This is a genomic window from Microbacterium maritypicum (genome assembly GCF_041529975.1).
Taxonomy (GTDB): Bacteria; Actinomycetota; Actinomycetes; order Actinomycetales; family Microbacteriaceae; genus Microbacterium.
Genome location: NZ_CP168030.1, coordinates 2,020,336 through 2,133,617 on the forward strand (window position 1 = coordinate 2,020,336; position 113,282 = coordinate 2,133,617).

The following is a 113,282-nucleotide window of genomic DNA, read 5'->3' on the forward strand; positions in this document are numbered from 1 at the left end:
CGTCTCGACGTGGCGCGGCTTGTCGAGGTACTTCTCGACGAAGCACTCGCCGCGACCGAAGGCGGCGACGGCCTCGCGGGTGGCCGACTCGAACAGCTCGGCGACCTCGTCGAGCTCGCGGGCGACCTTGAGGCCACGTCCGCCGCCGCCGTATGCCGCCTTGATGGCGATCGGGAGGCCGAACTCCTTCGCGAAGGCGATGACCTCGTCGGCTCCGGCCACGGGACCGGGGGTTCCGGGCGCGAGGGGAGCGCCGACCTTCTCGGCGACGTGACGCGCGGTCACCTTGTCGCCGAGGGCCTCGATCGCCTCGGGCGACGGACCGATCCAGGTCATCCCCGCGTCGATGATGGCGCGGGCGAACTCGGCGTTCTCGGCGAGGAACCCGTAGCCGGGGTGCACGGCGTCGGCACCGGCGCGGCGGGCGATGGAGAGGATCTTCTCGATCTGCAGGTACGTCTCGGCGCTGGTCGAGCCGCCGAGCGCGTACGCCTCGTCTGCGAGACGGGAGTGCAGGGCATCACGATCCTGGTCGGCATAGACGGCGACCGACGCGATCCCGGAGTCTCGAGCGGCGCGGATGATGCGTACGGCGATCTCGCCGCGGTTGGCGACGAGCACCTTGGCGATAGCAGGCATGGTTGCCAGCCTAGCGAGAAGGCCCTCGATCCCTTTGACGACTCCCCACAAGAAAGTGGGGGAAACGTGGAGGGGAGTCTACGACCACAGATCCGTCCATCGGACGCCGAGCTCCGCGGCCAGGCGCCGCACGGTCGACAGGGACATGCCCACGACGGTCGAGGGATCGCCGTCGACCCGGGTGATGAAGGCGCCGCCCAGACTGTCCACGGTGAAGGCTCCCGCCACGTGCAGCGGCTCGCCCGAGGCCACGTAGGCCGTGATCTCCGCGTCGCTCACGTCTTCGGCGAAGGTCACCGCCGCCTCGGCGACGGCGGTCGCCTCGACGGGCTCCGCGCCGGGAACGACCCGGAACACCGAGTGCCCGGAGTGCAGGATGCCGGTCGCGCCGCGCATCTCCTCCCACCGCCGGGTGGCCTCCTCCGCGGTGTACGGCTTGCCGTAGACCCGCCCGCCGAGCGCGAACATCGAGTCACCGCCGATCACGAGACCGTCGAACTCGCCCTCCTCTGCGAGACTGCGGGCGACCGCTGCGGCCTTGGCGCGGGCGAGGAGCAGCACCAGCTCGGCGGGGGCGAGCGCGGCGCCGCGTTCGGCCTCGGCGGCTGCGGCGACGGCATCCTCGTCGACATCGGGAGAGAGGGTGAGCGGCTCGATCCCCGCCTGCCGCAGCAGCATCAGTCGGGCGGGAGAGGTGGAGGCGAGGCAGACGCGCATGTCCACCACCGTATCCTCGAAGAATGACTTCCTCCGCAGCCGACGTGCTCGAACTCGACATCACCGGCATCGCACACGGGGGCACCTTCGTCGCCCGCCATGAGGGCCGCGTGGTCTTCGTCTCCGATGCGATCCCCGGGGAGCGTGTCCGTGCCAGGGTGATCGCCCCGCAGGAGGGCGCGGACGCCTCCACCCGCAGCTTCTGGCGGGCCGAGACGATCGAGGTCCTCGACGCGTCGGAGCATCGCCGTCCGCACATCTGGGCCGAGGCCGATCTCTCCCGGGATCCGGCGGACCGCCCGGGCGGAGCCGATCTCGGCCACATCGACCTCGGGTACCAGCGGGTGCTCAAGCGCCAGGTGCTGACGGAGGCGCTCGACCGGTTCGCGGGATCAGGTCTCGTCGCTCCCGAGATCGAGGCCGTCGACTCCGGTGACGGCACCGGCTGGCGCACCCGCGTCACCCTGCACGTCGACGAGTCGGGTGAGGTCGGTCCGTTCGCTGCGCGCAGCCACCGCGTGATCCCCGTCACCAGCTACCCGCTCTCGCGTCCCGCCATCGCCGAGGCCGCACTTGCCCTGCACGGCGAGGCGCCGGGACGCATCGAACTCGTCGAACCGGCCGACGGCCGAGTCCGCGTCATCCGGCGGGAGGAGACCGAGCGGCCGGCGAAGGTCGCTCGCGGCTTCCGTCGCCGCCCGACACCGGAAGTGATCGAGGAGGTCGTCGGCGACCGCCGCTTCCAGGTCGATGCGACGGGATTCTGGCAGGTGCACCCGCGCGCGGCGTCCGTGCTCGACGCCGCGGTCTACGGCGTGCTCGAGGGGCACGTCGACGAGCAGAAGACGCACTACGACCTCTACGGCGGTGTCGGACTCTTCGCTGCGACCCTCGCCGACCTCGGCGGCTCCGACATCGTCACGGTCGAGTCGAGTGCGCGGGCCACCCAGCACGCAGCCGCCAACCTCGCCCCGCTCGATGTGAAGGCCGTGACCGCGCGCGTGGATCGCTTCCTCTCCACGCAGAAGAGCGGTGGGCGCACCGGAGCCGTCATCCTCGACCCGCCGCGTGCCGGGGCCGGGCGCCAGGTCGTCGAGGCGGTGCACGCCCTCGCGCCGGAGGCCATCGCGTACGTCGCGTGCGACCCGGTGGCCCTCGCCAGAGACCTCGGGACGTTCCGGACCCTCGGGTGGAAGGTCGACCGGCTGCGCGGCTTCGACCTCTTCCCGCACTCGCACCACTTCGAGGTCGTCGCGCTCCTCACCCGGTGACCGATCCCGGCCGCCGCCGGGTACTCACTAGGCTGGGTGGATGAGCAGGGTCGCACTCATCGACGATCACGAGTCCGTTCGCCTCGGCCTCGAGGCCGCGTGCGCGCGTGATTCGCAGACGGTGGTGTTCTCCGGCAGCACGGTCGTCTCCTACCTCGAGTGGCGAGTGGCCTCCGCGTCCGCTCCGGCCGACGTGGTCGTGCTCGACCTCACTCTCGGTGACGGGTCGACCGTGACGGAGAACGTGACCTCGCTCGTGAACGACGGGGCGAGCGTCGTGATCCACAGCGTGGCCGACCGTCCCGCAGCAGTGCGCGAGGCGCTCTCGGCCGGCGCCGCCGGCGTCGTCAGCAAGTCATCCGCTCTCGACGACGTGTTGGATGCGATCCGCACCGTCGCCCAGGGCGAAGCGCTCAACAACGTCGAATGGGCCAGCGCCGTCGACGGCGATCGGGCGTTCGCCGACGCGCAGCTCTCCACTCGCGAGCGCGAGGTGCTCCGGCTCTATGCCACGGGACTGCCGCTGAAGGCGGTCGCCGAACGTCTCGGCGTCGCCTACTCCACGGCCAAGGAGAACATCACCCGCGTCCGCGTGAAGTACGTCGAGGTCGGTCGTCCGGCACCCACCAAGGTGGACCTCCTCCGTCGGGCGATGGAGGACGGGATCGTCGCGGCCGACGGGGCGGCGAGTGCCCGCTGATCCGCTCAGCATCCGCGATGCCTGGAGCAAGATCCCCTCGCCCGGCAGCGCGGACACCGAGTTCGAGCGCTTCACCGGCAAGCGAATGGAGCGGATCCTCGCGATCGTCGTGGCGATCGGCTCTGCTGCGCTCGGCGTGCAGGCTCTGATCGCCGCGCTGAGCTCTCCGTTGCGTACCGATGCGGCGGATGCCGTGATCCTGGCCGCGGTCTTCGTGCCCCTGGCGGCGATGCTCGCCGCGTGTCTGATCGGGCGCGGTGTCCGCCTCTTCTCCGGCGTCTTCGCCGTGATCTACGTCCTGGCCCTGGCCGCATGGCCGACCGTCGTCGATCCGACCGACAAGAGTGCGGGGGATCAGCCGTGGATATTCTTCCTCGTCAACGTCGGCGTGGTCGCGGCGATGCTCGCGTTCCCCCTGCGACTCCAGTTCGCCTGGGCGGCGGGGATGCCGTTCGTCTACGGGTACGTCCGACTCGTCCAGGGCGAGTTCTCGCGGGAGTTCTGGGTGACGACCGCGTTCGATGTGTCGTTCACGCTGATCCTGGGCGTGGTCATGATCTCGCTCGGCTGGATGTTCCGCTCGGTCGCGGCCGGCGTGGACGAGGCCAGAGGTCAGGCGGTCTCGTCGTACTCGACCGCCGCCGCTGCTGCTGCCGCAGAGGAGGAGCGGGTGGCCATGTCGGCACTCATGCACGACAGCGTCCTGGCTGCGCTGATCGCCGCGGAGCGCGCCGAAGGCGATCGGGCGAAGGAGCTCGCTGTCGCGATGGCGCGCGAAGCGCTCACCCGGCTGGCGAACACCGAAGCCGCGGTGGCGCAGGAGGGGAGTGATGAGCCGATCGGGACGGCGCAGATCGTGGTGGAGCTGCGTCGAGCGCTCTCCGAACTCGGCGCCGACGCGATCGTCGAGGAGCGGGGCGGGATCGGGCTGATTCCCGGTCGCGCGGCCCGGGCCCTGGTGCTCGCCGCGCGTCAGGCCATCGGCAACGCCGTCGCACATGCCGGCGGGCGCGGCCTGCACATCGTCGCCGAGGGGCACGGCGACGAGGGGATCGCCGTCACGGTGTCCGACGCCGGGCCGGGTTTCGACGTCGAGAGCATCGGGGCGGATCGTCTCGGCATCCGGGCGTCCATCCTCGCTCGCATGGCCGGCGTCGCGGGCACCGCGGAGATCCGATCCGACGAGCACGGCACGATCGTGGTCCTGGGCTGGGAGCGCTCGTGAACCGCACCGTCCGCAGCGTCGCCACCTCGCTCGCCGTCGGGTTCGCGCTGTACTTCGTCGCGCGCGGTATCTGGTGGATCGAGCAGCCGACCGCACCGCTGGCGATGGTCCTCGCGATCGGTCTCTACCTCGTCGTCGTCAACATCGCGATCCTCGGCAGCGCCACTACGGTGCGGATGCCGTTGTGGTCGGCCGTGCTCGCGCTGCTGGCCAGTGCCGTCATCCCGGCGCTGGTGACGTTCGCGCTCGACCCCGCCGACCGCACTGCACCGTTCGCCACCTGGTACATCGGCGCACTCGGCCTGCTCGGGGTCGTGTGCGTCGTCCGTCGTCGGTTCCTCGTCGGCTGGGCGACGCTGGCGGTCCTGGTGGCGGCGACGTCCGCCTATCTCGGCCTCGGTGTCGCGTTGAGCCTCGGTCTGGTGGGCTCGATCATGTGGGTCGTCGTCGCCCGTCTGCTCGTGATGTTCTGGGATCGCGCGGTCCGCGACACGGAACGCCTCGCCGAGATCCAGCAGGCGGTCTCGGCCTGGCACGCCACGCAACGGGTGCGTCAGCGTGAACGGCGCCTGCGCACGCAGTTCGCTCTGGCTGTCGCGGGGCCCGTCCTGAGCCGTGTGGTGGCGTCTCGCGGGTCGTTGGACGATCAGGAGCGCCTGGATGCCCGTCTGGCCGAGGGGCGACTGCGGGATGAGCTGCGCGGTGCGGATCTGCTCAACGATGCGGTGCGGAATGCGATCGACAGCGCGCGTCGACGGGGCGCGGTCGTGACGGTGTTCGACGAAGGCGGCTTCGACGGCATCGACGAGGCGCGACGGGTCGAGATCCGGGATGAGCTGGCCGCCGTGCTCATCCGTGCCCGGAGCGCTCGCCTCATCATCCGTTCGGCTCGTGATCCTCGCGTCGCCGTGACCGTGGTCGGCCGCGCCGGCACTCGCTCCTCCGGCGACGATGATTCCGTCGACCTGTGGCACGAGATCCTGCGGGACGCCGCCGCGGTCTGACCCCCACCGACGCGGCGCGCCGCCCCTCGGCTCCGGTGGGGGAGGAGACCGGAGTCGAGGCGGTAGAGAGTGGGCGAGGGGCGGCGTATCCGCCTGCCCCTCGCCGTGCGGACAGTTACCCGAAAACCGTCCGCTGGTGGCCGATCAGCGTCTGTCTACCCTGGGACAGAGAGACCAGCCGAACGCGAAGCGTCTCATTCAGTCTGAGGGTTCTTCCAATCGTTGTCTGTAGGTATTTTGGGGGACACGATTTCCCCGCCGATGGGGGATCATTGGACGATGGGAACGCGCCGGGGCACGAATCTTCCGCGGATGGGCGACTTCAATCAGTCCGTCGTGTTGGAGGCCATCCGTCAGTCCGGTGAGGGGTCGAGCCGGATCGAGCTCGCCGCAGCGACGGGTCTGTCGGCGCAGACCGTCACCAACATCACGCGGCGGCTGCTCGATGAAGGCCTCATCCGCGAGGCCGGGCGCACGATCAACGGACCGGGCAAGCCGCGCGTCACGCTGCGGCTCGTCGCGGACAGCCGCTTCTCGGTCGGTGTGCATCTGGATCCCGCCCTCATGACTTTCGTGCTCCTCGACCTGTCCGGTGCGGTCGTGCGGCGTGTCGGCGTGCGCACCCCGGCCATGGAACCTCCTCGGATCGTCCAGGCCATGGCGGCGACGGTCGACGCGCTCATCACGGTCTCGGGCATCGACAGGGCATCGATCGCCGGTGTCGGGGTCGCGGCGCCCGGCCCCCTCGATGCGGAGAAGGGCACCGTGATCGACCCGCCGAAGCTGCTCGGCTGGAACCGCGTGCCGCTTCGCTCCGTGCTGGCCGAGGCGATCGGCCTCCCGGTGGTACTCGAGAAGGACACGACCGCCGCCGCGGTGGGCGAGCTCTGGACGCGGAGGGCGTCGGCCGACGACTCCTTCGTGTTCGTGTATCTGGGCACGGGTATCGGGGCGGCGCTGGCCAGAGACGGGGAAGCCGTCCCCGGAAGCACCCGCAACATCGGAGAGATCGGACACCTCATCGTCGATCCGGACGGACCGCCGTGCACGTGCGGCTCCCGTGGGTGCGTCGAGGTCGTCTGCACGCCGCAGGCGATCGTCGCGCAGGCGGAGCGGGCGGGAGTGTTCCGCGACGATCGTGAGCTCAGCGATGTCGAGGCGGTGGACGCGCGTTTCACGGAGCTGTGTCAGCGGGCGGCTGACGGCGATGAGCTCGCCGACGGTGTGCTGACGCGGGCCGCGGCGCACATGGCGGTGCTGACGGCCGGGCTGACGAACATGCTCGACGTGGACCGTGTGGTCTTCGGTGGCCCATTCTGGTCGCGGCTGGCCGAGGTCTACCTGCGGGAGATCCCCGACCGGCTCGAACGGGCGAGCGCCACACGTGCGGTGCGCTCGCTGCCCGTGGACGGGACGGTCGTCGGTGACGATGTCGCCGCTGTGGGGGCCGGCTGCGTGGTACTCGACTCCGTGCTCAGCCCGCGAGCATCGGCGCTGCTGCTCGACCACTGATCCCGATCAGCCGGAGAATCGTCCCCAGGGGATGTCTCGACGCAGCGGACGACGGAGCGGGCGCTGCGTGCGGGTCCAGGCCGAGACCGACGGCTCCTCGACGACGGCGTCCGCCGCCTCGGCGGCGTACGCCTCGCTGATCACCGCGATGAGTGCGGCGAGTTCCTCTTCGGTGGCGGCTCCACGGGTGATCTCGAGCATCGGCGCGACGTCCCCTGATGCTGCGTCCTGCGTGTCGTGCGCGGTCACAGCGGGATGTTCCCGTGCTTCTTCGGCGGCAGCTCCGCACGCTTGCCGCGCAGAGCACGCAGCGCCTTCGCGATCGAGACGCGGGTGTTCGCGGGCTCGATGATGCCGTCGAGCTCGCCGCGCTCCGCCGCGAGGAACGGCGACGCCACGTCGTAGGTGTACTCGTTCGCGAGGCGGGTGCGCACGGCGGCGACGTCTTCGCCGGCCTCCTCCGCCCTCTTGATCTCACCGCGGTACAGGATGTTGACGGCACCCTGGCCGCCCATGACCGCGATCTCGGCGGTGGGCCAGGCGAGGTTCACGTCGGCGCCGAGCTGCTTGGACCCCATCACGATGTAGGCGCCGCCGTAGGCCTTGCGCAGGATGACGGTGACCAGCGGCACGGTGGCCTCGGCGTACGCGTAGAGGAGCTTCGCACCGCGCCGGATGACGCCTTCCCATTCCTGGTCGGTGCCCGGCAGGTAGCCGGGCACATCGACGAGGGTGACGATCGGGATCGAGAACGCATCACAGAAGCGCACGAACCGGCTGGCCTTCTCTCCGGCCTCGATGTTGAGCGTTCCGGCCATCTGCGACGGCTGGTTGGCGATGATGCCGACCGAACGTCCCTCGATGCGGCCGAAGCCGATCACGATGTTCGGGGCGAACAGCGGCTGCACCTCGAGGAAGTCGCCTTCGTCGACGATGTGCTCGATCACCGTGTGGATGTCGTAGGGCTGGTTCGTCGAGTCCGGCACGATCGTGTTCAGCGTGCGGTCGGCGTCGGTGGTCTCGAATTCGAAGGTGCTCTCGTACGAGGGCAGCTCCGCCATGTTGTTGTCGGGGAGGAAGCTGAGGAGCGTGCGCGCGTAGTCGATCGCATCGTCCTCATCCTCGGCGAGATAGTGCGAGACGCCGGAGCGGGTGTTGTGCGTGTACGCGCCGCCGAGCTCCTCCATACCCACGTCCTCGCCGGTGACGGTCTTGATCACGTCGGGTCCGGTGACGAACATCTGGCTGGTCTTGTCGACCATGATGACGAAGTCGGTGAGTGCCGGCGAGTACACAGCTCCTCCGGCGGCCGGGCCCATGATGATGGAGATCTGCGGGATGACTCCGGAAGCGCGGGTGTTCAGGCGGAAGATCTCGCCGTACTTGCCGAGCGCGACGACACCCTCCTGGATGCGTGCGCCGCCCGAATCGAGGATGCCGATGCACGGCATGCCTCCGGAGAGCGCGAACTCCATGATCTTGATGATCTTCTCGCCGGCGACCTCGCCGAGCGATCCGCCGAATGTCGAGAAGTCCTGGGAGTACACCGCGACGGTGCGTCCGTTGATCGTGCCGACGCCGGTGACGACGGAGTCGCCGTAGGGACGGGAGCGGTCCATGCCGAACGCGGTCGTGCGGTGGCGCACATACTCGTCGAATTCGACGAAGCTCCCGGGGTCGACGAGCAGTTCGATGCGCTCGCGGGCGGTCATCTTGCCCTTGGCGTGCTGCTTCTCCTTCGCCTTCGCTTCCGCGTCGACGACGGCTTCCGTGTAGCGAGCGCGCAGATCCGCGATCTTGCCGGCGGTGGTAAAGAGGTCGGGCTTGTCCGTCACGGATTCCACCCTAGCGTCGGGGCGACGCGCTCCGTTGGATGCTCGGCACAACGGGTCGGTCGATCCTTTGGCGATGAACGCGCGAGCTCAATGCCCGCCGGGGTCCGGTTCCTGCTCGTGGTCGGTCTCCTCCAGTGCCGGATCGTTTTTGGGCGAGCGGCCGAGGGAGAGCGCTTTGCGACCGACCCACTCGACACCGCGGACTGTCGTCCCGGCAGCACCGGCCACCGCCGTGCCGGCGTACCGGGCGCCGCGCAGCACGCGCAGTTCGACCTTCTCGGCGCCGGGAACGGGCTCCAGCTCGAACGGGAGATCGATCGGAGCTGCACCGAACGCCCGATGCGATGTGGTGAGCACGCGACGACCGAGGATGTGGTTTCCGGCCCCGCCGATCGCCGCCCCGATGCCGAACGGCAACGCTTTGCCGATGATCGACGCTCCGCCCTTCGCGGCGAACTGCTTCACGAACATGCTCTTGAGCTGGTCGACCAGGGGGCCGACGGCGGCGCGGGGCAGCGACTTCGTGACCAGCTCGCCCCAGTACGACGATCTGCTCCCGCCGCGCCCGGCCATCTGCCCCGCCAGTTGCCCGACCAGGTCGACGCCCTCCTTGCCCAGCATCAGGGTCATCACGAGAGCGCGTGCGCGATCGGGGTTGGCGACCGCGATGCCGTGCACCTCGGCGACCGACTGCGCGAAGAGCGCCGTCGACTCCACGAAACCCACGGTCTCGACGCCCGAGAGTGCCAGGGTCACGCCGGTGCCGATGCCGGGGACGACCGCGGTCGCTCCCACTGCCGCCCCGCCCGTGGTCACGGCAGCGAGGTAGCGTCGCTCGAGGATGCGGATGATCTCGGCGGGCGTCGCGTGCGGGTTGCGCAGGCGGATGCCGCGGATGTGCGCGAGCACGAGCGGGCGCTGGATCGACAGCACGCGGTCGAGCCCCCGCACCATCATCGGATGCTCCGGGGATCCGGCGGGAGGCACGCCCTTGTCCCACGGAGCATCGTCCGGCAGGGAGTGGATCTTGTGCACCTTGGGGGTCATGCGGCGATCCTAGGGAGTCAGCCCGCGAAAACGCCGAAAGCCCGTCCCCACGACGGGGGCCGGGCTTTCGGGAATCGGGTCAGACGAAGAGGTTCGCCCGCTCGAGGTCTTCTGCGAAGTCGACCTCGACCGCGTACAGGTCAGAGACGTCCATCGGCTCGAGGAGGAGACCGTCCTCGGCGATGGCCAGCTCGAGACCGCGCTCGAAGTAGTCCTGATCCTCGACGCGCTGCAGCTGGCGCATGAACGCCTTCTTGTGCGCGGAGGAGATGTAGTTGATGCCCACGGCCTCACCCAGACCGCCCTTGACGGTCTTGGACAGCTCGTTGATGAAGCCCTCGGCGGTGACCGTGTACTTCACCTCTTCGTCGCTGACCTTGGAGGTGTTGACGGTGACGAACGACTGATCGCGCTCGATGAAGGCGGCGGCACGACCGAGGATCATCGGGTCGAACACCACGTCGCCGTTCATCCACAGCACGCCACCCTTGCCGGTCGCGCCGAGGGCGCGCAGCAGGCTCTTCGACGTATTGGTCTCGTCGTAGCGCTCGTTGTGGACGTAGTTGACGGCGGGGAAGGCGTCGATGATGGTCTCGGCGCGATAGCCGACCACTGTGGTGATGCGCGCGTCCGAACCGAAGGCGGCGCGGATGTTGTCGTGCTGCTGGCCCATGATCGTGCGGCCGTCGCTCAGTTCGGTGAGCGGCTTCGGCAGCGCTCGGCCGAGGCGCGAGCCCATGCCGGCGGCGAGGATGACGGTCTGAAGAGTCACGAGTGCTCCTAAAGGAAGTTGTGTTCACGGTCGATTCACCGACCAGACACTTCGTCGTGCCGAGTTCATGGTAGCGAGGCAGCCTGGGAAGCCCCGGGTCGGGGAGCCTCCCGTTGTCATTTCGTGATCGAGTACACACCGGACGCACAGGCTCGCCCTCCGGGCCCATTGTGTCGGATCTGAGGGTTCGTCGGTGAATGTTGCGCGGCGGCCTTGGCATGCGGCTCCCCATTGATACCGTAGGACGGTGACTTCCTCCCCTGACGACCGCGCCGCCCAGGTGGACGAGACCGAGACCGCGCCGCCGAAGGCATCGACGAAGCCTGTGGCGAAGACGACTGCCGCGAAAACGACGCCCGCGAAGACCGCTGCTGCGAAGTCGACGGCTGCGAAGACCGCTGCTGCGAAGTCGACCGCTGCGAAGACCGCTGCTGCGAAGTCGACCGCTGCGAAGACCGCTGCTGCGAAGTCGACTGCTTCCAAATCGACCGCCGCGAAGACCACTGCCGCGAAGAAGCCCGCCGGGAATCGCGCTCCGGCGAAACCTGCCGCCTCGAAGATGGCTCCTGCCAAGAGGCCCGCCGCCACGACGACGGCGAGATCGGCTGCAGAGCAGGCGGCACCGACCGCTGAGGTCGTCGTGGAGCCTCTGAAGAACGCCATGCTCGATCGATCCGCGTCGAACGCCGCTCCGAAGCGCACGTCTGCGACGGCCCGCACGGCCGCGGCGAAGAACACGGCCGCACGTGCCGCGGCGACGAAGCCCGCCGCGGGGACGACGGCATCGGCGAAGTCCGCGGCAGCGAAGACCGCCGCAGCGAAGACCGCCGCAGCCAAGACCGCCGCAGCGAAGACGGCGGCGGCCAAGACTGCGGCCGCGAAGACCACGGCCCGGTCGACGACCGCGAAGACGGCGGCAGCGAAGACGGCGGCAGCGAAGACGGCGGCGGCGAAGGCTGCCGCGGAGAAGGCTGCCGCTGCCGCCGCGGAGGCCGAGACGGTTGCCGCCACCGCAACGCCCGTCGTCGAGCCGGCGCCGGCTGGCGACCAGACGGCTCCCGTCGAGTCCGCTTCGGCGATCGAACCCGCCCCCGCATCCGAGGAACCGGTGCGCGGTGAGGTAGAGGCACCCGCGGTGACGGCGGCAGACGACGTCGCTGTACCGACCGAGGTCGAGGTCGAGGTCGAGTCGGAGCGCGAAGCGACGTCGGTCGAGGTCGTCGAAGCCGTGGTCGACTCCGACGACGCGGCCTCCGACGCGGTCGGCGCAGCCGACAGCACGTCCGACGGCGAGGCGATCAGCATCCGCGGTCTCGTGAAGCAGTTCGGCGACAATCGTGCCGTCGCCGGAATCGACCTGACAGTCCCGGCCGGGTCGTTCTACGGCGTCGTCGGCCCCAATGGCGCCGGTAAGACCACCACGCTCTCCATCGTCGCCGGTCTGCTGCGCGCCGATGAGGGCAGCGTCGTGATCTGCGGAATCGATCAGGCGGTGCAGCCGCAGGCGGCGAAGCGAATGATGGGCGTGCTGCCCGACCGGCTGCGCACGTTCGACCGGCTCACCGGCCGCCAGCTCCTCTACTACTACGGGCTTCTGCGCGGGCTCACGGCCGATGTCATCGAGAAGCGTGCGGCTGACCTCGCTCGTGCCTTCGATCTCGGCGACGCGCTCAGCCGAGTGGTCTCGGACTATTCGGCTGGCATGACGAAGAAGATCATGCTCGCGGGGGCCATGATCCATTCGCCGCGCGTCCTCGTGCTCGACGAGCCGTTCGAATCGGTCGATCCGGTCTCGTCCGCGGTCATCCTCGACATCCTGCGCGCCTACGTCTCACACGGCGGCACCGTCATCCTCTCCAGCCACGGCATGGACCTGGTCGAGCGCGTCTGCTCGCGTGTGGCCATCATCGTCAACGGTGAGGTGCTCGCAGAAGGAACGATCGACGAGGTGCGCGCAGGTCAGACCCTCGAAGCGCGCTTCGTAGAGCTCGCCGGATCCAGTGGAGAGGTGGAGGGGCTCGAGTGGCTGCACACGTTCTCCGACTGAGAGTCGCGCTCCTCTTCGGGGCGCTGCGCAGCGATCGTCGGGTTCGGATGCTCGTGATGCTCGCAGCGGTCGTCGCCGTCACGGTCATCGTCTGCCTCGCGATCTTCAGCCTTGCCGATGCTCCTGTTCCCGTCGCCCGCGCGGTCACGGTGCTCGGCGGGGCCGCCCTGCTCGTCGGCTTCCTCGTGGGCCCGATCCTCGTCGGCGCGGTCGACCAGCTGGATCCCCGTCGGTTCGCGGTCTTCGGCGTGGACGAACGCCAGATGCCCTGGGTGCTCACGCTGGCGGCCTTCGTCAGTGTGCCCAGCCTGGCGCTGCTCGCCGTCTACATCAGCGTCTGCATCGTCGCGGTCCAGGCGGGAACGCCGTGGCCGCTCGCCATCCTGATGACGCTCCTCGGCGTCGTGACGACCGTGCTCGTCTCCCGGATCGGTATGGCGGTCAACGCCCTGCTGCTCCCCGAGCGTCGCTCGCGCGAGCTCACCGCGCTGTTCGCGCTCGCGCTGCTGGTGATCGCGTTCCCCGTCGCGGTGTTCCTCGGGTCCCTGCGCTGGGACGGTCTCGTCCCCGACTCTCTGGCGACGCTGTCGACGGTGCTCGGGTTCAGTCCGTTCGCCGCGGCGCCTGCCTTCCTCTTCTCGTCCGCTGCAGGAGGGACGGCATCGGCGTGGGTGAGCGGCATCGTGGCGGTCCTCACCGTCGGCCTCCTGTGGGTCGCCTGGTCGTGGCTCGTGCGTCGCCTGCTCACGACGACCGAGCGCCCCGTCACCTCGCGAGAGCGCACCGGGCTCGGTTGGTTCGGTCTCCTGCCGTCCAACGCGTTCGGCGCGATCGCCGCCCGCAGTCTCGTGTACTGGCTCCGGGATCGCCGGTACATCATGAACATCATCGTCGTGCCGGTCGCCGGGGTGCTGACGGTGCTTCCTCTCATCGTCGCGGGCGTGCCCGTCGAGGTCGCCGCCCTGGTGCCCGTCCCGGTGATGGCGCTCTTCTTCGGCTGGCTGCCGCACAACGACGTCGCCTACGACTCGACGGCTCTGTGGACCCACGTGGCGAGCGGGGTGCGCGGGCTTCCCGATCGCCTCGGTCGCCTGGTTCCGGTTCTGCTGGTGGCTGTTCCCGTCCTCGCGATCGCCACGCCGCTGTCGCTCCTCTTCATCGGCGACTGGAGCCTCCTGCTGCCGCTCGGGGGGCTTGCGGCGAGTCTGCTGTTCTCGGCGCTCGGCATCTCGAGCATCGTCTCGGTCGTGGCCCCGTACGCGGTCTCCCGGCCCGGTGACAGCCCTTTCCAGCAGCCGCAGCGGCCCAGCTCGCGAGGCACGTGCGGCCCGGCGGCCGCTTTCCTCGGAGCGATCGTGGTCAGCATCCCGACCGCCTGGCTGTTCGCGGCCACGGTCCTCGAGGGGTCGGCCTATGCGCCGGCGACGTTCTGGGTCGGGCTCCTCGTCGGGCTCACCGTGCTGGCAGCGGGAGCGGTCATCGGCGGCCGCATCTTCGAGCGCAGCGGCGAGAGGCTGATGGAGTTCGTCGAGACCGCGTGACGACCGCCCGCGGCGTCTTCGACGCCGCTAGACTCTCGGGATGAGTACTCCGCTGGACAGCCCCGATCAGGGCGGCGTGGCAACGCTTGATCGCGAACTGGAAGAGCTTCTCCGCGAGGAGAATCTCGAGCCGGGCGACCACGAGCGCTTCTCGCACTACGTGAAGAAGGACAAGATCCTCGAGTCCGCGATCACCGGGAAACCGGTGCGGGCACTGTGCGGCAAGAAGTGGACGCCGGGTCGCGACCCGGAGAAGTTCCCGATCTGCCCCACGTGCAAGGAGATCTACGAGTCGATGATCGGCTGACGTCAGTCGGCTTCGACGTACACGGTGGGAATCGCCGGGTCGGACTTGCTGAGCGCGAGAGCGCGCACCGGCAGTTCCTCGCGCACGCGCAGGTGGTGCGCTCGCGCGGCCGCCGTCCCCTCCGCGCCCTCGTGGGCGGTGTCGATGTCGCCGGCCTCGACGAAGGTCACCTGAAGCGCACGGCCGTCGGGGTGCTCGTCGGGCGTGTCCAGTTCCTCGAAGCCGTCGGAGACGACGACGGTCTCTGCGGTCGCGACGCCGTCGACCACGGTGCGGAACGCCGCCTTGCGGCCGCCGTACGAGGCCTTGTCGGCAGACGCCTTCGCCACCCCGATCCACGACCCGTCGGCATCCTGCCGTGCGACGAGCTTGTAGACCATGCTCGCCGTGGGGTATCCGGAGCCGGTGACCACGGATGTGCCGACACCGTAGGCATCGACCGGTGATGCGGCGAGAGCCGCGATGGCGTACTCGTCGAGGTCGCTGGTCACGGTGATGCGTGTGTGGGCGGCACCGAGCTCGTCGAGCTGTGCGCGCACATCCGCGGCGACGATCGGAAGGTCGCCGGAGTCGATGCGCACACCGCCGAGACGGGGGCCGGCGACGCGGATCGCCGTCTCGACGCCGGTGCGGATGTCGTACGTGTCGACGAGCAGCGTGGTGTCGGCGCCCATGCTCGCCACCTGGGCGCGGAACGCCTCCTCCTCGGTGTCGTGCAGCAGCGTCCACGAGTGGGCGGCCGTGCCCATCGTGGGAATGCCCCAGCTCCGCCCGGCTTCGAGGTTGCTCGTCGCGCCGAACCCCGCGATGTAGGCGGCGCGGGCTGCGGCCACTGCTGAGCGTTCGGCCGCACGTCGCGAACCCATCTCCGCCAGCGGACGCTCGCCCGCCGCGATGCTCATCCGCGCGGCGGCGGTCGCGACTGCTGAGTCGTGGTTGAGCACGCTGAGCGCCAGCGTCTCCAGGACCACCGCGTCGGCGAACGTCCCCTCGACGGTGAGGATGGGGGAGCCGGGGAAGTACAGTTCACCCTCGCGGTAACCGCGGATCGATCCGGTGAACCGGTAGTCCTCGAGGTACTTCAGCGACTCGGCGTCCACGACCTGCGCGTCACGCAGGAAGCGCAGCTCCTCCTCACCGAAGCGGAACTCGCGCAGCAGCCCGAGAAGGCGACCGGTGCCGGCCACCACGCCGAACCGGCGACCGCCGGACAAGCGGCGGGAGAACAGTTCGAAGACGCTGGGACGGAAGGCCGTCCCGTCCCGGAGGGAAGCGGCGAGCATCGTCAGCTCGTAGCGGTCGGTGAGCAGCGCCGTCGACGTGGTCATGCGCTCAGCTTACTGAGCGTGCTGATGCGCGCGTCGGGCCGCGCGCGGGTAGGCTGGGGAGTCATGAACGACGCGCCGATCGGGATCTTCGACTCCGGTGTCGGCGGGCTCACGGTGGCGCGGGCCATCCGCGCCCAGCTGCCCCGAGAGTCCTTCGTCTACATCGGCGACACCGCGCACTCCCCGTACGGCCCCAAGCCGATCGCCGACGTCCGCCGCTACTCGCTCGAGGTACTCGACACACTTGTCGACCAGGGTGTGAAGATGCTCGTGATCGCGTGCAACACGGCGTCGGCGGCGATGCTCCGTGACGCGCGCGAGCGATACGACATCCCCGTCGTCGAGGTCATCGGCCCCGCCGTGCGCCGAGCCGTCTCCACGACGCGCAACGGGCGGGTCGGCGTCATCGGCACGGTGGGCACCATCGGATCCCGGGCCTACCAGGACATGCTCGAGGTGAACGAGAGACTGCGGGTCTTCACGGCGGCCTGTCCGCGGTTCGTCGAGTTCGTCGAAGCGGGGATCACGGGTACGCCCGAGGTCCTCGCGGTCGCCGAGGAGTACCTCGCCCCGTTGCGGAACGCGGACGTGGACACGCTCGTGCTCGGGTGCACGCACTATCCGTTCCTCCGCGGTGCCATCAGCTATGTCATGGGAGAGGGCGTCACCCTCGTCTCCAGCGACGACGAGACCGCAGGCGACGTGTACCGCCAGCTGGTCAGAGGCGACCTCCTGGCGTCGCCCGACGCGACGGCGACCTACGTCTACGAGGCCACCGGAGCCTCGGCCGATGAATTCACGGCATTGGCCAACCGGCTCATGGGTCGTGAGGTCCGCGACGTGCAGCTCGTGCAGACCGGCGTGATCCCCCTTCCCCGCATCGCCTTCGAGTAAGGCCTCCTCGAATCGTCCTGACTCGATTCGTCCACCCCGACCGAGAGAAGCACATGACCGAAATCGTCCGCGTCGACGGCCGTTCCACCGACCAGCTGCGAGAGATCACCATCGAGCGCAACTGGAGCGCGCACGCCGAGGGGTCCGCCCTGATCAGCTTCGGCGGCACGAAGGTGCTGTGCACCGCCTCCTTCACCAACGGCGTCCCGCGCTGGCTGACCGGGAAGGGCAAGGGATGGGTGACGGCCGAGTACTCGATGCTCCCGCGTGCGACGAACAGCCGCAACGACCGCGAGAGCGTCAAGGGGCGTATCGGCGGTCGCACACACGAGATCTCCCGCCTCATCGGCCGCGCGCTGCGCGCCGTCGTCGACACCAAGGCACTCGGTGAGAACACGATCGTGATCGACTGCGATGTGCTGCAGGCAGACGGTGGCACGCGCACCGCAGCCATCACGGGCGCGTACGTAGCGCTGGCCGACGCGATCGAGTGGGGTCGGGAGAAGAAGTTCATCGGCAAGAACTCCACGCCGCTGCTCGACTCCGTGGCCGCCGTGTCGGTGGGGATCATCGATGGCGAGCCCATGCTCGATCTGGCATACACCGAGGATGTCCGCGCCGAGACCGACATGAACGTCGTGGTCACCGGGCGCGGGCTCTTCGTCGAGGTGCAGGGCACCGCCGAGGGAGCGCCGTTCGACAAGCGCGAACTCGATGCGCTGCTCGAGCTCGGCGTGGCCGGCTGTGAGGATCTGAAGGGCAAGCAGCTCGCCGCGCTGGCGGGGGAGTGACGATGCAGGTCGTCCTCGCGACCCACAACGCCCACAAGGTCGCGGAGTTCCAGCAGATCGTGGCGCAGGCGCGTCCTGACCTCGAGGTCGTCGGCTACGACGGACCCGAACCGGTCGAAGACGGAGTCACCTTCGCCGAGAACGCGCTGATCAAGGCGCGGGCGGCGTCCGCGCACACCGGACTCGCGGCCCTGGCTGACGACTCCGGGATCTGCGTCGACGTGCTCGGCGGCTCTCCCGGAGTCTTCTCCGCCTACTGGGCAGGACAGAAGAAGGATGCCGCGGCGAACCTCGAGCTTCTGCTCGATCAGCTGCGCGATATCGCTGACCCGCACCGGGCCGCGCACTTCACCTCGACGATCGCTCTGGTTCTGCCGGATGGACGCGAGCATGTCGTGGAGGGGCGCTGGCCTGGGCGCCTCGCGCACGCGTCGTCGGGCGACGGCGGCTTCGGATACGACCCGATCTTCATCCCGGACGGGCAGCCGGAAGGGCAGGAGCGGACCGTGGGTGGCTTCTCCGCGGACGAGAAGCAGTCGCAGTCGCATCGGGCCCGCGCTTTCGCCGAACTGCTGCCGCTGCTCGGCGCGCTCTGACGTCGCACGGTCCTTCAGTGAACCGCAGATGACGGTGAGAATCGTTACCCTTCCCGACTAGTCGGAACCGGGCTTCCGGCCCGGTTTCCCGGTCTAGCCTGGGGGCATGCACGATCACGCACCCGCTGCCGGCGGCATTCGTTCAGCCAGTAGTCGACGCCTGCTGGCGATCTCGTTGTCGCTCACCGCGACCGTGATGGTCGTGCAGGTCGTCGGTGCGATCCTGACCGGATCGCTCGCGCTCCTCGCGGACGCCGCCCACATGTTCACGGATGCGTCCGCCCTCGTCATCGCGCTGATCGCGGCGACGGTGGCGGCACGCCCGGCCGATGACCGGCGCACCTTCGGCTATCAGCGCGCCGAGGTGTTCGGGGCGCTGATCAACGCCGTGATCCTGATCGCCCTGGCGACCTGGGTCGCCGTCGAGGGAATCGGGCGGCTCGTGAACCCGGGCGAGGTCGAGGTCGCCGGCGGGCTCATGCTGGTCGTCGCCGTGGTCGGCCTGTTCGCGAACGCCATCTCGATGTGGCTGCTGAGCCGCGCGCAGCGGACGAGCATCAACGTGCGCGGCGCATATCTCGAGGTGATGGGCGACCTGATCGGATCGGCGGCTGTCATCGTCGCGGCCATCGTCATCCTCCTCACCGGATGGATGCCGGCGGACGCCATCGCCTCGCTCTTCATCGCCGCGATGATCCTCCCGCGGGCGATCACGCTCCTGCGCGAGGTCTTCTCGGTCCTCGCCGAGTCCGCGCCGAAGGGGACCGCTGTCAGCGACATACGGACGCACCTGCTCGGCTATGCGGGTGTCATCGGCGTGCATGACGTCCACGTCTGGCAGCTGACCCGAGGCGCCCCGGTCTTCACGGCCCACGTGAGCGTCGATCCGCAGTTGCTCGCCGACGGACGGTCGACGCAGCTGCTCTCCGACATGCAGGCGTGTCTTGCCGATCACTTCGATGTCGCGCACTCGACGTTCCAGATCGAGCCGGCCGAGCAGTCCGACTGCGAACCGCATCACGCCTGAGCCGCCGTGACGAGCGAGTTGGTCAGACCTCCACGACGATGTCGTCCGGCTCTTTGTCCGGGCGCAGTCCGCGCCACCGTGCGTGACGGAGCACTCCGTCCGGGGTCCAGTTCGCGAACTCCACCTCGCCGACGAGCTCAGGACGCACCCAGAGCGCATCGGACGCATCGGGGGCCGGCACACCATCGAGGGGAACGGTCTTCACGCGCAGAGGTTCGAGGCGAGTGAGAAGGTCGCGCAGGATGCGGTCGGTGAACCCGGAGCCCACGCGGCCGACGTAGCGGAGCCGAATCGATCCATCGACGCCGCGCGCCGGTTCGGGCACCGCCAGCAGCAGAGAGCCGAGGGTGCTCTCCCTGTCGCCTTTTCCCGGGCGGATGCCGACGATCACGGCCTCCTGCATCCGGGTGTGCTTGAGCTTCAGCCAGGACGGGCTTCGTTGCCCCGGGCGGTAGCGGGACTGCGGATCCTTGACCACGACCCCCTCGAGTCCGAACTCCCGGCTCGCGGCCAGGGCAGCATCGACGTCGTCGAAGACCGGCGGGAGCTGGACGGGAGCGTCGAGGTCGGCGATCACGTCTTCGAGCAGTGTGCGCCTTTCCCGCAGCGGCATTCCGGTGAGGTCATGACCGTCGAGGCGCAGCAGATCGAACAGCATGTAGACGATCGGCGTGCGGATGACCTCACGCTCGATCTCACGCGGCCGCGTGAGGTGCATGCGGTTCTGCAGCAGCGAGAAGCTCGGTCGCCCGTGGCCGTCGAACGCCACGATCTCCCCGTCCACGACGGCGTCCGTGACAGGGAGGAACGGCGCACCATCCGCTGTCAGTTCGGGGTAGCGGGCGGTGATATCGGTGCCGCGACGTGCGTGCAGCAGCATCCGCCCGTCCGCCCACGTGCCCATCGCGCGGATGCCGTCCCACTTCACCTCGACCCAAGAGGCGTCGCTCAGCGCGCGCGCGACTCCGGGCGTGCCGTTCTCCGCGAGCATCGGTGCGAGCGTGGCGGCGGTGCTGTCGGTCGCCGGGATCGGTCCGCTACGCGGATGGCGCGAAGATCGACGCGGCGATGTCGTCGCCGCGGGCGGCGGCGTCGGCGTCGACTCGATGGCGAGGGGTCGAAGGCTCGCGAGAGGATCCATGCCCGAAGCCGACCTGTCCAGAACCTGTTCGAAGTCGAGCTGCGCCAGGGCGGGGTCGTCGAGCTCCTCCCAGGTGCGAGGGGCGGCGACCCAGGGGCGTGCGCGACCACGAAGGGAGTAGGGCGAGATGGTCGTCTTCTTGCCGTTGTTCTGGCTCCAGTCGAGGAAGACCTTCCCCCCGCGCACCGCCTTCGACATGACGCTGGTGGCGAGGTCGGGGTGATCGTTCTCGATCAGGCGCGCGAGCTCCTTCACGACGGCGGAGATCTCGTCGCTGGTCTGCTCGCCCGGCAGAGCCGCGTAGAGGTGGATGCCCTTGCTCCCGCTCGTCACAGGGAACGGATCGAGTCCCATGTCGGTCAGGATGACGCGGGCGAACCGGGCGACCTCGGCGCACTGCGCAAGACCCACCCCGGGCCCGGGATCGAGATCGAGGACGAGACGATCGGGGCGACCGGGCAGCCCGTCCGGGGCGAAGCGCCATTGCGGCACGTGCAGTTCGATCGCCGCGACCTGGGCGAGCCACACCAGGGTGGGCACGTCTTCGACCAGCGGATACTCTTTCGGTCCGTCGGAGTGCTGGATCGCCTGCCGCGGAATCCACTCGGGTGCCCCGGGTTCGAGCTGTTTCGTGAAGAACGCATCGGCCGGAGCATCCTCCGTCCCGACGCCCTCCACCCAGCGCTTGCGCGTGACCGGTCGCCCGTCCAGGAGGGGGAGCAGAAGAGGAGCGATGGTGCTGTAGTAGGCGATGACCTCGCCCTTGGTGGTGCCGGTCTCGGGATAGACGACCTTGTCGAGGTTCGTCACGCGCAGACGACGGCCGCCGACCTGCACGACCTGCCCCTGTCCGACCATGCAGCCAGCGTAGTCAAGGGTCTGGCCGCGACGGTGTCGGCTGGTGTTCACTGGTCACATGAGAACGATCTGGAAGGGCGCGCTGACGTTCGGCCTCGTGAACGTGCCGGTCAAGGTGTACTCCGCGACCGAGGACCACGACGTGCCGCTGCATCAGGTGCACGAGAAGGACGGCGGGCGCATCCGCTACCAGCGCACCTGCGAGGTGTGCGGTGAGACGGTGGCATACGCCGACATCGACCGCGCCTACGTCGAGGAGGGGCAGACCGTCGTGCTCACCAAGGACGACCTCGCAGCCCTCCCTGCGGAGAAGAGCCGGGAGATCGACGTGGTCGAGTTCGTCCCGTCCGACCAGGTCGATCTGCTCACGCTCGACAAGCCGTACTACCTCGAGCCCGACTCGAAGTCTCCCAAGGCGTACGTTCTGCTGCGGAAGACCCTGGAGCAGACCGACCGCACCGCGATCGTGCGGTTCACGCTACGACAGAAGACGAGGCTGGCGGCGCTCCGCGTGCGGGGCAAGGTGCTCGTGCTGCAGACGCTCCTGTGGGCCGACGAGGTGCGCGAAGCCGAGTTCCCCGCGCTGGACGAGGACGTGCGGATCTCGAAGAAGGAGCTCGAGCTCTCGGCATCGCTCGTCGACAGCTACTCGGCCGATTTCGATCCCGAGGAGTTCGTGGACGAGTACCAGAAGGAGCTGCGCACCCTCATCGATGCGAAGATCGAGGCAGGCGACACGTTCGATGTGGCCGAGACCTTCGGCGAAGCCGAGAAGGCAGCCGAGGGCGGCGAGGTCATCGACTTGATGGAGGCGCTCCGCGCCAGCGTCGCGCGCACCAAGGAGGAACGCGCCAAGAACGCGGGCTGAGAGGTCGGCGCCGCGGTGACGGCGCCGGGAACTCAGTGCTTGCCGTCGCCGTCCAGGTCGGGCGCGCGGTCGAACACGTCGGCGTCCAGGACAAGCTCCTGCGCCTCTTCGGCATCCGTCACGACGTCTTCACCGGCCGCTGCAGCCTTCTTCGCCTTGTGGCGCTCGGAGAGATAGTGCCAGAGGGTCACGAGCGCGGTGCCGCCGACCGCGGCGAGGAGGATGAGGTCGATGTAGCTCTCGACGAACTCGGCGACCGGCGGGATGAACCCGATGAGGTAGCCGAACATCGTGAGCCCGAATCCCCACAGGACCGCACCGATCAGGTTGTAGAGCGTGTACTTGCGCCACGGCATGTGGCCGACGCCGGCGGCGACGGGAGCGAAGGTCCGCACGATCGGTACGAAGCGCGCGAGGATCACGGTGATGCCGCCGAAGCGCTCGAAGAAGGCGTTCGTGCGTTCGACGTTCTTCTTACTGAAGAGGCCCGACTCCTTGCGCTCGAACACCGCGGGTCCGCCCTTGTGGCCGATGACGTATCCGACCTCTCCGCCGACGAACGCGGCGAGGCCGATGAGGAGGGCGACCCACCAGACGCTGATGCCGAAGACGCCGTGCTCCGAGCCCGCGATCGGGTGCGAGAGAAGTCCTGCGATCACGAGGAGGGTGTCGCCGGGGAGCAGGAATCCGACGAGCAGACCCGTCTCCGCGAAGACGATGAAGCACACGACGAGCAGTGCCCACGGCCCGGCGGTCCCGATGATCGTGGCGGGGTCGAGCCAGGGGATGAGAGCGGTCGGCGCGTGCAGCATGGTTTCGAGCACTGGGGGAGTCCCGTCGGTCGTGATTGGTCGGCGGTAGAACAGAGCGATGTCGTGGCGGCCTGAGATGGCCGCCGTCGTCTCTCGTGCGGAAGGTGGGACTTGAACCCACACGCCCTGGGGCACAGGAACCTAAATCCTGCGTGTCTGCCAATTCCACCACTCCCGCGCGGTGGAATCAGTCTACTGACCGCTGAAACCGCGTGTCTGGGGATCAGCCCGCAGTTCGCCCCCGCCGACCGACGGGCCGCGCCTCACGCGTGAGGAGCCGAGGGTGGGATGCCGGGCTCCGACGGGTTCGGCGCGAGAGGTTCTTCGGGGTTGGGCGCCAGCGGCTCCTGGGGGTTCGGCGCCAGCGGCTCTTGGGGGTTTGGGGCCAGTGGCTCTTCCGGGTTGGGGGCGAGCGGCTCATCGGGGAAGAGCGGAGAGGGCTCGTCGGGGTTCGACGGGGACGGAGTGGTCTCGGTCATGTCGGTGTCCTTTCGCTGAAATCACGTCACGCATCGCCGAGTCGAGCAGGGTGCGGCCACGGTGTCTGCTCCCTTGCGCGACGGCGACGGATGTGGTGAGGGTCGTGCTGAGGCGGCGCTCCCGGCGGTCCCCAAGATGGCTGTGGATAACTTCGGAGCCGCCCGGCGGATTGTTGCGAGGATGCCGGGGTGAGTCATCCTTCCGCCCTTGTCGCCGAACGTGTGCGGATGCGTCTCCGATCCGAGGGGATCGATCCCACCGTCGATCCGGACTCGGCGTGGCGGATCACTCACGCGGAGGTGCGTCGTCATGACGACCGCGCCCTCGCGCGGGGGGAGGCCCTGATCGAGGACGAGGCGGCGTGCGTCCGCGAGGTGCTGGCATCCCTTAGCGGATTCGGGGCGCTGCAGCCCCTGCTCGACGATCCCGTGGTCGAGGAGATCTGGCTGAACGGCTCCGGCCACGTGCACGTGGCTCGCGAGGGCGTAGCGGAACGGACCCGGCTGCGACTCGACGAGATCGCGGTGCGCGATCTCGTCGAACGGATGCTGCAGTCCACCGGACGACGTGTGGACATCAGTCAGCCGTTCGTTGACGCGTCGCTGCCCGACGGCTCGCGTCTGCACGTGGCCATCGCCGATGTCGTGCGAGGGTCGTGGGCCGTCAACATCCGCAAGTTCCTGCCGAAGTACCGGTCGCTCGAGGCATTGACACGTCAGGGCATGATGCCCGCCACCGTCGCGGAGACCTTGCGGGGCGCGATGCACGACGGTCGCAGTGTGATCGTCTCAGGAGCGACGCATGCCGGCAAGACGACCGTGCTCGGGGCGCTGCTGGACTCGTGTGCCGGGTCGCAGCGCATCGTGACGGTCGAGGAGACCTTCGAGCTGGCCGTCGACGGCCCCGACCTCGTCGCGCTCCAAGGGCGTCAGGCCAGCCTGGAAGGCACAGGCGAGATCACCCTGCGCCGTCTGGTCAAAGAAGCGCTGCGCATGCGGCCGGATCGGCTGGTGGTCGGTGAGGTGCGCGACGCCGAGGCGCTCGATCTGGTGCTCGCGCTCAACACCGGCGTCCCCGGTGCCTGCACCGTACACGCGAGCTCCGCCACGGAGGCGCTCGAGAAGCTGAGCATCCTGCCGTTGCTGGCCGGCCGGAACATCGATCGCGGATTCATCGCTCCTGCGCTCGCGGCGTCGGTCGATCTCGTGGTGCACTGCGTCCGCGACCGTGCCGGGGAACGGCGGGTGCAGGAGATCATCGCTCCCACCGGCGACGTCGATGACGGACGCATCCGAACCACCCGGATCTATCAGGCCGAGGTCGCGTCGTGACGTTCCTCCTCGGGGCGGTCCTCGCGGCCGGAGTGCTCCTGTGCGCGTCTCCGTGGCTGTGGCCACCGAGACCGGACGCCGCCCCGACGGCCCCCAAGGCGCGACTGATCCGTTTGAACGCCGAGGCGGGGTTCGACAGTCTCTCGGCGCGCGCGCTCATCGCCGTGATCATGGCCGCCGGGCTCATCGCCGCCTCCACCGCATGGCTGCTGACCGGACTCCCCATCCTCGTGCTGCTCGCCGCGTCGGCGGGAGCCTTGACGCCGATCATGTTCCTGCGCGGAAGGCGGCTGCGGCTGCGCCGGCTGCGTCGGCAGCTGTGGCCCGACGTCTGCGACCTTCTGATCGCGTCGATCCGCGTCGGACTCTCCCTCCCCGATGCCGTGGCGAGCCTGGCCGAGTCCGCGCCCACGATGCTGCGGCCCGCGTTCGGCGTGTTCGCCAAAGACCTGCAGTCGAGCGGTCGATTCGAGACGAGCCTCGATCGGCTGAAGACGTCGTTGGCGGACCCGATCGGCGATCGCATCGTCGAGACCCTGCGGATGGCGCGTCAGGTCGGCGGCACCGAGCTGGTCGGGGTGCTCCGCGCGCTCTCCACCTCCGTGCGGGCGGATGCCGCGCTACGCGGAGAGGTCGAGGCGCGACAGTCGTGGATTCGTGGCGCAGCCGTCCTCGGCGCGATCGCGCCGTGGGTCATCCTCAGCCTGCTCGTCATGCGGCCGGAAGGGGCATCGGCGTACGGCACACCGGAAGGCGTGATCGTCATCTGCGTCGGTGCGGGGGTCTCGGTCATCGCCTTCCAGATCATGGTCCGCATCGGGCGGCTCCCGGAACCTCGGCGGTGGTTCGGGTGAGCGGGTTCTCGGCCCTCGCCTGTGCCGTTCTCGTCGGTGGCGGCTTCGCCGTCGGGGTGCTGAGCATCCTCGCCGGCCTCCCGCGCTGGCGGGCCGCTTCACTGAGCGTGCGGATCGGCCCCTACGTGCGAGAGGTGGTCCCGGATGAGGACCTCCCACGGGGTGTTCTCCCGCTCGCGGGCACACTGCCCGCGAACGCCCGAACTCTGTGGGGCGGGCTGCGGGACGTGTTCGAGCGCATACTCGGAGGCGGAGAGGTGCTTCGGCGGCGGCTCTCCCAGGCCGGTGTTTCGATGGAGCCGGCGACGTTCCGTGGCAGGCAGTTGGGCTGGGCGCTCGCCGGCATCGGGGCCGGCGCCGTCGTTCTGATCGTGCTCGCCCTGACCGGACGGCTGTCCGTTCCCACAGGCGTCATGCCGTTGCTGTGCGGCGCCGCCGCCGCGACCGCGTACGATCTGCAGCTGTCGGCACGGGCCAAGGCGCGCCGCGTGCGTCTCACCGATGAGCTTCCGACGACCCTGGAGTTCCTGGCCCTGTGCCTGTCGGCAGGCGAGGGGTTCCTCGATGCTCTGCGTCGTGTGGCCGCTGTCGGCTCCGGCGAGCTGACCGGCGAGCTCCGTGGCGTCGTGGTCGCGGTCGGCACCGGGTCGCCGCTCGCCGATGCGCTGACCGAGATGGCGAGACGCCTCGACCTGACCGCGCTGTCACGTGCCGTCGACCAGGTGATCGCCGCCCTCGAGCACGGGGCACCGCTCGCCGCCGTGCTGCATGCGCAGGCGGGAGACGCACGGGAAGACGCGAAGCGAACGCTCATCGAACAGGCAGGGCGCAAGGAGATCCTGATGCTGCTGCCGCTCGTCTTCCTCATCCTCCCGCTGTCGGTGCTGTTCGCCGTCTACCCGGGACTCTTCATCCTCCGACTCGGTATCGGCTGATCGGCCATGATGATCGGCCATGAAAGGACGACCATGTTTGCACCTTCACTGGACACCCGTCACCGACAGGGCACCCGGCGACGCTGGTGGCGCTCTGCAGCGAGCCGCGTCGACGCGTTCGCCCGCGACGAGACCGGAGACGTACCCGGCTGGGTGCTCGTCACGCTGATGACCGCCGGATTGGTCGTCTTGATCTGGGCTGTGGCCGGTCCGGCGCTGACCACCCTGTTCGAGCAGGCGATCCAGCGCGTCTCCGGGCTCTGACATGCGCGTCGCGCGGGCACTGGCCGACGAACGCGGATCCAGCCCTGTCGAGTTCCTCCTGGTCGGCACGCTCCTGACCGCACTGACGCTCGGAGTCCTCCAGCTCGCGCTCGCCGTGTACGTGCGCAACGTGGTCCACGACGCGGCCGTGGAGGGCGCGTATCACGCGGCCCTCGCCGACACGACTCAGGAGGAGGGGATCGAGCGCACCCAGGTGGTCATCACCCGGGCGATCGGTGCGTCGTATGCCGAAGACGTCCGGATCGGCTCCTCGGGCGCTCGAGGGCAGGAGACCGTCGACGTTCGAGTGCGCTCGACCTTCCCTCTGCTCGGACTGATCGGCGTACCTTTCGCGATGGAGGTGGAGGCGCATGCACCGGTGGAGGCGTTCGGTGATCGATGACGCCGGTTCCGCGGCGCTCGAGTTCATCACCGTCGGCGTGATCCTCCTGGTGCCGATGATCTACCTCGTCGTCGCACTCGGAACGATCCAGGAGCAGATTCTCGGAGCGGGGGCGGCCGCTCGCCACATCGCCCGCGCCATCGCGCAGGCTCCCGACGCCGCGTCGGCCGCGGCACGCGGCGACGTCGTGCTCGCACAGGTGATCGACGAGTACGGGCTCGATGCCGGCGCGGTCGATCTCACACTCTCCTGTCGCCCCACGGGCACCGAATGCCCTTCTGCCGGAGCGACGATCATCGTCACCGTCGCCACGCGGGCGCGACTCCCGCTGGTGCCGGAGATCCTCGCCTTGGATCGATCCACCGCGGTGCCCGTGCAGGCGCAATCCGTGCAGAAGATGTCGAGGCTGTGGGGCTCGGAGTGAGCGGCCGCAGTATGCGCGGAGCGCGGGCGGCCGGCATGGGCGATGACGGCAGCACGCTTCCGTTGATCCTCGGCTATGTGCTCCTCACCCTGGTGGTGATCTTCGTGTGTGTCTGCGCCACCGATCTCTATCTCGCGCAGAAGCGACTGGACGCGCTCGCCGACTCCGCCGCGCTCGCCGGGGCGGACGGATTCACCGTGCAGGCGATCGATGGTGCGGTTCGGGCCGAGCTGACGGATGCCGCGGTGACGGAGCAGGCGGCCGAGTTGGTGAGTGCATTGCCGGGGGAGGCGTCACTCGTCTCGGCCAGGACTCCGGACGGGGTGTCTGCGCGAGTGACCGTGGCGGCCTCGTGGCATCCGCCCCTGTTGTCCCCGTTCGTGCCCGACGGCGTCCGCCTGGAGTCCACGGCGACCAGTCGCACCGCGCTGCGTTGACGAGCGAGTCGGTTCAGCGGGGATCGCGTAGCTGCGCGAGCAGACCGTCGAGCCGGGGCTCGAGCTGTGGTGGTATCGCGGTAGGCAGCGCGTCGACCGGCCACCAGCGCAGATCCTCGGATTCGTCGCTGACGGTGAGCACTGCATCTCGATCGACCACGACGGCGATCCCGATGTCGAGGTGCGAGACGCAGGCACCGAAGCGGGAGGACAGCGCATGGTGGTCGAGGTCGTACGCGAGGGGAGCGGCCGGTGGGTCCGTCACGATACCGGTCTCCTCACGCAGCTCCCGCAGTGCTGCGCTCACGACAGAGTCGTCGCCGCGCTCGACGTGACCCCCCGGCTGCACCCAGAACTGTCCCTTGCGGTGGAAGACGAGCAGCGTGTGTTGCAGCGAGGCGTCGAAGACCACGCACGAGGCGGTCAGATGATCCGGACCTGAGCCGCGATGCACCGGCCCCCGGGCCTCCCCGAAGAACGAGGCGAAGTCCGCGTGTGCGCGGCGGTCACGCTCGGAGCGGGGCACGAACGTCGAGACCAGACGATGGGCATCGGCCGTCAGATTCGTGATCATTCCGCACCCTCGTCGGTCGGGTTGTCGTTCGGTCGCTCCCGCGGTACGAACCTCGGTATCCAGCGCACGAACCCTGCCGCGCCGACGAGACCGATCACACCCATGGCGGCTGCGGCGAACGGCAGTGCGGCGACGGCGGTTATCGCCGAGACCAGCAACGGCGCGAGCGCACCGCCGGCATCGGTCAGCGTCCGCCAGGAGCCCAGGAAGGCGGCCGGCTCGCGCTTCGGGGCCACGTCCGCGCCGAGAGTCAGCAGGATGCCGCTGGACAGGCCGTTGCCGACGCCCAGCACCGCCGCGAACATCCCGAACCACAGCACCGCGGCGTCGACATCGTGCGTGAACGACAGGGCGAGGAAGCCAGCACCCATCAGCACCATCGCGGGCATCGCCGCCCACAACCGCCCGAAGCGGTCCATCACCTGGCCACTCGCATAGAACAGCGCGAAGTCGATCGCGCCGGAGACGCCGACCACGAGGGCGATCGTCGAGGCATCCAGTCCCAGCGAGAGTCCCCACAGAGGGAGCACGACCTGTCGGGCGGATCGGACGGCGGAGAGTGAGGCGGCGGCCAGTCCGAGGCGCCCGAGCACCGCGCGCTGTCGCCACATGGTCTGGAAGATCCCCAGCCGTTCGATCGTCGGGATGGATCCGCTCACGGCCTCACCGGAGTCCTCCAGATAGCGCTCGTGAGTGGTCGACGGAAGGGGAGCGATCGCTTTCTCGGGGTCGGGCCCGAAGAGGACCAGCACGACCATCACGACGAGGCAGCCCAGGAAGAACCAGATCGCCGCACTCTCGCTGCCGAAGAGCTGCAGGAGCCCGGCGGCGACGAACGGCCCGATGAAGATTCCAAGGCGGAAGCTGCCGCCGAGCAGCGAGAGGGAGCGCGCACGGAAGGCGACCGGCACGCGGGTGGTCATGAACGCGTGACGGGCGAGGCCGAAGGCCGCCGCGCAGATGCCGAGCAGGAACACCGACGCCGCGAGCACACCGAGCGAGGGCGCGAACACCATCCCGATCCCTGCGATGATCGCGATCACGCCGGCGATTACCATCGTGTACCGCTCGCCGATCCTGCCCACCGCCCATCCGGCAGGGAGGTTGCCGCACAGCTGGCCGATCACCAACGCCGACGCCACGAGCGCGGCGAACGCCACGTCTGCGCCCATGGATGCCGCCAGCACCGGGATGAGCGGGATCACGGCGCCCTCGCCGAGCGCGAACAGGACCGTCGGCAGGTACACCATGGGCCCGAACTGTCGAAGGACCGCCGATGCACTGCTCACGTCTTCACGCTACTCCGGCCGATGTGCCGTCGAAGACGAGGTCCCCGTGCGTGCGGGCGGCACGTTAGGCTGAGGTGTCATGCTCGAACTAGATCTCTCCGCCGAAATCCAGGCGCTCAGGCACACCTTCGGCGACATCAGCGAGGTCGTCGATGTCTCCCGTCTCCGCGACGACATCGCGCGTCTCAGCGAGGAGGCGGGTGCCCCCGACCTCTGGGACGACACCGAGAACGCGCAGAAGGTCACCAGCGCACTCAGCCACCGTCAGTCCGAGCTCGCCCGCATCACCGGCATCGCGCAGCGTCTCGACGACCTCGAGGTGCTCGTGGGTCTCGCGAACGAGATGGGGGATGAGGAGTCCGCGCAGGAGGCTCGCACCGAACTCGCCTCGCTCACCGACCTGATCAACCAGCTCGAGGTGCAGACTCTGCTCGACGGCGAGTACGACGAGCGCAGCGCCATCATCACCATCCGCTCCGGTGCGGGCGGCGACGACGCCACCGACTTCGCCGAGATGCTGATGCGCATGTACCTGCGCTGGGCCGAGCGCCACAAGTACCCGGTCAAGGTCATGGACACCTCCTACGCGGAGGGCGCCGGCATCAAGTCGGCGACGTTCGAGATCGACGCGCCCTACGCGTTCGGCACCATCTCGGTCGAGGCCGGCACCCACCGTCTGGCCCGCATCAGCCCGTTCGGATCAGCCGACAAGCGTCAGACGTCGTTCGCCGCGGTCGAGGTCATCCCGCTGATGGAGGAGGCGACCGAGGTCGACATCCCCGAGAACGACATCCGCGTCGATGTGTTCCGGTCCTCCGGCCCCGGCGGTCAGTCGGTCAACACGACCGACTCCGCTGTGCGCCTGACGCACCTTCCGACCGGCATCGTCGTGTCGATGCAGAACGAGAAGTCGCAGATTCAGAACCGCGCCGCCGCCATGCGCGTGCTGCAGACCCGACTGCTGCTGTTGCAGAAGGAACAGGAAGCAGCGAAGAAGAAGGAGCTCGCGGGCAACATCACCGCGAGCTGGGGTGACCAGATGCGCTCGTACTTCCTCTATGGCCAGCAGCTGGTGAAGGATCTGCGCACCGGCCAGGAGTCGGGCAACCCGGCTGCCGTGTTCGACGGAGACCTGGATGACTTCATCTCCGCGGGCATCCGCTGGCGCAAGCGCAAGATCGAAGACTGAATCCATGAAGAAGGCCCCGGATCACTCCGGGGCCTTCTTCGTGTGACTCGTCAGTATTTCGCACCCTCGAGAGTGCCGGTCACGTCTTCATAGCTGTACAGGATGCACTGGACGGTGCGATCGTCCGCGCGGGCCCAGGAGGTCTCCGTCGGCTGATAGGTGTAGAAATCCAGCACCGAGTCTTCGTAGGCGATGCCGACGTATGCGTCGAAGTGCGAGGCGCAGCCGTCCCATGCCGCTTCGCCGAGAGCATCGTCGCCGGGGAACGCCTCCTCATCGACCTCGAAGATGAAGTACACCTCATCCGTATGCGGCCGCTCGCACGGGACGACGGGCAACTCGTAGATCTGACCCGTGTCCTCGTAGTCGACGAACGGCAGGCAGTCGCCGACCTCGAGCTCGGCGAAGGGCACCATCTCGGCACCCTCGATCGACGCGGGGTCCGTGCGCTCCTCGGCGCTCGCAGCGGCGTCGGCCGGGGCCGAGACGGTCGCGAGCAGCAGCAGCGACACGGCGAACGCCAGGAGCGCTCCGATCGCCGACACCACCAGCCCCGTGATCCCCGGCCACTTGCGGCCGCGGAGGAACAGGGACACGAGCGACAGCACGAATCCGACGCCGAGAAGCGCCCAGCCGACGATCGAGATCACCGGGATGCAGGCGCACACGACGCCGACGACCACCACGGCGAGACCGATGATTCCGAGCACCGACACTCCGGGCGCGGGTGGCTGCGGTGCCGGCGCACCCCACGCTCCGCCGGGTGCTCCGACGAGGTCGGGCGCGATCACCCGCTCGGTCGACACCCCCGACGAGGGCAGCGTGTAGGGCGGGGTGAACGGCGCTGCGGCGGGCGACGGCACGGCGGAGGCAACCGGCTCGGCCGACGGTCGTTCCGGGGCCACCGGCGCATCGTCGGAGGTCCGCACGTGCGCGGTCCACTGCGTGCCGTCCCACCACCGCAGGCTGCCGGAGCCGTCGTCATACCAGCCGGCAGGCGTCGTCATCAGATGGTTCCGCTCGTCCGACGGCTCAGGGGACGAAGCACGCGGTGATGGCTTCGGTGTCGCCCAGTACCTCGGCGAAACCGTACGCGGCGTCGACATCCGTCAGCGTGCCGTCGCTCTCCGCGATCGCGCGCAGCGTCGAGTTGTCGAGCTCGGACTCGACGAGAAGGTCCGAGAGGCACGTGATCTGCGGCTCGGTGTAGCCCTCCGTGCCTTCGGCGGCCAGGATCGCGGTCAGTCCGACCGCCACCTCGGCCGAGGTGGGACGCGTGCCGTCGTCGGCGCCGTCCGTCCCGTCGGTCTCGCCCGGCTCGGTGGCTTCGATCGACGGCGAGGAGCTGGGCAGGTTGTTCATCTCTTCACTCGCGTTCTGGGCGATAGCGAAGAAGAAGACGAAGAACATCACGGCGCTGATGATGCCGCCGACCACGGAGAGGATCAGGCCGGCGATCCCCGGCCACTTCTTCCCCTTCAGGAAGAGCGAGATGAGGGAGACGATGAAGCCCGCGCCGAGGAGGATGAAGCCGATGAAGCCGATCAGCGGGATGAACGCCAGGATCGTGCCGACGGCCGACAGCCCGAGTCCGACGAGTCCGAGCACCGACGGCTTCTTCGGAGCTTCCGGCTCGGTCTGCACGTACGGGGCAGCTGCGGGATAGCCGGAGGCTGCGCCCGCGCCGGGGTATGCCGGAGCCGCGCCCGGGTAGCTCGACACGGGCTGTTCCGGCGTGGCCGTGGGGGAGTAGTCCGGCGCTGCCGGGGCCGCGTAGGCGGCCACGTCGTCGCCGAGCGGTGTGGTCGCGGCGGTCGGCGCCTCGGCGGAGGTGCGGATCACGGTGTCATCGGTGGACGGTGCCTCCGGTGCGTCATAAGAGGGCTCCTCGTCGACGGCGGGAGCGTCGGTCGCCGGTGTCTCGATTCCGGTCGACGCCTCGGCGGCATCCGGTGCCACCGGTGCCGACTCCGCATCGGCTGCGGCGGTCGCGTCCGGAGCGAAGTGCTCCGTCCACTGCTCACCGTCCCACCACCGCTGGCGTCCGCTGCCGTCGTCGTACCAACCTGCAGGTGTCGTGCTCATGGGTCCCCCTCGAAGACGATTCGGCCGCTCCATGGTGCGACCGCACCCTTATGTATAGCAGTGGCCGGTGACTTCGCAGGGAGTTCCTGATGGGGAGCAATCCCCATGCTCTCCGGATGCGGACGCGCCGGTGCGGGGTGTCGCTCGCGGTCAGCAGGAGGGGCGCGCTTAGGCTCGAACCGTCATGATTCGGTTCGAGAACGTCACGAAACGCTACCGCGGGACGTCGAAGCCCGCCCTCTCCGGTGTCGACTTCGAAGTGCAACGCGGGGAGTTCGTCTTCCTCGTCGGCGCCTCGGGCTCCGGCAAGTCCTCCTGTCTTCGTCTGATCCTGCGCGAAGACGTACCGACGGCAGGCCGCGTCGCCGTGCTCGGTCGGGATCTCCGCTCGCTCGCCAACCGCAAGGTGCCCTACTTCCGGCGCCACATCGGTTCGGTGTTCCAGGACTTCCGCCTCCTGCCGTCGAAGACGGTCTACCAGAACGTCGCCTTCACCCTGCAGGTGACCGGCTCTTCGCGCGGATTCATCCAGCAGGCAGTGCCCGAGGCACTCGCGCTCGTGGGACTCGACGGCAAGCAGAAGCGCATGCCGCATGAGCTGTCCGGCGGCGAGCAGCAGCGCGTCGCGATCGCTCGTGCCCTCGTCAATCGTCCGCAGGTGCTGCTCGCCGACGAGCCCACAGGCAACCTCGACCCTGCGACCTCCGTCGACATCATGCAGCTTCTCGCTCGCATCAACGCCGGCGGCACGACCGTGCTGATGGCTACGCACGAGGCCGGCTTCGTCGACCAGATGCAGCGCCGGGTGATCGAGCTGCGCGACGGCGAGATGGTGCGTGACGAGGTTCACGGCGGATACGGCGACACCTCCAACATCCCGCGCCTCGTGCCGGAGAAGGTGCGCGGTGCTGCCGCCGCAGCGGCGTTGACGGCGGTGCAGGAGGTCCAGCGTCAGACGGCGGACCTCTCCTCGGTCCGCGCTGCCTTGGCCGAGGAGCTCAGCTCCCAGCGGAAGGCCGCCGCAGACGAGCGCGCCTCGGATGCTCCGGCAGGTGCTCCGCAGAAGGCCGAACCCCCGCGCACGGTCGAGCCACCGGAGTCGAGCGCCGTCCCGGCGACCGGCGCCATCGCCGCTGTCGTGGAGCCGCCGACCGTCGTGGAACCACCGGCCGTCGTCGAGCCGCCGACCGTGACGGAGCCGCCGGCGGTCGTCCGACCGCGCACGCACCCGATCACCCTGCCCACCGTCGATGTCGCCGAGCTCGGAGTCGCAGATCGCCTCGGGCTCTCCGACGAAGACGACGAGGAAGTGGGCCCGACCTCATGAGAATCGGACTCATCCTGACCGAGGCCCTGGGCGGTCTCCGACGGAACATCTCGATGGTCATCTCGGTGATCCTCGTCACCTTCGTCTCGCTCACCTTCGTCGGCGCGGCGATCCTGATGCAGTCGCAGATCGGCGTCATGCGGGGTTACTGGGCCGAGCGTGCCCAGGTCGCCGTGTACATGTGCTCCGCGGTCTCGGAATCCGACACCTGCATCGACGGAGCCGCGAGCGAGGAGCAGGTGGCCGCGGTCCGGGCGCAGCTCGAAGGCGACGCGCTGGCACCGCTCATCAGCTCGCTGACCTTCGATACCAAAGAGGACACGTACGCCAAGCTCGTCGAGCAGCTCGGCGAGGACCAGGCGAGTGTGCTCACGCCCGACCAGGCATTCGAGGTCTTCTTCGTGACGATGAAAGACCCGGGGCAGTCGCAGGTGCTCGCCGAGGCATTCAGCGGCCAGGCCGGAGTGGAGCAGGTCAAGGATCAGCTCCAATACCTCGAACCGCTGTTCTCCGCTTTGACCGTCGCGACGTATATCGCCGTCGGCATAGCGGTGCTCATGCTGATAGCGGCGACCCTGCTGATCGGGACGACGATCCGGTTGTCGGCGTATGCGCGTCGCAAGGAGATCGGCATCATGCGCCTGGTCGGCGCTTCGAACCGGTTCATCCAGACACCGTTCGTGCTCGAAGGCGTGTTCGCGGCGTTCCTCGGCTCGGCTCTGGCCAGTGCCGCGGTCGTCGCCGGCATGCATTTCGGGGTGAACGGCTACCTGCGAGGCCGCGTCCCGTTCATCACGACCTGGGTGACGATGCAGGACGCGATGCTCGTCGTGCCGGTGCTGATCGGCATCGGCGTCGTCCTGGCCGCGTTGTCCGCCGGCTTCGCGATCAGGCGTTGGCTCCGTACCTGATATCCTGAAAGGCTGCTCGGTCGGAACGATCGATCGAGCTCATCACGGCAACAGGAGAGCATCATGCCCAGGGAACGCGGAGAGAAGGTCGTCGCGACCAATCGTCGCGCACGTCACGACTACACGATCGAGAAGTCGTACGAGGCGGGGATGGTGCTCACCGGCACCGAGGTCAAGTCACTGCGTCAGGGGCGCGCCAACCTCAGCGACGGTTACGCGTTCGTGAAGGGCAACGAGGTCTTCCTCGATTCGGTGCACATCCCGGAGTACTCCCAGGGGCATTGGACCAATCACTCGGCGAAGCGGATCCGCAAGCTGCTGCTGCATCGCGAGGAGATCGCCAAGATCGCGCATGCCGTCTCGGCGGGTGGATACACCCTGATCCCGCTGAAACTGTACTTCTCCGATGGGCGGGCGAAGGTCGAGATCGCCCTCGCCAAGGGAAAGCGCGAGTACGACAAGCGGCAGACCCTGCGCGAACGTCAGGACACCCGCGAGGCGGATCGTGCCATGCGCCTGCGCAATCGCGTGGGCGAGTAGCGACCGGTCGTCACAGCGTCGGCTCGAAGCCGAACACGCGGCCGAGGAAGATCAGTTCACGCTCGAGCGCGTCGATGATCGTGTCGGCACTGCGGAACCCGTGCCCCTCAGCGGGGTAGAGGACATACTCGTGGTTGACGCCTCGGGCGGCCAGCGCGTCTCTGATCGCCTCGGACTGCGAGGGCGGGACCACTCGATCTTCTCCGCCCTGCAGCAGCAGCACGGGGACTCCGATGCGATCCGCGTGGGTGAGTGGTGATCGTTCGACGTAGATGTGCTCGTACTCGGGGAGAGGCCCCACGAGACCGTCGATGTACGACGCCTCGAAGTCGTGCGTCTCGGCGACCAGCATCCGCAGATCGGCCACGCCGTAGCGGCTGATCCCCGCGGCGAAGGCCCCGCCGCGCACGAGCGCGGAGAGCACCGTCCAGCCGCCTGCGGATCCACCGCGGATGGCGATGCGGGACGGGTCGGCGAGGCCGGCATCCGCGAGGCCCTGTGCGGCGGCGATCACGTCGTCGACGTCCACGACGCCCCATCGGCGGTCCAGGCGTTCGCGGTAGGCGCGTCCGTAGCCGGTGGAGCCGCCGTAGTTGACGTCGAGCACGCCGATTCCCCTGCTCGTGTAGAACGCGTTGGCGGCGGAAGCCGCGCCGGTGACGTGCGCGGTCGGTCCGCCGTGCACCAGCACCACGTACGGGGGGAGCTCGTCGGCGGGGGCTGTCGCGTCGGGGTTCGCCGGGGGGTAGGCGAAGGCGTGCACGACTCCGTGCCTTCCGTCGACCTCGATCGGCACAGCGCGCGGCATCCATTCGGCATCGACGGGCTCACCTCCGCGCACGGCGACGGTCGCGCCGGAGTCCACATCGATGCACCACAGGCCGGCGGTCACGCCGGAGCCACTGCCGGAGAGCAGCACGCGCGACCCGTCCACATCGTCGATGCTCACATGGCCGTCGGCCGGGATATCGATCGGGCGTGCGGCACCGTCCGGTGAGATCAGGACGACTTCGTCGCGCCCGTTCGTGCGGACGGCGACGATCCGTCCGTCGGCGAGGGGGCGATACCAGCGGTTGCCGAGCACCCACAGCCCGTAGCCGGTGTCGGCATCGGTCGGGCTGAGCGCGCGCGGTGCGCCGACCGGCGAGACTCCGTCGAGTTCGATGCGATGCAGGCCCCAGCGGTCGTCCGGATCATCGGCGAACATCAGCTCCGTCTCGCTGAGCCACTCGGGCTGCAACGCCGCTCGAGTGGGGATCTCGTGCACGTCGCTGCCGTCGCTCTGCGCGATCCGCAGCTGCGAGGCCTCCCAGGGCATCCGTCCGCGGTTCCAGGTGATCCAGGCGACGCGGCCGCCGTCGGGCGAGAGTGCGGGGTGAGCGAAGAAGCCGTCGCCCTCGACGATGACTCGAATTCCGGACGCGTCCTCCGCGGCGGAGCCGTCGATCGGGATCTCGACGATCGCGCGGGTATGCGGCGCGGCCGACAGATCTTCGCGCACGGCGAGCAGACGGCCGTCTTGCACGCGGAGGCCTCCGTGCGATGGCCCCGCCGGTGTCAGCGGGACGGGCTCGGCACCGGCGACCAGTCGATGGACGCGCTGATCGCCGGCATCGACGAAGTACAGGATGCCCGTGGAATCGGCGGTCCATGCCCCGCCGCCGTACTCGTGTACACGGGAGCGAGCACTCCAGGGCGCCGGGAGCATCTCGGCTCCCGAGGAGCTTCGCACCGTGACCCGCCCCTTCTCGGCGGGCACGGATTCTCCCCACCAGATCTCGGAGCCGACGAAGCGCGCCCCGTCGATGCGCGGGGAGGATGCCGCGACGGAGGCTGCGGAGAACGGAGAGGGCCAGGAACCGTGAGGCGACGACATGCTCCGAGCCTATGGTCTGAACTCAGACGGCGCGCAGCACCGCCACGACCTTACCGAGCACCACGGACTCGTCGCCGAGGATGGGTTCGAAGGAGGAGTTTCGGGGGAGGAGCCAGGTGTGGCCGTCGCGACGGCGCAGCACCTTGACCGTGGCCTCGCCGTCGAGCATCGCGGCCACGATCTCGCCGTTCTCCGCATTGTTCTGCGAGCGCACGACGACCCAGTCGCCGTCGCAGATCGCGGCGTCGATCATCGACTCGCCCGAGACCTTGAGCATGAAGAGGTCTCCTTTGCCCACCAGTTGACGGGGGAGAGGGAAGATCTCCTCCACCTGCTGATCGGCGGTGATCGGCACGCCGGCGGCGATGCGACCGACCAGGGGCACGAGCGCCGCGTCGCCGACCGGAGTCGCCACGTCGGCGGGGTTCTCGCCGCTGGCGCCGGGGAGATCGATCAGGACCTCCATGGCACGTGTCTTGCCGGGGTCGCGTCGCAAGTAGCCGCTCAGTTCGAGTTGACCGAGTTGGTGGGTCACGCTCGACAGGGACTTCAGGCCGACGGCGTCTCCGATCTCCCGCATGCTCGGCGGGTAGCCGTGATGAGCGATGGAGTTCTGGATGACCTCGAGGATCGCCATCTGCTTGGGGCTCAGGCTCTTGCGGCGTCGCGTCCGCGGTGCCTCCGACTCGGGGGCCGAGTTCTCGCTCATGGTGCTCCTTAAGTCCGGTGTTCCGACGTCGCTCTTCGAATGTCGGAGGCCCGTGGTGTGGTGTTCTCATCGAAACCGTATCCGAGAAACGGCCCGATCTGGAAGATCTGTTCGAGCGTGTCGGCAGAATCGTGCATCCGGTTTCGAAGACAACTTGACAGATGTTCGAACTCGAAGATATCTTCGGTACGTAGCTTCGCATTCACGGCTCCCGGCCGAGACGCGAATGCGAACGCTACGCCAACTTCCCCGGCAGCTTCACCGCTCCGGGACAGGCTAAGGAGCACCACATGAGCAGCATCGGCTTCAGCACCGCGGCAGTCATTCCGGCGTCGACCCGTCCTACGACGCGACTCCGGCTGACCACGCGCGGTCGCGCCGTGCTGCTGGGGTTCGCCTCCGTGCCGCTCGCGATCGGCATCGCCTTCGCCGCACTCAGCGGTGGCAGTGCGATCGCCTCGGGCGCAGACACGGCAGCCGTCAGTGTCGAGACCGTGACCGTCATGCCCGGTGACACTCTCTGGTCGATCGCCACCGGTGTCGCCCCCGGCGCCGACCCGCGCGACGTCATCGGTGAGATCAGCCGCATGAACCTGCTGCGTGGCGGTGAGCTCCAGATCGGCCAGACGCTCGCCATCCCGGCCCAGTACGTGGACTGATCCCGTCGCGCCCGAGCTGCGGCAACTTTGCGTCATCGACTCGGGGCGCCGCTTAACATGGGAAGGGTGACCCTCTCCCTCAACGATCTCCCGCTACGCGACGATCTTCGCGGACTGACTCCGTACGGCGCTCCTCAGGCACCGCTCCCGATCGCCCTCAACGTGAACGAGAACACGCATCCCATTCCGGACGCGGTGGCGAGCGACATCCTCGACGACATCGCGCTCGCGATCCGTGATGTGAACCGTTATCCCGACCGGGAGTTCACCACTCTTCGCGAGTCGTTCGCAGAGTATCTGGGTCACGGCCTCACCCCGGAGCAGATCTGGGCGGGCAACGGCTCGAACGAGGTGCTCCAGCACATCCTGCAGGCCTTCGGCGGCCCCGGGCGCACGGCTTTCGGTTTCGCGCCGACCTACTCGATGTACCCGCTCATCGCGCAGGGCACGGGCGCGCGGTGGATCCCCGGGACGAGGCAGCCCGACTACACGATCACACCGGAGGAGGCAGCGGAGCAGGTGCGCACCGCGGACCCCGACGTGATCATCCTGTGCACCCCGAACAATCCCACCGGCACCCCGCTCGGCCTGGACGTCGTCGAAGCCGTCTACGAGGCGGCGCGGGGCATCGTGATCGTCGACGAGGCCTACCAGGAGTTCGCACCGCACGACGCGCCTTCCGCGCTGACACTCCTCGAGGGGCGCCCGCGCCTGGCGGTCTCCCGCACGATGAGCAAGGCCTTCGCCTTCGCCGGTGCGCGGGTCGGGTATCTGGCGGCAGATCCGACGTTCATCGATGCGTTGCGTCTGGTGCGCCTGCCCTATCACCTGAGCACGCTCACGCAGGCTGCGGCCGTCGCCGCTCTGCGCAACTCCGACGTGATGCTCGGCATGGTCGAGGAGATCGTCGAACAGCGCGACCGCATCACCGCGACCCTCGAGGCGCTCGGATATACGCCCCACGAATCCTGGTCGAACTTCGTCCTCTTCGGCGGCATCGCCGATCCGCGTGCGACATGGCAGCAGCTCTTCGACCGCGGCGTGCTGGTGCGTGATGTCGGCATCCCCGGTCACCTCAGGGTCAGCGCGGGCACCGAGGCCGAGACCACCGCGTTCCTCGATGCTCTGGCCTCGATAGGATCGGCATCATGAGCACCCCGTCATCGACCCCGCGCACCGCGAGCCGCGTGCGCAGCACGTCGGAGTCCACCGTCGAACTCGAGCTGAACCTCGACGGCACGGGGGCGAGCCGCATCGACACGTCGGTGCCGTTCTTCGACCACATGCTCACCGCTTTCGCGAAGCACTCGCTGACCGACCTGACCGTGCGCGCTTCGGGCGACACGGACATCGATGCGCACCACACCGTCGAAGACGTGTCGATCGTGCTCGGACAGGCGATCCTCGAGGCGCTGGGCGACAAGTCCGGCATCTCCCGCTACGGCGATGCGCTCGTGCCGCTCGATGAGGCGCTCGCGCAGGCGGTCGTCGACATCTCGGGTCGTCCGTACCTCGTGCACACCGGCGAGCCCGCCGGATTCGAGCACCACCTCATCGGTGGGCACTTCACCGGCTCGTTGGTGCGTCACTCTTTCGAGGCGATCACCTTCAACGCCGCGCTGACCGTCCACGTGCGTGTGCTGGGCGGCCGCGACCCGCACCACATCGCCGAGGCGGAGTACAAGGCTTTCGCCCGCGCGTTCCGCCAGGCAAAAGCACTCGATCCGCTGGTCGACGGGATCCCGTCCACCAAGGGTGCACTGTGAGCGCGAGTCCCCGCGTCGCCGTCTTCGACTACGAGTCGGGCAACGTCCACTCGGCTGTCAAGGCGCTGGCCGCTGCCGGCGCAGATGCCGTGCTGACGCGCGACCGCAAGGCCGCCCTGGAGGCCGACGGTCTCCTGGTTCCGGGCGTCGGCGCGTTCCAGGCGGTCCGTGACGCGCTCCACGCACACGGCGGCGACGAGATCATCGACCGGCGTCTGGCCGGCGGACGACCGGTGCTCGGGATCTGCGTCGGCATGCAGGTGCTCTTCGAGCACGGGGTCGAGCGCGGGCACGACACCGCGGGCCTCGGCGAGTGGCCCGGAGCGGTCACCGAACTCAACGCACCCGTGCTGCCGCACATGGGCTGGAACACCGTCGAGCCCGGCGCAGACAGCGTGCTCTTCCGGGGCCTGGAACATGAGCGTTTCTACTTCGTGCACTCCTACGCCGCCCAGTCCTGGGAGCTCGACGTCATCCCGCCGTTCCCCGAGCCCGTGCTGACCTGGACGACCTACGGCGACCCCTTCCTCGCCGCCGTCGAGAACGGTCCGCTCTCGGCAACCCAGTTCCACCCCGAGAAGTCGGGCGAGGCGGGCATCCAGCTCCTGCGCAACTGGGTCGGGAGTCTCTGACACCCATCGTGGACGTCATCCGTTTTGTCACCCGCTCTCCGGCGGACTACCCTCGGTTCTCGTGCCCGCTCCGGGCTGCAGACCTTCCCTAGCCAAGGACCCCATGAACGACTTCGCGCAGTCTCCCTCGCTCACGCTCCTTCCCGCGGTCGATGTCGCCGGTGGCAAGGCCGTCCGCCTCACCCAGGGCGAGGCCGGAACCGAGACGAGCTACGGCGACCCGCTCGACGCGGCAGGGGAGTGGGCCGCACAGGGCGCGAAGTGGATCCACCTCGTCGACCTCGACGCCGCTTTCGGCCGCGGGAGCAACGCGCCGATCCTGCGCAAGGTCATCAAGCAGTTCAAGGGCGTCAGCATCGAGCTCTCGGGCGGCATCCGCGACGACGCGACCCTCGAGGCGGCGCTCGAGAGCGGCGCCACTCGGATCAACCTCGGCACGGCCGCACTGGAGAACCCCGAGTGGGCCGCCGATGTGATCGGTCGTTACGGCGAAGCGATCGCGGTCGGCCTCGACGTGCGCGGTACCACGCTCGCCGCACGTGGTTGGACCAAGGAGGGCGGCGACCTCTGGGAGGTCCTCGAGCGCCTGGAAGACGCCGGATGCAGCCGCTACGTCGTCACGGACGTGACGAAGGACGGCACGCTTCGCGGCCCGAACCTCGAGCTCCTTCGCGAGGTGACCTCGCGCACACCGAAGCCGGTCGTCGCATCCGGGGGGATCTCCAACCTCGACGACATCGCCGCGCTCCGTGAACTCGTGCCGCTGGGCGTCGAGGGTGCGATCGTCGGCAAGGCCCTGTACGCCGGTGCGTTCACGCTGGCTGAGGCACTGGATGTCGCAGGAGACTGACGGCCACGCCTGCGGGCCCGAGTCGCACAACCACGGAGACTCGGCCGGTGTCCCCTGGGAGGGACGCAGCTTCGAGTCGAATCCGCACGCGGCGGACGACGGCTCGGCCGACCCGGCGCTGCTGGCCGCACTGCTGCGCTTCCGCGCCGGCGAAGGCAGTCAGGTGGAAGTCGTCGACGCTTTCCGCTCGGCTCGCGTGCTGATCCCTCTGATCGCCGAGAAGGGTGAGGAAGGCGTCGCGCCGAGCGGCCTCGCCGTCGACAAGACGCAGGAGCTGTCGATCGTCACGGTCGCGGCTCCCGACGGGCGGCGGGTGCAGCCGGTTTTCTCCTCCGTCGAGGCGATGCAGAAGTGGGATCCCACGGCACGCCCGATTCCCGTGGAGGCGCTCCGGGCGGCGCTGGCGGCGTCAGCCGAAGACACCGACCTGATCGTGCTCGACCCGACGGCCGACACGGAGTTCGTGATCCGGCGGCCGGCCGTCTGGGCGATCGCCCAGGAGCATGCCTGGGAGCCGAGCTTCCTCTCCACCGAGGTCTACACCGCGCTCCAGGAGAGTGTGGCCCACGAACTGGCCGTGATCGACGTGGCGGTGGCGTCCGGCGACCCCGACGCACGTCTGCGCGGCCCGGAGCTGATCGTGGTCCTGGAACTCGTCGACGGTCTGGAGCGCGAGGTGCTCGACGCCGTGCTCTCGCGTCTGGCTCAGCGCTGGGCGTCGGACGACCGCATCGCCGTCCTGGCGGACTCGCTCACGGTGAAGCTCCGCCGCAGCGTCTGAGCGCGCTTCGCTACGATCGGGGCATGTCCCGAGGTCTCCTGCGCGCCATCGCCGTCGTTGCTCTCCTCGGGGGCGCCGTTACCGGCAGCTCGGGCTGCGCGCTGGCTTGCCCCGCGATCGGATGGACGAACGCCGTCGCACTCGAGACCAGCGCCGTAGCGGGGGTGGTGGCGGTCCAGTTCTGCGTCGCGGGGGAGTGCTCACCGGCGCCGGGTACCGAGCCGACCTCATCGACCAACCTGTTCATCGTGACGCCTCAGGATGACGGGACGTGGGTGCTCGGGTTCGATATGTCGACGCCCGACGGCGTCGACATCCGCCTGTTCGACGCCCAGAACACGCTCATCCACGAGTCCGAGGAATCGATCTCGTGGACGCATTCGGATGAACCGTGCGGCGGCCCCTCGACCGCGGAACCGATCGTCCTCGAATCCTGAACTAGTTGACCGGCCCGGTCCACTTCTCGCCCGGACCCTTGCCGATGGGGTCGGGGATCGTCGATGCCTCGCGGAACGCGAGCTGCAGGGAGCGGAGCCCGTCGCGGAGCGAGCGTGCGTGCATGTCGCTGATCTCGGGGGCGCCGGCGGTGATGAGCCCGGCGAGGGCGTTGATGAGCTTGCGAGCCTCGTCGAGGTCGAGCTGTGCCGCCGCGTCGGGGTCGTCGGCGAGGCCGAGCTTGACGGCGCCGGCGCTCATGAGGTGCACGGCCGCCGTGGTGATCACCTCGACCGCGGGTACGTCGGCGATGTCTCGAGTGGCCGACGACGCAGCCTCCTCCTGACGTGCCCAGCGCTCTTCGCGCTCGCGTGCAGCCTCGTCCGGTGCCTGGTTCGTCACTTCGCCTTGCTTTCTGTTAGACTTTGGCGGGCTCCGGAGCGTCATGCTCCGGATCGAAAGAGGATTCACTTCCCACCCGCGCTTGCCGTTCAAGGCTACCGGGTCTTGCACTCCACCGGCTCCGTTCGCAAGACGGACCCGGCAGGCAGGGTGCGGAGCCGGCGTCTGAATGCCGGTGGGTGGGGACGATTCCGATTTCGCCCGTGATGCAGACAGCGTCCCGGTGGCCGAATCACATCGTCTAAGGAGTTCCGCATCAGCGATCCCCGTACCAATGAGCGCATCCGCGTCCCCGAGGTCCGCCTCGTCGGCCCCGCGGGTGAGCAGATCGGCGTCGTCCGCATCGAGGCAGCGCTGCGCCTCGCGCAGGAAGCCGATCTCGACCTCGTCGAGGTCGCCCCCAACTCGAAGCCGCCCGTCGTCAAGATCATGGACTACGGCAAGTTCAAGTACGAGGCCGCCCAGAAGGAAAAGGAAGCGCGCCGCAACCAGGCGAACACGATCCTCAAGGAAGTCCGCTTCCGTCTGAAGATCGAGGCTCATGACTACACGACCAAGCTGAAGCGCGCCGAGGGCTTCCTCAAGGCCGGCGACAAGGTCAAGGCCATGATCCTGTTCCGCGGTCGTGAGCAGTCGCGTCCCGAGCAGGGTGTGCGTCTGCTGCGCAAGTTCGCCGAAGACGTGGCCGAGCTCGGAACAGTCGAGTCGAACCCGACCATCGACGGTCGCAACATGGTCATGATCGTGGCTCCGCTGAAGAGCAAGTCCGAGGCCAAGCAGGAGCAGAACGCGGTTCGCGACGCACAGCGCGCGGCGAACAAGCAGGCATCCCGCGACGCCAGGAGCGATGCCGACGCACCGGCAGAAGCTGCCGCGGAGTAGATCCGCCCCAGAACTCCCGCACCGCGGGTTGACACCGTCGCCTGAGAAGGCGCCATACGAAGGAAGAGAAGATGCCGAAGCAGAAGACCCACTCGGGTGCTAAGAAGCGCTTCAAGATCACCGGCAGCGGCAAGCTGAAGAAGCAGCAGGCCGGGATGCGCCACAACCTCGAGCACAAGTCGAGCCGTCGCACCCGTCGTCTGAACCAGGACCAGGTGCTCTCGAAGGCTGACACCAAGGTCGCGAAGAAGCTTCTCGGCCGCTGACGCGCGCCCGAACGCACGAATAGGAACACAGGAAAATGGCAAGAGTCAAGCGGGCAGTAAACGCCCACAAGAAGCGCCGGGTCATCCTCGAGCGCGCAAAGGGTTACCGCGGTCAGCGTTCGCGCCTCTACCGCAAGGCCAAAGAGCAGGTCATCCACTCGCTGGTCTACTCGTACCGTGACCGTCGCAAGCGCAAGGGTGACTTCCGTCGCCTCTGGATCCAGCGCATCAACGCTGCGGCTCGCCAGAACGGCATCACGTACAACCGCTTCATCCAGGGCCTCGGCCTCGCGGGTGTCACCGTCGACCGTCGCATGCTCGCCGACCTCGCGGTCAACGACGCTGCCACGTTCACGACGCTGGTCGAGACGGCGAAGAAGGCTCTGCCCTCCGACGTCAACGCACCGAAGTCGGCTGCGTAAGCATCTCGCTTCCTACGGGCGTCTTCCTTCGGGGAGGCGCCCGTTTCGCGTATCCGGCACCCGCGGTGACCCTAGACTGTGAACGTGCTGGAGAACCCCCGTTCGCCCCGAGTCCGTGCTGTCGCGAAGCTGACCAAGCGCAGCGCGCGAACCGAGACGGGCCTGTTCCTTCTGGAAGGTCCGCAGTCGGTGCGTGAAGCACTCACGTATCGCCCGGAGGCGATCGTCGAGCTGTTCGCGACGCCGAGCGGGTGGGAGAAGCACCCGGACATCCGTGCCAAGGCCGCCGACGCCGACATCGACGTCGAGTACGTCACCGAGTACGTATTGAACGCGATGGCCGACACGGTCACTCCGCAGGGATTGGTCGCCGTCGTCCAGCAGACACCGACCTCGGTGCGTGACATCTTCGATGCCTCGCCTCGTCTCGTGGCGATCTGCGAAGAGGTGCGCGACCCCGGGAACCTGGGCACGATCATCCGCGCGGCCGATGCGGCGGGCGCGGATGCCGTCGTGCTGACCGGCCGGACCGTCGATCCGTACAACCCGAAGGTCGTGCGCGCCACGACCGGGTCGCTGTTCCACCTCCCGGTCTCGGTCGGGGGAGACCTCGCCGACGTCGTGAAGCGCGCGCACGCCGCGGGTCTGCGCATCCTCGCCGCCGACGTGAAGGGCGCCGATCTGCTGGAAGCCCGCGCGGACGGAGTGCTCGCCGAGCCGACCGGATGGCTGTTCGGAAACGAGGCGCGGGGTCTGGAAGACGATGCCCTCGCCTTGGCCGACCAGGTGCTGCGGCTGCCGATCTTCGGCAAGGCCGAATCCCTCAATCTGGCGACCGCTGCGAGCGTCTGCCTGTACGAGAGCGCCTTCGCACAGCGGGCGACCTCTGTCGGCTGACGTCCGGCCGACGAAGGAAGCGGGTCACAGGGTCGATGAGGATTCTGATCGTCGAAGACGACGACCGTGTCGCTGGGGCGCTCGAAGCATTCCTCGCGCGGTCGGGCTACGCGACCGTGCGCGCCTCCGATGGGGCGTCGGCGCTGGCTCTCCTCGGCGCTGACACCGAGGTCGTGCTCCTCGATCTGGGACTCCCCGACATGGACGGCGTCGACCTGTGCCGCCGCATCCGCGGACGCTCCGAGGTTCCGATCATGATCGTGACCGCGCGCAACCAGGTCGCCGAGCGCATCAAGGGACTGCGTGCCGGCGCCGATGACTTCGTGGTGAAGCCCTATGACGTGCATGAGCTTCTGGCCAGGATCGAGGCCGTGACCCGGCGTTCGCGGCCGATGCGCCCGGATTCCGACGCGCGGGTGCTGCTCCTCGGGGGCTCGCTGGAGATCGACCTCGTCGGGCGGCAGGTCCTGGTCGACGGTGCGCCGATCGAGCTCACCCGCAAGGAGTTCGACATCATCGCGGTGCTCGCACGCTATCCGGGTGTGGCGGTTCCGAAGGAGCGTCTCATCCGTGAGGTGTGGAACACGGACTGGCGGGGCTTCGGGCATTCCCTCGAGGTGCACGTCGGGGCGATCAGGAAGAAGACCCGATCCCGCGGTGTGATCGAGACCGTGCGCGGCGTCGGCTACCGTCTCGTGGGGTCCTGAGCCGTGCGTCGACGTCTGGTCATCGTCTTCCTCGTCCCGCTCGTGGCGATCCTGGTCGCTCTGGGCGGTGCGGCCGGATGGAGTGCGGCCCGGAGCGTGCAGCAGTCGTTCTACACGCAGCAGCTCGGCGACCTCGGCTACTTCATCACCAGCGCGCGTCAAGCGCTTCGATCGGGCAGCGCGGCGGTGATCGATGCCGAGGTCGTCCGTTTCGAGGAGGTGTACGGCATCGAGGTGACGGTCTTCGATCTCGGCGGTGCCCCCTGGGCGGCGGGGGAGCATGGCTCGACCGTGCTCGCGGAGGAGGACGCGGAACGGGTGCGGCTGGCGCTGTCCGGGCGACGCGCCGAGCAGCCGGCGGCCGTTTTCCCCTGGACGGTGGCGGATGCCGCGCTGGCGGAGCCGGTCTTCGACGACGGCGACGTGATCGGGGCCGTGCTGGTCGCCGGAGATGTCGACGCCCCCCGGGCCGCGATCGTGCAGCAGCTTCTGATCATCTCCGCCATCGCGCTGGTGCTGATCGCGCTGGGCGTGCTGCTCGTCTTCCGGCTCGCCCGATGGGTGCTGTCCCCGGTGAGGCGGTTGGACGAGGCGATGGTGGCCATCGAGCGGGGCGAGATGGACGCGCGTGTCCCCGAGGATGCCGGGCCACCGGAGCTCCGCCGCATGGCGCAGGTGTTCAACGGCATGGCCGACGAGATCGAGCGCGTCATGACGCGACAGCAGGAGTTCGCGCTGAACGCCTCCCACGAGTTGCGCAACCCGCTCAATGCGCTGCTCCTGCGCGTGGAGCACCTCGCGACCGGGCTCGGGCGGGAGTGGCGCGACGACGTGGAGGAGACGAGGGAGGAGGGGCGTCGGATGACGCGGATCCTCGAGACACTGCTCGGCCTCGCACGCGGCGGGCGCGTGGACACCACGATCTCCGCCGTCGACCTCGCGACTCTGTCCGCCCGCCGTCTCGAGGCCTGGCGCGACGTCGCCGGGCAGCGGGGGATCGCCCTGCGTTCGGCGGGGGACCCGTCGGTGATGAGCGTGACCGACCGGACGGTCGTGGAGAGCGCGCTGGACGCCGTGATCGACAACGCCGTGAAGTTCTCGCCGGACGGTGCGTGGATCGGCATCGGAGCGCATCGCGAGGGAGACGTCTGTCGGATCACGGTCCGCGATCATGGTCCGGGGCTGTCCGCCGAGCAGGCGGCGGCGGCGACGGACAGGTTCTGGCGGAGCGCCGAGAGCGCGGACACGCCGGGCTCCGGACTCGGACTCGCGATCGCGAGCGACCTGCTGGCGACGGTCGGCGGCGAGGTGGCGGTGGCAGCGGCCGACGGCGGTGGACTCGAGGTCGTGCTGCTGCTCCCCGACAGGACGACCCCATGATGGCCGTTGGGCGGCGGGTGGTCGCCGGAATCCTCTCGGTCCTGCTGCTCGGGGCGCTCACCGCATGCAGCCAGCGCGCGAGCGAGTGGACCGACGCCGAGTACGCGATCGCGGCGGGCGGCCCCACGGGGGTCTACTACGACTACGGGAGCCATCTCGCCGAGGCGCTCTCTGCAGACCTGGACATCAGGATCGTCGGGCAGGAGACGGCCGGGTCCGTGGACAACCTGCTGCGCGTGGAGTCCGGTGAGGCGCTGCTGGGCTTCGCGCAGGGCGATGCGGCAGCCGATGCCGTGGCGGGAACCGGCGCCTTCGACGCGCCCCTCCAGGTGCGGGCTCTGGCGCGTCTCTACGACGAGTACGTGCAGGTCGTCGTGCGCGGAGACTCCGACATATCGAGTCTCCCGGAGCTGGAGGGGCGCACCGTGTCGCTCGGTGCGGAGAACTCCGGGGTGAACGTGATCGCCTCACGCGTCCTCGACACCGCCGGCGTCGGCATCGGGTCCGTCCGCGATCCCCAGCTCGACCTCGGGGAGTCGATCGCCGCGATGGAGCGCGGCGAGATAGACGGGTTCTTCTGGGTGGGTGGGCTGCCGACACCGGGAATCGCGGCGCTCTCGCAGACCATGTCCGTGCGCCTGCTCCCGATCGAGCAGGATTGGGTGAACGAGGTGAACGACCGCTACTCGGATGCCTATCGACCCGCCGATGTCCCCGCCGGCACCTACGGCATCGCTGCCTCGGCGCCGACCATGGCAGTGCCGAACTACCTCGTCACGAGTTCCTCTACCCCGGACGGCGTCGCGCGCGACATCCTGACCGGACTGTTCGATGCCCGCTTGCGGATCGCGGGGGAGGTCCCGACCGCCGCGCTGCTGGATCGTCGATCGGCGATCTTCACCGGCCCGGTTCCGTTGCATCCGGGCGCGGTCGAGTACTACCGGGACCTGCGCGGCTGACTGCTCAAGAAATCCTCAAGAAGTCTGACACCGGGCCCTCGGCTCTGCCAGTGTGAGGTCGATCGCGCGCGATCGGATCCTGCAGCTCCGCTGTCGCTGGGGGGCGAGGCCGCAGGACGATCCCGCGGCCCGTGGGGGCGGGCCGTGGGGTACCCGTGCAAAGCAGCATTGGTACCGCGATCAGGTGATTACGAACGTGTAAATCTCACCGAGGCGCCTGGAGACCCGCGTCCGACGTGGCTAGTTTGGAGAAATGATGACCTCTGATACACCCCTCGTCGTGGTCGAGAACGTCCAGAAGCACTACGGAGATTTCCAAGCTCTCGCCGACATCGACCTCACGGTCAACTCGGGAGAGGTCGTCGTCGTGATCGGCCCGTCCGGGTCCGGCAAGTCGACCCTGTGTCGCACGATCAACCGACTCGAGACGATCACCAGCGGCACGATCCGCATCGACGGCAAGGAGCTCCCCGCCGAGGGCAAGGGCCTCGCACACCTCCGTGCGGACGTCGGCATGGTGTTCCAGTCGTTCAACCTGTTCGCCCACCTCACGATCCTCGAGAACGTGACCCTGGGACCGATGAAGGTCCGGGGCCTCAAGAAGGCGGATGCCGAGAAAGAGGCGATGATCCTGCTCGAGCGCGTCGGCGTCGCACAGCAGGCATCCAAGCTTCCCGCGCAGCTCTCCGGCGGCCAGCAGCAGCGTGTGGCGATCGCCCGGGCGCTCGCGATGCAGCCCAAGGTGATGCTCTTCGACGAGCCGACCAGCGCGCTCGACCCCGAGATGATCAACGAGGTCCTCGACGTCATGGTCGAGCTGGCTCACGAGGGAATGACCATGATCGTCGTCACGCACGAGATGGGCTTCGCTCGGAAGGCGGCCGACCGTGTCGTCTTCATGGCCGACGGGCGGATCGTGGAGGAGGCGACTCCGGAGGAGTTCTTCACGCACCCGAAGAGCGACCGTGCCAAGGACTTCCTCTCGAAGCTCCTCACGCACTGACGCCCGACCACACTGACGCCCGACCACACAGACCCTGCACACACAGCACACGAAGGAGACGCACATGCGACGCACACGGACACTGGCAGGCATCGGAATCGCAGCGGTGGCACTGCTCGCGCTCACGGCCTGCAACAGCGGCACGCCGTCGAGCTCGGGGGCCCCGGAAGACGGCGGCGAGGAGGAGACCTCCGGCACGCCGTGGACGGTCCTCGAGGATGTCAGCATCGACGGGAGCCCGACGTTCGATCGGATCTCGTCCTCCGGCACGATCAAGGTCGGAGTGAAGGAAGACCAGCCCGGCCTCGGCTACCTCGACCCGGTGACCGGAGACCGCACCGGTTTCGACGTCGACATCGCCCGCTGGATGGCGGCATCGCTCGGCGTCGACCCGGAGACGATCGAATTCACGGCGATCGCCTCGGCGAACCGCGAGCAGGCGATCGTGAACGGCGACATCGACTACTACGTCGGCACCTACTCGATCACCGACAAGCGCAAGGAGCAGATCTCCTTCGCCGGTCCGTACTTCCTGACCGGACAGGGCCTCCTCGTCGGAGCCGACAGCGACATCGCGAGCGTCGACGACCTGAGCGACTCGACCACGGTGTGCTCGGCGACCGGCTCGACGCCGATCCAGAACATCAAGGAGAACTACCCCGACGTCCCGACCAAGGAGTACGACACGTACTCGAAGTGCGTCGAGGACCTCAAGAACGGGCAGGTCGACGCCGTCACCACCGACGAGGCGATCCTCATCGGTTACGCGGCGCAGGACCCGGAGAAGCTGAAGGTCGTCGGCGAGCCGTTCAGCGAGGAGCGCTACGGCATCGGACTCGCCAAGGGCGATGACGCGCTGGCCGAGTACTTCAACACCCAGCTGACCGACGGTGGCGACATCTGGCAGCAGATCTTCGACAACAACCTCGGTGCCTCCGGCGTCAAGGCGACGCAGCCTGAGGTCGACCCGATCGGTTGATCGCATGGGGGCGGCCGACACCATCGGCCGCTCCCATCCGTCAGCAGGGCCATCGCGAGAACACGAATCGACAGGAGCAGCCGTGGGAGTCATCAGCGACCACCTCGATCTCTGGGGTGAAGCACTGTGGGGAACGATCGTGCTGTTCCTGGGCGGCGGCCTCATCGCCCTGGTGCTGGGACTGATCGTGGGAGCGGCACGGGTGTCCCCGGTGCCGATCGCCCGCGCAGTCGGGGGCATCTACGTCAACTGGATCCGTAACACCCCGCTCACCCTCGTGATGTTCTTCTTCGCGTTCTGCCTGCCGATCCTTCTCGGCGAGCGGGTCAACTCCCTGCTGCTCGCAGTCATCGCACTCGGGCTCTACACCGCGACCTACGTCGCCGAGGCTCTGCGCGCCGGCATCAACACGGTGCCGGTCGGGCAGGCCGAGGCAGCGCGAGCGATCGGTCTCAACTTCGGTCAGGTCATGCGCTACGTCGTCCTGCCGCAGGCCACGCGCTCGGTGGTCCCGCCGATGATGAGCGTCCTCATCGCCCTCATGAAGAACACCACGGTGGCGGCCGGCTTCTCGGTCGTCAATCTCGGCACCATCCGCGCGGCACTCAGTGAGCGCGGCGAGAACGCGCTCGTCGTCCTGCTGTGGGTCATGGTCATCTTCGTGGTCCTGGTGCTGCTGCTTGCCTGGGTGCAGCGAACGCTCGAGAACAAGTGGAGGATCGCGCGATGAGTTCCGTCCTGTTCGACGTCCCCGGCCCCCGTGCCATCGCCCGCAACCGCCTCATCGGAGTCGCGACGGTGCTCGTCGTCCTCGCCGTGCTCGGCTGGGTCGTGTGGCGGCTGTTCGCCACCGGGCAGTTCACCGCAGAGAAGTGGAACATCTTCACGTTCTCCGCCGTCTGGGTCCGTTTCGGCGAAGGCCTGCTGGCCACGCTGGCCGCCTTCGGGGCCGCCGGCGTCGGTTCGATCATCCTCGGCTTCGTGCTCGGCATCGGTCGTCTCTCGGAGCATGCCTGGGTGCGTGAGCCGGTCCGCTGGATCATCGAGGTGCTGCGGGCCGTGCCCGTCCTCGTGCTCATGATGCTGCTGTACTACGGCCTTCCCGTGCTCGGCGTGAAGATGCCGCCCTACTGGGCGGTCGTGATCGCGCTCATCGTCTACAACGGGTCGGTGCTCGCCGAGGTGCTGCGGGCCGGCATCGAGTCGCTGCCCCGCGGACAGTCCGAGGCGGGATACGCGATCGGACTGCGCAAGACCGGGGTGATGTACTTCATCCTGATCCCGCAGGCCGTGCGGGCCATGATGCCCGTGATCATCGCGCAGCTCGTCGTCGCGCTGAAGGACACTGCGCTCGGGTTCATCATCACGTACCAGGAACTCCTCTACGTGATCAACCAGATCGGCAACCAGGCGCCCTACGGCTCCCCGTTGATCCCCGCCGCGATCATCGGCGGATCGATGTACGTGGCCGTGTGTCTCCTGCTCTCCTACGTCGCCTACCGCCTGCAGCGTCGCGCCAAGCGCTCGCCGAAGGCCGGACCCGCAGTGCCCGATCCCCGTCAGCACGGCGGCGAGACGAACACCTCGCTCATCGTGCTGCAGGGGGACGGGGCCGAGCCGACGCGCTGATCAGCGAAAGGGACCCACGCGCCCCCGGTAGACTCGATTCTCGTGTCAGAGTCTCCTGAAATCACCCCGGAAGCGGTCGAAGCCGCTGTCGCCGACGCCCTCGCGGCGATCGCCGCAGCCGCCGACACCGCCGAGCTGAAGGCGGCTCGCGCCGCACACGTCGCGGAGGGTTCGCCGCTCGCGGTCTTGAACGCCTCGATGCGCCAGGTCGCCCCCGAGAACAAGGCCGCGTTCGGCAAGCTCGTGGGGCAGGGGCGCGGGCAGGTGACGCAGGCGCTCGCATCCAAGGAGGCCGAGCTGGCCGCAGCTGAGGTCGCTGCGCGTCTCGAGTCCGAGCGCGTCGACATCACGGCGGTGCCCTCGCGCACGCGGGTCGGCGCCCGGCACCCGCTCATGCTGCTCCAGGACCAGGTCTGCGACATCTTCGTCGGCATGGGCTGGGAGATCGCGGAGGGACCGGAGCTCGAGCACGAGTGGTTCAACTTCGACGCCCTGAACTTCGACGTCGACCACCCTGCCCGCCAGGAGCAGGACACGTTCTACGTCGACCCGCCCTCGCGCCACCTCGTCATGCGCACGCACACGAGCCCGGTGCAGGTGCGCTCGATGCTCGACCGCGACGTGCCGATCTACGTGCTGTGCCCGGGGCGCGTGTACCGCACCGACGAGTTCGACGCCACGCACCTGCCGGTGTTCACCCAGTTCGAGGGTCTCGTGATCGACAAGGGCATCACGATGGCGCACCTCAAGGGCACGCTCGACCACTTCGCGAAGCAGCTGTTCGGCCCCGAGGCCGAGACGCGCTTCCGCACCAACTACTTCCCCTTCACCGAGCCCTCCGCCGAGCTCGACCTGTGGCACCCGACCTTCAAGGGCGGCGCGCGCTGGATCGAGTGGGGCGGCTGCGGCATGGTCAACCCGAACGTGCTGCGCGCCGCCGGGATCGACCCCGAGGTGTACAGCGGCTTCGCGTTCGGCATGGGCATCGAGCGGGGACTGATGTTCCGCAGCGATGTGCAGGACATGCGCGACATGGCCGAGGGTGATGTCCGTTTCAGCGAGCAGTTCGGGATGGTGGTGTGATGCGCGTCCCGCTTTCGTGGTTGCGTGAGTACGTCGATCTGGCAGTGGATGCCACGCCGGAGGATGTCCTCGCGGCGCTGGTGACCGTCGGCTTCGAAGAGGAGGACGTGCACCGCTTCGAGATTTCGGGCCCGGTCGTCGTCGGCCAGGTCGTCTCGATCGAGGCCGAGCCGCAGTCCAACGGCAAGACCATCAACTGGTGCCAGGTCGACGTGGGCGAGGAGAACGGCGGCATCCGCGGGATCGTCTGCGGTGCGCACAACTTCGTCGCCGGCGACAAGGTCGTAGTCACCCTCCCCGGCGCCGTGCTGCCGGGGCCGTTCCCGATCGCCGCCCGCAAGACCTACGGTCACGTCTCCGACGGCATGATCGCCTCGGCGCGCGAACTGGGCCTGGGCGACGAGCACAACGGCATCGTCGTGCTCTCCGACCTCGGCATCGATGCGCCGGTCGGCGCCGACGCGATCGCGCTGCTGGGCCTCGACGACGTCGCGGTCGAGATCAACGTCACCCCCGACCGCGGCTACGCTTTCTCCCTGCGCGGGGTGGCCCGCGAGTACGCGCACGCCACGGGGGCGGCCTTCCGCGACCCGGCGGAGCGCGACTTCGCGGAGCTGCAGCCCGGCACCGGACACACGACCGTGGTCGATGACGTCGCCCCCGTGCGTGGCCGCGTCGGCGCGAGCGAGTTCGTGACCCGCGTCGTGCGCGACGTCGACCCCTCACGTCCGACTCCGCCGTGGATGATCGCGCGGCTCAGCCTCGCGGGCATGCGCTCGCTGGGCATCCTGATCGACATCACCAACTACGTGATGCTCGAACTGGGGCAGCCGCTGCACGGCTACGACCTCGACAAGCTCGCGGGCGGCATCACGGTCCGCCGCGCCGCCCCCGGCGAGAAGATGACCACCCTCGACGGCGTCGAGCGCGCGCTGCACGTCGAAGACCTGCTCATCACCGACGGGTCCGGCCCGATCGGCCTCGCCGGCGTCATGGGCGGCGGAACGACCGAGATGAGCGAGACCACGCGCAACGTGCTCATCGAGGCGGCGAACTTCGACCCGATCACGATCGCCCGCACCGCGCGTCGACACAAGCTGCCGAGTGAGGCCTCCAAGCGCTTCGAGCGCGGTGTGGACCCGCTCATCCCGTTCGTCGCCGCGCGCCGTGCAGCCGACCTGATGGTCGAGCTCGCCGGGGGCACGCTGACCGAAGAGGGCGGTGCGCTCTTCGCCGAGGTCTTCGTCGAAGCGATCGATCTCCCCGCGGGCTTCGTGCAGGGACTCATCGGCGTCGACTACACCGACGACGAGATCACCGGTGCGCTCACCACGATCGGCGCGGATGTCACCGCCTCGGAGGAGGGCTCCGGCTGGACCGTGATCCCGCCGACCTGGCGCCCCGACCTCACCGACAAGTGGACGCTCGCCGAGGAGGTCGCCCGTATCCACGGCCTCGACCGCATTCCCTCCGTGCTGCCGACGCCGCCATCCGGTCGTGGGCTCACCGCACATCAGCAGGGACGCCGCCGCGTGGCCGACGCGCTGGCCGCCGCCGGCCTGGTGGAGACTCCGTCCTTCCCGTTCACCACGGAGGTGCAGAACGACCTCCACGGCTCCGCCTCGGGAGAGCACCTGCCGAGCATCCGGCTGGCGAACCCGCTCGACGGGCAGGCTCCGTTCCTGCGCCGCTCGCTCATCCCCGGTCTGCTGCAGACCGCGCATCGCAACATCTCGCGCGGCCTCACCGATCTCGCGATCTTCGAGACGGGTGCCGTGTTCCTTCCGGAGCCGGGCGTCGAGTACGGCACCGACGAGGTGCCGCCGCTGGGTGAGCGCCCGTCCGATGCGACACTCGCGGCATTGAACGCCTCGATCCCGCCGCAGCACCGGTTCGTCTCGGCGCTGCTCACGGGCCACGTTGTACCGCGTCAGCCCGGACGCCCCGCAGAAGCCGCAGGTCTGGCCGAGGCGCTGGATGCCGTCCGTGTGATCGCGGCGGCCGCCGGCGTCGAGATCGACGTGGTCCAGGCTGAGCGTGCAGCTCTCCACCCGGGACGCACCGGGTCGCTGCGCGTCGCCGGCGAAGAGGTCGGCTATGTCGGCGAGCTGCACCCCAGGGTGGCTGAGGGGGCGGATCTGCCCGGGCGCGCGACCGTGTTCGAACTCGACCTCGACCGCATCCTGACGCTCGCGGGCGGTCGGGTCGTCGCGGCATCGCTGTCGACGTTCCCCGCGGCGACGCAGGACGTCTCGCTCACGCTCCCCGCGGACGTACCGGCCGCCGACGTGCAGGCCGCACTCGCCGAGGGCGCGGGTGCGCTGCTCGAATCGGTGCGACTGGTGGACGACTACCGCGGCGAAGGTGTGCCGGAAGGCTCGAAGAGCCTGACCTTCGCACTGCGCTTCCGCGCCGACGACCGCACGCTCACGGCAGCCGAGGCCACCGAGGCCAAGCTCGCCGGTGTGGAGGTCGCGGCCCAGCGCTTCGGAGCCGCACTGCGCGACTGAACCGTCTCCGCGGAAGCCCTGATCTGCTCTGAGCGGAAGGGCTTCCGCGGGTGCCGCGTTCCTGGTGACATGGGTCCATGACGGACGTGTTGATCCTCAGTGGAACGGGCTGGCTCTCCGGGCGCATCGCCCGCCGATGGCTGGATGCGGGGGCAACGGTGACCTGTCTCGCTCGCGGCGAGAGGCCCGCGCCCGACGGTGCCGAGTTCGTACGTGGAGACCGCGACGATCCCGCGGCGTACACCGCGCTCACCCGGCGGGACTGGGATCACGTGGTGGATATCTCGTCGCAGGCGTCGCAGGTCGGGGCGGCCGTCGGTGCCCTCGGCGAGCGTGCCGCGCGGTGGACCTACGTGTCTTCCCTGTCGGTCTACTCCGACGACGAGACGGTCGGTGCGGACGAGTCGGCACCGCGGCATCCGTCCGCCCGCCCCGGTGACGAGTACGAGTACGGGGCGCAGAAGGCGGCGGCCGAGGACGCCGTGGGCACCCTGGGCGATCGTGCGCTCATCGTGCGACCGGGACTCATCGTCGGCGAAGGCGACCCCAGCGATCGATTCGGTTACTGGGCAGCGGCGTTCGCGCGGGCGGGTGCGGAACCGGTCCTGTCACCGCCGCTCGAGGGGAAGAGCGCCCAGGTGATCGACGTGGACGATCTCGCCGAATTCATCGTCGCGGCGACCGTGAGCGGGCCGGTCAACGCCATCGGCGACGTGCAGCGCTTCGACGAGGTATTGCGCGAGATCCGGACCGCCGCGGGTCATACCGGCGAGATCGTGGTCGCCGAGGAGGACTGGCTCGTCGCACACGGGGTCCAGCACTGGGCGGGGCCGAGATCCCTGCCGCTGTGGCTGCCCCCGGGGATGACGGGCTTCATGACCCGGTCTAACAGCGCGTACCGCGATGGAGGTGGTCGGCCGCGGCCCCTGACCGACACCATCCGTACCGTCGTCGCCGATGAGCGGGCGCGCGGGGTCGACCGCGACCGTCGTGCCGGACTCACCCGCGCGGAGGAGTTGACGCTCCTGGCCGATCGCTAGACGTTCCTGGCCGATCGCTAGACTCTGAGCAGTGACACGGGGTGCCGCATCCGCGGCTGAGAACAGACCCGTCGAACCTGATCTAGTTCGTACTAGCGAAGGGATGTCGCGATGAGCGATCTTCTGCGTCCTGATTCCATCACCGATCTGCCCGGCGCCGCCGCCGCCCTGTGGGGGGTGCTGCGCGAGACGCCCCCACTGACGCACTGCATCACCAACACGGTCGTCGCCGGGTTCACCGCCAACGTGCTGCTCGCCCTGGGGGCTGCCCCGGCCATGGTCGACATCGTCGGAGAGGCCGAGATGTTCGCCGGTGTCGCCTCCGGCGTGCTGATCAACCTGGGAACGCCCACTCCCGAGCAGCGCGCGGCGAGTCTCGAGGCCGTCGCCGGGGCTGCGGCATCCGGAACCCCATGGGTGCTCGATCCGGTCGCGATCGGAGCTCTGCCGATCCGCACCGCCTTGGCGCACCGGCTGGCGGAGCAGCGTCCGACGGCGATCCGCGGCAACGCCTCGGAGATCCTCGCGCTCGCCGGCCTCAGCGCCGGTGGTCGCGGAGTGGATGCCACCGACAGCACGGATGCGGCAGCCGACGCGGCCGCTGCCCTCGCGCGACGGACGGGTGCCGTGATCGCCGTGTCCGGTCCGATCGACCTCGTCACCGACGGGGAGCGGGTACTGCGCCTCGCGAACGGACACGAGCTGCTGACCAGGGTCACCGGCGGGGGCTGCGCTCTCGGGGCCGTGATGGCCGCATTCCTCGGTACCGCGCGCAATACCGGACACGATGCCCTCACGGCCGTCGCCGCCGCGAGCCTCGTGTACACGATCGCGGCCGAGCGCGCCGCCACGATCTCGACCGGCCCCGGCAGCTTCGCCGTGGCGCTGTTGGACGCCCTCGCCTCCGTGGGCCCCGCCGACGTGATCGCGGACGCCCGTGTGCAGGCGGGTGCGCGGTGAACGCCGACCTCTCCCTCTACCTCGTCACCGATCCCACGTTGTGCGGCGACCGCGGTGTCGTCGATACCGTGCGCCGTGCCGTCGACGGGGGCGTGCGCATCGTGCAGCTCCGCGACAAGACCGCGTCCGATGCCGAGACGGCCGAGCAACTGCTTGCACTGTCGCAGGCGATCGACGGTCGTGCGCTGCTCGTGGTGAACGACCGACTGGATGCCGCGATCGCCGCCCGCGCCCGCGGTGCACGCGTCGACGGCGTGCACCTGGGTCAGGGGGACGCGTCGGTGCTGCAGGCGCGCGAGGCTCTCGGGCCGGATGCGCTGATCGGCCTCACCGCGAACAGTGCGGCGCACCTCGACGCGGTTCTCGCGTTGCCCGCCGGAACCGTCGACTATCTCGGCGTCGGGGTGATCCGTCCGACCTCGACCAAGCGGGATCACCCCGACCCCCTCGGCGTGGACGGGTTCCGTGACTTCGTGAGGCGCAGCCCGCTCCCGTGCGTGGCGATCGGCGGCGTCGGCATCGACGACACCGAGGCGCTTCGCGATGCCGGTTCCGCCGGGCTCGCCGTGGTCTCGGCGCTGTGTGCGGCCGAGGATCCCGCCGCGACCGCCCGGGAGTTCCGGCGACGCTGGCTCGCGGGGTCGGTGCCACGGGTGCTCAGCATCGCGGGGAGTGATCCTTCGGGAGGGGCGGGTATCCAGGCCGACCTCAAGTCCATCGCCGCGAACGGCGGCTACGGCATGGCCGTCCTCACCGCGCTGACCGCGCAGAACACGCAGGGTGTCCGGGCGGTGCATGTGCCGCCGGCGGACTTCCTCCGTGCCCAGCTCGACGCGGTGTCGGACGACGTCGTGATCGATGCGGTGAAGATCGGGATGCTGGCCGAGACGGAGGTGATCCGCGCGGTGGGCGAGTGGCTCGATCGGGTGCGTCCGCCCGTCGTCGTGCTCGACCCGGTCATGGTCGCGACGTCGGGGGACAGGCTCCTGTCGCCGGATGCCGAGGCGGAGCTGCGGAGTCTGCTCGGTCGCGCGACGCTGGTCACCCCGAATCTCGCCGAGCTCGCGGTGCTGACCGGTCGTGACATCGTCGATTGGGCCGACGGCATCACCGCCGCCGAGGAGCTGTCGGCCGAGATCGGTGCCGCCGTGCTCGTCAAGGGCGGTCATCTCACCGGCGACGAAGCTCCGGATGCGCTGGTCGACAGGCGTCGCGGCCTTCGCCAGGAGTTCACCGGCCCGCGCATCGTGACGTCGAGCACGCACGGCACGGGCTGCTCGCTCTCTTCGGCCCTGGCCACGCTGCTGGCACAGGGGAGTGATCCCGAGGAGGCGGTACGCGCGGCACGCGCCTGGCTCCGCGAGTCCCTCCGCGCGGGGGACGGGCTGCGCGTGGGGCGCGGACACGGCCCGATCAGCCACTTCGCCGGGCTCTGGGGTCGTGGGCGCTCGGCGACGCGACCGGAGGCGACCGACATCGCTGCGGACTGGTGGCAGGAGATCGCCGGTATCCGCGCGGGGATCGATGAGCTGCCGTTCATCCGCGCGCTCGCCGACGGCTCTCTCGAGCGCGCGCCGTTCCTGTCGTACCTCGCGCAGGATGCGCTGTATCTGCGTGACTACGCCCGCGTGCTGGCCGAAGCCGCCCGCCTCGCGCCGACCTCGGCCGAGCAGGCGTTCTGGGCGGACTCCGCCCACGGTTCGATCGTCGGCGAGCTCGAACTGCACGCGTCGTGGCTGACACCGTCGCAGGGGGTGAGCGCGGCGACGTTCGCGGCGGAGCCCTCGCCGGCGACGACGGCTTACCTCGATCATCTGCGGTCCGTCGCCTTCGGCGGCGACTACGCCGAGATCGTCGCCGCGGTGCTCCCGTGCTTCTGGCTCTACACGGATCTCGGCCGGCGTCTGCACGCGGGGGAGTTCGGCGAATACGCGACCGATCCGCAGCATCCCTACGCGTCCTGGCTCGCGACATATGCCGACCCCGTGTTCGAGGAGGCGACCCGGACGGCGATCGAGCACGCGTCCGCCGCCGCTGCGGCGGCGGACGCCGACACCAGGGCGCGGATGCGGCGGGCATTCGTGTCATCGAGTGAGCACGAGCTCGCCTTCTTCGCCGCTCCGCTGGAGTCGCCGCCGGGCAGATGACGGTCCGGATTTGCGGTGGCTGCCGGGGCCGCGCTACTGTCGCGACATGCCTTCGGCCGCCACCGCTTCTTCGACGCTCGCTCCGAGCGTCATCGCTGTGCGCCGACGCCGCGGCCGCCGACTGTAGGCGACCCCGCCCTCCTGCCTGCGCCCGCGCGGCGGTCGAGAGCCGGTGTCGCCGCCTCCGGCCCCGCCCCCGGTCCTCCTTTCGAGGAAGGACCCGACCGTTAAGGTAGAAGCATGACGTATTCCGTCGCCGTCTCCGGCGCATCCGGCTACGCAGGCGGCGAGATCCTACGCCTCCTGGCCGACCATCCCGAGATGGAGATCCGCACCGTCACGGCGCATTCGAACGCCGGACAGCCTCTCGTCGACCACCAGCCGCATCTGCGTTCACTCGCGCACCTCACCCTGCAGGACACGACGCCGGAGATCCTCGCAGGTCACGACATCGTGTTCCTCGCGCTTCCGCACGGGCAGTCGGGGCAATACACCGACGCTCTGGGAGACGCGCCCCTCGTGATCGACGCGGGCGCCGATCACCGGCTCACGTCGGCGTCGGCATGGGATGCGTTCTACGGCGGCGCCTTCCACGAGCCGTGGACATACGGTGTCCCCGAGCTCCTGGTCGACGGCGTGAAGCAGCGCGAGCACCTCCGCGGGGCGACGCGCATCGCTGCCCCGGGCTGCAACGCCTCCACGGTGAGCCTCAGCCTCGCCCCGGGTGTCGCGGCCGGAGTGATCGACCCCTCCGACATCGTCTCGGTGCTGGCCGTCGGCCCGTCAGGAGCTGGCAAGAGCCTGAAGACCAACCTCCTCGGCAGCGAGATCCTCGGCACCGCGAACCCCTACGCGGTCGGCGGAACCCACCGGCACATCCCCGAGATCCGTCAGGCGCTCGCCGCGGCGTCCGGGGCGGATGCCGCGGGCATCCGCATCTCCTTCACCCCGGTGCTGGTCCCGATGTCGCGGGGAATCCTCGCCACGTCGACGGCGCCGATCGTCGACGGTGCGACCGATGCGCAGATCCGTGATGCCTGGCAGAGCGCCTACGGCGACGAGACGTTCGTGCAGTTGCTGCCGGAGGGGCGCTTCCCCCGAACGGCCGACGTACTCGGAGCCAACACCGCGCTCATCGGTCTCGCGATCGATCGCGCCGCCAACCGGGTCACGGTGGTCACCGCCGTCGACAACCTCGTCAAGGGCACCGCCGGCGCTGCCATCCAGTCCATGAACATCGCGCTGGGTCTTCCCGAGAACCGCGCCCTCTCAGTGAACGGAGTCGCGCCGTGAGCGTCACCGCCCCCGCAGGATTCGAGGCGGCCGGTGTCGCCGCAGGCCTGAAGTCCACCGGCAAGCCCGATGTCGCCGTCGTCGTCAACCGGGGGCCGCGCAAGGTCGGTGCCGCCGTCTTCACGAGCAACCGCGCCAAGGCGAACCCGATCATCTGGTCGCAGCAGGCGGTCGCCGACCGCATCGTCGAGGCCGTGGTGCTCAACTCCGGCGGGGCGAACTGCTTCACCGGGGCCTTCGGGTTCCAGACCACGCACCAGACCGCCGAGAAAGCCGCCGAGCTCCTCGGAGTGAGCGCCGGTGACGTGCTGATCTGCTCCACCGGACTCATCGGCACCGGCGACGAGACCTTCCGGCAGCGGGTGCTCTCCGGCACGGAGCAGGCGATCGCCGCGCTCAGTGCCGACGGGGGCGACGCCGCCGCGCAGGCGATCATGACCACCGACACCGTGGCGAAGACCGCCGTGATCAGCCGTGACGGATGGACGATCGGCGGCATGGCGAAGGGCGCGGGCATGCTCGCACCGGGTCTCGCCACGATGCTCGTGGTGATCACGACCGACGCGGTCCTCGAGCCGCTGCAGGCCGACGAGGTGCTGCGCCGCGCGACGGGGCAGACGTTCGACCGGCTCGACTCCGACGGGTGCATGTCGACGAACGACCAGGTCACGCTGCTCGCCAACGGCGCATCCGGAGTCGTCCCCGACCTCGACGACTTCGCCGCCGCACTGACCGAGCTGTCGCAGGAGCTTGCGGTGAAGCTGCAGGGCGATGCCGAAGGCGCCAGCCACGACATCACCATCGAGGTGCAGCACGCGGTGTCCGAGCAGGACGCGGTCGAGGTCGGCCGATCCGTCGCGCGCAACAACCTCTTCAAGGCCGCGATCTTCGGAAACGACCCGAACTGGGGCCGCGTGCTCGCCGCGATCGGCACCACGAACGCGCAGTTCGACCCCTACGACGTGGACGTCTGGATGAACGGCGTCCGCGTCTGCACCGAGGGCGGCCCGGATCGCCCCCGGGAAGAGGTCGATCTGACGCCGCGCGCCACGCACCTCGTGATCGATCTCAAGGTGGGGGACTCGACGGCCACCGTGCTCACGAACGACCTCACCCACGATTACGTGCACGAGAACAGCGCATACGCCTCATGACCGACATCCAGGACACTCCCGCCGAGGTCGCCGCGCAGAAGGCCACCACTCTCATCGAGTCGCTGCCGTGGCTGAAGAAGTTCCGCGACCAGATCGTCGTCATCAAGTACGGCGGAAACGCGATGGTGTCGGAGGAGCTGCAGGATGCCTTCGCCCAGGACATCGCCTACCTCCGTTACGTCGGCGTGCTGCCGGTCGTCGTGCACGGCGGTGGTCCGCAGATCTCGAACATGCTGCAGCGACTCGAGATCCCCAGCGAGTTCAAGGGCGGCTACCGCGTCACCAACACCGAGGCGATCAGCGTCGTGCGCATGGTGCTCACGGGTCAGGTCAACCCGCAGCTCGTGTCGAAGATCAACTCGCACGGTCCGATCGCGACGGGTCTCAGTGGTGAGGATGCGGGACTTTTCGGCGGACGCCGTCGTGGCGTCGTGATCGACGGGGAAGAGGTCGACCTCGGCCGCGTCGGCGACGTCGTGGAGGTCGATCCGACCCCCGTGCTCGATCACCTCGCCGCCGGACGCATCCCGGTCGTGTCGAGCATCGCGCCCGACCTCGACCACCCCGGTCAGTCGCTCAACGTCAACGCCGATGCTGCGGCTGCCGCTCTCGCGGTGTCGTTGCACGCGCGCAAGCTCGTGATCCTCACGGATGTGCCTGGGCTCTACGCGGATTGGCCGAACCGCGACTCGCTCGTCTCGCACCTGACCTCGGAAGCCCTCGTCGAGATGCTGCCGAAGCTCGAATCGGGGATGATCCCGAAGATGCGGGCGTGCCTCGATGCGGTCGAGGGCGGCGTGGACGCGGCAGCGATCATCGACGGCCGCGTGCCGCATTCGGTGCTCGTCGAACTTTTCACCAGCAAGGGAATCGGGACCGAAGTGGTCCTGGGAAAGAATGAGGTGACGGCATGACCGTCTGGCAGGACGACGCGGCACGCGATCTCGTGCTCAACGCAGGGGACCGGCTCGCGATGCTGGTCCGCGGCGAGGGCTCGTACCTGTGGGATGCCGACGGCCGACGCCACCTCGACTTCCTCGCCGGTATCGCGGTGACCTCTCTCGGGCATGCGCACCCGGCCTTCGTGGAGGCGGTCTCGACGCAGGCAGCCACGCTCGCCCATGTGTCGAACTACTTCGCCACTCCGCCCCAGCTCGCACTCGCCGCACGGCTCAAGCGTCTCGCGGGTGCCGGTATCGGCGGGCGGGTGTTCTTCTCGAACTCGGGCGCCGAGGCCAACGAGGCCGCCTTCAAGCTCGCCCGCCTGCACGGTGGCGCCGAGCGCACGCGCATCCTCGCGCTCGAGAACGGCTTCCACGGACGCACGATGGGGTCGCTCGCTCTCACCGCGAAGGCGTCGATGCGCGCGCCGTTCGAGCCGATGCCCGCCGGTGTGGAGCACATCCCCGCCACGATCGAGGCCCTCGAGGCGGCGATGGACGACCGCGTCGCCGCCATCATCGTCGAGCCCATCCAGGGTGAGGCCGGCGTCGTCGAGCTGCCGGAGGGCTACCTCGCCGCCGCGCGCTCGCTGACCCTCGCTCACGGCGCGCTGCTGATCGTGGATGAGATCCAGACGGGTGCGGGCCGCACGGGAGAGTGGTTCGGGTTCAGCCACGAGGGCATCACGCCCGACGCGATCACGCTCGCCAAGGGCATCGGCGGCGGCTTCCCGATCGGCGCTCTGGTCACCTACGGTGCCGCGAGCGCCCTCTTCACCCCGGGCTCGCACGGCTCGACCTTCGGCGGAAACCCGCTCGCGACCGCTGTCGCCGACGCCGTGCTCGCCGAGATCGAGAGCGCCGGCCTGGTGGAGAACGCGGCCCGTCGTGGGGCGGAGCTGCGGGAGATCCTCCTCGGCATCGACTCTCCGCTGATCGAGGGCGTGCGCGGACGTGGTCTGCTCGTCGGTGTCGCGCTCACCGCTCCGGTCGCCGGCGCGGTGGTCGCGGCTGCGCAGGAGCGCGGCCTCATCGTCAACGCCGCCAACCCCGAGACCGTGCGCATCGCGCCCGCCCTCACCATCGGCGACGCGGAACTCGCCGAGTTCCGCGAGCTGTTCACGGCTTCCCTCGCCGACGTCCAGGCCTCTGTTGCCGGAAAGGTATCCGCATGACCCGCCACCTGCTGCGCGACGACGATCTGACCCCCGCCGAGCAGGCCGAGATCCTCGATCTCGCCATCGAGCTGAAGAAGGACCGCTGGGCCGACAAGAGTCTCGCGGGCCCGCAGACCGTCGCGGTGATCTTCGACAAGTCCTCCACGCGCACCCGCGTCTCGTTCGCGGTGGGCATCGCCGACCTCGGCGGCTCCCCCCTCATCATCTCGACCGCGAGCAGCCAGCTCGGCGGCAAGGAGACCCCGTCCGACACCGCGCGGGTGCTCGAGCGCCAGGTCGCGGCCATCGTGTGGCGCACCTACGCGCAGTCCGGACTCGAGGAGATGGCGGCAGGAACGCGCGTCCCCGTGATCAACGCGCTGTCGGACGACTTCCACCCGTGCCAGCTGCTCGCCGACCTGCTGACGATCCGTGAGCACAAGGGCGAGCTGAACGGGCTCACGCTCACCTTCCTCGGTGATGGCCAGAGCAACATGGCGCACTCCTACGCGCTCGCGGGTGTCACGGCCGGCATGCACGTGCGCATCGCCTCGCCCGAGGACTACGCCCCTCGTGCCGACGTCATCGAGGACGCCGATCGCCGTGCCGCCGAGACCGGCGGTTCGATCACGCTCTACACCGATCCGGTCGAGGCCGCAGCCGGTGCCGACGTCGTCGTCACCGACACCTGGGTCTCGATGGGCAAGGAGGAGGAGAAGCTCGCGCGCATCCGTGATCTCGGCGGCTACAAGGTCACCCCCGAGACGATGACGCTCGCCGACCCCGAGGCGATCTTCATCCACTGCCTCCCCGCCGATCGCGGCTACGAGGTCGACTCCAGCGTGATCGACGGGCCGCAGAGTGTGGTCTGGGACGAGGCCGAGAACCGGCTGCATGCGCAGAAGGCCCTCCTGGTCTGGCTGCTCGGCAAGAAGGACGCGTGATGGCCGACTCCTCGCACGAAGGCACCAACGAGGGCGCGCTCTGGGGTGCCCGCTTCGCCACCGGGCCGTCGCCGGAGCTGGTGGAGCTCAGCCGCTCCACGCACTTCGACTGGATCCTCGCGCCGTACGACATCGCCGGCTCCCACGCGCATGCCACGGCGCTCGAGGCGGCCGGATATCTCGAGCCCGATGAGGCGCGGCGGATGCACGAGGGGCTGGATGCCGTAGCCCGCAAGGTCGCCGACGGCGTCCTGCGCCCGGTGCCGACCGACGAGGACGTGCACGGCGCGCTCGAGCAGGCGCTGATCGCCGAGCTCGGGCCGGAACTGGGCGGGCGCCTCCGCGCCGGTCGCAGCCGCAACGACCAGATCGCGACGCTGGTGCGCATGTATCTGATCGACCATGCGCGGGTGATCGCCCGTGACATCCTGCGGGTCATCGACGCGCTGGTCGCCCAGGCCGAGGCCCACCCCGATGCCATCCTCCCCGGGCGCACGCACCTGCAGCATGCGCAGCCCGTGCTCCTCGCCCACCACCTGCAGGCCCACGGCTGGCCGCTCGTGCGCGAACTCGAACGCCTGGTGGACTGGCGTCGTCGTGCCGGTGTCTCGCCCTACGGCGGGGGAGCGCTGGCCGGTTCCACGCTCGGTCTCGACCCCGCGCTCGTGGCGACCGAGCTCGGACTCGACCGCCCGGCCGAGAATTCCCTCGACGGCACCGCCGCCCGCGATGTGGTGGCGGAGTTCGCCTTCATCACGGCCATGACGGGTGTCGACATCTCGCGCCTGTCCGAGGAGATCATCCTCTGGAACACCCGCGAGTTCGGTTTCGTCACGCTCGACGACGGGTACTCGACGGGGTCGAGCATCATGCCGCAGAAGAAGAACCCCGACATCGCCGAGCTCGCGCGAGGCAAGTCGGGCCGTCTCATCGGCAACCTCTCCGGGCTGATGGCCACGCTCAAGGGGCTCCCGCTGGCGTACAACCGCGATCTGCAGGAGGACAAGGAGCCGGTCTTCGACTCGGTGCAGACCCTCGAGGTGGTGCTCCCCGCGTTCGCCGGCATGATCGCGACGCTGCGTTTCGACACCGAGCGGATGGCGGCGCTGGCGCCCCAGGGCTTCTCGCTCGCGACCGATGTCGCGGAATGGCTCGTGAAGCGGCGGGTGCCGTTCCGCGACGCCCACGAGATCTCCGGCGCGCTCGTGCGTGCGTGTGAAGAAGAGGGGATCGGGCTGGAAGACGCTTCCGATGAACTGCTGTTGTCGGTGTCCCCGCATCTCGTCCCCGAGGTCCGCGAGGTCCTCACGATCGAGGGTTCGGTCGCGTCTCGGACCGGTGTCGGCGGCACCGCACCGGTCCGCGTCGCGGAGCAGCGCGCCGAGCTCGTCGCCCGCGCCCAGGCCGCCGCCCACGCGCTCGGCCTGTAGCCGGACTCGCGGTCGGCGGCCGTGTCGAGCTCAGTGCAGTTCGGCGTCGGCCGCGGACCGCGCCCACCGGGTGAACCGTACGGTGAGACCCGCACGTGTCGGGGCGGCGAGGAAGGGCCCGGCGGATGCCGCTGCCTGGCCGTCGAACGGAGCGACCCGCACGAGCCGCCACGGCTCCTCGGCGGTGCGCGCCCGCACGATCACGGAGTCCGCCCAGCGGCTCACGCGCACTGTGATCTCGCTCTCGAGCCACTCGTCGACGAAGCCGACGGACCAGTCCGACCCTCCGTCGGTGACCACGGCGCCGAGCCCGAGGTGGTCGTCGGCGTACTCGACGCCGGTCTTCACCCAGTGTTCGTCGTCGATCCGCACGAAGATGCCCGCCTGGTCGAACTGGCCGTCCCACGGCGCCCGGAACGACACCTCCATCGCCTCGCCCACGGCGAGCGGTGCGAGCAGGGCGTGTTCGGTGTCGTGCACGAACCCGTAGGCGGTGTGCCGCCAGGCGTCGCTGCCTTCGACGGCAGTGACGTCGAAGTGCTCCGCGTCTTCCACGGCGGCGGGGTCGTGGGTCCAGGTTCCCGCGGACCAGGCAAGGATGCTCGAATCAGGCATATTTCCATCCCATAACCAAATAGTGCATATAACTAAGAATATTCGTGATAAGGTTATCGCATGGTCATCGCTGTGATCGCAGACATCGTGGGCTCCCGTGAACTCGGGGACCGCGGCGCCGCACAGCGCGTGCTGGATGAGACCATCGCGCAGGCCGAGATCGACCTCCCGCTGGCGGCGCAGCCGTTGACGCCCACCGTAGGAGACGAGCAGCAGGGCGTCTACCGGGAGCTCGGCGATGCGCTCAGCTCGCTCTTCCTCATTCAGCTGCGACTGCCCGACGGGATCGCCTTCCGATTCGGCATCGGCGTGGGGGAGGTGCGCGCCGTCGCCTCCGTGCACGGCGAGCTCGCCGACGGGCCGGGCTGGTACGCCGCGCGGGCCGCGATCGAGACCGTGCACTCCCGCGAGCAGCGCGCCGTGCCGCGCACGCGCACCTGGATTGTCGGAGCCCCGGGGCAGGATGAGGTCATGGCGTCGACGATCGCGGTCTCCAATGCCTACCTGCTCGCGCGTGACGAGCTCGTGGGTGCGATGAGTGCGCGCGAGCGGCGACTCACCTACGGGCGCCTGGTCGGCCGCTCGCAGCAGGAGCTCGCGGCGCAGGAGGGCATCTCCCAGCCGAGCGTCTCGAAGTCGCTGCGACGTGCCGGATCCGCCGCGCTCATCGAAGGACTCGCCGCCCTGAAGGGAGAGCCGGCATGATCATCGCCGGATTCATCCTGCTCGCCATCGGAGCCGCAGACCTCGTGCGGCAGTTCGTCCCGCGGCGTTGGATCGGATACCTGGCCGCGGCCGTCGTGCTGCTCCTGCTCGGCAGCGTCAGCGATGCTCTCCTGCCCATGATCGCCGCGCTCGCGTCCGGCGCGCTCTGGGTCTGGTGCATGCCCGACGGGCGACCGTCACGCGCGGGGTTCTGGCCCGCCGTGGTCCTCGCGCTCGTCGTCGTCGGAGCCGTGATCTCGATGGGAGCACGCGCCCAGGCCGGACTCATCGGCGAGGTGTGGCAGTTGCGTTCGCCGTTCGGTGAGGTCACGTTCGACCTGGCGATCCTGGTGCTCGGGGTGTCGGCGTTCCTCCTCGAGTCCGCGAACCTCGTGGTGCGCGCCGCTCTCGACGGCGAACACACCTGGCGCCCCGCCGAGCAGGTCACCGAGGCCACACCCGTCGTCGAGGCTGCATCGGTCGGCGCGGAGATGAGCCGGACCCTCCCAGAACCGACGACAGCCCTCGCAGAACCGACGACGGATCCGGCACCTGTGGTGGCGGCCGCCCCTGATCCGCGGGCCGGCTTCCAGGGCGGGCGACTGATCGGCCCGCTCGAACGCCTCCTCGTCCTGATCCTCACGCTCGCCGCCGCGTACCCGATCCTCGCGGCGATGCTGGCGGCGAAGGGGATCGTCCGCTTCCCGGAGATCTCCCGCGACGGTGAGACCGGCGCCAGAGCCGAGTACTTCCTCGTGGGCAGTCTCGTCAGCTGGGTCATCGCCCTCGGCGCCGCCTTCCTCGTCTGGTGGGCGGCGCACAGCTGACGACGGTTCCGAATCAGCCCACGGAGCGGTACCAGTCCAGCTTCTCCGCGAGTCGCTGCTGTTGCGCGAGAACCTCGGCGAGCTGCTTCTCGACCGTCACCGCGTGCTCTTCGAGAAGCGCTATCCGCTCCGGGATGGAGTCTTCTCGCTGGCAGAGCTGGCCGTAGCGACGCAGGCGTTCCACCGGCATGCCGGTCTCGCGGAGGCACTTGAGGAACTCCAGGAGGCCGAGCTCGGCATCGGTGTACGCGCGATGCCCGCCGGCCGTGCGCGACACCGCGGGCAGGATGCCCTCGCGCTCGTAGTACCGGAGCGTGTCGATGCTGAATCCGGAGCGGGCCGCGGTCTCCGCCGGCGTGTACGTCGTCATGATCGGAGCATAGGACTTGACCTGGAGTGCACTCCAGGTTGCACAGTGAAGTCATGACCAACCGGAACACCCCTGCATCCCCGCTCGTCCTCGGAGCGATGTCATTCGGCACGCTCGTCGACGAGGAGACCTCTTTCGCTCTGCTCGACCGCTTCGTCGACCGCGGCGGCATCTGGATCGACACCGCCGACTGCTACAGCTTCTGGACGAGTGAGACGGGGCAGGGGGGAGCCTCCGAAGAGGTGCTCGGACGCTGGCTGGCGGCGCGTCCGGATGCACGAGCGCACGTCCGCATCTCGACCAAGGTCGGTGCCGAGCCGCTGTGGCCCGGCTCCTGGCCTGAGCACCGGGCCGGTCTCTCTCCGCGTGCGATCCACGCTGCCGTCGAAGGGAGCCTCGAACGCCTGGGCGTCGACAGGATCGACCTGCTCTGGCTGCACCAGGAGGACCGCACGGTCGCGATCGAGGACACGGTGGACGCCCTCGCGGCGCTCACCGTCGACGGGACGGTGGGCCGTGTCGGCGCCTCCAACCACCCGGCCTGGCGCATCGAGCGCGCCCGCGCGCACGCGAGAAAGATCGGAAGCGTCCCCCTCGACGCGTTCCAGTTGAACAGCACATACCTGCGCACGCGTCCGGGAACGCTTCCTCCCGGAGTGGCGCACCCGTTCGGCGTGCTGAGCGACGAGCAGCGGGACTTCGCCCGGGCGAACGGGATCGAGATCTGGGCGTACACCCCGCTGCTCTCCGGTGCGTATGACAACCCGGCGAAACCCGTGCCCGAGGTGTACGACCACCCCGGGACTGCGCGTCGGCTCGCGGTGCTGGCCGAGATCGCGGCGGCGCGGGACCTCGGCCGAGGGCAGATCGTGCTGGCGTGGCAGCTCGCGCGAGGCATCCGTCCCATCCTCGGCGGCAGCAAGCTCGATCAGCTGGATGTCGCGATGGATGCGGCGTCGATCTCCCTGTCCGTCGAGGAGATCACTCTCCTCGACGAGCCGGCGTGAGGCGATTCGGCGGTGCGCGGCGCTGATAGCCTGGAGCGCGTGTCAACTCCCGATCTGACGACCGCACCCCAGGCGATCGACCCCGCGTTCGAGAACGTGTGGGACGAACTCGTGTGGCGTGGCCTGGTCCAGGTGTCCACCGACCAGGAGGCGCTGCGCGCCCTGCTCGCGGGAGACCCCATCACCTATTACTGCGGCTTCGATCCGACGGCACCGAGCCTGCACCTGGGCAACCTCGTGCAGTTGCTGACGCTGCGCCGCATCCAGCTCGCCGGACACAAGCCTCTCGGTCTGGTCGGCGGGTCCACCGGACTCATCGGCGATCCGCGTCCGACTGCCGAGCGAACGCTGAACACCCGCGAGACCGTCGAGGAGTGGGTCGGGCGGCTTCGCGCGCAGGTCGAGCGCTACCTCAGCTTCGAGGGTGAGAATGCGGCACGCATCGTGAACAACCTCGACTGGACCGCGCCGCTGAGCGCGATCGACTTCCTCCGCGAGATCGGCAAGTACTACCGCGTCGGCACGATGCTCAAGAAGGATGCGGTCGCCGCGCGGCTGAACTCCGACGAGGGCATCAGCTACACCGAGTTCAGCTACCAGATCCTGCAGGGGATGGATTACCTCGAGCTCTACCGCCAGTACGACTGCGTGTTGCAGACGGGTGGGTCCGACCAGTGGGGCAACCTCACCAGCGGGACGGATCTGATCCGCCGCGCCGAGGGCTCGTCCGTGCATGCGATCGGCACACCGCTGATCACCAACAGCGACGGCACGAAGTTCGGCAAGAGCGAGGGCAATGCGATCTGGCTCGACGCCGAGATGTGCAGCCCGTACCGGATGTACCAGTTCTGGCTGAGCACCGCGGATTCCGACGTCGTCGACCGCCTGAAGGTCTTCACGTTCCTGAGCCGCTCGGAGATCGAGGGGTACGCCGAACTCGTGGCGACGGAGCCGTTCCGTCGTGCCGCCCAGAAGCGTCTCGCGCTCGAAGTGGTGGCGACCGTGCACGGCATCGACGCGGCGGCGGCGGTGATCGCGGCATCCGAGGCCCTGTTCGGACAGGGCGATCTGACCGCGCTCGACGCGCAGACACTCCGCACCGCGCTGGAAGAGCTCCCGAATGCGACCGTCGCCACCGGCACCCCGGTGGTGGACGTGCTGGTCGCGACCGGGCTGGTCGCCAGCCTCTCCGAGGCGAGGCGTGCGATCGCGCAGGGCGGTGTCACGCTCGACGGCAACCGCGTCGAAGACGAGACTGCCGCGGTCCAGGGCACGCTTCCCGGGGGAGTGTCCGTACTCCGTCGTGGCAAGAAGACCCTTGCCGGCGTCTTCCTCGGCTGAGCCTTCGCGCTTCGGATAGCAGAGCCGGATGCCTTTCACTCCCAGCCACGCGCTCGTCGCGCTGCCGTTCATCCGAACGCCGTTGGTGCCCGCGGCGATCGCGATCGGCGCCATGACGCCGGATCTGCCGCTGTTCGTGCGGGGTGTCGGGCTGAACTACTCGTTCACCCACACGTTCGGCAACATCCTGTGGACGGCACTCCTCGCGTTCGTGCTCTTCCTCGTCTGGCGCGTGATCCTGCGTCCCGCGGTGCCGGAACTCGCGCCGCTGTGGCTGGCGCGTCGGCTCCCGGAGGACTGGAGCGAGGGCGGTGCGGAAGCCGCACGACGAGCCGTCGGCGTGGGGGAGAAGCGCTGGTATCCGGTGCTCCTCGCGGTGTCTTTCCTGATCGGCGTGGCCTCGCACATCCTCTGGGATCTCTTCACGCATGAAGGTCGTGCCGGCGTGCAGCTGCTCCCCGGTCTCGACGCGATGTGGGGTCCGCTGCCCGGATTCAAGTGGCTTCAGCACGGGTCGAGTGTGATCGGCCTGCTCATCATCGGTGTCTGGGCACTGCTCTGGCTGCGTCGACGGGAAGCGCGCGCGGATTTCGCGCAGTCGCTGCCGCAGGGGGTGCGCATCGCGTGGTGGGTCTCGCTTCCGGTGATCCTGGTCGCTGCGCTCGTCTGGGGGATCATCGCGTTCGGTCCCATCGACACGGAGTTCACCGTGCAGCATCTGGCCTATCGCGTGCTGCCTCCGGCATGTGCGCTCTGGGGTGCGATCACCTTCGTGCTCTGCGTCGTTCTGGCGGTTCGCGGCCGTCGTCACCAGATCGCCTGATCCGACCCCCAGAGGTGCGGGGCATCGAACTCGAGGCCGGTCATCGCCGGTCGCGAGGTGACGAGGGACCTGCCGTCGACCTCGAAGCGCGCGAGGTGCGGGCCGACGTCGAACTCGGCCTCCCCTTCCGGCTCCCGGCTGCGCGGCATCCCGAGAAGTTCGGCGGCGATGCGGCGGAGCGAGGTGCCGGCATACCAGGACCCGCCTTCGCCGGTGCGGCGTTGCAGCAGCGCCGTCACCGCGGCGGCGAGCAGGTATCCGGCACTGTGGTCGAGCGCCTGGGCTGGAAGCGTGCCCGGGCGGTCCCCGTCCGGCGACTCGATGAGCGCGATTCCGGATGCCGCCTGGACGAGGCTGTCGAAGCCGGCGCGATCGGGATGCTCCGTGCCCCAGGCACTCAGTTGCGCGACGACCAGGTCCGGATACCGTTCGGCGAGCACACTCGGTTGAAGTCCCAGTCGGTCCAGCGCGGCGGGACGGTAGCCGAGCACCACGGCATCGGCGTCTGAGAGCAGGTCGTGCATCTGCGCGGTGCGCGCATCCAACCGTGCCGAGCGCTTGCCGTGCCCGGTGTCGAGGTGCTGCCACTCGGGTTCGGGCAGGTGCGGCGGATCGATGCGCAGCACGTCGGCGCCGAGGAGAGCGAGCGTGCGGGTGCAGACGGGACCGGCGATAACGCGGGTGAGGTCGAGCACGCGCATACCGGCGAGGGGGTGGCGATCATCCTGCGCCGCCGTCGAACGTGAGTGGCGGGAGTGACGACGTGCGGGGGTGTCGGTGCGTCGGACCTCGAGAAGCGGCGTCGCTCGGAGGGCGCGATCAGCGGCGGGGTCCTCGGCGGCCACGGCGACGGCGAGTCCGCCGAGTCGGGTGATCCCCGCGACGGCGTCAGCCGTCGTCCGTTCCTCGAGTGCGACGCGGACCGCATCGGCGTCGGCGTCATCCTGCAGTCCGAGTGCGGTGCGCAGAGCGGCGGAGTGATGCGGATAGTTCCCATGGGTCCTGACCCATCCGTCCGCAGTCCGCCAGAAACCCGAGTAGGGCGACCACACCGGGGGAGCGACGCCGTCGATCGAGAGCACGCGGTCGCTCCGGTAGGCGGTGGCCACACGGTGCGGGTCGATGAGCGCGGGCGAGCGACCGGCGGCGAGCAGGGCAGAGGCGACGCTGGCCCAGGCGAGTTCCGCGGTGGCGAGCCGAGAGGGCAGGGCTACGGCGGCGTGAGCTTCGGTCGTTCCCTCTGTGGCGGGGAGATCGAGCAGGATCCTGACGCGGTCGAGCAGAGCAGCTCCCGCGTTGGGAGCCGGGTCAGTGTTGAGTGGGAGCATGGCCAGATCGTACTCTCGGCGGCACGACGCGGCGGAAACCGCGGTTGACCCGGCGTAAAGCGCGCGGAACGCTCGAACGACACGCCCGGGCTGTATGCCCCGATTTGCCAGAACCCCGGAACCCACGTAACTTATTACTTGTTCGCCCCACAGGGAAGCGGAGGAGCCAAGAGCTTCACCCCCCTCAAGCGGAGAACCACTCCCGATCCACTCTCACTTGAGAGATCAGGCGCTTGCGTCTAGGATAGGGAATCCACCTCTTCTGCGGCTGTCATCAGCTGCGCTGCGGATCTCTGATCTGCACGGCGCGCCGATTTGACAAGCGGGACAGGGTGGGTAAGATAGAGAAGTTGCCCTGCGGGCCTGGCTGTGATGGCTGGGTCGTGGGAGCATCCGATCCTTGAGAACTCAACAGCGTGCACTTGTCAAATGCCAAATTATCCTCGTCTCCACTTCGGTGGGGGTGAGAATTCCTTTGGATCAAAGACCAACTCCTTCCGGGGGGTTGGCAATGGATGAAGTCAGCAATGAATTTGTCTCTTTGGTCAGCATCAAACTCGCTGCGTCATCGTTTTCCCGGTGTCGTATGCATTTCTTTTTTACGGAGAGTTTGATCCTGGCTCAGGATGAACGCTGGCGGCGTGCTTAACACATGCAAGTCGAACGGTGAACACGGAGCTTGCTCTGTGGGATCAGTGGCGAACGGGTGAGTAACACGTGAGCAACCTGCCCCTGACTCTGGGATAAGCGCTGGAAACGGCGTCTAATACTGGATATGTGACGTGACCGCATGGTCTGCGTCTGGAAAGAATTTCGGTTGGGGATGGGCTCGCGGCCTATCAGCTTGTTGGTGAGGTAATGGCTCACCAAGGCGTCGACGGGTAGCCGGCCTGAGAGGGTGACCGGCCACACTGGGACTGAGACACGGCCCAGACTCCTACGGGAGGCAGCAGTGGGGAATATTGCACAATGGGCGCAAGCCTGATGCAGCAACGCCGCGTGAGGGACGACGGCCTTCGGGTTGTAAACCTCTTTTAGCAGGGAAGAAGCGAAAGTGACGGTACCTGCAGAAAAAGCGCCGGCTAACTACGTGCCAGCAGCCGCGGTAATACGTAGGGCGCAAGCGTTATCCGGAATTATTGGGCGTAAAGAGCTCGTAGGCGGTTTGTCGCGTCTGCTGTGAAATCCGGAGGCTCAACCTCCGGCCTGCAGTGGGTACGGGCAGACTAGAGTGCGGTAGGGGAGATTGGAATTCCTGGTGTAGCGGTGGAATGCGCAGATATCAGGAGGAACACCGATGGCGAAGGCAGATCTCTGGGCCGTAACTGACGCTGAGGAGCGAAAGGGTGGGGAGCAAACAGGCTTAGATACCCTGGTAGTCCACCCCGTAAACGTTGGGAACTAGTTGTGGGGTCCATTCCACGGATTCCGTGACGCAGCTAACGCATTAAGTTCCCCGCCTGGGGAGTACGGCCGCAAGGCTAAAACTCAAAGGAATTGACGGGGACCCGCACAAGCGGCGGAGCATGCGGATTAATTCGATGCAACGCGAAGAACCTTACCAAGGCTTGACATATACGAGAACGGGCCAGAAATGGTCAACTCTTTGGACACTCGTAAACAGGTGGTGCATGGTTGTCGTCAGCTCGTGTCGTGAGATGTTGGGTTAAGTCCCGCAACGAGCGCAACCCTCGTTCTATGTTGCCAGCACGTAATGGTGGGAACTCATGGGATACTGCCGGGGTCAACTCGGAGGAAGGTGGGGATGACGTCAAATCATCATGCCCCTTATGTCTTGGGCTTCACGCATGCTACAATGGCCGGTACAAAGGGCTGCAATACCGCGAGGTGGAGCGAATCCCAAAAAGCCGGTCCCAGTTCGGATTGAGGTCTGCAACTCGACCTCATGAAGTCGGAGTCGCTAGTAATCGCAGATCAGCAACGCTGCGGTGAATACGTTCCCGGGTCTTGTACACACCGCCCGTCAAGTCATGAAAGTCGGTAACACCTGAAGCCGGTGGCCTAACCTTTTTGGAGGGAGCCGTCGAAGGTGGGATCGGTAATTAGGACTAAGTCGTAACAAGGTAGCCGTACCGGAAGGTGCGGCTGGATCACCTCCTTTCTAAGGAGCATCTGACACCTTCGGGTGTCCAGAACCCAGATCGAAGGCATACGTTCTTCGCTGGGAGCTCATGGGTGGAACATTTGACATGGTGTGAAGGATGTTGTTCTTCTCTAGTACGTCGGGTCTTCGGATCTGGTGGGAACGGGGAGGGTGGCGGATGTCGCACCTGCACGCTGTTGGGTCCTGAGGGACCGGATGCGCACTGGCCTTTGGGTCGAGTGCACAGTCGGTTACTCTGGGCCTCTTTCTGTTTCCCCTTTTGTGGGGTTGTGGATAGGGGCACCGCCCGTACTTTGAGAACTACACAGTGGACGCGAGCATCTTGCAGCTGACTTCGGTCAGTTGCACAAGATGATCTTAAAGATCATTAGTCAATTTCAGATTCCATCTTCGGGTGGGGTCGAGTTTTTGATTCAAACTCATGTGATTTCAAGTCTTTAAGAGCAAACGGTGGATGCCTTGGCATCTGGAGCCGAAGAAGGACGTAGCAATCTGCGATAAGCCTCGGGGAACTGATAAGCAAGTTTTGATCCGAGGGTGTCCGAATGGGGAAACCCCGCTGGGCGGCGTGCCGACCTAGTGACTCCCGCCTGAATATATAGGGCGGGTAGAGGGAACGTGGGGAAGTGAAACATCTCAGTACCCACAGGAAGAGAAAGCAACCGCGATTCCGTTAGTAGTGGCGAGCGAAACCGGAACAGGCTAAACCTAGCGTGTGTGATAGCCGGCAGGCGTTGCACGTTGGGGGTTGTGGGACTTTTCAGTCATCTCTGCCGAGGTGGCGGCGTTACAAGAAGGTATAGACGAACGGTCTTGAAAGGCCGGTCATAGAGGGTGCCAACCCCGTAGTCGAAATGCCTCTCTTGGCGCGAAGAGTATCCCAAGTAGCACGGGGCCCGTGAAATCCCGTGTGAATCTGTCAGGACCACCTGATAAGCCTAAATACTCCCAGATGACCGATAGCGGACAAGTACCGTGAGGGAAAGGTGAAAAGTACCCCGGGAGGGGAGTGAAATAGTACCTGAAACCGTTTGCTTACAAACCGTTGGAGCCTCCTTAGTAGGGGTGACAGCGTGCCTTTTGAAGAATGAGCCTGCGAGTTAGCGATATGTGGCGAGGTTAACCCGTGTGGGGTAGCCGTAGCGAAAGCGAGTCTGAATAGGGCGATTCAGTCGCATGTCCTAGACCCGAAGCGAAGTGATCTATCCATGGCCAGGTTGAAGCGACGGTAAGACGTCGTGGAGGACCGAACCCACTTAGGTTGAAAACTGAGGGGATGAGCTGTGGATAGGGGTGAAAGGCCAATCAAACTTCGTGATAGCTGGTTCTCTCCGAAATGCATTTAGGTGCAGCGTTGCGTGTTTCTTGCCGGAGGTAGAGCTACTGGATGGCCGATGGGCCCTACAAGGTTACTGACGTCAGCCAAACTCCGAATGCCGGTAAGTGAGAGCGCAGCAGTGAGACTGTGGGGGATAAGCTTCATAGTCGAGAGGGAAACAACCCAGACCACCAACTAAGGTCCCAAAGCGCGTGCTAAGTGGGAAAGGATGTGGAGTTGCCTTGACAACCAGGAGGTTGGCTTAGAAGCAGCCACCCTTGAAAGAGTGCGTAATAGCTCACTGGTCAAGTGATTCCGCGCCGACAATGTAACGGGGCTCAAGCACGCCACCGAAGTTGTGGCATTGACATTATTGGTAGGCCTTCGTGGTCCAGCCGTGTTGATGGGTAGGAGAGCGTCGTGTGGCCAGCGAAGCGGCGGTGTGAACCAGCCGTGGAGGCTACACGAGTGAGAATGCAGGCATGAGTAGCGAATGACGTGTGAGAAACACGTCCTCCGAAAGACCAAGGGTTCCAGGGTCAAGCTAATCTTCCCTGGGTAAGTCGGGACCTAAGGCGAGGCCGACAGGCGTAGTCGATGGACAACGGGTTGATATTCCCGTACCGGCGAAGAACCGCCCAAGCTAATCCAGTAGTGCTAAGTGTCTGAATCCCAGTGACTGATCCCTTCGGGGTGACGCTCTGGGCCTAGCGCACGACCCCATTCTGGTGCGGTTAGCGTATTAACAGGTGTGACGCAGGAAGGTAGCCCAAGCCAGGCGATGGTTGTCCTGGTGCAAGTGCGTAGGCCGAGTCGTAGGCAAATCCGCGATTCATTAAGGCTGAGACACGATGCGGATAAAAAGTGGGTGATCCTATGCTGCCAAGAAAAGCATCGACGCGAGGTTCTAGCCGCCCGTACCCCAAACCGACTCAGGTGGTCAGGTAGAGAATACCAAGGAGATCGAGAGAATCGTGGTTAAGGAACTCGGCAAAATGCCCCCGTAACTTCGGGAGAAGGGGGGCCTTCGGCGTATAGGGATTTACTCCCGAAAGCGTTTGGAGGCCGCAGAGACTAGTGGGTAGCGACTGTTTACTAAAAACACAGGTCCGTGCCAAGTCGCAAGACGATGTATACGGACTGACGCCTGCCCGGTGCTGGAAGGTTAAGAGGACCGGTTAGCCGTAAGGCGAAGCTGAGAATTTAAGCCCCAGTAAACGGCGGTGGTAACTATAACCATCCTAAGGTAGCGAAATTCCTTGTCGGGTAAGTTCCGACCTGCACGAATGGCGTAACGACTTCCCAACTGTCTCAACCGCGAACTCGGCGAAATTGCATTACGAGTAAAGATGCTCGTTACGCGCAGCAGGACGGAAAGACCCCGTGACCTTTACTACAGCTTGGTATTGGTGTTCGGTGTGGCTTGTGTAGGATAGGTGGGAGACTTTGAAGCATGGACGCTAGTTCGTGTGGAGTCATTGTTGAAATACCACTCTGGTCACTCTGGATATCTAACTTCGAACCGTAATCCGGTTCAGGGACAGTGCCTGGTGGGTAGTTTAACTGGGGCGGTTGCCTCCCAAAAAGTAACGGAGGCGCCCAAAGGTTCCCTCAACCTGGTTGGCAATCAGGTGTCGAGTGTAAGTGCACAAGGGAGCTTGACTGTGAGACTGACAGGTCGAGCAGGGACGAAAGTCGGGACTAGTGATCCGGCAGTGGCTTGTGGAAGCGCTGTCGCTCAACGGATAAAAGGTACCTCGGGGATAACAGGCTGATCTTGCCCAAGAGTCCATATCGACGGCATGGTTTGGCACCTCGATGTCGGCTCGTCGCATCCTGGGGCTGGAGTAGGTCCCAAGGGTTGGGCTGTTCGCCCATTAAAGCGGTACGCGAGCTGGGTTTAGAACGTCGTGAGACAGTTCGGTCCCTATCCGCTGCGCGCGTAGGAAATTTGAGAGGATCTGACCCTAGTACGAGAGGACCGGGTTGGACGAACCTCTGGTGTGTCAGTTGTTCCGCCAGGAGCACCGCTGATTAGCTACGTTCGGGATGGATAACCGCTGAAAGCATCTAAGCGGGAAGCCGGCCTCAAGATGAGATTTCCATACCTTCGGGTGAGAGGCTCCCAGCCAGACTACTGGGTTGATAGGCCAGATGTGGAAGTGCAGTAATGCATGCAGCTGACTGGTACTAATAAGCCGATGACTTGATAACACACCGTTTGTTGGTGCTACGCGTCCACTGAGTGGTTCTCGATGTACGGTCGAGAACCGCATAACAACAATGACTTTGTTATGTGTTTGATTGAAACATCAATAGTGTTTCGGCGGCCATAGCGTGAGGGAAACGCCCGGTTACATTCCGAACCCGGAAGCTAAGCCTCACAGCGCCGATGGTACTGCAGGGGGGACCCTGTGGGAGAGTAGGACACCGCCGGACTCCTTTTAGACAAAATGGCCACCCATCGATGGGTGGCCATTTTGCGTTTACACGAATAGAACAGGGAGCATCATGCCAGAAGAGGAAGAGCGCCGTCCGCGTCGCAACGACGACAGCGGATCGCGCGGTAATCGCGCTTCTGGTGGACGCCCCGGAAACAGCCGTGACGGTGCAGCCCCGCGCCGTGAAGGTGGCGGGTACAACCGTGATGGTGGTGCCCCGCGTCGTGAGGGCGGTGGCTACAACCGTGATGGTGGTGCCCCGCGTCGTGAGGGCGGTGGCTACAACCGTGATGGTGGTGCCCCGCGCCGTGAGGGCGGTGGCTACAACCGTGATGGTGGTGCCCCGCGCCGTGAGGGCGGTGGCTACAACCGTGATGGTGGTGCCCCGCGCCGTGAAGGTGGCGGCTACAACCGTGATGGTGGTGCCCCGCGCCGTGAGGGCGGTGGCTACAACCGTGACGGTGCAGCCCCGCGCCGTGAGGGTGGTGGGTACAACCGTGATGGTGGTGCCCCGCGCCGTGAGGGCGGTGGCTACAACCGTGATGGTGGTGCCCCGCGTCGCGAAGGTGGCTACAACCGTGATGGTGGTGCCCCGCGCCGTGAAGGTGGTGGCTACAACCGTGACGGTGCCCCCCGTCGTGAGGGTGGCGGGTATAACCGTGACGGTGGTGCCCCGCGTCGCGAAGGTGGCTACAACCGTGACGGTGGTGCCCCGCGTCGCGAAGGTGGCTACAACCGTGATGGTGGTGCCCCGCGCCGTGAAGGCGGTGGCTACAACCGGGATGGTGCCCCCCGTCGTGAGGGTGGCGGGTACAACCGTGATGGTGCAGCTCCCCGCCGTGAGGGCGGTGGCTACAACCGGGACGGTGGTGCCCCGCGCCGCGAGGGTGGCTACAACCGTGACGGTGGTGCCCCGCGCCGCGAAGGTGGTGGCTACAACCGTGACGGTGGTGCCCCGCGTCGTGATTCGGCGCCGCGCCGTGACGGTGGTGATCGCGACAAGTCCCGCTCGTTCCCGCAGCGCGGAGGCGCCGGTCGGGAGCGTCCGTCTCAGGCGGCGAATGAGCGTCCGCGGTTCGATGAGCCGCAGATTCCCGACGAGATCACTGCGCGCGACCTCAACGGGGGCGCTCGCAACGAGCTCAAGACCCTGAGCAAGGAGAACGCCGAGCACGTCGCGCGTCACCTGGCGATGGCTTCGAAGCTCATCGACGAGGACCCCGCGCTTGCGCACGAGCACGCGCTGGCGGCGTCTCGACGCGCCGGCCGTATCGCGATCGTCCGCGAGACTCTCGGCATCACCGCTTACGCGACGGGTGACTTCGCCCTTGCTCTCCGCGAACTCCGCACCTACCGACGCATCTCGGGCAAGGACGATCAGATCGCGCTGATGGTCGACAGCGAGCGTGGCATAGGACGTTCCGATCGCGCGCTCGAGACCGGCCGCGCTGTTGACCGGTCTGCCCTCGAGACTCCCGTGCGTGTCGCACTGGCGATCGCGATGTCGGGTGCTCGTCTGGATCAGGGCGATCTGGAGCTTGCGCTCGGCGAGCTCGAGATCCCCGAGCTCGACCCGGATCGGGCTTTCGAATGGAGCCCTGCTCTGTTCGCCGCTCGTGCCGCTGTTCTCGAAGACCTCGGACGCACCGATGAGGCCGCTTTCTGGGCACACCGTGCCGAGGTCGCTGCCGAGGCACTCGGGATCGACGAGGCCGGTGACGAGGAGATCTTCATCGAGGACAGCATGATCGAGGGCGAGTTCCTCGACGACGAGGTCGCCGAACCGGCCGATGAAGCAGACGAGGCTGACGTCGTCGAGGCCACTGCGGATTCCGACGAGACGGATGACGAAGCGGACGAGAAAGTGTCTGAAGAGCCCGCTGCGGACTCCGACGCCATGGCTGACGAGACCGACGCCGAAGAGCCCACGGTCGAGGACGAGGTCCGCGAGCTCCTGGGTGAGGACGAGACCGACGACGCGGACCCGGAGGCGTAGTGGCGCTGTTCTCACGCAAGCGCGCTCTGCGCACCCCCGTCGACGGGGTCGACACGATCCTCGCTGATCTCGACGGCGTGGTGTACGCAGGCCCCGGCGCATTGCCGCATGCGGTCGACAGTCTCAATGAGGCCGCGAAGTCGGCGCGACTCGGTTACATCACCAACAACGCGGCCCGCACTGACGCATCCGTCGCGGAGCACCTCAGCAGCCTGGGGCTCCGCGTCGATGCGGCCGATGTGGTCACGAGCCCGCAGGCGGCGATGCGGCTGATGGCGAAGATGGTGCCCGCGCCGGCGACGATCCTCGTCGTCGGCGGCGACGGCCTCGTCGACGAGGTGCAGAAGGCCGGCTACACGGTCACGCGCAGCGCCGAGGATTCGCCGAGCGCCGTCGTCCAGGGGTTCGCCCCGGAGGTGGCGTGGACCGATCTCGCCGAAGCCGCATTCGCCCTCAAACTTCCCGAAGACGAGGGTGGGATCCCATGGATCGCCACGAACACGGATTGGACGATCCCGCGTGAGCGCGGTGTCGCACCGGGTAACGGCACTCTCGTATCCGCGGTGCACACGGCCATCGGTCGGCTGGCTACCGTCGCCGGCAAGCCGGAGGCCCCCATCTTCGAAGAGGCGCTCGCCCGGTTCGGCGCACAGAAGGCGCTGTTCATCGGCGACCGGCTCGACACGGACATCATGGGTGCGAGCCGGGTCGGGATCGACTCAGTGCTCGTCCTCACCGGAATCGACCGACCCAAGCATGTGCTGGCGGCGCCCGAGGGATCGCGCCCGACGTACATCCTCGGCGACCTGCGCGAGCTGCATGTGCCGTACCCGGAGGTCACGGAACGCGATGGCGTGTTCGACGTGAACGGCGCAGCCGTGCGGGTCGTGGGGGCGGACGTCGAGATCGTGACGGAGTCCGGATCTCAGATCGACCTGCTGCGCGCCGGCGCGGCCGCGATCTGGGCATCGGGGACACCCGTGTTCGTGCTGCGCGTTCCCGAGCGTCTCTACGACGACCCCTTCCATCGCCCCTGAGGCAGCTCGCGTCGCTCCGGCCGCCGTCGGAGGCGCCGCGTACAGTGGAACCGTGAGCGAAGAGACGACGAGTGCGCCGACCGACGGCCTGTGGAGCCGTCTGCGTCTGATCGAGGGGCAGCCCCTTCCGGCGCGAGCCGATGCGTACGCGAGCCTGCACGACGAGCTCTCCCGACGCCTCGAGAGCGGCGCGAAGCTCGATCAACGGGAGACTCCGGGATCCCGATGACGCGACTCGATGCCGCCCTCGCCGCCCGAGGACTCGCCCGTTCGCGCAGCCACGCCGCCACGCTCATCGCCGAAGGGCTCGTGAGCATCGATGGCCGCCAGGCGGTGAAGGCTTCGACCGCCGTCGACGATGAGGCGCAGATCACGATCGCGGGTGCCGACCACTATGTCGGCCGCGCGGCCCACAAGCTCATCGCCGGGCTCGACGGATTCGCGATCCCCGTCGAGGGGCGGCTCGCACTGGACATGGGGGCCTCCACGGGAGGTTTCACGCAGGTGCTCCGCGAGCGCGGCGCACGAAAGGTCCTGGCGGTCGACGTCGGGCACGGACAGCTCGCCGCGTCGATCGCGGCCGACCCCGGCGTCGTCGCCGTCGAGGGCTACAACGTGCGGCACATGACGCGTGAGAACCTCGCGGAGGCGACCGGCGAGAGCGACGCGCCCGACCTCATCGTCGGGGACCTGTCGTTCATCTCGCTAGAGCTCGTTCTGCCCGCAGTGGCGGTCATCGCCGAGCCGGGATCCGACGTCCTGCTGCTCGTGAAGCCGCAGTTCGAGGTCGGGCGAACCGCGGTGCGCGGCGGTCTGGTGACCGACCCCGCCACGCGTGCGGACGCCGTCGCCCGCACGGTGTGGACCGCCTGGGATCTCGGGTTCGGGATGCTCGGCATCCTGCCCTCCCCGATCCTCGGAACGCACGGGAATGCCGAGTATCTGGTGCACCTCGCGCCGGGTCGGGGCAGCAATCCGACAGAATGGTTGGACACCATCAACCGACTGGCAGGAGGACGATGAACGAGCGCAGCATCCTGGTCGTCGCCCACGCCGGCCGAGTGGACACGGTCGACGCGGCCCGTCGGGTGATCGGGGCGCTTCGCGAGGCCGGAGCCCGGCCGGTGCTGGCCGCCGACGACCATGAGGCCCTCGTCGCCGTGGACGAGTTCTTCGCCGACACCGAGGTGCTCGGCGCATCCGTCGATCCGGCCGACCTCGAACTGGCGATCGTGCTGGGCGGCGACGGGACCATCCTTCGTGCGGCCGAGCTCGTCCGTGACAGCGGCGCACCCGTGCTGGGCATCAACATGGGCCACGTCGGCTTCCTCGCCGAGATCGACCGCGACGACATGGACAAGGCCGTCCGCCGCGTGATCGATCGTGACTACGAGGTCGAGGAACGACTCGCGCTTTCCGTGCGGGTGAAGGATGCCGCAGGGGCGGTCGTGTACGAGACCTGGGCCCTCAACGAGGCCACGGTCGAGAAGGCGAGCCGGGAGCGGATGATCGAAGTCGTCCTGGAGATCGACGGTCGCCCGCTGTCGAGTTTCGGCTGCGACGGCATGGTCATCTCCACTCCCACCGGCTCGACCGCCTACAACTTCTCCGCTGGGGGACCGGTCATCTGGCCCAGCGTCGAGGCGATCGCCGTGGTGCCGCTGTCGGCGCACGCGCTCTTCGCCAAACCCCTGGTCGTGAGCCCTGATGCCGCAGTCGCCATCGAGATGCTCGAGCGCACCGACGGCTCCGGCATCCTGTGGTGCGACGGGCGACGCTCGCACGACCTGCCTCCCGGCGCACGCGTCGTCGTCCGGCGGTCCTCACGCCCGGTCCGCCTCGCGCGGCTGCACCCCACGGCGTTCACGGATCGTCTCGTGCGCAAGTTCCAGCTGCCCGTCGAAGGATGGCGCGGTCAGACCCCGGGGGCGCCGTCATGATCGAGGAGATGCGGATGCAGGGCCTCGGCGTGATCGCCGACGCCGTGCTGCCCCTCGGTCCGGGATTCACGGCGATCACCGGCGAGACCGGTGCCGGCAAGACGATGGTGGTCACGGGACTCGGGCTGCTGCTGGGTCAGCGCGCCGATTCCGGCGCGGTGCGCGCCGGCGCTGCCCAGGCTTCGGTGGCAGGAGTCTGGATCGTCCCCGAGAGCGGCGACGTGGCCGAGATCGTCGCGGACGCCGGGGGAGAGCTGGAGCCCGCAGGGGCAGGCAACGCCGAACTCTACGTCTCGCGCACGCTGAGCGCCGAGGGCCGCAGCCGCGCGAGCGTCGGTGGCCGCGCGGCACCGGCAGGCGTGCTCTCGGCTCTGGCCGAGGAACTCGTCGTGGTCCACGGACAGTCTGAGCAGCTGCGTCTGCGCTCCACGGCTGCGCAGCGCGACGCGCTCGACCGCTTCGGCGGTGCGCCGATCGCGAAGGCGCTCGAGGCGTACGCCGGCTCCTTCGTCCGGTGGCGGACACTCGACGCCGAGATCTCCGAGATCACCGAGAACCGCGACCGCCGTGCGGAGGAAGCAGCTCGGCTGCGCGAAGCCCTCGCCCTGATCGAGGCGACCGCGCCGGAGCCGGGGGAGGATCAGGAGCTCGCCGAACGCGCGGAGCGACTCGCGAACGCCGAAGAGCTGCGCCTCGCGGCCTCTCTCGCGCATGGCGCGCTCTCGAGCGAAGACGGCGAACCCGACGCATCGGCCCTCGTCGCCGAGGCGCGTCGCCTGCTCGAGCGCACCGCCGATGCGAAACTCACCGAGATCGGCGAAAGCATCGCCGACATCGGATACCGGATCGCCGACACCGCCGGTCTGCTCTCCGCCTATCTGGCCGACCTCGACGAGACGGGCCCCCACGAGCTCGCCGCCGTCGAAGAGCGCCGCGCGGCGCTCGGGACCTTGATCCGTGCACACGGTTCCCTCGACGAAGCTCTCGCGCTGTGGCAGACGGGGTCCGCCCGCCTGGCCGAGCTCGATGACGACGGCGATCGCATCGAACGTCTCATCGCCGAGCGTGACGCGGCGCGCGCCGAACTCGATGCGCACGCCGCCGCGCTGACCGCTGTGCGCACGGACGCCGCCGTCCGCCTCGGCGACGCCGTGACCGACGAGCTGCACGCCCTCGCGATGCCGGATGCGCGCCTCGAGGTCGCCGTCTCGGAGGGGGCCGAGAGCACCCACGGTCGGGACGACGTCGCCATCCTCCTCGCCCCGCATCCTGGCGCTGAGCCGCGCTCCGTCTCCAAGGGGGCCTCGGGCGGCGAGTTGTCTCGCGTGATGCTCGCGATCGAGGTCGTCATCGCGGCGACCGACCCGGTCCCGACGTTCGTCTTCGACGAGGTCGACTCCGGTATCGGAGGTGCGGCCGCCATCGAAGTGGGGCGGCGACTCGCCCGGCTCGCAGAGAAATCGCAAGTCATCGCGGTGACGCACCTCGCGCAGGTGGCGGCGTTCGCGAACAATCACCTGTCGGTCGTGAAGGCCAATGATGGCGCGGTCACGGCCTCGAGCGTGCGGCGTCTCGAGGGCGAAGACCGAGAGGCCGAGATGGCCCGTCTGCTGTCCGGACTCACCGATTCCGACGCCGCGCTGACCCATGCGCGTGAACTTCTCAGCCTCCGCGTCCCCACCGCCTGATAGGATCGAAGCCCGTGATGAACTCTTCTTCCGCGGCACCCAAGAACGACACGACCAAGCACATCTTCGTGACTGGTGGTGTCGTTTCGTCTTTGGGTAAGGGACTGACGGCGGCCAGCCTCGGCAACCTCCTCACGGCCCGCGGTCTGCGCGTCGTGATGCAGAAGCTCGACCCTTATCTGAACGTCGATCCCGGCACGATGAACCCGTTCCAGCACGGTGAGGTCTTCGTCACGGACGACGGCGCCGAGACCGACCTCGACATCGGCCACTACGAGCGGTTCCTCGACATCAACCTGTCCGAGGCCGCGAACGTCACCACCGGCCAGATCTACTCGCAGGTGATCGCGCGCGAGCGCCGCGGCGAGTACCTGGGCGACACGGTGCAGGTCATCCCGCACATCACCGACGAGATCAAGCGCCGCATGCGCCTGCAGGCTTCGGAAGACCCGCGCCCCGACGTGATCATCACCGAGGTCGGCGGCACGGTCGGCGACATCGAGTCGCAGCCCTTCCTCGAATCCGCCCGCCAGCTGCGCCACGAGCTCGGCCGCGACAGCGTGTTCTTCGTGCACGTCTCGCTCGTCCCGTTCATGGGTGCGTCGGGGGAGCAGAAGACCAAGCCCACGCAGCACTCCGTCGCGGCGCTCCGTCAGGTGGGTATCCAGCCCGACGCGCTCGTGCTCCGCAGCGATCGCCCCGTGAGCGCGAGCAACCGCAACAAGATCGCCCTCATGTGCGACGTCGATGTCGAAGGCGTCATCAACACGGTCGACCTGCCGAGCATTTACGACATCCCGTCGACGCTCAACGACCAGGGTCTCGACTCGTACATCGTGCGCCGCCTCGGCCTCGACCAGAAGGCCGCGGAAGAGGTCGATTGGACGCGCTGGAGCAAGGTGCTGCACGCCGTGCACAACCCCAAGCACGAGGTCACGATCGGCCTGGTCGGCAAGTACATCGACCTGCCCGACGCCTACCTCTCCGTGACCGAGGCCCTCAAGGCCGGTGGTTTCGCGCAGGAGACCAAGGTCAACATCCGCTGGATCCCCTCGGACCTCTGCGAGACGCCGGAAGGCGCCCAGGAGCAGCTGGCCGAGCTCGACGGCATCTGCGTGCCCGGCGGCTTCGGCATCCGCGGCATCGAGGGCAAGCTCGGCGCGCTCAAGTTCGCACGTGAGCAGGGCATCCCGACGCTGGGCCTGTGCCTCGGCCTGCAGTGCATGGTCATCGAGTACGCGCGCGATGTGGCCGGTATCGTCGGCGCCTCGTCGAGCGAGTTCGACCCGGAGACCGCCGAGCCCGTCATCGCCACGATGGCCGAGCAGATCGACATCCTCGACGGCGGCGACCTCGGCGGCACGATGCGCCTCGGTCTGTACCAGGCGGCCCTCGCCGAAGGATCGCTCGCCCGCGAGCTGTACGGTGCGCCGGAGGCCTCCGAGCGGCACCGTCACCGCTACGAGGTCAACAACGCCTACCGCGACCGTCTGACGGACGCCGGCCTGGTCTTCTCGGGCCTCAACCCCGAGCTCGACCTGGTCGAGTACGTCGAGCTCCCGCGCGACGTGCACCCGTACTACATCGCCACGCAGGCGCACCCGGAACTGCGCTCGCGCCCGACCGCGCCGCACCCGCTGTTCCGCGGGCTCGTCGGCGCCGCGATCGAGCGTCACCGTGCGAGCGAACTGTTCGACGTGAGCGATGACGTCACGGCCGATGCCTGAGTCGATCGAGCCCCTCCGGGACGAGCCGTTCGAGCCGGAGGTGCTCCAGAGCGACCTCGTCTACGAAGGCAGGGTCTGGGACGTGCGCTCCGACCGCGTGCGCTACGGCGACGGCGAGATCGTGCGGCAGTACGTCGACCACACGGGCGCCGTGGCTATCCTCGCGCTCGACGACGACGGGCGTGTCCTGCTGATCCAGCAGTACCGGCATCCGATCCGTCATCGGGATTGGGAGCTGCCCGCGGGTCTGCTCGACGTCGAGGGGGAGGAGCCGCTCGCGGCCGCCCAGCGCGAGCTCGCGGAGGAGGCGGATCTGGTGGCCACCCACTGGGAGCCGCTGGTCTCCTCGTGGACCACCCCCGGCGGCAACGACGAGATGATCCACATCTTCCTCGCGACGGGCATCGCCTCGGCCGAGCGCCCGCACGACCGTGAGGACGAGGAAGCCGACATCCGCGTCGAGTGGGTGCCGCTGGACGATGCGGTGGAGGCCGTTCTCGGCGGCCGCATGCACAACGGCATCCTCACGATCGGCGTGCTGGCCGCGGCGCAGAGGCTCCGCGATCGGGGCTGAGGGATGCTGCTCGAGCGCGCCCTCGACGCGTACCTGCGTCATGTCACGATCGAGCGCGGTCTGAGCGAGCACACGATCGCCGCGTATCGGCGCGACCTCGGGGTCTACACGGAGTGGCTGGCGGCCGAAGGCATCACCGACACGTCGGCGGTCACGGCGGCGGTGATCGACCGCTTCATCGCGGAACGCGCCTCGGCCGAGCCGGCCCCGGCGTCGTCGAGTCTCGCGCGGCTGCAATCGTCGGTGCGGGGCTGGCATCGATTCCTCGCTCGGGAAGGAATCGAGATCGATGACCCGAGCGGACGGCTGCGTCCCCCCAAGGCCCCGCGTCGACTCCCGAAGGCGCTGACGATCGATCAGGTCGAGCGGCTGCTCGGTGCTCCGTCACCGGAGGATCCGATCGGCGTGCGCGACCGCGCGCTCCTGGAGCTTCTCTATGCCACGGGTGCCCGCGTGTCCGAGGCGATCGGGCTCGACGTCGACGACCTGGCACACGGCGATGTGCTGCGGCTGCGGGGCAAGGGGTCGAAGGAGCGCATCGTGCCGATCGGATCGTTCGCGCGCGCAGCCGTCGATGCGTATCTCACGCGCGTGCGTCCGGCGCTCGCGGCGAAGGGGCACGCCTCGGCCCGGCTCTTCCTCGGTGCACGCGGATCACCGTTGTCGCGGCAGAGCGCCTGGCTCGTGATCCGGGCGGCCGCCGAGAAGGCGCAGATCACCTCCGAGGTATCGCCGCACACGCTGCGGCACTCCTTCGCGACGCATCTGCTGCAGGGCGGAGCCGACGTGCGCGTGGTGCAGGAGCTGCTCGGGCACTCGTCGGTCGCGACGACGCAGATCTACACGCACGTCTCGGTGGACACCCTGCGAGACATCTACGCCACCTCGCACCCGCGCGCGCGGTGACCTCCGCCGATGCGGGACGGGCGCCGTGCCGCGTGCCGAGGCGGCTGAGGAACGGGCCGACCGGTACAATCGACCAAGCACGAAGGAGCAGGAGAATCGGTGGCTGAGAAAGTGGCGAAGTCCAGGGCGAAGGCGCAGAAGGCCGACGAGACCCCCATGGGACCCACCGGCCGTCCGTATCACGGGTTCGCGATCCCGGAACCGCTGAAGTCCCACGGCCCTGCACGCATCATCGCGCTGTGCAATCAGAAGGGCGGCGTCGGCAAGACGACGACCTCCATCAACCTGGCCGCAGCTCTCGCGGAGTACGGCCGGAAGGTGCTCGCCGTCGACTTCGACCCGCAGGGCGCACTGTCCGCCGGTCTCGGCATCCCGACGCACGACGTGCCGACGATCTACGACCTCCTGCTCGACACGAAGCGCGACGCGCATGACGCGATCGTGCACTCCAGCGTCGAGGGCCTCGACGTGATGCCCGCGAACATCGACCTGTCGGCCGCCGAGGTGCACCTCGTCAACGAGGTCGCCCGCGAGACGATCCTCGCCCGGGTCCTGCGCCAGGTCGCGGGGGAGTACGACGTCATCCTCATCGACTGCCAGCCCTCGCTCGGCATCCTCACGGTCAACGCCCTCACCGCCGCACACGGCGTGATCATCCCGCTCGAGTGCGAGTTCTTCGCCCTGCGCGGTGTGGCCCTGCTCATCGAGACGATCGACAAGGTGCGCGACCGGTTGAACCCCTCCATCACGATGGACGGCCTGCTGGCGACGATGTACGACCCGCGCACGCTGCACTCCCGCGAGGTCCTCGAGCGCGTGGTCGAGGCCTTCGGAGACGATGTGCTGGAGACCGTGATCGGCCGTACCGTGAAGTTCCCCGACGCCTCGGTGTCGGGTGTGCCCATCACCGAGTTCGCCCCCGAGCACGCGGCCGCTCAGGCATACCTGCGGCTGGCGCGGGAGCTGGTCGCCCGTGGCGCTGTCGCCTAGCGAGGAGTCCGTCGACGCGACGCTCGAGGAGAGCGCGGAAGATACGGTCGTGTCCGAGCCGGGCTTCCGGGTCTCGCTGTCCAACTTCGACGGCCCGTTCGATCTGCTCCTGAACCTCATCTCGAAGCACGAGATGGACATCACCGAGGTCTCGCTGAGCGCGGTCACGAACGAGTTCATCGCCTACCTCGGTCAGCTCGAGAACGAGGAGGAGCTGGACCAGGCGTCCGAGTTCCTCGTGGTCGCGGCGACGCTCCTCGACATGAAGGTGGCCGGGCTTCTCCCGCAGGGCGAATTGGTGGATGCCGAGGCCGTCGCGCTGCTGGAGGCGCGCGACCTGCTGTTCGCGCGGCTGCTGCAGTACCGGGCCTTCAAGGAGGTCTCGGCGTGGTTCTCCCGCTGTCTGCAGCGTGAGGACCGTCGGCACGTGCGCGCGGCACGCCTCGACGAGAAGCACCGCAAGCAGACGCCCGAGCTCGTGTGGTCCTTGACCGTCGACGACTTCGCGGCACTCGCGCTCTTGGCCTTCGCGCCCAAGGAGATCCCGCACGTCGGCCTCGATCATCTGCACGCGCCGCTGGTCAGCATCCGCGAGCAGGCGGCGATCGTCGTCACGTTGCTGCGCGGCACGGAGTCGCTGAGCTTCCGCGAGCTCGTCTCGGGGGTGAGCGAGCCCGGCATCGTCGTCGCGCGCTTCATCTCGGTGCTGGAGCTGTACCGCCACGCGGCCCTGTCCTTCGAACAACTGGAACCGCTCGGTGAGCTCACGCTGCGCTGGGCAGCCGACTCCTGGTCGGACGAGACTCTTGCGACCCTGGGGGCCGACTATGACCGATGACATGACCGAGACCGTGGACGAGGTGACCGAGGCGACCGAGGCGACCGAGATCCCGCTGTCCGAGCGCATCGAGGCCATCCTCCTCATCGTCGACGAGCCGCTCGGGCTGGTGGCGCTGGCCGCCGCGGTCGGATCCCCGGTGCCCGCCGTGCGGCAGACGCTCGAGACGCTGGTCGACGACTACGACGGGAAGGGCAAGGGCCCGCGCCGTGGTTTCGAGCTCCGCGAGGTCGGCGGCGGCTGGCGTCTCTATGTGCGCGAGGACCTCGATTCGCTGGTCGCCGAGTTCGTCGGCGGACAGGCCCCGGCTCGACTCTCGCAGGCGGCGCTCGAGACGTTGGCGGTCATCGCGTACAAGCAGCCGGTGACGCGCAGTCAGGTCGCCTCCATCCGTGCGGTGAACGTGGACTCCGTCGTGCGCACCCTCCTCGCCCGTGGTCTCATCACCGAGCTGTTCGCCGACTCCGAGACCGGCGCGATCAACTACGGCACCACCGACGCACTCCTGCAGCACCTGGGCATCAACTCGCTGGACGAGCTGCCCCCGATCTCCCCTCTGCTCGATGACGGTGCAGACGGTTTCGACGAAGGGACCATCCGATGAGCGGCTTCGAGGCCTCCACCGACTCCGAGGGCGCCCCCGAGGGCATCCGTCTGCAGAAGGTGCTCGCCGGCGCCGGGGTGGCTTCGCGCCGCGTCGTCGAGCAGTACATCACCGAGGGGCGCATCCGCGTCAACGGCATCGTCGTCTCGGAGCTCGGCCGGCGCATCGACCCGGAGCACGACCTCGTCGACGTCGACGGCACCGCCGTGCAGCTGGACGTCTCCAAGCGCTACGTCATGCTCAACAAGCCCACCGGCGTCGTCAGCAGCATGAAGGACGAGAACGGTCGTCCCGACCTCCGTCGCTTCACCGAAGACTACGAGGAGCGTCTCTACAACGTGGGCCGCCTCGACGCGGAGACCAGCGGTCTGCTGATCCTCACCAACGACGGCGCGCTCGCGCACGTGCTCGCCCACCCGTCCTTCGGGGTGACCAAGGTCTACATCGCCAAGGTCGAGGGCACGGTGCTGGCCCAGACGATCTCGAAGCTCACGAAGGGCATCGAGCTCGAGGACGGTCCGATCGCGGCCGACAAGGCGCGCCTGCTGGACACCTCGCGCGGGTCGAGCCTGGTCGAGCTGACGCTGCACTCCGGACGCAACCGCATCGTGCGCCGGATGCTCGCCGCGGTCGGCCACCCGGTCACCGAACTGGTGCGTCGGCAGTTCGGACCGCTCCACCTGGGAACCCTCCCGGCCGGGAAGACGCGGGAACTGACTAAAATCGAACTCGGCGCGCTTTTGACCTTGTCGCGCCGTGATTCCGGTGTCGCCGAGGCGCCAGGCGAGCAGGAGAACGAATGACCGATACGACGAGTGCGCCCACGGCGCGGAGGGCAGGCGCCGTCGCGCCGCGGCTCTCCGGCACCGTCCGCGTCGTCGGTGCCGGCCTGCTCGGGGCGAGCGTCGGACATGCGCTCCGGTCGAAGGGCATCGACGTCGTGCTGACGGATGCCTCGCCCGCGCAGCTCCGCCTCGCGGTCGACTACGGCGCCGGTCGCCTCGCCGCCGACGAAGACGAGCCCGCCCTGATCGTGGTGGCCGTGCCGCCCGACGTCACCGCCGACGTGATCCAGGCCGAACTCGAACGCTTCCCGGAGGCCGTCGTCACCGACGTCGCCAGCGTGAAGCTCGAGCCGTTCCGCACGCTGCAGGCACGCGGCGTCGACCTCACCCGCTACATCGGCTCGCATCCGCTCGCCGGGCGCGAGCGCGGGGGAGCGATCTCGGCGCGCGCCGACCTGTTCGTCGGTCGCCCCTGGGTCGTGTGCCGTGACGAAGACACGAAGGCCGCCGATCTCGCCCTGGTCGAAGCCCTCGCGCTCGACGTGGGGGCCATGCCGCTCGAGATGACGCCGGAGGAGCACGACCGCTCCGTCGCGCTCACCTCCCACGTGCCGCAGGTGGTGGCGAGCCTGCTCGCCGGCCGTCTCGCGGATGCCGAGGAGGGCGCTCTGCGCCTCGCCGGCCAGGGAGTGCGCGACACCACACGCATCGCCGCCTCCGCCCCCGAGCTCTGGGTGCAGATCCTCGGCGCCAACGCCGGTCCCGTCGTCGAGATCCTCGACGCTCTCGCGGGCGATCTCGCCGATGTCGCCGCCGCGCTGCGTGAGCCGGGCGCTCCCGGTGCCCGGCGCATCGTCGCGGAGACGATCCGTCAGGGGAACGACGGCGTCGACCGTCTTCCCGGAAAGCACGGACAGAACCAGCGCTTCGAGTCGCTCATCGTCATGATCGACGACACCGCCGGTCAGCTGGGTCGCTTGTTCGGCGAGCTCGGAGAACTCGGTGTGAACGTCGAGGACCTCCGACTCGAGCACTCGCCCGGGGCCCAGTTCGGCCTGGCCGAGATCAGCGTCGACCCCGCTGCACTGCACGGGGCGATCACCGGGCTCCAGGAACGCGGCTGGCGGATTGCGGGGAACACCAATGACTGACACCACCACCCCGTCCGCGGCACCGGCTTCCGCGACCGACGCGCACAAGTTCATCGCCATCGACGGCCCGGCCGGTTCGGGCAAGTCCAGCGTGTCGAAGGCCGTCGCCCGCACGCTCGGTTTCGGCTACCTCGACACGGGCTCCGCGTACCGCGCACTCGCCTGGCATGTACTGGACCGCGGCGCCGACACCTCCGATGCCGAGGCCGTCCTCGCCGCCGCATCCGATTTCACGGTGCGACTGGGGCTCGACCCCGACGACCGCACCGTCCGCGTCGGCGATGCCGATGTGACCGAAGCCATCCGGGACCCGCGGGTCTCCGGTGCCGTGAGCGGCGTGGCGCGCGTGCCCGCCGTGCGCGCCCAGGTGAACGAGCTGTTCCGCACGCTCGTCGCCGAGTCGTCGTACCCGGCCGTCGTGGTCGAAGGCCGCGACATCACGACCGTCGTCGCACCGGACGCCCCCGTGCGGATCCTCCTCACCGCGGCCCCCGAAGTACGGGCCGCTCGACGTGCCGGTGAACTCGCCGGCGAGAACGCGGCAGCTGTCGCCGCGGCGTTGCACAAGCGCGACGCCTCAGACAGCGCCGTCGTCGACTTCCTGAACGCCGCAGAAGGCGTCGAGGTCGTCGATTCGACGGAACTCGATTTCCCCCAGACCATCGACGCCGTCCTCACGGTGATCGAGCGAATCCAAGGAGCACACCGTGGCTGACGAAGAATACGAAGGCGGCCCCGACCAGCTCGCCGAGAAGATGGAACAGATCGACGAGCATCTCGCCGAGCAGCGGGCGGAGACGCTGCGCGCCGGGCTCGCCGACTACGACCTGGACGATGAGGACGCGGCGCTGCTCGCCGGCATCACGGTCGGCGAAGATGGCATCCTGTTCAGCCCGGCGCTTCCCGTCGTGGCGATCGTCGGACGACCGAACGTGGGCAAGTCCGCGCTCGTGAACCGCATCCTCGGCCGTCGCGAAGCCGTCGTGGAGGACACCCCCGGTGTGACCCGCGACCGCGTGACGTACAAGGCCGAGTGGGGCGACCGGCGGTTCTCGCTCGTCGACACCGGTGGGTGGGAGCCCGACGCGCGCGGCATCGACCGTTCCGTTGCGATGCAGGCCGAGGTCGCGATCGACCTCGCCGACATGGTGCTGTTCGTGGTCGACGCGATGGTCGGCGCCACTTCGACCGACGAGCACGTCGTCAAGCTGCTCCGCAAGAGCGGCAAGCCGGTGTTCCTCGTCGCCAACAAGATCGACGATGCCCGTCAGGAGCCCGAGATCGCGGCTCTGTGGAGCCTCGGCCTCGGTGAGCCGCATCCGGTCTCCGCCATCCACGGCCGTGGTGTCGCCGACCTGCTGGACGCCGTGCTGAAGAAGCTGCCCGAGGTCTCGGCCGTCGCGAAGCAGGAGATCGGCGGACCGCGTCGTGTCGCCATCCTCGGTCGCCCGAACGTGGGCAAGTCGTCGCTGCTGAACAAGGCGGCCGGCGAAGAGCGCGTGGTCGTGAACGACCTGGCCGGCACGACCCGCGACCCGGTGGACGAGGTCGTCGAGCTCGGCGGGAAGATGTGGCGCCTGGTCGATACCGCCGGCATCCGTCGTCGCGTGCACATGGCGCAGGGGGCGGACTTCTACGCTTCGCTCCGCACCTCCGCGGCACTGGAGAAGGCCGAAGTGGCCGTCGTCGTGCTCGACGTGTCGGAGACGATCAGCGAGCAGGACGTCCGCATCATCGACCTCGTGCTGGAGTCCGGCCGCTCGCTCGTGCTCGCGTTCAACAAGTGGGACCGTCTGAACGACGACGACCTCGAGAACGCCGACCGCCGTCGTTACCTGGAGCGTGAGATCGAGCAGGACCTCGCGCACGTCGCGTGGGCTCCGCGCGTGAACATCTCGGCCAAGACCGGTCGTCACCTCGACAAGCTGGTTCCCGCGCTGGAGACGGCGCTGGAGAACTGGGACCGTCGTATCCCGACGGGCAAGTTCAACGCTTTCCTCGCGGAGCTCGTGGCCGAGCACCCGCACCCGCTGCGTGGTGGCAAGCAGCCGCGCATCCTGTTCGGCACGCAGGCGTCGACGCGCCCGCCGACGTTCGTGCTGTTCACGACCGGTTTCCTCGACCCCGGGTACCGTCGGTTCATCCAGCGGCGTCTGCGCGAGCTCTACTCGTTCGAGGGCACGCCGATCGTCATCAACATGCGTGTGCGTGAGAAGCGCCAGCGCTGATCTGTTCCGGCGCATGTCGCGCCGTGGTGCCGATACCCCCATGCTGTGAAAGGCTGAGGGGGTGACTGTCGTACCTCCTGCCGCCGGTGAACCGCGTCGCCCCGAGGGGCCGCGGGACCCGGGCGACGCGTGGGTGGTCGCCGAGTCGGGGGAGCGGTACTGGGGGCGTTTCGGTGCTGCCGGTCTGCTGGCGTATGACCCCGCTCGCGGCATTCTGCTGCAGCATCGGGTCGCGTGGAGTCATTTCGGCGGCACGTGGGGGCTGCCCGGCGGTGCGCTGCACGAGGGCGAGAGTGCGATCGTGGGCGCCATCCGCGAGGCGCAGGAGGAAGCCGGTGTGCCGGACGGCGCCGTGCGACCTCGCTTCACGAGCGTCCTCGATCTGGGCATCTGGTCGTACACGACGGTCGTCGCGGATGTGCGCGTGCCGTTCGAGCCCGTGATCAGCGATCCGGAGAGCGCGGCGCTCGAGTGGGTGCCGCTCGACCAGGTCGATGAGCGGCCGCTGCATCCGGGATTCGGTGCGTCGTGGCCGGCGTTGCGGACTCTGCTCGAGGTGCGGCCTGTGGTCGTCGTCGACGCGGCGAACGTCGTCGGGTCGGTGCCGGACGGGTGGTGGAAGGACCGCGCGGGAGCGGCCCGGCGGTTGCGTGCGCGCCTCGAGGGATTGACCGTGCCCGCGGCCGACCTGGAACTCGAGGGATCCGCGTGGTTCCCGGAGGTGTCGATGGTGGTCGAGGGTCAGGCTCGCGGTATCGACTCCGATTCGAGTGTGGTCTCCGTCATCCGCGCCGACGCCGCGGGCGACGATGCGATCGTCGCCGAAGTCGAGCGTCTGGTGGCCGCGAAGCACACCGTGGTCGCGGTGACGAGTGACCGGGGCCTGCGCGAACGGGTCGAGCACGCCGGTGCCGAGCATGTGCGATCGGCCGGATGGCTGCGCGACCTGATCGATCACTGAGCCGGGCTTCCCTCCGGGGGTCAGGGTTCATCCGCCGAACCGGCGTCAGACGAACATGACCCGTCGGGGTGGCGGATCGGTGTAGGCGCGTCCGAGCGGGCTGTGCCAGGTGATGCTGCCGTCTCGTTCCTGTTGCGCCGCCCAGCGATGCGGGTCGGGAATGTCGGGGTGCTTGAGGGTGTGGTGCGCGCGGCAGAGATGCCCGAGGTTGTCGAGGCGCGTCTTCCCGCCCTTGGCATGGTCGTGCTGGTGGTCGATCTCGCAGCGGTGCACCGGCATGCGGCAGCCGGGGAAGCGGCAGTGCTGGTCACGAGCACGCAGGAACCGTCGCATGCCCTCGGTCGGGGTGTACGTATCGGTCTCGACGAGCATCCCGGCGGCGTCGAGGAACAGACGGGTCCATCCGGTGTTCCACCCCGCGAGAGCGCGGGCGATGTCGGGGTGCAACGGGCCGTGCCCGTCGAGCTCGGCAGGTCGGTCATCGATACCGGCGAGCGTGGTCGCGGCGACCGTGACCTGGACGCGTCCCTGGATGCGACCGAGGCCGTCGCCGTGCGCGAGGGACGGGTCGCCGGCGAGGAGGAGGTCGGTGAGGAGGTCTGCCTGGATCTGCGCCCACGTGCGCGTGTCGGCAGGGATGTGCTCGATCTCGGGATCGGTGGCGAAGGTCTCTCCGTCGGCGCCGAAGGTCTCTCCGTCGGCGCCGAAGATCCTCCCGTCGGCGCCTGTCTCGGCGTAGGCGTCGAAGGCCGGGTCGTCGAGCGCGAAGTCTTCGGGATGCAGAGCATCGATGTCTTCGTCCGACCACCAGGGCAGGAACTCGGGTACATGATCCTCCCGCGCTCGCACGACCTCCCGCGTCATCCGGCTCAGCCGGTCGGAGATGGCGGTCGCGATCCACTCCGGCAACACCGCCGTGAGTAGGGCGAGGCCGTCGTCGAGCGACTTCACGGTCACGCAGCGTTCCTTCGCCGCTCGCTGATGCCGTTCCCTGATACTCTCGCCGATGAGTGCGCTGGCGACCTGTCTGGCGTGCGCACGGGTGCGAGCAGCCGTGTCTTGCTCGGCGACGACCAGGACTGCCGTCTCGAACAGGGCCATGACGCCGGCATCGACCTTCTTGTTGCGGATGGCTTCGGCCACGAGCGCACTCGCGCGGGCGATCTCGCGGACATGGCCGGCGCTCAGGGAACCCGCGGCGAACGCTGCACGGACCGCGGGGAGGTGGTCGTGAAGCGCCTGTGCGTCGGCGAATGCGAAGTCCATCGACCCACGGGAGACATGACCGGCGGCGGAGAACTCCGCGATCATCGAGCGGTGGATCGCGTCGTGGTGGAACGGGCTCTCTGACACCTCGGCATCGTGGAGAGCGATCTGCTCCACCAGCAGCTCTGCGGCCTCCGCTTCGAGCGCGGCGATGCGCCGTCGCTTCTCGGCCCAGGCATCGAGCACGCGGCGTCGCTCCGCGAGTTCGAGGTCGATGTCGGTCCGAGTAGCCATACCCCTATTCTAGAACAAATATTCGAAAGTGCGGCGCGAGGATGACGGCATATCAATCCTCTGGGTCGTGGTTCCGCCCGCGCAGTTTGTCGATGTCGCGACGCTCCCGCTTCGTGGGTCGCCCGGCCCCGCGGTCACGCAGACCGAGTGCCGCCTGGGGCTCCCGTTCGGGCGTCTTGTCCTCGTATGCGAGCGCCGCCACAGGAGCGCCGACTCGCTTGACGAGAAGCTGACGTACGAAGAGGATCCGGTCGAATCCGGCGATGCGGATACGCAGCTCGTCGCCCACGCGGATCTGCTGTGCAGCCTTCACCTTGTCGCCGTTCACCCGTACATGCCCCGCGCGGCATGCGGTGGTCGCGGCCGACCGGGTCTTGTAGACGCGGATCGCCCAGAGCCAGCTGTCGACGCGTGCCGCATCCATCAGGAAGCCCGCTTTCGCAGCGTGACCAGCGCGCCCGCGATGATGAGGCCTTGGCCGAGCGTGTAGGTGAGCATCACGGCCGGGCTGCTCCACGCCGGGAGCCCGTCGGCGAGGAAGAGCCGGAACGCGAGCAGTGTGTCGCTGGCGAGGAAGAACGCTCCGCCGACCGCGACGAGCGGATGGCACCGCGCCGAGAATGCCGCCGTCCCGCCGAGCACGAGTCCGTAGAGGGCGACCGCGATCAGCAGGCCGCCTGTATGCGGGCCGAGAACCGCGATCATCGCCACCCACCAGAGTGCGTAGATCAGGGCCCACCGGGGCATCCGCCGCACGCTCAGCCGGCGGGCGAAGAGCAGGATGTATGCCACATGGGCGATGCCGAAGAACAGCAGCATGAGGGGGAGTTCCGGTGCCGCGGGGAAGAACGCGCCCACGCCATCCCCGAGCCAGGAGAAGAGCACCGCCGCGAGGAGCAGGACCAGGGTCATCAGCGGCTTGATCCACCGGGCAGCGGCCAGGACGGGGACGGCGAGCATCGGCATCAGCAGCAGCTTCGTCGGTCCGGCGAGCGGGCTTCCGACGGCGAGCAGGATGACGTGGAGAACGGAGACCGCGACGTAGGGGAGGAACGTCCAGGCGATCAGCGAGGACGGGGCGCGGCGCTGCATCTCCCCATCGTAGGCTCGGCCGATCGTCGGGCGCGCTGTCGGACGAGGCATGAGCGGGCTCAGGATTCGACGGTGACCTGCTGGACGGCATCGTCGATGCCCAGGTGCACGGCCGGCCAGTATCCCTCGGGGAAGTGCTCGCCGCAGCTGTCGGTGAAGTGGAGGATGACCGTGCCGTCGGGGGTGGCCTCGATCGCCTCGAGCGCGAGATCGGAGGCGGCGTCATCGAGATCCTGAGGCTCGGGCTCGCCCGTGTTGAAGTTCGTGACCACGGCATCCGTCGCGATCCGTCGCAGCGTGTGCAGCCGCTTGACGACCTCGCGCGTGCGGGGGAGCAGCGGTGCCACCTCGTCGGGAGTCGTTCCCTCGAGCATGAGCTCGAGTTCCGTGCCCTCGACTGAGACCGTGCCGACGAACCAGTCGTGTGTGAGCACGGAGCCGTCGGTGAGCTCGGATGTGGCGCGGGTGAAGGTGCCGAGTTCGGGATCGTCGATGGTCGGGCTCGCGTCGCTCATGCCTTCACGCTAGTGGCTCGGGGGTGTGGCGCGATCCTGGGGCCAGGTCGAGGGCGACGAGGGCGCGCCCCGGCTTGAGTGCGGTCTTCTCGGTGAAGCCGGCGGCGAGGAATGTGCCGAGCGTGCCGTGGAACAGATCGTTGGCCCGCTGCTTCTCGCCGCGTGTGTCGATCGGGTACCCCTCGATCAGTCGAGCGCCGGATTCGCGGGCGTACTCCACGGCGGCGTCGAGCAGTGCGTGATTCAGCCCGGCGCCGCGGTGCTCGCGGCGCACGACGAAGCACGTGACCGCCCAGACCGACTCGTCGTCGAACGGCTCGGTGGTCGCCGCCGCGATGATGCGCGTCCGCGGGATGCGCGCCTGGCGGGTGCGTGGCCCGATCCTGATCCACCCGGCAGCCTCGCCGTCGACGTAGGCGACGATCCCGGGCGGTGGTCCCTCGTCGATCTCGGCGCGGAACATCTCGGTGCGCTGCGGAGTCGTCGTCGTGTTCCAGTCCTTGTTGCTCAGCATGGGCCAGATGCACTGGCAGCTCGCTCCGTCACCGCCGCCAGTGAGAGCATGCTGCACATCGTCCCAGCGGTCGGTCGTCGCCACCTCGGTCGTGATCGTCACCATGCACGCGACGGTACGCGCGGCATCCGACAACCCGCAACGGCTCGGTTCGCGGAGGGGCTCGGGTTGCGGCTAAGATAGGGGAGTTGCCTGCGCGAGAGTGCAGAACAACGGGCTGTGGCGCAGCTTGGTAGCGCACTTGACTGGGGGTCAAGGGGTCGCAGGTTCAAATCCTGTCAGCCCGACCACATTGAGGCTCGGAATCACGCGGAAGTCGCGAGATTCCGAGCCTCTGTCGTATCCGCCGCCGTGCGGGACCGCCCCATAGGGTGGAACCATGCCTGCGTTCTTGTATCCCGCGTTGCCGGATCGCGGGGATGGGGCGCGGTTGGGTGGTGCTCCGCCATCGGCGATCGAGACGCATCCGCTTCTGGAGACGCATCGGTATCTGCTGACTCTCGCCGCAGGCAGCGCGTCGTGGACGGGCGGCCGTGAGGTGTCGGTGGTGCTGCGTGCCGGCTTCGGCATCGAAGACGAGGATGTCGTCTATCCGGACATGGCGATGCGGGCGATCGTCCATGACCCCTCGCCGCGTGGCGGGCGGGACGACCTGGGGTGGCCAGGGCTGCGTGCGACAGCGCTGATCCAACGACCGGACGCCGCGTCCACACCGGCTCTGGTGCGGATCGATGACGAACCCGTCTTGATCCAGAACGAGCCGGCGTTCGCTGATGCCGTGCGCGCCGACGGGCATCGCTTCCTCTTTCAGATCGATGAGGACGGGTGGCCCGTGGAGGGCGAGCTCGAAGACCTCATCGAGGAGTATCTGTGGGGATACGGCTCGGTGTACTTCTACGGCACACCGGGCGCGGACGGGATCGTGCGCGACGTCGTCGCAGGCTTTCTCGATTTCTAGCCGAACGCGACAACACCGCTCGCGGCCCTCGAAGCGCGATCGATAAACTGCCTCGGTGAACACCGTCGAATATGAGGTCGTGACGCCGGACGGCGCCACCGACCCGATCCAGGTGGGGCCGCACGATGACTGATCCCTCCGGAATCGACGGCGTGCCGAATGGGCGGCTCACGTTCCGCACGGTGTGGGGTGGCCCGTCGCCGCAGGCGGGCTTCATCGAAGAGGTTGCGCGGATAAAGCAGCACCTGCGCACGGCGGAATTCTCGTACCATCTCGACCTCTTCCTGACGGTCGGCGGCGAGATCACGCCGGTGCCCGGGCCATCCGGGTTGCGAACACCGCGGGTGTTCCTGTCGCGACGCACTGCCACGGGAGAGATCCGGATCAGCAACGACGATGTCAGCGCCGCCTCTGATCCGGTCGCCTTCCTGCGGCAGACGATCCACCGGGCGATCGCCGACCTCATGAGTCGCATCGCTGCTCGTGACCCTGCCTTCGACGCGGACGCGGAGCGAGCGAAGATCGCCTTCCTCATCGACGACGAGGCCGCCCCCGACGCGTAGGCAGTTCCTGATGAGGAGGTCGCGAGCTAGTGGCCCAGCCCCGTGTCGGGCGTGCCGCTCGCATCGAACAGGAGTCTCTCGACGACGTCGTTCCGTGCTGCCGGCCGCGCGATGATGTACCTCAGCAGGTCCTCGAAGCGAGAGAAGACAACCACCGCTTCTTCGAACTCCGGCTCCCTTCCGTGGACGACAGCTCCATCGTCGCGCACTGCCAGGTACTCGTATCCGTTGCGAACGGAAAGCAGGATGGGTAGGTGGCGCTTCCAGAAACGGGAGACCGCGACCAACTCATCATCCGTTGTCGCCGCCTGGATGCTCAGCTGTTCGAACTCGTTCCACGCGAATGCATCCTCCGCGCCGTTCGAGTAGTCGTGGCGGGACAAGAACCACACGGTCTCGTCTGCGTTCGACAACTGTGAGAACGAGGACGCCCAGCCGGCCACTGTGTCGGGTGCCGTGAGCAGCGCGGAGGGAACTCCGTCTTCCGTGGACAGCGGCGGCTCACACGTCCACCCGGCTTCCTGCAGGCATCCGGTGGCACGTCGGAAGAGTTCCGTCATGCTTCCAGGCTACCGAGCAGTCTCTTCAGGCAGACGGTCACGTGGTCGCGCCCGTGTTGGCCCATTCCAGTGTCGACAGCTTCGCCTCGATCGTCGCGAGGCCGATGTTCCCGCATCCGACCAGGGTAAGCCGGCGCAGTCGAGGGAGGTCGTTGACGGCGGCGATGCCGGTGATCTTCTTGCAGTACTGGATGTTCACGATCTCGAGTCGCTGGAGGGCAGCCAACTCGGAGATGTCACCCAGGGCGGTGAGATTCTTCAGCCGCAACGATTCCAACTGGGGGAGCACGCTGATCCCGGTGAGGCTCGTCAGCGTGCGTCCACCGATCAACCCGAGCCGGCGAAGCCCGACCGGTTCGACGAGGCGGAAGATCTCCTCGTCTGTGGGCACGTTCAACAGGTTCAATTCCTCCAGCGGCAGTTCGAGCGCCTGCCGCACATTGTTCAGAGATCTCTGCGGGTAGAGGGAGAGGGCCTGGAGCCGGGGGAAGTGCTCGTTCTTGAAGCGGAAGGGTTCGCCGACGTAGAGGGTCTTCAGGTTCGGCACCACCACATCCCGCCACACCAGGGTCCGATCGCCGATGTGCACCGAGAGGTCTTCCAGACTCTCGGGGAGATCGCCCTGCCGCAGTTCGGTGACGATGGTGGGGAGGACCCGCCCCGGGCCGATGCTGAGGGCTTTCAAATTCGTCATCGCCGAGATGATCTCCGGGAGACGGTCGATCGGTCCGTCCAGCGGAGACCACAGGTGCACATCGGTGATGCGCGACAGCTGCTCGGCGTCGTAGGGCTGGTCGTAGAACACGAGGTCCCTGTCCGGCACGTCGAACTGGTCCTGGTGCGCACTGTGCAGCACCATGGTCCGCTTGCTCATGATGTCCTCATCCGTTCACCCGTGAGTCCGCGGGCTGTCGTCCCCGCCGCACAACTCAGATTAGTTGTGCGAGCTGTCGTCGCTCCTGCCGTGCCGGGCCGGTCCCGCTCGCACCGCACGCTTCGCGCGTGTCCTGGTCGTCGGGATAATGGAGCGGTGACGTTGACTCAGGAGGTCGTGACCTACGACGGTTTGCCGGCCTCGGCGGGAGGCGCGCATTCGCTTCGCACCAAGAATCCCCGCACTGCCTACGAGAGCGTTCAGGCTTTCCTCGACGCCGCCGTGGTGACCATCGGTGCGCCGGAGATGTCCTTCCAACTCTGGGCCGGAGGGCCGCCCGACGAAACCGACCGTCTCGAATCGTTCGCGGCCGCGCACCTCGGGGGACCGCAGAGCCGGCAGCGCACACACACCCAGTGGCGGGTTCGCGCAGATGACGTCGATGCCACGCTCGACACCCTGAGCGGTGCGGGTTCGGGAGCCGTGACCACCCATGGGCACCCGCTGGCCTCGCTGGTCTGGAGCGCGCCGGTGGCTCTCGTCGACACCGCGACAGGATCGACGTACGAGGGGATCGACGCCGACGCGTTCGGTGGGTTCGCGGTGGATGGCTACGGGCGCCTCCTCGGCGCGTCCGGGGTGCGTGCCACGTTCGGCACGACAGCCTCCTCCCTCTCGCTCTGGCTCGCGTTCCCCGCCGACGACCGGTTGCACGATGCTGCCGCCCACGTGCAGAAGCACCTGCCCTTCCGCCTGTCGGCGAAGCACTGGCGCCGGTGGCGTGCCACGAAAGATGGGCAGTCGTACCGGGCGACCAAGATCACGTCACCGCTGGTGCCATGAGCACGCCGTCGAAGCTCCACCGGCTCTGCGTCTTCCTGACACCCGCCGATGAAGAACAGTTCAGCGACGCGGTGCGAACCAGCCTTCCCGCGGTGCGGTTCGTCGACGCCACTCAACAACCCGAGACACGCACCCCGACGTTTCGCTCGTCACTGAGCGAGTGCGCGGGCCCTCACATCACCCTCGTGGACACGAGCATCATCTCCGAGAGCGTCTTCCATCGTGACTACGTAGTGCCTCACCCGTCCGGTCAGGGGTGGGTGTACGCGATCGTCGGGGCCGGCCTCGCGAGCTTCGTGCGGTCGCGTTCCGACGACGACGGCTTGTGGAACGGCGAGTTGCGGGCATCCGCGCCGGAAGATGACACCCGCACCACCGAGTACATCCGTGAACTGATGCGCGTGGTGCGCACCCGCGGCATGGGCGTGTTCGCCGTCGACCCGATGACGAAGAGCGTGGCGCCTCGCGCGGAGAGGAACTTCGTCGCGTGGCCGGATGCCGCGTCCCGTTTCGGGGCGAAGGATGCTCCGCTGCTCACCAATGGCCCGACGGCCTGGTTCACGGTCGAGCGCTGACGAGCTGACCGCGAGGGATCTCAGAGGCGGACGGCGGGCAGCGGTTCGACGTCGTGGCCTCGGGCGCCGAACGATCCGCGCGCCCGCGCCTGGATCAGAGGCAACGCTTCGGAGAGGCTTCCGCCGAGTCGGTGGAGCGAATCGAGCGAGCGAGATTCCCAGACGGCGAACTCCTCGTCCGGGGTGCGCGACGAAGTGTCCCACAGCAGCGCGTCACCGTTCTCGCTCCACCCGAACACTCGCAACGACGCCGGCCGCGACCAATCGGAATCGGGCTCGACCATCCACTCGAACTCCTCTTCCTCGCCCTCCCGATACACGGATAGAAACCGAGCGGTGAGGTTCTCCCCGCGCCCCTGAAGGCCGTCGGCGAAGCCGGGAAGAACCGGTGGGTAGATCAGCCAGAGGTCGAAGAGTCGAGCCCAGCCCGCATGCCGGATGAACGCACGATACGACTCGGGGAACCCTCCTCCGTCCGGAAAACGGTACGAATCGAGAAGCTCCAGATCGACGTGTTCGAGAGTCGGACGACCGTTCACCGTCAACGTGTGAGGCACGGATCGACTCTACGAGAAGGGTCCTGGTGGTGAGGGATTCAAGGCAGGAGCACGATGCGCCCGAGCACCTCGCCGGTATCCATGAGTCGGTGCGCCTCGGCGGCGGCGCTCAGGGGCAGGGCGTCGTGAACCAACCGCGGGTTTAGTGCTGTTTAGCATTATGGTGGCGAGCGAGGGTCCAGGATCGCTTGCTAGACAAGGGGATGCGCGAGGATCCCACGGGCATTGACTTAACGAAACAAAACCGGTTTACTGATCGTGCCCGGCCTCCCGTAAGCGCCCGGTCCCGACAGCAAGGAAGCCGTCACCCGAGCTTCCGAACGAAGGAGTTTCTCGCAATGAAGCGTTATGCAGGTGTCCTCGCCCTGGCCGCCCTCGCCCTGCCCCTCGCCGCCTGCGGCTCGACCGGTGGCGGCGACGCCCCCGAGAGCGCAGAGTTGACCTCGGGCCCGATCACGATCTGGTACTCCACGAACGAGCAGGAGATCGCCTGGGCGGAAGCCGTGGTCGAGGGCTGGAACGCCGACCACCCCGATGAGAAGGTCACGGCCGCCGCGATCCCGTCCGGCAAGTCGTCCGAAGACGCGATCGGCGCCGCGATCACGGCGGGCAACACGCCGTGCCTCGTCTACAACACGGCCCCGGCCGCCGTGCCGGCCTTCCAGAAGCAGGGCGGTCTGGTCAACATCTCGACGACCTTCGACGACGGTGAGTCGTTCATCACCGAGCGGTCGGGGGCCGCGGCAGACGGCTTCCGCTCGCCCGACGGCGACCTGTACCAGGTGCCGTGGAAGGCCAACCCCTTCATGCTCTACTACAACAAGGACGTCTTCGCGGCGGCCGGACTCGACCCCGAGAACCCCGAGCTGGCGACCTACGACGACGTGATCGCGGCCGCGGCGGCGATCAAGGAGAGCGGTGCCGCCGACTACTCGCTCTACCCGCCTGCATCCGGCGACTACACCAACGCGCTCTTCGACTTCTATCCGTTCTTCCTCGCCAACTCCGGCGGCACCCAGCTGGTGAGCGACGGCGCCGCCGCGTTCACCAGCGATGAGGGCCTCGAGACCCTCGAGTTCTGGAAGACCCTCTACGCCGAGGGCTACTCCTCGGCCGAGGCGTACAGCGGCGACGCCTGGGCCGGTCCCTTCGCCGACGGGGTGTCGGCCATGGGCATCGCGGGCCCGTGGGGTGCCGGAGCGTTCGACGGCAAGGTCGATTACGGCATCGTGCCTCTGCCGACCGCCGACGGCACCGCGCCAGAGCACACCTACACGTTCGGCGACTCGAAGAACGTCGGGCTCTACACCTCGTGCGAGAACAAGCAGACCGCCTGGGACTTCGTGAAGTTCTCGATGGACGCCGACAACGACCTCGCCCTGCTCGAGACCACCGGGCAGTTCCCCATCCGCGGTGACATCGACACGATCGCCGGCGACTTCCTGGCCGGCGACCCGGTGCTGTCGACGTTCGCCGCCTCCGTCCCGCTCACCGTCGACGTGCCCAACGTCGCCGACGCGACCGAGATGTGGCAGACCTTCCGCGACGCGTGGGGTCAGGCCGTGCAGGCCGGCGAGGGCGATCTGAAGGAGACCTTCTCGACGGCCGCAGACAAGATCGACGCCCTGATCGCCCAGGGCTGATCGATCCGAGCATTCCCCGGCCGATCACCCCGGGGTGCGCGCGATCGCGCACCCCGGGCTTCGCTCCGTGCACCCGCAGGCGCGCGCGGTCGCGTTCTTCCTCCCGCTGAGGCATCCGCCTCGCCTGCCCTTCGGCACACCGGCAAAGGAGCCCAGCCATGAGACGCATCACCGCGTTCATCGCCTTCACCGTCGCCCTCGTCATCGGCTCGTCCGCGCTCACCACGGTGCCGGCATCCGCCGCTCCCGAAGACGATGTCGCGACGGTCATCGACCGCCTCGAGGAGTACTACCTCGGGCAGGGCGACGACATCATCATCGCCAACGGCATCTACCTCGCCAAGACCTCGGAGGCGCTGGACTACGTCGCGTCGCAGAAGGAGGACGGATCGTGGGCCGACGTCGACTACGCCGATCGCACGAGCTCGGCGAACGGCAGCGTCTGGTCGGCGTACACGGCGCTCTACCGGATGCTCGCGATGACGCAGGCGTACAAGGACCCGAAGGCCGCAGGCCACGGTGACAAGCGGCTGGTCGACGCGGTGCAGCGGGCGCTGCTGCACTGGGACCGGGTGAACCCCGGCAACACCAACTGGTGGGAGACCGAGATCGGCGAGTCGATCGCGATGGGACGCATCTCGATGTTCCTCGGCTCCGAGCTCAGTGAAGACGCCTTCCGTGTCAGCCTCGCGCACAACACCGGCAAGCTCGACCCGGTCGGGGCGAACGGCTCGTGGCGCACGTCGAACTACATCTTCGAGGCCCTCTCCACCGGCGACATCGCCAAGGTGAAGGAGGGGTTCGCGACGATCGTCGCCACCATCGCGGTCGACCACTCCGGCACCGTGAAAGAGGCGGTCCAGCCGGACGCCAGCTTCTGGGCCCACGGCGCGCAGCTGTATAGCGAGGGCTACGGGATGGTGCTGTTCACCTACGCGGCCCTGTGGTCGGACGTCGCACGCGGCACCGGACTCGCGTTCACGCGCGCGCAGCTGGACTCGATCGCCTTCTACTTCATCGAGGGCACCCGCTGGCTCATCCGCGGAGAGATCGGCATGCTCTACCTCAACTACCGGCCGCCGAAGACCGTGAGCGACATCACCAGCCACGCCTCCGAGTTCATCGAGCCGCTGCAGCGCATGGTGCGCACGGACGCCCTCTACTCGACCGCCTACCAGGCCGTGCTCGACGGGGTGCTCGGTAAGACCGAGACGAACGGCGTCACCGGCGCGAAGTACTTCTGGCGCTCGGAGTTCGCCTCTCATCAGCGCGACGACTACGGCATCTTCACTCGTCTCAACTCGTCTCGCACGTTCGGCGCCGAGCTGCGCACGTCCTACCGTGACGATCTCGGCAACCCCGTCTTCTGGAACGCGATGGGCTCGACCGCCATCCAGGTCAATAACCGCGAGTACCTCGATCTGGGTCCCACGTTCGACTGGTGGCACTACCCCGGAGTGACCGCTCCCGACGAGAAGCGAACGGAACGCGGATTCGAGAACCGTGGGCGCAACGGAGACGGCGCGAGCTTCACCGGCGGCACGTCCGACGGGGAGTTCGGCGCGAGCGTGCTCACCCTCGACGCCGCGGGCACCGGCGCGCGGAAGAGCTACTTCACATTCGACGAGGGCATGGTCGCGCTCGGCGCCGGCATCGCCTCGACGAGTGGCGCGGCCGTGCACACGACGATCAATCAGGCATCCGCCAAGGAGAACGCGACCGTCGGCGGCAAGCCCGTCGCGGGCGATGCAGACGACCAGAGCGTCGGGGGCGCCCGGTGGGCCTACAACGACGAGGTCGGATACGTCTTCGCAGACGGCCAGGACGTGAGGGTCTCGAACCGGGCCCAGTCCGGCAGCTGGGAGGGGCAGGAAGCCGTCAGCCGCGACGCTTTCACGCTGTACGTCGACCATGGGACCAAGCCGACCGCCGGCACGTACGACTACACGGTGCTGCCGGCGGCCACCCCCGCCGAGGTCGCCGCCTTCGCCGACGCGCCCGCCATGCGCACGCTCCGCAACGACACCTCGGTGCAGGCGGTGCGGCACGACGCGGCAGGGATCACCATGGCGACGTTCTACGCCGCCGGGACGCTCGATCTCGGCGGCGGCCGCGCGCTGACCGTCGACCAGCCCAGCATCGTCCTGCTGGACGAGCGCGGCGAGACCCCCGTCGTCAGCCTCTCCAACCCCGACCGCCCCGGGCTGTCCGTCGGGGTCTCCCTCACCGGCGGCGGCCAGGACCAGCACGCGAGGTTCGCGCTCGGATCGGGCGAGAACATGGGCAGGACCGTCACTTCCGCGCTCGCCGCGGGCCCGCTCCCGGCGACCTCTGCGTTCTCGGCGAGCAGCACGGCAGACGGCTCGTCCGCCGCCGCGCTCGGGGATGACGACCGGGACACCGCGTGGCGATCGGCCGGCGACGGCACGCAGTGGGCGGCCGTCACGCTGCCCCGCGGATCGTGGGTCACGAAGGCGACCATCGACTGGACGGATGCTCCCGCCGGCGACTTCGTCGTGCAGACGTCGCAGAACGGCGTCGACTGGACCGACCGAGCCCACGTCACCGACGGCGACGGCGGGGTCGACGAGATCCCGCTCGACCCGACCCCGGCGGAGCATGTGCGCGTGCTTCTGCTCGACGGCGAGGGGGAGGGCTACGGCATCCGCGAGCTGTCGGTGGCGTCGAGCGTCAATCTCTCGATCGACGGTGCGACGCGGGCTTCGGGCTACGCGGGATACAACCTCGTCCACGCCCTCGCCGACGGCGATCCGTCCACGCGCTGGCGCGGCAACAACGCCAACAGCGCCTGGGCGCAGGTCGATCTCGGCGAATCGAAGCCCGTGTCGACGGTGCGGCTCTCGTGGGAGGCGGCGTATGCCAAGGCGTACCGGATCCAGCTGTCCGACGACGGCAGGAACTGGCGCGACGCCTATGTCACCCCTTCAGCCGGGAGCGACGGCGGTGTCGATGTGATCACGCTGAACGACCAGAGCGCCCGTTTCGTGCGGATGCAGACCGTCACGCGTGCTCTGGACTACGGACCCTCGCTGTGGGAGTTCGAGATCTTCTCCGATCGGCTGGTCGCCGAGGCCCCCGCCGTTCCGGTGGGCAACGCCAACCTCGCGCTCGGTCGCCCGACGACGGCCGACAGCGTCCACCAGAACAACGCCACGATCACCGGGCCGAAGGCGACCGACGGTTCCCGCTCGACCAAGTGGTCGTCGGCGCGAGCAGCCGCCGAGCACTGGCTTCAGGTCGACCTGGAGAGCGTGCGGTCGGTCTCGCGCGCCGTGGTCGCCTGGGAAGCCGGCACGTCCAACGACTATCGCATCGAGGGCTCGGTCGACGGCACGACCTGGATGCCCCTGGCCCGCGTCCAGGCTGCGCAGCCGACGCTCATCCATCAGCACGACTTCGCGGCGACCGACGTGCGGTACGTGCGCCTGTCCGGCATGCCGGCGACGCAGTACGGGCTCAACATCTGGGAGCTCGAGCTGTACGGCGGGTACACCTTCGAGTGCGCGGGACCGGTCTCGGCCGGGCGCGACGGTGCGGCCGTCGTCGCCGCGACGGTGTCGCCGGTGAACCCCGCCGACACGTTCACGGCGGTGGTGATGGACGACTCCGTCGCAACCGTGAAGGGCGACGCCCGTGTCTCGGCAGACGGCCGGGTCGAGGTCGACCTCGCGACCCGCGAACCCGGGCGCACGACCGTCGGCATCCGCCATCAGGGCGGCAGCGAGATCGCCTGGTGCACGGTCACCGTGATCGCCGACACGGGTCGGCTGCAGGCACAGGTCGACGCGGCGAACACCCTCGACAGCACGGCCTACACGTCGGCCAGCTGGAAGCCGCTGCTGCCCGCGCTCGAGGCGGGCAAGGACGTGCTCGCCGCGCCCGGGTCCGCGCAGGGTCAGGTGGATGCGGCGGCCGACGCTCTCGCGGCGGCACTCGCCGGGCTCATCCGACTCGATGCCGCTCCGAGCGCGCCGCGCGATGTCGTCGCGACCGCTTCCGGCGACCGGGTGAACGTGCAGTGGACGGTGCCCGAGAACGTGGGCGGATCGCCCATCATCGCGTACGAGGTCGCCGTGGGCGACCGTGTCGTGCAGGCCGAAGGGGCCGTGCTCACGGCAGCCGTCACCGGGCTCGCCGCCGGCGAGTACGCCGTGACGGTGCGGGCGCAGAACGCGGGCGGGTGGTCCGTGCCCTCCGCCGCGATCGTCGTCGTGGTCGATCCCGAGGTGGTGACCCCGAGCGTGACGGTCGAAGGCTCGCCGAAGGTCGGTGGACGCATCGACGTCAGCGGCGTCGGATTCCAGCCGGGGATCGAGTACACCGTCCAGCTGCGTTCCACTCCGGCCGATCTCGGGACCGTGACCGCCGAGACGGATGGCAGCTTCGCCTTCCGCGGAGTCGTGCCCGAAGATGTCGAGGCCGGCGCGCATACGCTCGTCGTGATGCACGACGGGGCGGACATCGCCTCGACCCCGGTGCGGATCATCGCCGCCGCCGGCCCGGGTGCGCCGGGCGGGCCGGGCGACGGCGGAACCGACGGATCCGGCGCGCTCCCCGCCACCGGAGGCGAACTCGCCTGGCTGCCGTGGACGCTCGCCATGGCGCTGCTGCTGCTGCTCTCGGGCGCTTTAGCGATGAAGGCGCGACGGCAGCCCCGCGACTGAACCGCGGCACCGACGCAGGGGCCGTCTCCCGAGGGAGGCGGCCCCTTCGTCGGTGCCCTCGCGCGAACGCCAGGCCCTTGTTCGGACCACGCATGCGGAAGGGCCGCCTCCCCGATCAGGAGACGGCCCTTCGAAGGCTGCGGATCAGAGGCGGGTGAGCTCCGCGACACCGATCGACGAGTCGGCCATGCCGTAGAAGACGAACGTCCG

110 protein-coding genes, 2 tRNA genes, 3 rRNA genes and 1 riboswitch (2 of these 116 only partly in view) are annotated in these 113,282 nt (G+C 68.3%); of the genes, 85 read left to right on the forward strand and 30 right to left on the reverse strand.

Going from position 1 to position 113,282, the window contains the following annotated elements:
- Together ACCO44_RS09815 and ACCO44_RS09820 are read right to left on the reverse strand one after the other, a co-directional pair.
- A protein-coding gene (locus tag ACCO44_RS09815; protein ID WP_029262531.1) for a biotin carboxylase N-terminal domain-containing protein crosses the window boundary here: on the reverse strand, positions 1-639 show its 5' portion. 1,128 nt of this gene lie to the left of the window's left edge; 639 of the gene's 1,767 nt are visible here — the first part of the coding sequence; its start codon is at positions 637-639; the stop codon falls past the left edge of the window.
- A 78-nt stretch (positions 640-717) separates the two neighbouring features.
- Positions 718-1,356, reverse strand: coding sequence for a nucleoside triphosphate pyrophosphatase (locus ACCO44_RS09820; RefSeq protein ID WP_372469393.1), 639 nt, complete (start codon positions 1,354-1,356; stop codon positions 718-720).
- Positions 1,357-1,379: 23 nt separating this feature from the next.
- Between ACCO44_RS09820 and ACCO44_RS09825 the strand changes: the two genes are divergently transcribed.
- From ACCO44_RS09825 to ACCO44_RS09845, 5 genes are all read left to right on the forward strand, one after another.
- Complete coding sequence (locus ACCO44_RS09825; RefSeq protein WP_372466446.1) at positions 1,380-2,627, forward strand: class I SAM-dependent RNA methyltransferase; 1,248 nt, start codon at positions 1,380-1,382, stop codon at positions 2,625-2,627.
- A 40-nt stretch (positions 2,628-2,667) separates the two neighbouring features.
- Complete coding sequence (locus ACCO44_RS09830) at positions 2,668-3,327, forward strand: response regulator transcription factor (RefSeq protein WP_029262528.1); 660 nt, start codon at positions 2,668-2,670, stop codon at positions 3,325-3,327.
- Positions 3,317-4,552: a hypothetical protein gene (locus tag ACCO44_RS09835; protein WP_029273921.1), complete on the forward strand. Its 1,236-nt coding sequence runs from the start codon at positions 3,317-3,319 to the stop codon at positions 4,550-4,552. Before ACCO44_RS09830 ends, ACCO44_RS09835 begins: the two co-directional genes overlap by 11 nt.
- Complete coding sequence (locus tag ACCO44_RS09840) at positions 4,549-5,556, forward strand: hypothetical protein (protein ID WP_262002605.1); 1,008 nt, start codon at positions 4,549-4,551, stop codon at positions 5,554-5,556. Before ACCO44_RS09835 ends, ACCO44_RS09840 begins: the two co-directional genes overlap by 4 nt.
- A gap of 312 nt (positions 5,557-5,868) precedes the next feature.
- On the forward strand, positions 5,869-7,068 hold the full coding sequence (locus ACCO44_RS09845) for an ROK family transcriptional regulator (RefSeq protein ID WP_372469394.1): 1,200 nt from the start codon (positions 5,869-5,871) through the stop codon (positions 7,066-7,068).
- A gap of 6 nt (positions 7,069-7,074) precedes the next feature.
- Here the strand turns inward: ACCO44_RS09845 and ACCO44_RS09850 are convergent, their stop codons facing one another.
- The 4 genes from ACCO44_RS09850 to ACCO44_RS09865 form a co-directional block, all read right to left on the reverse strand.
- Positions 7,075-7,317 carry an acyl-CoA carboxylase epsilon subunit gene (locus ACCO44_RS09850; RefSeq protein WP_029262524.1) on the reverse strand — a complete coding sequence of 81 codons (243 nt, stop codon included), beginning with the start codon at positions 7,315-7,317 and terminating at the stop codon, positions 7,075-7,077.
- Positions 7,314-8,903, reverse strand: a complete 1,590-nt coding sequence (locus ACCO44_RS09855) for an acyl-CoA carboxylase subunit beta (RefSeq protein ID WP_372466447.1) — start codon at positions 8,901-8,903, stop codon at positions 7,314-7,316. The genes ACCO44_RS09850 and ACCO44_RS09855 overlap by 4 nt, the downstream gene beginning before the upstream one ends.
- Positions 8,904-8,990: 87 nt before the next feature.
- Entirely contained in the window at positions 8,991-9,950 is a 960-nt protein-coding gene (locus ACCO44_RS09860; RefSeq protein WP_372466448.1) for a hypothetical protein, read from the reverse strand.
- Between the two features lie 79 nt (positions 9,951-10,029).
- Positions 10,030-10,722, reverse strand: coding sequence for an NTP transferase domain-containing protein (locus ACCO44_RS09865; RefSeq protein ID WP_029262521.1), 693 nt, complete (start codon positions 10,720-10,722; stop codon positions 10,030-10,032).
- A 247-nt stretch (positions 10,723-10,969) separates the two neighbouring features.
- On the opposite strand from ACCO44_RS09865, the gene ACCO44_RS09870 reads away from it, so the two are divergent.
- Genes ACCO44_RS09870 through ACCO44_RS09880 form a run of 3 tightly spaced genes read left to right on the forward strand, consistent with a single transcriptional unit; the run spans position 10,970 to position 14,617 of the window.
- Positions 10,970-12,769, forward strand: a complete 1,800-nt coding sequence (locus ACCO44_RS09870; RefSeq protein WP_372466449.1) for an ATP-binding cassette domain-containing protein — start codon at positions 10,970-10,972, stop codon at positions 12,767-12,769.
- Complete coding sequence (locus ACCO44_RS09875) at positions 12,745-14,310, forward strand: hypothetical protein (protein WP_372466450.1); 1,566 nt, start codon at positions 12,745-12,747, stop codon at positions 14,308-14,310. Before ACCO44_RS09870 ends, ACCO44_RS09875 begins: the two co-directional genes overlap by 25 nt.
- A 40-nt stretch (positions 14,311-14,350) precedes the next feature.
- Positions 14,351-14,617 (forward strand): DUF3039 domain-containing protein, encoded by a 267-nt coding sequence (locus tag ACCO44_RS09880; RefSeq protein WP_026049764.1) that lies wholly within the window; start codon positions 14,351-14,353, stop codon positions 14,615-14,617.
- 2 nt (positions 14,618-14,619) lie between these two features.
- Here the strand turns inward: ACCO44_RS09880 and ACCO44_RS09885 are convergent, their stop codons facing one another.
- A complete protein-coding gene (locus ACCO44_RS09885) occupies positions 14,620-15,945 on the reverse strand; it encodes a nicotinate phosphoribosyltransferase (protein ID WP_372466451.1) in 1,326 nt (441 codons plus the stop codon).
- Positions 15,946-16,008: 63 nt separating this feature from the next.
- Between ACCO44_RS09885 and murI the strand changes: the two genes are divergently transcribed.
- The 4 genes from murI (at position 16,009) to ACCO44_RS09905 (ending at position 19,253) form a co-directional block, all read left to right on the forward strand.
- Positions 16,009-16,839, forward strand: coding sequence for a glutamate racemase (murI, locus tag ACCO44_RS09890; protein ID WP_029262517.1), 831 nt, complete (start codon positions 16,009-16,011; stop codon positions 16,837-16,839).
- A 53-nt stretch (positions 16,840-16,892) separates the two neighbouring features.
- A complete protein-coding gene (gene rph, locus ACCO44_RS09895; protein ID WP_029262516.1) occupies positions 16,893-17,630 on the forward strand; it encodes a ribonuclease PH in 738 nt (245 codons plus the stop codon).
- Positions 17,631-17,632: 2 nt separating this feature from the next.
- Positions 17,633-18,226 (forward strand): RdgB/HAM1 family non-canonical purine NTP pyrophosphatase, encoded by a 594-nt coding sequence (gene rdgB, locus ACCO44_RS09900; protein WP_372466453.1) that lies wholly within the window; start codon positions 17,633-17,635, stop codon positions 18,224-18,226.
- A gap of 106 nt (positions 18,227-18,332) precedes the next feature.
- The gene (locus ACCO44_RS09905; RefSeq protein WP_105710862.1) at positions 18,333-19,253 is read left to right on the forward strand and encodes a cation diffusion facilitator family transporter; all 921 of its coding nucleotides are present in this window, start codon (positions 18,333-18,335) and stop codon (positions 19,251-19,253) included.
- Positions 19,254-19,275: 22 nt separating this feature from the next.
- Here the strand turns inward: ACCO44_RS09905 and ligD are convergent, their stop codons facing one another.
- Positions 19,276-21,252, reverse strand: coding sequence for a non-homologous end-joining DNA ligase (gene ligD, locus ACCO44_RS09910; protein WP_372466454.1), 1,977 nt, complete (start codon positions 21,250-21,252; stop codon positions 19,276-19,278).
- A 58-nt stretch (positions 21,253-21,310) separates the two neighbouring features.
- Between ligD and ACCO44_RS09915 the strand changes: the two genes are divergently transcribed.
- On the forward strand, positions 21,311-22,120 hold the full coding sequence (locus tag ACCO44_RS09915) for a Ku protein (protein ID WP_029262512.1): 810 nt from the start codon (positions 21,311-21,313) through the stop codon (positions 22,118-22,120).
- Positions 22,121-22,152: 32 nt separating this feature from the next.
- On the opposite strand, the gene ACCO44_RS09920 is transcribed toward ACCO44_RS09915, so the two are convergent.
- From ACCO44_RS09920 to ACCO44_RS09930, 3 genes are all read right to left on the reverse strand, one after another.
- Positions 22,153-22,932 (reverse strand): DedA family protein, encoded by a 780-nt coding sequence (locus ACCO44_RS09920; RefSeq protein ID WP_372469395.1) that lies wholly within the window; start codon positions 22,930-22,932, stop codon positions 22,153-22,155.
- Positions 22,933-23,028: 96 nt separating this feature from the next.
- Positions 23,029-23,110, reverse strand: a tRNA-Leu gene (locus tag ACCO44_RS09925).
- Positions 23,111-23,195: 85 nt separating this feature from the next.
- Entirely contained in the window at positions 23,196-23,411 is a 216-nt protein-coding gene (locus tag ACCO44_RS09930; protein WP_146114827.1) for a hypothetical protein, read from the reverse strand.
- Between the two features lie 189 nt (positions 23,412-23,600).
- On the opposite strand from ACCO44_RS09930, the gene ACCO44_RS09935 reads away from it, so the two are divergent.
- The 7 genes from ACCO44_RS09935 to ACCO44_RS09965 are packed head-to-tail and all read left to right on the forward strand — an operon-like array spanning position 23,601 to position 28,060.
- The gene (locus ACCO44_RS09935) at positions 23,601-24,743 is read left to right on the forward strand and encodes a CpaF family protein (RefSeq protein WP_372466455.1); all 1,143 of its coding nucleotides are present in this window, start codon (positions 23,601-23,603) and stop codon (positions 24,741-24,743) included.
- Positions 24,740-25,597, forward strand: a complete 858-nt coding sequence (locus ACCO44_RS09940) for a type II secretion system F family protein (RefSeq protein ID WP_105710858.1) — start codon at positions 24,740-24,742, stop codon at positions 25,595-25,597. Before ACCO44_RS09935 ends, ACCO44_RS09940 begins: the two co-directional genes overlap by 4 nt.
- Positions 25,594-26,532 carry a type II secretion system F family protein gene (locus ACCO44_RS09945; protein ID WP_029262507.1) on the forward strand — a complete coding sequence of 313 codons (939 nt, stop codon included), beginning with the start codon at positions 25,594-25,596 and terminating at the stop codon, positions 26,530-26,532. Before ACCO44_RS09940 ends, ACCO44_RS09945 begins: the two co-directional genes overlap by 4 nt.
- Before the next feature lie 33 nt (positions 26,533-26,565).
- Positions 26,566-26,796, forward strand: a complete 231-nt coding sequence (locus ACCO44_RS09950) for a hypothetical protein (protein WP_105710857.1) — start codon at positions 26,566-26,568, stop codon at positions 26,794-26,796.
- A 1-nt stretch (position 26,797) separates the two neighbouring features.
- Complete coding sequence (locus tag ACCO44_RS09955) at positions 26,798-27,199, forward strand: TadE/TadG family type IV pilus assembly protein (protein WP_372466456.1); 402 nt, start codon at positions 26,798-26,800, stop codon at positions 27,197-27,199.
- Positions 27,189-27,623, forward strand: coding sequence for a TadE family protein (locus ACCO44_RS09960; RefSeq protein WP_372466458.1), 435 nt, complete (start codon positions 27,189-27,191; stop codon positions 27,621-27,623). Before ACCO44_RS09955 ends, ACCO44_RS09960 begins: the two co-directional genes overlap by 11 nt.
- Positions 27,620-28,060, forward strand: a complete 441-nt coding sequence (locus ACCO44_RS09965; RefSeq protein WP_315985401.1) for a pilus assembly protein TadG-related protein — start codon at positions 27,620-27,622, stop codon at positions 28,058-28,060. The genes ACCO44_RS09960 and ACCO44_RS09965 overlap by 4 nt, the downstream gene beginning before the upstream one ends.
- 13 nt (positions 28,061-28,073) lie before the next feature.
- On the opposite strand, the gene ACCO44_RS09970 is transcribed toward ACCO44_RS09965, so the two are convergent.
- Together ACCO44_RS09970 and ACCO44_RS09975 are read right to left on the reverse strand one after the other, a co-directional pair.
- Positions 28,074-28,634, reverse strand: coding sequence for an NUDIX hydrolase (locus ACCO44_RS09970; RefSeq protein ID WP_372466459.1), 561 nt, complete (start codon positions 28,632-28,634; stop codon positions 28,074-28,076).
- Positions 28,631-29,884 (reverse strand): MFS transporter, encoded by a 1,254-nt coding sequence (locus ACCO44_RS09975; RefSeq protein ID WP_105710853.1) that lies wholly within the window; start codon positions 29,882-29,884, stop codon positions 28,631-28,633. The genes ACCO44_RS09970 and ACCO44_RS09975 overlap by 4 nt, the downstream gene beginning before the upstream one ends.
- Positions 29,885-30,002: 118 nt before the next feature.
- Here ACCO44_RS09975 and prfB point away from each other — a divergent pair, with 118 nt between their 5' ends.
- Positions 30,003-31,112 carry a peptide chain release factor 2 gene (gene prfB / locus ACCO44_RS09980; RefSeq protein WP_029262501.1) on the forward strand — a complete coding sequence of 370 codons (1,110 nt, stop codon included), beginning with the start codon at positions 30,003-30,005 and terminating at the stop codon, positions 31,110-31,112.
- Positions 31,113-31,162: 50 nt separating this feature from the next.
- Here prfB and ACCO44_RS09985 read toward each other — a convergent pair whose 3' ends face one another.
- Both ACCO44_RS09985 and ACCO44_RS09990 read right to left on the reverse strand, forming a co-directional pair.
- Entirely contained in the window at positions 31,163-32,119 is a 957-nt protein-coding gene (locus ACCO44_RS09985; protein WP_372466460.1) for a DUF2510 domain-containing protein, read from the reverse strand.
- Positions 32,120-32,144: 25 nt separating this feature from the next.
- Positions 32,145-33,197 (reverse strand): DUF2510 domain-containing protein, encoded by a 1,053-nt coding sequence (locus tag ACCO44_RS09990; protein WP_372466461.1) that lies wholly within the window; start codon positions 33,195-33,197, stop codon positions 32,145-32,147.
- Between the two features lie 184 nt (positions 33,198-33,381).
- Here ACCO44_RS09990 and ftsE point away from each other — a divergent pair, with 184 nt between their 5' ends.
- The 3 genes from ftsE to smpB all read left to right on the forward strand — a co-directional run bounded on the left by ftsE (position 33,382) and on the right by smpB (position 35,975).
- Positions 33,382-34,524 carry a cell division ATP-binding protein FtsE gene (gene ftsE / locus ACCO44_RS09995; protein ID WP_372466462.1) on the forward strand — a complete coding sequence of 381 codons (1,143 nt, stop codon included), beginning with the start codon at positions 33,382-33,384 and terminating at the stop codon, positions 34,522-34,524.
- Positions 34,521-35,435 carry a permease-like cell division protein FtsX gene (gene ftsX / locus ACCO44_RS10000; protein ID WP_029262498.1) on the forward strand — a complete coding sequence of 305 codons (915 nt, stop codon included), beginning with the start codon at positions 34,521-34,523 and terminating at the stop codon, positions 35,433-35,435. The genes ftsE and ftsX overlap by 4 nt, the downstream gene beginning before the upstream one ends.
- 63 nt (positions 35,436-35,498) lie before the next feature.
- A complete protein-coding gene (gene smpB / locus ACCO44_RS10005; RefSeq protein WP_021199784.1) occupies positions 35,499-35,975 on the forward strand; it encodes an SsrA-binding protein SmpB in 477 nt (158 codons plus the stop codon).
- Between the two features lie 10 nt (positions 35,976-35,985).
- Here smpB and ACCO44_RS10010 read toward each other — a convergent pair whose 3' ends face one another.
- Positions 35,986-37,851 carry a prolyl oligopeptidase family serine peptidase gene (locus ACCO44_RS10010; RefSeq protein ID WP_372466463.1) on the reverse strand — a complete coding sequence of 622 codons (1,866 nt, stop codon included), beginning with the start codon at positions 37,849-37,851 and terminating at the stop codon, positions 35,986-35,988.
- Positions 37,852-37,873: 22 nt separating this feature from the next.
- Positions 37,874-38,560, reverse strand: coding sequence for a transcriptional repressor LexA (gene lexA, locus ACCO44_RS10015; RefSeq protein ID WP_029262496.1), 687 nt, complete (start codon positions 38,558-38,560; stop codon positions 37,874-37,876).
- A gap of 290 nt (positions 38,561-38,850) precedes the next feature.
- Between lexA and ACCO44_RS10020 the strand changes: the two genes are divergently transcribed.
- From ACCO44_RS10020 to ACCO44_RS10050, 7 genes are all read left to right on the forward strand, one after another.
- Complete coding sequence (locus ACCO44_RS10020; protein WP_029262495.1) at positions 38,851-39,219, forward strand: LysM peptidoglycan-binding domain-containing protein; 369 nt, start codon at positions 38,851-38,853, stop codon at positions 39,217-39,219.
- A gap of 66 nt (positions 39,220-39,285) precedes the next feature.
- Complete coding sequence (locus ACCO44_RS10025) at positions 39,286-40,371, forward strand: histidinol-phosphate transaminase (RefSeq protein ID WP_036303599.1); 1,086 nt, start codon at positions 39,286-39,288, stop codon at positions 40,369-40,371.
- Positions 40,368-40,985 carry an imidazoleglycerol-phosphate dehydratase HisB gene (hisB, locus tag ACCO44_RS10030; RefSeq protein ID WP_029262493.1) on the forward strand — a complete coding sequence of 206 codons (618 nt, stop codon included), beginning with the start codon at positions 40,368-40,370 and terminating at the stop codon, positions 40,983-40,985. Before ACCO44_RS10025 ends, hisB begins: the two co-directional genes overlap by 4 nt.
- The gene (gene hisH / locus ACCO44_RS10035; protein ID WP_262002624.1) at positions 40,982-41,617 is read left to right on the forward strand and encodes an imidazole glycerol phosphate synthase subunit HisH; all 636 of its coding nucleotides are present in this window, start codon (positions 40,982-40,984) and stop codon (positions 41,615-41,617) included. The genes hisB and hisH overlap by 4 nt, the downstream gene beginning before the upstream one ends.
- Before the next feature lie 103 nt (positions 41,618-41,720).
- Entirely contained in the window at positions 41,721-42,467 is a 747-nt protein-coding gene (gene priA / locus ACCO44_RS10040; protein WP_029262491.1) for a bifunctional 1-(5-phosphoribosyl)-5-((5-phosphoribosylamino)methylideneamino)imidazole-4-carboxamide isomerase/phosphoribosylanthranilate isomerase PriA, read from the forward strand.
- Positions 42,451-43,248: an SseB family protein gene (locus ACCO44_RS10045; protein WP_029262490.1), complete on the forward strand. Its 798-nt coding sequence runs from the start codon at positions 42,451-42,453 to the stop codon at positions 43,246-43,248. Before priA ends, ACCO44_RS10045 begins: the two co-directional genes overlap by 17 nt.
- 23 nt (positions 43,249-43,271) lie before the next feature.
- Entirely contained in the window at positions 43,272-43,685 is a 414-nt protein-coding gene (locus ACCO44_RS10050; RefSeq protein WP_372466464.1) for a hypothetical protein, read from the forward strand.
- Between the two features lies 1 nt (position 43,686).
- Here the strand turns inward: ACCO44_RS10050 and ACCO44_RS10055 are convergent, their stop codons facing one another.
- Entirely contained in the window at positions 43,687-44,085 is a 399-nt protein-coding gene (locus tag ACCO44_RS10055; RefSeq protein WP_029262488.1) for a DUF1844 domain-containing protein, read from the reverse strand.
- Positions 44,086-44,316: 231 nt separating this feature from the next.
- Between ACCO44_RS10055 and infC the strand changes: the two genes are divergently transcribed.
- From infC to argH, 22 genes are all read left to right on the forward strand, one after another.
- A complete protein-coding gene (gene infC, locus ACCO44_RS10060) occupies positions 44,317-44,967 on the forward strand; it encodes a translation initiation factor IF-3 (RefSeq protein WP_372469396.1) in 651 nt (216 codons plus the stop codon).
- 71 nt (positions 44,968-45,038) lie between these two features.
- Complete coding sequence (gene rpmI, locus ACCO44_RS10065; RefSeq protein WP_017828564.1) at positions 45,039-45,233, forward strand: 50S ribosomal protein L35; 195 nt, start codon at positions 45,039-45,041, stop codon at positions 45,231-45,233.
- Positions 45,234-45,268: 35 nt separating this feature from the next.
- Positions 45,269-45,655, forward strand: coding sequence for a 50S ribosomal protein L20 (gene rplT, locus ACCO44_RS10070; protein WP_029262486.1), 387 nt, complete (start codon positions 45,269-45,271; stop codon positions 45,653-45,655).
- Positions 45,656-45,739: 84 nt separating this feature from the next.
- Positions 45,740-46,552 carry an RNA methyltransferase gene (locus tag ACCO44_RS10075; RefSeq protein ID WP_262002626.1) on the forward strand — a complete coding sequence of 271 codons (813 nt, stop codon included), beginning with the start codon at positions 45,740-45,742 and terminating at the stop codon, positions 46,550-46,552.
- A gap of 35 nt (positions 46,553-46,587) precedes the next feature.
- Entirely contained in the window at positions 46,588-47,259 is a 672-nt protein-coding gene (locus tag ACCO44_RS10080; RefSeq protein ID WP_105710843.1) for a response regulator transcription factor, read from the forward strand.
- A gap of 3 nt (positions 47,260-47,262) precedes the next feature.
- Positions 47,263-48,639, forward strand: a complete 1,377-nt coding sequence (locus ACCO44_RS10085) for a HAMP domain-containing sensor histidine kinase (protein ID WP_029262483.1) — start codon at positions 47,263-47,265, stop codon at positions 48,637-48,639.
- Positions 48,636-49,598 carry a TAXI family TRAP transporter solute-binding subunit gene (locus tag ACCO44_RS10090; RefSeq protein ID WP_372466465.1) on the forward strand — a complete coding sequence of 321 codons (963 nt, stop codon included), beginning with the start codon at positions 48,636-48,638 and terminating at the stop codon, positions 49,596-49,598. Before ACCO44_RS10085 ends, ACCO44_RS10090 begins: the two co-directional genes overlap by 4 nt.
- Positions 49,599-49,851: 253 nt before the next feature.
- On the forward strand, positions 49,852-50,601 hold the full coding sequence (locus ACCO44_RS10095) for an amino acid ABC transporter ATP-binding protein (RefSeq protein ID WP_372466466.1): 750 nt from the start codon (positions 49,852-49,854) through the stop codon (positions 50,599-50,601).
- A 64-nt stretch (positions 50,602-50,665) separates the two neighbouring features.
- Positions 50,666-51,580: a glutamate ABC transporter substrate-binding protein gene (locus ACCO44_RS10100; protein WP_029262480.1), complete on the forward strand. Its 915-nt coding sequence runs from the start codon at positions 50,666-50,668 to the stop codon at positions 51,578-51,580.
- 82 nt (positions 51,581-51,662) lie between these two features.
- Positions 51,663-52,310, forward strand: a complete 648-nt coding sequence (locus ACCO44_RS10105; RefSeq protein WP_029262479.1) for an amino acid ABC transporter permease — start codon at positions 51,663-51,665, stop codon at positions 52,308-52,310.
- On the forward strand, positions 52,307-53,209 hold the full coding sequence (locus ACCO44_RS10110; RefSeq protein WP_029262478.1) for an amino acid ABC transporter permease: 903 nt from the start codon (positions 52,307-52,309) through the stop codon (positions 53,207-53,209). The genes ACCO44_RS10105 and ACCO44_RS10110 overlap by 4 nt, the downstream gene beginning before the upstream one ends.
- 42 nt (positions 53,210-53,251) lie before the next feature.
- Positions 53,252-54,292, forward strand: a complete 1,041-nt coding sequence (gene pheS / locus ACCO44_RS10115; RefSeq protein WP_372466468.1) for a phenylalanine--tRNA ligase subunit alpha — start codon at positions 53,252-53,254, stop codon at positions 54,290-54,292.
- Positions 54,292-56,802 carry a phenylalanine--tRNA ligase subunit beta gene (pheT, locus tag ACCO44_RS10120; protein ID WP_372466469.1) on the forward strand — a complete coding sequence of 837 codons (2,511 nt, stop codon included), beginning with the start codon at positions 54,292-54,294 and terminating at the stop codon, positions 56,800-56,802. The genes pheS and pheT overlap by 1 nt, the downstream gene beginning before the upstream one ends.
- A gap of 77 nt (positions 56,803-56,879) precedes the next feature.
- Positions 56,880-57,842, forward strand: coding sequence for an NAD-dependent epimerase/dehydratase family protein (locus ACCO44_RS10125; protein WP_372466470.1), 963 nt, complete (start codon positions 56,880-56,882; stop codon positions 57,840-57,842).
- A gap of 27 nt (positions 57,843-57,869) precedes the next feature.
- Positions 57,870-57,963: riboswitch (TPP riboswitch) on the forward strand.
- Complete coding sequence (thiM, locus tag ACCO44_RS10130; RefSeq protein WP_262002635.1) at positions 57,954-58,802, forward strand: hydroxyethylthiazole kinase; 849 nt, start codon at positions 57,954-57,956, stop codon at positions 58,800-58,802. Its footprint overlaps the riboswitch before it by 10 nt.
- The gene (locus ACCO44_RS10135; protein ID WP_372466471.1) at positions 58,799-60,949 is read left to right on the forward strand and encodes a bifunctional hydroxymethylpyrimidine kinase/phosphomethylpyrimidine kinase; all 2,151 of its coding nucleotides are present in this window, start codon (positions 58,799-58,801) and stop codon (positions 60,947-60,949) included. The genes thiM and ACCO44_RS10135 overlap by 4 nt, the downstream gene beginning before the upstream one ends.
- Before the next feature lie 240 nt (positions 60,950-61,189).
- Positions 61,190-62,242 carry an N-acetyl-gamma-glutamyl-phosphate reductase gene (gene argC / locus ACCO44_RS10140; protein WP_372466472.1) on the forward strand — a complete coding sequence of 351 codons (1,053 nt, stop codon included), beginning with the start codon at positions 61,190-61,192 and terminating at the stop codon, positions 62,240-62,242.
- Complete coding sequence (gene argJ, locus ACCO44_RS10145; protein ID WP_372466473.1) at positions 62,239-63,396, forward strand: bifunctional glutamate N-acetyltransferase/amino-acid acetyltransferase ArgJ; 1,158 nt, start codon at positions 62,239-62,241, stop codon at positions 63,394-63,396. Before argC ends, argJ begins: the two co-directional genes overlap by 4 nt.
- Complete coding sequence (gene argB, locus ACCO44_RS10150) at positions 63,393-64,310, forward strand: acetylglutamate kinase (RefSeq protein ID WP_372466475.1); 918 nt, start codon at positions 63,393-63,395, stop codon at positions 64,308-64,310. Before argJ ends, argB begins: the two co-directional genes overlap by 4 nt.
- On the forward strand, positions 64,307-65,512 hold the full coding sequence (locus ACCO44_RS10155) for an acetylornithine transaminase (RefSeq protein ID WP_372466476.1): 1,206 nt from the start codon (positions 64,307-64,309) through the stop codon (positions 65,510-65,512). The genes argB and ACCO44_RS10155 overlap by 4 nt, the downstream gene beginning before the upstream one ends.
- The gene (gene argF / locus ACCO44_RS10160; RefSeq protein WP_372466478.1) at positions 65,509-66,438 is read left to right on the forward strand and encodes an ornithine carbamoyltransferase; all 930 of its coding nucleotides are present in this window, start codon (positions 65,509-65,511) and stop codon (positions 66,436-66,438) included. The genes ACCO44_RS10155 and argF overlap by 4 nt, the downstream gene beginning before the upstream one ends.
- Positions 66,438-67,868 (forward strand): argininosuccinate lyase, encoded by a 1,431-nt coding sequence (gene argH / locus ACCO44_RS10165; RefSeq protein ID WP_372466479.1) that lies wholly within the window; start codon positions 66,438-66,440, stop codon positions 67,866-67,868. The genes argF and argH overlap by 1 nt, the downstream gene beginning before the upstream one ends.
- A gap of 30 nt (positions 67,869-67,898) precedes the next feature.
- On the opposite strand, the gene ACCO44_RS10170 is transcribed toward argH, so the two are convergent.
- Entirely contained in the window at positions 67,899-68,483 is a 585-nt protein-coding gene (locus tag ACCO44_RS10170) for a DUF1349 domain-containing protein (RefSeq protein ID WP_372466480.1), read from the reverse strand.
- A gap of 60 nt (positions 68,484-68,543) precedes the next feature.
- Between ACCO44_RS10170 and ACCO44_RS10175 the strand changes: the two genes are divergently transcribed.
- Entirely contained in the window at positions 68,544-69,188 is a 645-nt protein-coding gene (locus ACCO44_RS10175; protein WP_372466481.1) for a SatD family protein, read from the forward strand.
- Entirely contained in the window at positions 69,185-70,015 is an 831-nt protein-coding gene (locus ACCO44_RS10180) for a hypothetical protein (protein ID WP_372466482.1), read from the forward strand. The genes ACCO44_RS10175 and ACCO44_RS10180 overlap by 4 nt, the downstream gene beginning before the upstream one ends.
- A gap of 13 nt (positions 70,016-70,028) precedes the next feature.
- Here ACCO44_RS10180 and ACCO44_RS10185 read toward each other — a convergent pair whose 3' ends face one another.
- Entirely contained in the window at positions 70,029-70,385 is a 357-nt protein-coding gene (locus ACCO44_RS10185) for a MerR family transcriptional regulator (RefSeq protein ID WP_372466483.1), read from the reverse strand.
- Between the two features lie 53 nt (positions 70,386-70,438).
- On the opposite strand from ACCO44_RS10185, the gene ACCO44_RS10190 reads away from it, so the two are divergent.
- The 3 genes from ACCO44_RS10190 to ACCO44_RS10200 are packed head-to-tail and all read left to right on the forward strand — an operon-like array spanning position 70,439 to position 73,556.
- A complete protein-coding gene (locus ACCO44_RS10190) occupies positions 70,439-71,392 on the forward strand; it encodes an aldo/keto reductase (RefSeq protein ID WP_372466484.1) in 954 nt (317 codons plus the stop codon).
- A 39-nt stretch (positions 71,393-71,431) separates the two neighbouring features.
- Entirely contained in the window at positions 71,432-72,733 is a 1,302-nt protein-coding gene (gene tyrS, locus ACCO44_RS10195; protein ID WP_372466485.1) for a tyrosine--tRNA ligase, read from the forward strand.
- Between the two features lie 28 nt (positions 72,734-72,761).
- On the forward strand, positions 72,762-73,556 hold the full coding sequence (locus ACCO44_RS10200) for a DUF4184 family protein (RefSeq protein WP_372466486.1): 795 nt from the start codon (positions 72,762-72,764) through the stop codon (positions 73,554-73,556).
- On the opposite strand, the gene ACCO44_RS10205 is transcribed toward ACCO44_RS10200, so the two are convergent.
- The gene (locus ACCO44_RS10205; protein WP_372466487.1) at positions 73,541-74,884 is read right to left on the reverse strand and encodes a CoA transferase; all 1,344 of its coding nucleotides are present in this window, start codon (positions 74,882-74,884) and stop codon (positions 73,541-73,543) included. The two genes, ACCO44_RS10200 and ACCO44_RS10205, sit on opposite strands and share 16 nt — an antisense overlap.
- 598 nt (positions 74,885-75,482) lie before the next feature.
- Between ACCO44_RS10205 and ACCO44_RS10210 the strand changes: the two genes are divergently transcribed.
- The 20 genes from ACCO44_RS10210 (at position 75,483) to ACCO44_RS10305 (ending at position 98,193) form a co-directional block, all read left to right on the forward strand.
- Positions 75,483-77,006: ribosomal RNA gene (locus tag ACCO44_RS10210) — 16S ribosomal RNA — on the forward strand.
- 430 nt (positions 77,007-77,436) lie between these two features.
- Positions 77,437-80,541 (forward strand): 23S ribosomal RNA (locus ACCO44_RS10215).
- Positions 80,542-80,649: 108 nt separating this feature from the next.
- Positions 80,650-80,766 (forward strand): 5S ribosomal RNA (gene rrf, locus ACCO44_RS10220).
- Together the 16S, 23S and 5S rRNA genes form the textbook arrangement of a ribosomal RNA operon.
- Before the next feature lie 72 nt (positions 80,767-80,838).
- Positions 80,839-82,764 (forward strand): primosomal protein, encoded by a 1,926-nt coding sequence (locus tag ACCO44_RS10225; RefSeq protein ID WP_372466488.1) that lies wholly within the window; start codon positions 80,839-80,841, stop codon positions 82,762-82,764.
- Positions 82,764-83,801: an HAD-IIA family hydrolase gene (locus tag ACCO44_RS10230; protein ID WP_029261480.1), complete on the forward strand. Its 1,038-nt coding sequence runs from the start codon at positions 82,764-82,766 to the stop codon at positions 83,799-83,801. Before ACCO44_RS10225 ends, ACCO44_RS10230 begins: the two co-directional genes overlap by 1 nt.
- 52 nt (positions 83,802-83,853) lie before the next feature.
- Entirely contained in the window at positions 83,854-84,030 is a 177-nt protein-coding gene (locus tag ACCO44_RS10235) for a hypothetical protein (RefSeq protein WP_167381665.1), read from the forward strand.
- On the forward strand, positions 84,027-84,824 hold the full coding sequence (locus tag ACCO44_RS10240; protein ID WP_372466489.1) for a TlyA family RNA methyltransferase: 798 nt from the start codon (positions 84,027-84,029) through the stop codon (positions 84,822-84,824). Before ACCO44_RS10235 ends, ACCO44_RS10240 begins: the two co-directional genes overlap by 4 nt.
- Positions 84,821-85,741 (forward strand): NAD kinase, encoded by a 921-nt coding sequence (locus ACCO44_RS10245; RefSeq protein ID WP_105710299.1) that lies wholly within the window; start codon positions 84,821-84,823, stop codon positions 85,739-85,741. The genes ACCO44_RS10240 and ACCO44_RS10245 overlap by 4 nt, the downstream gene beginning before the upstream one ends.
- Entirely contained in the window at positions 85,738-87,429 is a 1,692-nt protein-coding gene (gene recN / locus ACCO44_RS10250) for a DNA repair protein RecN (RefSeq protein ID WP_372466490.1), read from the forward strand. The genes ACCO44_RS10245 and recN overlap by 4 nt, the downstream gene beginning before the upstream one ends.
- 17 nt (positions 87,430-87,446) lie before the next feature.
- Complete coding sequence (locus ACCO44_RS10255) at positions 87,447-89,156, forward strand: CTP synthase (protein ID WP_029261484.1); 1,710 nt, start codon at positions 87,447-87,449, stop codon at positions 89,154-89,156.
- Positions 89,149-89,730, forward strand: a complete 582-nt coding sequence (locus tag ACCO44_RS10260; protein ID WP_105710297.1) for an NUDIX hydrolase — start codon at positions 89,149-89,151, stop codon at positions 89,728-89,730. Before ACCO44_RS10255 ends, ACCO44_RS10260 begins: the two co-directional genes overlap by 8 nt.
- A gap of 3 nt (positions 89,731-89,733) precedes the next feature.
- Positions 89,734-90,636 carry a site-specific tyrosine recombinase XerD gene (gene xerD, locus ACCO44_RS10265; protein ID WP_372466491.1) on the forward strand — a complete coding sequence of 301 codons (903 nt, stop codon included), beginning with the start codon at positions 89,734-89,736 and terminating at the stop codon, positions 90,634-90,636.
- Positions 90,637-90,792: 156 nt separating this feature from the next.
- On the forward strand, positions 90,793-91,626 hold the full coding sequence (locus ACCO44_RS10270; protein WP_167381670.1) for a ParA family protein: 834 nt from the start codon (positions 90,793-90,795) through the stop codon (positions 91,624-91,626).
- On the forward strand, positions 91,610-92,464 hold the full coding sequence (locus tag ACCO44_RS10275) for a ScpA family protein (protein WP_105710295.1): 855 nt from the start codon (positions 91,610-91,612) through the stop codon (positions 92,462-92,464). Before ACCO44_RS10270 ends, ACCO44_RS10275 begins: the two co-directional genes overlap by 17 nt.
- Positions 92,454-93,068 (forward strand): SMC-Scp complex subunit ScpB, encoded by a 615-nt coding sequence (gene scpB / locus ACCO44_RS10280; protein ID WP_105710294.1) that lies wholly within the window; start codon positions 92,454-92,456, stop codon positions 93,066-93,068. Before ACCO44_RS10275 ends, scpB begins: the two co-directional genes overlap by 11 nt.
- On the forward strand, positions 93,065-93,871 hold the full coding sequence (locus ACCO44_RS10285) for a pseudouridine synthase (protein WP_372466492.1): 807 nt from the start codon (positions 93,065-93,067) through the stop codon (positions 93,869-93,871). The genes scpB and ACCO44_RS10285 overlap by 4 nt, the downstream gene beginning before the upstream one ends.
- Complete coding sequence (locus ACCO44_RS10290; RefSeq protein ID WP_372466493.1) at positions 93,868-95,004, forward strand: prephenate dehydrogenase; 1,137 nt, start codon at positions 93,868-93,870, stop codon at positions 95,002-95,004. The genes ACCO44_RS10285 and ACCO44_RS10290 overlap by 4 nt, the downstream gene beginning before the upstream one ends.
- Positions 94,997-95,719, forward strand: coding sequence for a (d)CMP kinase (gene cmk, locus ACCO44_RS10295; protein WP_372466494.1), 723 nt, complete (start codon positions 94,997-94,999; stop codon positions 95,717-95,719). Before ACCO44_RS10290 ends, cmk begins: the two co-directional genes overlap by 8 nt.
- Before the next feature lie 40 nt (positions 95,720-95,759).
- A complete protein-coding gene (gene der / locus ACCO44_RS10300) occupies positions 95,760-97,232 on the forward strand; it encodes a ribosome biogenesis GTPase Der (RefSeq protein WP_231481824.1) in 1,473 nt (490 codons plus the stop codon).
- A 61-nt stretch (positions 97,233-97,293) separates the two neighbouring features.
- Positions 97,294-98,193, forward strand: coding sequence for an NUDIX domain-containing protein (locus tag ACCO44_RS10305; RefSeq protein ID WP_372466495.1), 900 nt, complete (start codon positions 97,294-97,296; stop codon positions 98,191-98,193).
- Between the two features lie 45 nt (positions 98,194-98,238).
- On the opposite strand, the gene ACCO44_RS10310 is transcribed toward ACCO44_RS10305, so the two are convergent.
- Genes ACCO44_RS10310 through ACCO44_RS10330 form a run of 5 tightly spaced genes read right to left on the reverse strand, consistent with a single transcriptional unit; the run spans position 98,239 to position 101,919 of the window.
- Positions 98,239-99,693 (reverse strand): DUF222 domain-containing protein, encoded by a 1,455-nt coding sequence (locus tag ACCO44_RS10310; protein WP_372466496.1) that lies wholly within the window; start codon positions 99,691-99,693, stop codon positions 98,239-98,241.
- Between the two features lie 52 nt (positions 99,694-99,745).
- Entirely contained in the window at positions 99,746-100,117 is a 372-nt protein-coding gene (locus tag ACCO44_RS10315) for an RNA-binding S4 domain-containing protein (protein WP_262001199.1), read from the reverse strand.
- Positions 100,117-100,785: a lysoplasmalogenase family protein gene (locus ACCO44_RS10320; protein ID WP_372466497.1), complete on the reverse strand. Its 669-nt coding sequence runs from the start codon at positions 100,783-100,785 to the stop codon at positions 100,117-100,119. Before ACCO44_RS10320 ends, ACCO44_RS10315 begins: the two co-directional genes overlap by 1 nt.
- A gap of 59 nt (positions 100,786-100,844) precedes the next feature.
- The gene (locus tag ACCO44_RS10325) at positions 100,845-101,300 is read right to left on the reverse strand and encodes a hypothetical protein (protein ID WP_372466498.1); all 456 of its coding nucleotides are present in this window, start codon (positions 101,298-101,300) and stop codon (positions 100,845-100,847) included.
- Positions 101,301-101,304: 4 nt separating this feature from the next.
- Positions 101,305-101,919: a GNAT family N-acetyltransferase gene (locus tag ACCO44_RS10330; protein WP_372466499.1), complete on the reverse strand. Its 615-nt coding sequence runs from the start codon at positions 101,917-101,919 to the stop codon at positions 101,305-101,307.
- Positions 101,920-102,027: 108 nt separating this feature from the next.
- On the opposite strand from ACCO44_RS10330, the gene ACCO44_RS10335 reads away from it, so the two are divergent.
- From ACCO44_RS10335 to ACCO44_RS10345, 3 genes are all read left to right on the forward strand, one after another.
- A tRNA-Pro gene (locus ACCO44_RS10335) sits at positions 102,028-102,104 on the forward strand.
- 89 nt (positions 102,105-102,193) lie between these two features.
- Complete coding sequence (locus ACCO44_RS10340) at positions 102,194-102,772, forward strand: hypothetical protein (RefSeq protein WP_091037508.1); 579 nt, start codon at positions 102,194-102,196, stop codon at positions 102,770-102,772.
- 125 nt (positions 102,773-102,897) lie between these two features.
- Positions 102,898-103,335: a hypothetical protein gene (locus ACCO44_RS10345; protein ID WP_372466500.1), complete on the forward strand. Its 438-nt coding sequence runs from the start codon at positions 102,898-102,900 to the stop codon at positions 103,333-103,335.
- 26 nt (positions 103,336-103,361) lie between these two features.
- Here the strand turns inward: ACCO44_RS10345 and ACCO44_RS10350 are convergent, their stop codons facing one another.
- Complete coding sequence (locus ACCO44_RS10350) at positions 103,362-103,895, reverse strand: hypothetical protein (RefSeq protein WP_372466501.1); 534 nt, start codon at positions 103,893-103,895, stop codon at positions 103,362-103,364.
- A 37-nt stretch (positions 103,896-103,932) separates the two neighbouring features.
- The gene (locus tag ACCO44_RS10355) at positions 103,933-104,769 is read right to left on the reverse strand and encodes a hypothetical protein (RefSeq protein ID WP_372466502.1); all 837 of its coding nucleotides are present in this window, start codon (positions 104,767-104,769) and stop codon (positions 103,933-103,935) included.
- Positions 104,770-104,925: 156 nt separating this feature from the next.
- On the opposite strand from ACCO44_RS10355, the gene ACCO44_RS10360 reads away from it, so the two are divergent.
- Entirely contained in the window at positions 104,926-105,612 is a 687-nt protein-coding gene (locus ACCO44_RS10360; RefSeq protein ID WP_372466503.1) for a hypothetical protein, read from the forward strand.
- Complete coding sequence (locus ACCO44_RS10365; protein WP_262001189.1) at positions 105,609-106,187, forward strand: hypothetical protein; 579 nt, start codon at positions 105,609-105,611, stop codon at positions 106,185-106,187. The genes ACCO44_RS10360 and ACCO44_RS10365 overlap by 4 nt, the downstream gene beginning before the upstream one ends.
- A 20-nt stretch (positions 106,188-106,207) precedes the next feature.
- Here the strand turns inward: ACCO44_RS10365 and ACCO44_RS10370 are convergent, their stop codons facing one another.
- A complete protein-coding gene (locus tag ACCO44_RS10370) occupies positions 106,208-106,744 on the reverse strand; it encodes a hypothetical protein (protein WP_372466504.1) in 537 nt (178 codons plus the stop codon).
- A gap of 338 nt (positions 106,745-107,082) precedes the next feature.
- Between ACCO44_RS10370 and ACCO44_RS10375 the strand changes: the two genes are divergently transcribed.
- Together ACCO44_RS10375 and ACCO44_RS10380 are read left to right on the forward strand one after the other, a co-directional pair.
- A complete protein-coding gene (locus ACCO44_RS10375) occupies positions 107,083-108,387 on the forward strand; it encodes a sugar ABC transporter substrate-binding protein (RefSeq protein ID WP_372466505.1) in 1,305 nt (434 codons plus the stop codon).
- 158 nt (positions 108,388-108,545) lie between these two features.
- A complete protein-coding gene (locus ACCO44_RS10380) occupies positions 108,546-113,072 on the forward strand; it encodes a discoidin domain-containing protein (RefSeq protein ID WP_372466506.1) in 4,527 nt (1,508 codons plus the stop codon).
- A 144-nt stretch (positions 113,073-113,216) separates the two neighbouring features.
- On the opposite strand, the gene ACCO44_RS10385 is transcribed toward ACCO44_RS10380, so the two are convergent.
- Positions 113,217-113,282: the 3' portion of a glycosidase gene (locus ACCO44_RS10385; protein ID WP_372466507.1), read on the reverse strand. Its footprint extends 1,017 nt past the window's final position; only the last 66 of its 1,083 coding nucleotides appear in the window; the start codon falls outside the window, past its right edge — the gene reads right to left on this strand; it ends in the stop codon at positions 113,217-113,219.

Coding starts and splice junctions, on each gene's coding strand:
- argH (WP_372466479.1), top strand. CDS start 66,438: ATGGCCGACTCCTCGCACGAAGGCACCAACGAGGGCGCGCTCTGGGGT.
- ACCO44_RS09970 (WP_372466459.1), bottom strand. CDS start 28,634: ATGATCACGAATCTGACGGCCGATGCCCATCGTCTGGTCTCGACGTTC.
- ligD (WP_372466454.1), bottom strand. CDS start 21,252: ATGGTCGGACAGGGGCAGGTCGTGCAGGTCGGCGGCCGTCGTCTGCGC.
- recN (WP_372466490.1), top strand. CDS start 85,738: ATGATCGAGGAGATGCGGATGCAGGGCCTCGGCGTGATCGCCGACGCC.
- ftsE (WP_372466462.1), top strand. CDS start 33,382: ATGATTCGGTTCGAGAACGTCACGAAACGCTACCGCGGGACGTCGAAG.
- ACCO44_RS09830 (WP_029262528.1), top strand. CDS start 2,668: ATGAGCAGGGTCGCACTCATCGACGATCACGAGTCCGTTCGCCTCGGC.
- ACCO44_RS10205 (WP_372466487.1), bottom strand. CDS start 74,884: ATGCTCCCACTCAACACTGACCCGGCTCCCAACGCGGGAGCTGCTCTG.
- rpmI (WP_017828564.1), top strand. CDS start 45,039: ATGCCGAAGCAGAAGACCCACTCGGGTGCTAAGAAGCGCTTCAAGATC.
- ACCO44_RS10170 (WP_372466480.1), bottom strand. CDS start 68,483: ATGCCTGATTCGAGCATCCTTGCCTGGTCCGCGGGAACCTGGACCCAC.
- cmk (WP_372466494.1), top strand. CDS start 94,997: ATGACTGACACCACCACCCCGTCCGCGGCACCGGCTTCCGCGACCGAC.
- hisB (WP_029262493.1), top strand. CDS start 40,368: ATGAGCACCCCGTCATCGACCCCGCGCACCGCGAGCCGCGTGCGCAGC.
- ACCO44_RS09845 (WP_372469394.1), top strand. CDS start 5,869: ATGGGCGACTTCAATCAGTCCGTCGTGTTGGAGGCCATCCGTCAGTCC.
- ACCO44_RS09990 (WP_372466461.1), bottom strand. CDS start 33,197: ATGAGCACGACACCTGCAGGTTGGTACGACGACGGCAGCGGACGCCAG.
- ACCO44_RS10180 (WP_372466482.1), top strand. CDS start 69,185: ATGATCATCGCCGGATTCATCCTGCTCGCCATCGGAGCCGCAGACCTC.
- ACCO44_RS10125 (WP_372466470.1), top strand. CDS start 56,880: ATGACGGACGTGTTGATCCTCAGTGGAACGGGCTGGCTCTCCGGGCGC.
- rplT (WP_029262486.1), top strand. CDS start 45,269: ATGGCAAGAGTCAAGCGGGCAGTAAACGCCCACAAGAAGCGCCGGGTC.
- ACCO44_RS10225 (WP_372466488.1), top strand. CDS start 80,839: ATGCCAGAAGAGGAAGAGCGCCGTCCGCGTCGCAACGACGACAGCGGA.
- ACCO44_RS09905 (WP_105710862.1), top strand. CDS start 18,333: ATGCACGATCACGCACCCGCTGCCGGCGGCATTCGTTCAGCCAGTAGT.
- ACCO44_RS10350 (WP_372466501.1), bottom strand. CDS start 103,895: ATGACGGAACTCTTCCGACGTGCCACCGGATGCCTGCAGGAAGCCGGG.
- thiM (WP_262002635.1), top strand. CDS start 57,954: ATGAGCGATCTTCTGCGTCCTGATTCCATCACCGATCTGCCCGGCGCC.
- ACCO44_RS10260 (WP_105710297.1), top strand. CDS start 89,149: ATGCCTGAGTCGATCGAGCCCCTCCGGGACGAGCCGTTCGAGCCGGAG.
- ACCO44_RS10155 (WP_372466476.1), top strand. CDS start 64,307: ATGACCGTCTGGCAGGACGACGCGGCACGCGATCTCGTGCTCAACGCA.
- scpB (WP_105710294.1), top strand. CDS start 92,454: ATGACCGATGACATGACCGAGACCGTGGACGAGGTGACCGAGGCGACC.
- priA (WP_029262491.1), top strand. CDS start 41,721: ATGAACGACTTCGCGCAGTCTCCCTCGCTCACGCTCCTTCCCGCGGTC.
- ACCO44_RS09820 (WP_372469393.1), bottom strand. CDS start 1,356: ATGCGCGTCTGCCTCGCCTCCACCTCTCCCGCCCGACTGATGCTGCTG.
- ACCO44_RS10330 (WP_372466499.1), bottom strand. CDS start 101,919: ATGGTGACGATCACGACCGAGGTGGCGACGACCGACCGCTGGGACGAT.
- ACCO44_RS10285 (WP_372466492.1), top strand. CDS start 93,065: ATGAGCGGCTTCGAGGCCTCCACCGACTCCGAGGGCGCCCCCGAGGGC.
- ACCO44_RS10320 (WP_372466497.1), bottom strand. CDS start 100,785: ATGCAGCGCCGCGCCCCGTCCTCGCTGATCGCCTGGACGTTCCTCCCC.
- ACCO44_RS10100 (WP_029262480.1), top strand. CDS start 50,666: ATGCGACGCACACGGACACTGGCAGGCATCGGAATCGCAGCGGTGGCA.
- ACCO44_RS09975 (WP_105710853.1), bottom strand. CDS start 29,884: ATGGTGTACCTGCCGACGGTCCTGTTCGCGCTCGGCGAGGGCGCCGTG.
- lexA (WP_029262496.1), bottom strand. CDS start 38,560: ATGAGCGAGAACTCGGCCCCCGAGTCGGAGGCACCGCGGACGCGACGC.
- ACCO44_RS10190 (WP_372466484.1), top strand. CDS start 70,439: ATGACCAACCGGAACACCCCTGCATCCCCGCTCGTCCTCGGAGCGATG.
- ACCO44_RS10175 (WP_372466481.1), top strand. CDS start 68,544: ATGGTCATCGCTGTGATCGCAGACATCGTGGGCTCCCGTGAACTCGGG.
- ACCO44_RS10355 (WP_372466502.1), bottom strand. CDS start 104,769: ATGAGCAAGCGGACCATGGTGCTGCACAGTGCGCACCAGGACCAGTTC.
- ACCO44_RS09985 (WP_372466460.1), bottom strand. CDS start 32,119: ATGACGACGCCTGCCGGCTGGTATGACGACGGCTCCGGCAGCCTGCGG.
- ACCO44_RS09915 (WP_029262512.1), top strand. CDS start 21,311: ATGAGAACGATCTGGAAGGGCGCGCTGACGTTCGGCCTCGTGAACGTG.
- ACCO44_RS09860 (WP_372466448.1), bottom strand. CDS start 9,950: ATGACCCCCAAGGTGCACAAGATCCACTCCCTGCCGGACGATGCTCCG.
- der (WP_231481824.1), top strand. CDS start 95,760: ATGGAACAGATCGACGAGCATCTCGCCGAGCAGCGGGCGGAGACGCTG.
- murI (WP_029262517.1), top strand. CDS start 16,009: ATGAACGACGCGCCGATCGGGATCTTCGACTCCGGTGTCGGCGGGCTC.
- smpB (WP_021199784.1), top strand. CDS start 35,499: ATGCCCAGGGAACGCGGAGAGAAGGTCGTCGCGACCAATCGTCGCGCA.
- argB (WP_372466475.1), top strand. CDS start 63,393: ATGACCGACATCCAGGACACTCCCGCCGAGGTCGCCGCGCAGAAGGCC.
- prfB (WP_029262501.1), top strand. CDS start 30,003: ATGCTCGAACTAGATCTCTCCGCCGAAATCCAGGCGCTCAGGCACACC.
- ACCO44_RS10010 (WP_372466463.1), bottom strand. CDS start 37,851: ATGTCGTCGCCTCACGGTTCCTGGCCCTCTCCGTTCTCCGCAGCCTCC.
- ACCO44_RS10290 (WP_372466493.1), top strand. CDS start 93,868: ATGACCGATACGACGAGTGCGCCCACGGCGCGGAGGGCAGGCGCCGTC.
- ACCO44_RS10255 (WP_029261484.1), top strand. CDS start 87,447: ATGAACTCTTCTTCCGCGGCACCCAAGAACGACACGACCAAGCACATC.
- ACCO44_RS10095 (WP_372466466.1), top strand. CDS start 49,852: ATGATGACCTCTGATACACCCCTCGTCGTGGTCGAGAACGTCCAGAAG.
- argF (WP_372466478.1), top strand. CDS start 65,509: ATGACCCGCCACCTGCTGCGCGACGACGATCTGACCCCCGCCGAGCAG.
- ACCO44_RS09825 (WP_372466446.1), top strand. CDS start 1,380: ATGACTTCCTCCGCAGCCGACGTGCTCGAACTCGACATCACCGGCATC.
- ACCO44_RS09950 (WP_105710857.1), top strand. CDS start 26,566: ATGTTTGCACCTTCACTGGACACCCGTCACCGACAGGGCACCCGGCGA.
- ACCO44_RS09880 (WP_026049764.1), top strand. CDS start 14,351: ATGAGTACTCCGCTGGACAGCCCCGATCAGGGCGGCGTGGCAACGCTT.
- ACCO44_RS09920 (WP_372469395.1), bottom strand. CDS start 22,932: ATGCTGCACGCGCCGACCGCTCTCATCCCCTGGCTCGACCCCGCCACG.
- ACCO44_RS10270 (WP_167381670.1), top strand. CDS start 90,793: ATGGGACCCACCGGCCGTCCGTATCACGGGTTCGCGATCCCGGAACCG.
- xerD (WP_372466491.1), top strand. CDS start 89,734: ATGCTGCTCGAGCGCGCCCTCGACGCGTACCTGCGTCATGTCACGATC.
- ACCO44_RS10345 (WP_372466500.1), top strand. CDS start 102,898: ATGACTGATCCCTCCGGAATCGACGGCGTGCCGAATGGGCGGCTCACG.
- ACCO44_RS10375 (WP_372466505.1), top strand. CDS start 107,083: ATGAAGCGTTATGCAGGTGTCCTCGCCCTGGCCGCCCTCGCCCTGCCC.
- pheT (WP_372466469.1), top strand. CDS start 54,292: ATGCGCGTCCCGCTTTCGTGGTTGCGTGAGTACGTCGATCTGGCAGTG.
- argC (WP_372466472.1), top strand. CDS start 61,190: ATGACGTATTCCGTCGCCGTCTCCGGCGCATCCGGCTACGCAGGCGGC.
- ACCO44_RS10240 (WP_372466489.1), top strand. CDS start 84,027: ATGACGCGACTCGATGCCGCCCTCGCCGCCCGAGGACTCGCCCGTTCG.
- ACCO44_RS10340 (WP_091037508.1), top strand. CDS start 102,194: ATGCCTGCGTTCTTGTATCCCGCGTTGCCGGATCGCGGGGATGGGGCG.
- ACCO44_RS10110 (WP_029262478.1), top strand. CDS start 52,307: ATGAGTTCCGTCCTGTTCGACGTCCCCGGCCCCCGTGCCATCGCCCGC.
- ACCO44_RS10325 (WP_372466498.1), bottom strand. CDS start 101,300: ATGAGCGACGCGAGCCCGACCATCGACGATCCCGAACTCGGCACCTTC.
- rph (WP_029262516.1), top strand. CDS start 16,893: ATGACCGAAATCGTCCGCGTCGACGGCCGTTCCACCGACCAGCTGCGA.
- ACCO44_RS10315 (WP_262001199.1), bottom strand. CDS start 100,117: ATGGATGCGGCACGCGTCGACAGCTGGCTCTGGGCGATCCGCGTCTAC.
- ACCO44_RS09885 (WP_372466451.1), bottom strand. CDS start 15,945: ATGACCACGTCGACGGCGCTGCTCACCGACCGCTACGAGCTGACGATG.
- ACCO44_RS10090 (WP_372466465.1), top strand. CDS start 48,636: ATGATGGCCGTTGGGCGGCGGGTGGTCGCCGGAATCCTCTCGGTCCTG.
- ACCO44_RS09955 (WP_372466456.1), top strand. CDS start 26,798: ATGCGCGTCGCGCGGGCACTGGCCGACGAACGCGGATCCAGCCCTGTC.
- ACCO44_RS10365 (WP_262001189.1), top strand. CDS start 105,609: ATGAGCACGCCGTCGAAGCTCCACCGGCTCTGCGTCTTCCTGACACCC.
- ACCO44_RS09930 (WP_146114827.1), bottom strand. CDS start 23,411: ATGACCGAGACCACTCCGTCCCCGTCGAACCCCGACGAGCCCTCTCCG.
- ACCO44_RS10185 (WP_372466483.1), bottom strand. CDS start 70,385: ATGACGACGTACACGCCGGCGGAGACCGCGGCCCGCTCCGGATTCAGC.
- ACCO44_RS10045 (WP_029262490.1), top strand. CDS start 42,451: ATGTCGCAGGAGACTGACGGCCACGCCTGCGGGCCCGAGTCGCACAAC.
- rdgB (WP_372466453.1), top strand. CDS start 17,633: ATGCAGGTCGTCCTCGCGACCCACAACGCCCACAAGGTCGCGGAGTTC.
- ACCO44_RS10310 (WP_372466496.1), bottom strand. CDS start 99,693: ATGGCTACTCGGACCGACATCGACCTCGAACTCGCGGAGCGACGCCGC.
- ACCO44_RS10080 (WP_105710843.1), top strand. CDS start 46,588: ATGAGGATTCTGATCGTCGAAGACGACGACCGTGTCGCTGGGGCGCTC.
- ACCO44_RS10245 (WP_105710299.1), top strand. CDS start 84,821: ATGAACGAGCGCAGCATCCTGGTCGTCGCCCACGCCGGCCGAGTGGAC.
- ACCO44_RS10200 (WP_372466486.1), top strand. CDS start 72,762: ATGCCTTTCACTCCCAGCCACGCGCTCGTCGCGCTGCCGTTCATCCGA.
- ACCO44_RS10050 (WP_372466464.1), top strand. CDS start 43,272: ATGTCCCGAGGTCTCCTGCGCGCCATCGCCGTCGTTGCTCTCCTCGGG.
- ACCO44_RS10020 (WP_029262495.1), top strand. CDS start 38,851: ATGAGCAGCATCGGCTTCAGCACCGCGGCAGTCATTCCGGCGTCGACC.
- ACCO44_RS10380 (WP_372466506.1), top strand. CDS start 108,546: ATGAGACGCATCACCGCGTTCATCGCCTTCACCGTCGCCCTCGTCATC.
- ftsX (WP_029262498.1), top strand. CDS start 34,521: ATGAGAATCGGACTCATCCTGACCGAGGCCCTGGGCGGTCTCCGACGG.